This is a genomic window from Bacillus paranthracis, assembly GCF_024296885.1.
GTDB classification, from domain to species: domain Bacteria; phylum Bacillota; class Bacilli; order Bacillales; family Bacillaceae_G; genus Bacillus_A; species Bacillus_A paranthracis.
Window position 1 is genome coordinate 4405834 of the sequence record NZ_CP101135.1, and the last position, 115343, is coordinate 4521176.

The following is a 115343-nucleotide window of genomic DNA, read 5'->3' on the forward strand; positions in this document are numbered from 1 at the left end:
CCGAACTCGGAATTACGACAAATCCTGCTTTAATCGCAGCGATATACGTCATGTATGCTTCAATTAAACGCGGCATCATAATGAGGAGCTTGTCCCCCTTTTGCAGACCACTCTTTATAAAAGCGTTTCCAATTTTATTTGCACCTTTCATTAACTCCGCGTATGTAACTTCTCGGCGATTCCCTTTATCATCTTGCCAAATTAAAGCAAGCTTCTCTTTATCACCTGTATATTTCTCTATTTCAGAAACTAAATTATAAGACGGTGGTGCCAACAATTCCTCTCTCTTCATAAACATCCTCCTTTTTCTTTATGCCTCCCTTATATAATAAAGAATTTTCTGTTAATTTTGAACCCTCATCTTTTGACAAATTTTTTAGTTCTGTCGAATATATCAAACACAACTTAGAATATATTAACAAAAAATTAAATATATCAATTTACCGACAAATGGCGCCACAACATAAAAAAGAAAGAGCGGGAGAACCCGCTCTTTCTAAGCCATCATATGGGATTATTTTTGGTAACCGCCTAATTGTTGCTCAGCTAGTGAAACTAGACGTTTAGTGATTTCACCACCAACAGAACCGTTAGCGCGAGCTGTTGCATCAGCTCCAAGTTGAACACCAAACTCTTGAGCGATTTCGTATTTCATTTGGTCTAATGCTGATTCAGCACCAGGAACCGCTAATTTATTTGTGCTACGTGCCATGTTATATCACCTCCTTGTGAGTATAGAGTGTGATAAATAACATGACTTCATACACGGTTTACATATGGTAATTTATGGTTTTAGAAAAGTTCTTCGAATTTTTCTTCTTCCGCCACTACTTCTACCGTTTGTAATACCATAGTTTCTTTGTTCGCTACAGCTTCATCGATTAATGGTGTGAAATCGTATTTCGCTTCAAAACGATTCGCTTTTTCACGCTTCGGCTTCGTCGCTGGGCTTGCTGGTGTGAATACTGTACAGCAATCTTCGTACGGACGAATTGAAATATCATATGTGCCGATTTCTTCAGCGATTTTAATAATCTCTAATTTATCCATCGTAATAAGCGGACGAATAATTGGATAGTTTGTTACTTCGTTAATCGTATGCATACTATCTAACGTTTGACTTGCTACTTGTCCAAGACTTTCACCAGTCGTGATTGCTAGAGCGTTACGCTCCTCTGCGATACGCTCTGTAATACGCATCATCATACGGCGCATAACTGTCATTGAGTAACTAGATGGGATTTCTTTATTAATCGTTTTTTGCACTTCTGTAAATGGAACAAGGTGAAGTGTTACACGTTTACAGTATTTCGTTAACTCTTGTGCTAAATCGATTACTTTTTGTTTTGCGCGCTCACTTGTGAAAGGTGGGCTATGGAAGTGAACTGCTTCCACAGATACGCCGCGTTTCATCGTTAAGTACGCTGCTACTGGGCTATCAATACCGCCAGAAAGAAGTACCATTACTTTTCCGCCAACGCCAACTGGTAAACCGCCAGCTCCCATACGCTCATCGCACATAATGTAGCTATAGCCACTGCGAATTTCTACACGTACATTTACATCTGGATTATGAACATCTACAGTAATATCTTCTGTATTTTCTAGAATGTGTCCACCAATCTCAGGTAATAATTCCATCGTTCTCATTGGGAAATGCTTATAAGAACGGTGTACAGTAATTTTAAATGTTTTCACATCGCCTTTTACTTGTAAGAAAGCTGCTAATGCACCTTTTTTAATGTCTTCTAATTCTGATGGTACTTTCATCGCTAAGTTAAACTTATGAATACCAAACACATCTTTTAATCTTTCAGATACCGCTTCATGATCTTCGCCATTTAATTGGATATACATACGATCATGTGTTGCATCGATTTTAATATTTGGGAATTTTTTCAGTTTGAACTTTACGTTATCTTTTAATGTGCTTACAAATTTAGAACGGTTCTTACCTTTAGTCGTCATCTCTCCATAACGAACTAAAATATATTCATATGTCATCATATTCCTTTACCTCATCACTTCATATAATTTTGGCATCGTCTCTTTCACAATACCTTCAAATTGCTTTACTTCTTCCATCGTGTTTTCTGGTGCTAAACTAATGCGAATAGCACTTGCAGCAGCGGCATGTGGTACTCCCATTGACACTAACACTCTGCTCACTTCATTTGCTTTTGAAGAACAAGCAGATTTCGTTGATACATATACACCGTGCTCTTCTAAAGCATGAACGACCACTTCTGGTTTTAAACCTACAAATGATACATTTAAAATGTGCGGTGCTGCATATGCAAGCGACGTATTAATCGTTACATCTTCCATCTCTTTAAAGAAACGAACAAGCTCTGCTTGTAAACTTTGCAAATGAGCTACCTTTTCTTTCACTTGCTCCATTGTCATGCGAAGTGCTTTCACCATCGCTACAATGCCAGGTAAGTTCTCTGTACCAGAGCGATACTTCAGCTCTTGTTGACCACCTGATAAAATTGGATCTAACCTTACGCCATCACGTACATAAAGAAGACCCGTTCCTTTTACACTGTGGAATTTATGTCCAGATATTGAGCAAAGATCAATATGAGAAGCGTATAAATTAAGCGGTACTTTTCCTATCCCTTGTACATGGTCCACATGGAATCTTATTTTCGGATAATTCGATAATAACGTTCCAATTTCAGCAACAGGCTGAATTGCTCCAGTCTCGTTGTTCACGTGAATAATTGACACAAGAATCGTATCTTCACGAAGCGCTCGTTTTACATCCTCTACCGATACAACACCATGCTCATTAACCGGTAAATATGTTACATCAAAACCGAGATCTTCTAATTGTTTATATGCTTCAAACACAGACGCGTGTTCAATATTTGTTGTAATGATATGTTTACCGCGCGAACGATTCCTCATCGCTATTCCTTTAATCGCAAGGTTATTCCCTTCCGTTCCACCTGATGTGAAAATAATTTCAGAAGGCTTAACGTGAAGAAGCTGCGCTGCAATTGTTCTTGATTGTGTTAATAGACGCTCTGCCTCTCCTCCAAGCGAATGAATAGAAGAAGGATTCCCAAAATATTTCCCCGCAACCGTTACGTACGATTGAAGAGCTTCTGGATATGGCTTTGTCGTCGCACTATTATCAAAATAGATCATCGTTCTTCCCCTTTCAGCGCTGTCACATCATATAATCATATCACAAATACGTGTCATTACGCTAAGACTACTCAAAGGTTCCGTTATATTTTAAAACGAATAACCTTACTGTATTCCGCTATTCATTATAGCAACATCGCCTGCAAAATTACACAAAAAAACAAACCCTTATGAAAGGGTTTGTTCATTGTCTACATATTCAGCTATTTTTTGAACAACGCCAGGCTCAAGTTGCTCTAGTACAGAAGCCGCTTGTTCTAAAGCCGCATCGTATTGATATTCACGGAATAATTTCTCCGCATAATTTAAGCTATCTGCAAGGTTCTCATCATGACTGCGGTAACGATTACCGTATTGAATTAATTTTTCAACTAAATATGCCTGTCCAATTAACTCTTCTGTCATTTCAGCAACACCATTAACAGTTGTGTAAGCTTCTTCTAAACTACTATTTACAGCATTCATATTTAACGGCTTCACTTCTAATTGTTCATATACAGCTTGCATTGCCATTTGTCCTCTTTTTAAATCTTCCATAATACTCTCTGGAAGACCTGGCAAATTCGACTTTTGCATAAAGCGTTTCGTTTCGAAAATAGTATTTCGCATTTCTTGTAACTTCTCACGCGCTTCAAATTCTTCTTTACGCATCGTTTGCAGCATTTCTTTATATTCTGCATGAAGTACTTTTAATGTTTCACATTGCTCATAAATCTCTTCTAGTTCCTCACGAATAATAGAGAAGGCAATATCTTGTTCCGCAACCCGTAATTGCAACATTTCAAAACGTTTCATTAAAATGTGCATTTGCTTTTCAATTACTTTTTGAGACTCAATGTCCTTATCTTGTAACTGATAGCTTTGTTTCACGAGCTGTGTTTCTGCTTTTGTTTCAATCGTTTCAATGCGAATTTCTTCTAAGTCTTCATAAACAGAAAGTGTTTTTTGCTCCACATAATGTCTCGCATGTACTTCTTGTTCTAGTTGATCATAGAAGCTATCTAAACTTGTTTTTAAGTTTTCTACTTTTTCAGCCGCTTCTGTTATGTGAAGCTCCTGTATATCCATTAAACATATTTGTAGTTGTTTCTTCATATCGCGAACTTCTTTAGGAATTTCCAAATACTCTAATACATAACCTTGTCTTACCATATCATTATGTCCGTGTAATAAATCTTCCAACTGAACCGGTAACGTCGCTTGACACTCTACCAATAAATCTGGAATTTGGTGAATAATGATTTCTAAATCTGCTAAACCTTCTTCCAAACTAATAACAATTTCTCTCGCTTTTAAATAGTCGCCATTGTTTGTTGCTTCTTCAAAGGTTTTAAATTTCTCAGATTCAGCGTCTAGCATCTCTTCGATTTTCTGCTCTGCTGCTCCATACATATGTCTATGAGCAAGAACACTCTTCTTCATACTACGATATGTATCACGTAACCCTTCGATTTCCGAGCTATTTTTTTCATGGCTTTCTAACAATTGCTGTAATTCATTTAAAATGTCTGTAATACGATTATCAGCGTCATCTAAACCACTTATGGATTCATTCATCGCATGCTTTGCTTTTCGGAAGGAGAATTGCGAGGCGAATTTTCGCGCTTGCGCTAAATCTTTTTCAGCTTTCGGAATGGTTGTTGATACAATTTCATCCCATTCTTCACGCCATTTACCAAACAGTTCTTCTGTTTGACCCGTCATATTTAAATCTTTCACCCGTTTTAGCTCATCTGCCACAGGTTTATCTTTTATCTCTTGTTTCCACTGCTCAAGTGCTTCAATATCTTTATATGAACGATTTCTTATCACAAGCTCTATCATGAGCAGCACTAGAATAGAGCTTACTACAATGATAACGATCGTCAGGATAGAATCCATGCAAAAAAGCCTCCTAGTTATATCTCTTTTTTTGTCCGTTCCGTTTATGAAATGGAAGGCATTATGTATAAAAAGGGAATTCCCCTATATTTAACAACTAACAATGTACTAATCATACCATGTAATCGTTTGTTTTTGACCTAGTTTTTTTTAAAATTTCATGTTTCTTTCAATGCAATTGTAATCTTTCTCAATATTCCGTTTGGATTACCTCTCATCAGCAAATGAATGCAATACAAGGCCTTCTTCCATATGAGATGCGAAATAAATTTTGCGCAAAAGTGGCGGTTCAATAGAAATCGCATGCACATTTCCTTGCCTTACCGCTTGATCTACTGCTATTTCTGGAAGTAACGTAATGCCAAGTCCAGCACTGACCATCGCAAGCATCGGTTCTGCATAAGAAGTTTCAAATGCAATAATCGGTTTCGCACCTATCCCTTGAAACAGATTCGTAATCATTTTTCTTACATCGCAGATTTCTGGGTATACGATTAACTTTTCATTTTGCAAATCTTCCATTCGGATTACTGTTTTCTCTTTATAAAGATGATCATTTGAAACGACACACACAATTTTTTCTTCTCGTATTTCTTTTATACACGTAGCACCTTCTACTACTGAATCGATGAACATCGCTTCAATCTTCCGTTCTTTAAAAAGTCCTATCAGTACTTTCGTATGCTCAATTTTCCATTCTACTTCGAACCCGTCACCTAATACATCTTTACATTTTGATATATAATGTGCTGCTAAACTTGGCAATATGCCTATAGAAATGTTTCGCTTCTCTTGAAATTTCTTCATCTCGGCTTTCACTTCATGTATGTGTTCCAAAATCGGTAACATTCTTGTTATAAATAGCTCTCCAGCACTTGTTAATTCCACTCCTTGCGCGGAACGCTTCAGTAAAGTAACTTCTAAATCGGCCTCTAACCTTTGAATTTGTTTACTAAGCGCTGGCTGCGAAATATGTAAAATCTTACTCGCCTTTGATAAACTTCGCGTATTCTTCACTTCAATAAACGATCGTACTGCCTCCAAATCCATCGTACACACCTCTAACAAAAAGTTATAACTGTCATAAAAAATCGATATTTCCTTCTATAAACAATTACTCTTTATACTTATTTCATCAACTTACTATAACGAAATGTAAAGGGGAAAGATACTCTTGAACAAAAAACAAATGCTACTCGGATCCCTCCTATGCTTACTTGCCGTAACGGCTTGGGGATTTATGTTTCCTGTCATGGCAAACGCCTTACAGTTTATCGATCCATTCTTCTTCACAACGATTCGCTATGGATCAGCAGCTATTATTTTTCTTATTCTGTTATTAATGACCGAAGGGACAAAGTCACTCCGCTTAGAAAAGAAAACACTTTCGTTACTCTTTTACGGAACAGTCGGTTTCGCAGGATATGGTTTTCTCGTTTTCTACGGACAGCAACTTGCCGGACCGTCTGGAGCCATCCATGCCGCGATGATTCAGTCTCTTATGCCACTCATCGCTTTATTATTGCAGTGGATAACAAAAAACAAACGTCCACAAAACTACACTTTCCTTTGTATGTTCGTTGCACTTATCGGTGTTATGCTTGTCATTTCAAAAGGAAATATTCACTTATTATTTGGAGCTGCCAGTCACCTTTCAACAAATATACTTATGTTATGCGGCGTTACTTGCTGGGTCATTTATACAAACGGTGGTGCTAGTTTTCAATCTTGGTCACCACTTAGGTATACGACGTTAACTTGTTTATTTGGCTCAATTTCACTCATCACTATCGTCACTTTTTTAACTTATACAAACGTCGTTACTGTACCTTCACTATCGACAATTATGAACGTTCGTTTTGAACTCTTATATATGTCTATTATTGCAGGCGTTATCGCAGTATTTTGCTGGAACGCAGGAAATCGCTATATTTCATCCATTAATGGCATATTATTTATGAATTTAGTTCCTGTACTTGCACTTATCGGTTCCATCTTTCGAGGTTATACAGTCGACAAAATTGAAGTTGCTGGAGCCTCATTAACAATTATCGCGCTATTATGCAACAATTTATGGCAAAGAAAAGAAAGCACAAAAATCCCCACCTCAGTTCGTTAGGTGGGGATTTTTCACATATGAACAGCTCTTGGCCATTCATAATACATATTCGTTATACATAATGTTTGTTCTATCCATTGTTCAATTTCTTTCGTGTACATTTCTAAGAAAAAGGTCTCAGATGGAAAAGAATGTAGCACTTCTGATATATATTGCGGATATAAAAACGGCATATTCATCATGCCTTTTAATTGCGTCATAAACATTGTAAAAGATACCTTCTTAAACTCTTGTTTCATTTGTCCCTGTCTAATCATTTGCTCTATATAATATCTTTCTTTAGAAAAATAAACGGTCATCACTTCGCGAATTAATGTCGTATCAAGCGACAGCTCTCGGTAAAAGAAACGTGTCAGCTCCCTATTATCAAATTGATATCGTAAAATCCCGCGCACCATTTGCACCATCACATCTTTAGCCGACAAATATTCTCTCTGTTCAAAGGACGTTTCAATCACATGAATATACCCTTCTAAAAAATTAGTAATAAGCTGCTCTAATAGGCCTTGCTTTCCAGCAAAATAATATGAAATATTCGCTACATTCACATCCGCTCGCTTTGCAATGTCTCGCACCGACGTTCCATCATAACCTTTCGTGTTAAACAACGATATTGCCGCATCAATTACTTTTTGTTTCGTCTGTTTCATGCGCTCACTTCCTCTCACTGAACAGCTATAGTGTAAATTTCTTGACTTTTAAGACAAATTCCTTTAATTTTCTATCGACAAAGTCATGTGAAATACATCGTATTTTGCTAATATTTTACACATCTCGATAAAAAAGGAGCTGTTTCCATGTTTACTAAAGAAAGTTATACAGGATCTCGCGTGCAGCAATATGAGACAGTAATAAAACAACTGGATGCATTATTAACTGGCGAATCAAACGTAGTCGCAAACTTATCAAATGCGTCCGCATTATTAAACCAATTTTTGGATCGTGTTAATTGGGTTGGCTTTTACGTAACAGAAGGAAATCAGCTTGTTCTTGGACCATTCCAAGGAATGCCTGCTTGCGTACGCATTCCATTTGGACGAGGCGTTTGCGGCGTTGCAGCTGAAACGAAAACAACGCAGCTTGTAGCAGACGTTCATCAATTCCCAGGACACATCGCTTGCGACAGTGCTTCAAATTCAGAAATCGTCGTACCGATTATTAAGGATGGGAATGTCATTGGTGTACTTGATATTGATAGCCCTGAAAAAAACCGTTTCGACGAAGTAGATCAGCGCTATTTAGAAAAGTTTGTGGAAACACTCCTAAAACATATGTAACAAAAAAGAGCTAGTTATCGATTAAGTACATGACGTACAAAACCGATAGCTAGCTCTTTTTTTATTGATTACTAACAGTAGATATTTTCTTTAACGCTTGCTCTAAATCAGAAACAATATCCTCCCACGATTCTAAACCGACAGATAAACGTATTAAATTATCATAAATGCCCATTTCTTGTCTTAACGCAGCTGGAATCGCGGCGTGCGTCATCGTTGCTGGGTGCTGAATTAACGTTTCTGTATCTCCTAAACTTACCGCAATTGTAATAAAGTGAAGGTCATTAATAAACGCCTGCGTCTCTTCTTTCCCGCCTTTAATTGAAAAAGATATAACACCGCCCCCACGTTTCATTTGGCGAGATGCTAACTCTCCTTCTGGATACCAAACACCTTCTACCGCATCATGATTTTTTAGGAACGATACAATTTTTTCTGCATTATCACAATGACGATCCATTCTTACTGCTAGTGTCTTTAATCCGCGTAACAATAACCATGCGTCAAACGGTGCCATAATACCGCCGATATCTTTTCGCATCGGGCGGATTTTTTCAGCTAACGCTTTCGTTTTACAAATTGTTACACCCGCCACAACATCACCGTGACCACCAATATATTTTGTCGCACTATGAACAACCGCGTCACAGCCAAGTTCAAGCGGTCTTTGTAAATAAGGTGAACAAAACGTATTATCAACAATAACAAGTAACCCATTTCGCTTCGCAACCCGAATCACTTGTTTTAAATCAATTAATTTCATTGTCGGATTAATCGGTGTTTCAACGAAAATAAGCTTTGTATTCGGGCGAATTTTATTTTCCATATCAGCCTCTGTCTCCATATCACAAAACGAATGCGTAATCATAAATTTTTCTTCTAACACTTCTAAAAAACCGTATGTGCAGCCGTATAATCCATTTGAACAAATAATATGATCTCCAGCTTTTAGAAAACCAATTAACGTTGCGGAAATAGCTGCCATACCGGATCCGAAAGCAAGCGCTTCTTCTCCTCCTTCTAACACCGCCATACGTTCTTCGAATAATTTCACAGTCGGATTTCCAAGTCTTGAGTAAATATAAGATGGATCCACTCCCGCAAAACTCGCCTCTCCTTGCTGCGCAGTCTCAAATGTAAATGTAGACGTTTGAAATAAAGGCGGTGTTAAACTTCCTTTATGTTCCTCTGATGTATAACCGTGATGAATTAACGCTGTCTCCATATGCTTCTTTTTCATAAAAACATCCCCTTTTATGTTTTTATTGCCGCATATTCATCATTAAAACTTTGATGAACGTTTTACTTTATTTTATGTAAGCGTTTTATTTGTGTTTCTATCTCTTCTTTTATATCGTTTTAAATTCCTTCTTGTTCATTTCCAAAATTTATATGCATAAAACAAAAACGTACTCGCTTGACGAAACTCTGGGTAAAAGATATAATAGCGTTTGTGTAAAATAAAAAGGCAGCCTTGTAATGTGAGTTTATCGTTTGTATTTTGTTCCTCTACGGAGGTGTATCTCGTAACTCCCTGCTGCTGGAGCGAAGGTACATGAAAACAAAATGCCCGTAAATATCGATTACGTCTGTTTTTATTTTACGTAAATAAAAACATTTTAAAGGAGGAGTCAACTATGGCTCGTTATACAGGTCCAGCTTGGAAACTGTCTCGTCGTCTTGGAATCTCTCTAAGCGGCACAGGAAAAGAATTAGAAAAACGCCCTTACGCACCAGGTCCTCACGGTCCTAACCAACGTAAGAAACTTTCAGAATACGGTTTACAATTACAAGAGAAACAAAAACTTCGTCACATGTACGGCATGACTGAGCGTCAATTCCGTCGCACATTTGACCAAGCAGGTAAAATGCCTGGTAAGCACGGCGAAAACTTCATGATCCTTCTTGAAGCTCGTCTTGACAACTTAGTTTACCGTATGGGCTTAGCTCGCACTCGTCGTGCAGCTCGCCAATTAGTAAACCACGGTCACATCACAGTTGATGGATCTCGCGTAGATATCCCATCTTACCGTGTAAAACCTGGTCAAACTATCAGCGTTCGCGAAAAATCTAACAACCTTGTTGTTGTTAAAGAAGCGATCGAAGTTAACAACTTCGTACCAGAATACTTAACTTTCGATGCTGACAAATTAGAAGCTACTTACACTCGTCACGCTGAGCGTGCTGAGTTACCAGCTGAAATCAACGAAGCATTAATCGTAGAGTTCTACTCTCGTTAATGACAAAAAGCCAATCCTGTGGATTGGCTTTTTTCGTTTATATATAAAATTAAATTATTTATTTTCCTCTTTCTGAACATATACATAAGCATCTTTCTGCTCTTTATGTACATCCACCTTCGAATTCTCTGCAAGCTGACCCGCATTTAGCAAAGAAAAAATAATGAGCGCTTCTAGTGACATTTTGCTTTACCACTCCTTTCTAGTTGTTATACATTTATCATACCGCTTACATGTGATTTCCGTATGAACTCGAAAAGGAGATTACAACAAAATGGTTACAAGTATATGAATGCACGCTATAATAACCATAAAATAGGAGGTTGATTCATTTTGTCAATAAACCAAATGGTTCAGTTAGGCAGTGCATGTATGTTGTTTATTACTTCCGCGCTTATTAATTGGTATCAGGGAAGTAATTTAATAGATAATCCTGATGAATGGAAATATAGCGCTAAATTTACGAATTACTTTAAAGGTACCGTTTCAAATTACGAAGATATTTATCAAATTGATTTCTTTATATATGCAGCAAAATTTTATCCAACAGCATTTATCGTTATGCTAGTGAGTTTACTTTATATGCTCATATTAATTCTTTATATTCTATTCAAAAGAAAAGATGCGGCGTTTTAAATCCATACATAAAAACCCCGAATCATAGACTTTTCAACCTACAATTCGGGGTACTATTTGTTTATATTCGTTTCGGATTAGTAACGAATTAAGAAATATTTCTTTTTACCGCGGCGAATAATTGTGAATTTACCTTCGATGCGGTCTTTTTCTGTTACAACGTAGTCTAATGCTTGTGTACGCTCACCGTTTACGTAGATTGCGCCGTTTGTTACATCTTCACGTGCTTGACGTTTTGATGGAGAGATTTTGCTTTCTACAAGTAAGTCGATTAATACTGTATCTTCTGCAGTACGTTCTACAGATGGTACGTCTTTGAATCCTTGCTCGATTTCGCTTGCAGTCAATTCTGCTACAGAACCGCTGAATAATGCAGCTGAAATTTTAATCGCTTGTTCTAATGCTTCTTCGCCGTGAACAAGTTTTGTCATTTCTGCACCTAATGCTTTTTGTGCTGCACGTTTTTCTGGTGCTTCAGCTACTTGCTTTTCAAGCTCAAGAATTTCTTCATGAGATAAGAATGTAAAGTATTTTAAGTATTTAACAACATCACGGTCATCTGTGTTAATCCAGAATTGGTAGAACTCGTAAGGAGTTGTTTTCTCTGGGTCTAACCAAATTGCGCCGCCTTCTGTTTTACCAAACTTCGTACCGTCAGATTTTGTAACAAGTGGAATTGTTAAACCGAATGCTTTCGCATCTTCTTCTGATTTACGGATTAATTCAAGACCAGCTGTAATGTTACCCCATTGGTCACTACCACCGATTTGTAGGCGGCAATTATGGTGTTGGTATAAGTTTAAGAAGTCGTATGATTGTAAAATCATGTAACTAAACTCAGTAAATGAAATACCAGTCTCTAAACGAGATGCTACTGTATCTTTTGCTAGCATATAGTTTAAACCGAAGTTTTTACCGATATCGCGTAAGAATGAAATGACATCTAAGTTACCAAGCCAATCATAGTTGTTAGCCATTGTTGCTGGGTTTTCCACGTTTTCGAACTCTAAGAAGTTTGAAAGTTGGTTTTTAATGCTTTCTGTGTAGTAAGCAACTGTATCTTTCGTATTTAATGTACGCTCTGCTTTTTTACCACTTGGGTCACCGATCATACCAGTACCACCGCCAACAAGTGCGATTGGTTGGTGACCAGCTAATTGGAAACGACGTAACATTAATACTGGTAACATATGACCGATGTGTAAGCTATCCGCTGTCGGGTCGAAACCACAGTATAATTTAACGCTTTCTTTTTCTAATAATTGCTCAAGGCCCTCAGCGTCTGTTTGCTGATTAATTAGACCGCGAAATTCAAGATCTTGTAAAATACCCATATCCTACATACTCTCCTTTAAGTTCATTACTGGCGTGAAGGTTAAAAACATAAAAAAATCGCCCCTTCAAATAAGGGACGATTTTGATTATCGCGTTACCACCCTAGTTGCAGACCAAAAAAAGCCTACCACCTTATTTACATAACGGCTTAGCACCGTCTCTTCCCTTTTGAATACAATTCAATCGAAAAAAGATGCTCTAGGGGCGTAATTCGCGATCATCTATGTGCTGATTTTCACCGACCATCAGCTCTCTAAAACAGGGAAATGATCACTACTTCTCCCTTTCCACGCTCAATTATTCATATACTTTTCTTTATACCATCATTTATATAGGCGTGTCAAATAAGGTCGGGTTTCTCTTCTTGCCAATCCTTTACAACGTCATAAAGAGTATCGTAATAAGAGAAAGAATTGGAACCCCAACTAATAACGATACGTGAAACACAACTGATAAATCATTCCCAATCGTAGCCTCCACAGGATCTTTCGCCGGGGAACCAAGAAACCCGATTAATCGATCGAATCGACTTACCGTTTTTGGAAAGTCCGGTACTTCTACATGGTCACTATCTAAATGCTGTTTTAATTTATATTCACTCTTAAAGGGATTTTCGCTCAATTTCGTCCACCTCCAGCAATTGTTTCAATTTCTTTATCCCGTTATGAAGTCTCGACTTCACCGTTCCAACTGGAATATCTAATACCTCTGCAATTTCTTTTTGCTGCATGTCATGATAATAAGAAAGGATTAGGACTGCTCTTTGCTCTTCTGGAACTTTCAAAATTGCTTCTCTTACTGTAAGCCGATCTTCGCGAGAAAATTCTTTTTCCGGAATCGGCACTAAAAATGGCAAAAGCGTACGCCACTTTTTTCTCCTATTTAATTTATTAATCATCAGACGATAACCAATTTGAAATAAATACGTTTTTATTTTTCCCTTTTCAGGTTCATACATATGTTTCTTACGCTCTAGCGTCAAAAACGTATCTTGGACAAGGTCGATACTCAATTGTTCATCTCGGTTAAATCGATATAAAAATGTGTATAGCGCTGGTTTGATTAAAACGTATAGTTTTTCCCCAGCCTGCTTATCTCCACTTTGATATGCAAGCATAAGTTCCTCCTCAATCCCAATCTGCGCCATGATTTTTGATCTCCTTTATTCCTTTTAACGTTAATGAAATACGGGAAATTAAATATGCAATTGCAATAAAAATCCACAACTGCGATTGATTTGTAAAAAATTGAACATATGGATTTTGAATTGTAAATCCCATTGGAACTAAAAAAATTAAAACCTGCACACATATGCATGCATACAATGCAAGACAAACAGAAATCGTATCAAATACATTCCAGCGAAAATACACTTTTGTTTTTGTAAAATCGATTTTATTCCCTTTTTTTCGTACTATATGTTTTCTATCAAACGGAATAATGATTGAAAACACAACACTCATTATAACTCCAGCTGTAAGCATTGATACTCTATATCCAATTGGTATTGGTAAAAACAGTCCACAGGAAAACACAACTATAGTTCCAATTAAAGCAAAAGTAAGAAGTAATTTATTAGACATAAAAAAGCCTCCCTCATCTATTCTTTCATAAATGTATACAGACGAGGAAGGCACTTCGTTCAAATATTATTTTATTTTTTTATAATCTTTGCAGGATTTCCGCCAACTACTACATGATCTGACACATCTTTTCATACAACTGGATCAGTCGGTATATATATTTCTCCTAGTATCATTTTTTCTTTTTCTGTTTTCATTTTCTTCCCTCTTTATATGTAGGTTAAAGAGGGAAGAAAAAAGAAAGGTCTGAACGCTATTTCGTTCAGACCTTTCTCTCTTAATCTTCCATCGTTGATAAGTCACCTGTTGGTAAGTTTAACTCCCACGCTTTTAATACGCGGCGCATAATTTTACCACTTCTCGTTTTCGGTAATTTATCTCTAAATTCAATTTGTCTTGGCGCTGCATGAGCTGCTAGGCCTTTCTTTACAAATTGACGGATTTCTTCTTTTAATTCATCAGATGGTTCGTATCCTGCACGAAGCGCGATAAATGCTTTAATGATTTCGCCGCGCACCGGATCAGGAATACCAATTACACCAGCTTCTGCAACAGCAGCATGCTCGATTAATTTGCTTTCTACTTCAAATGGTCCAACGCGCTCACCTGACGTCATAATTACATCGTCAATACGTCCTTGGAACCAGAAGTATCCATCCTCGTCCATATAGGCAGAATCACCTGATACGTACCAATCGCCCGGCATAAAGTAAGATTCATACTTTTGCTTGTTATTCCAAATTCCACGCATCATAGCTGGCCAACCTTTGCCAATTGCTAAGTTACCCATTGTGTATGGAGGCACTTCATTTCCTTCATTATCAACAATCGCTGCTTTCACACCTGGAATTGGTTTCCCCATTGAACCTGGACGTATTTCCATACAAGGGTAGTTACAAATAACTTGTCCACCTGTTTCTGTCATCCACCACGTATCATGAATACGAAGTCCAAATGCGTTCATACCCCAGCGAATTACTTCTGGATTTAACGGTTCACCAACGCTTAATACGTGGCGCACTTGTGATAAATCGTATTTTTTAATTGCATCTTGTCCAGCGCCCATTAACATGCGAAATGCTGTTGGTGCACTATACCAAACTGTTACACCGTAATCTTGCAGTGCTTCATACCACGCTTCTGGACTAAAGCGTCCGCCTAAAATAACATTTGATGCTCCGACTAACCACGGTGCAAAAATACCGTAAGCAGTTCCCGTTACCCAGCCTGGGTCAGCTGTGCACCAATATACATCGTCTTCTTTTAAATCTAATACCCACTTCGCCGTTTGATAGTGCTGAACCATTGCGTTTTGTGCATGAAGCACACCTTTTGGCTTACCAGTAGAACCAGACGTGTAATGTAGAATCAAACCGTCTTCACGGCCTAACCATTCAATATGTAATTCTTTTGAAGCTTGTTCGAATAAAGGATTGAACGCTACCGTTTTACCGCCTTCTTCTACATTATCTCCAACAAGAAAGACTGTTTTTAAAGCTGGTAAATCATTTAATGGTACACGCTCTAACAATTCAGGTGTTGTAATTAACACTTTTGCTTCGCTATCTTCTAAACGATCGCGAACTGCGCCTTCCATAAATGCTTCAAATAGCGGACCAACAATTGCTCCCAACTTCACTGCACCAAGAAGTGCGAAATATAACTCTGGGGAACGCGGCATAAAAATAAAAACGCGATCGCCTTTTTCTACATCGCCATAATTTTTTAGGACATTTCCTGCTTTATTAGAAAAATCCTTCATTTCCTTAAATGTATACTTCTCTTTTCGAGATCCATCTTGATAATAAAGGGCTACTTTATTCTTCCGATCGGATTTCGCATGCTTATCAATTGCCTCATACGCCATATTCACTCGGCCTGTTTCATTCCAAGTAAAGTTTTTATTAACCTCTTCCCAGTTAAAATTCGCGTATGCCTCATCATAATTCGGCAAATTATTTTCTCCTTTAATGACAGGAAGCGTTTCTACTTTCATACTTTACATCCCCCTCCTATGTATTCTATTATCTATTATAATAACATTATTTAAAATTTTCAGTATATTTGTTGATTTTTAGACAAATTTTTAATGACAAATTTCGATTCACATCGCATATATTATAAAGTACGATATGAATAGATTCACAAACCCTCAAGGTGGTGAGCAATACATTGATCCATAAAAAAATATATAATGCTAGAAACTTAAAAACAGCGAAAGGCACTTTAATTATTGAAGGGCCTGTCTCTACACATAACTTAGAAATGTATGAATTTCATCCAGATTTAGTTGCGTTTCGTCCTGCCGAGCATCAATATAAAGCAATTGTCGAAATTTCTAAATTGCCAGAAGCTCGTCTCATTATTGCTAGACATGACCAAACGATTGTTGGATATGTTACATACTTGTATCCTGATCCACTTGAACGATGGTCAGAAGGAAAAATGGAAAACTTAATTGAGCTTGGGGCAATTGAAGTGGTCCCAGCCTTCCGCGGGAGTTCTGTCGGAAAGAATTTACTAGAGGTTTCTATGATGGACGATTATATGGAAGATTACATTATATTGACGACTGAATATTATTGGCACTGGGATTTGAAACAAACAGGCTTAAATGTTTGGGAGTACCGAAAAGTAATGGAAAAGATGATGAATGCTGGCGGGTTACAATGGATGGCTACAGATGATCCTGAAATTTGCTCGCATCCCGCTAACTGTTTAATGGTCCGCATCGGCAAACGCGTTGATACGGATTCTATTCAAGCATTTGATCGTCTACGTTTTCACAATCGTTTTATGTATTAATAAAGGGGGCAACTGGAATGATTGTAGAAGAAATTATGAATCAAGATGTGGTGACACTACATCCAAACGATACAATCGAAACAGCAATCCGAACGATACGCACGAAAGGCATTCGGCACATTCCAATTGTCGATCAAAACAATCATGTCGTAGGCATTATTTCTGATCGGGATGTAAGAGATGCAAGTCCATCTATTCTAGATGAACAAGTTTCACTCGATATGCTGAAGCAACCGCTCGAACTGATTATGAAACATCCTGTTATGACTTGCCATCCTCTCGACTTTGTTGAGGAAATTGCTACTTTATTTTTTGAAAATAAAATTGGCTGTCTTCCTGTTACAAAGGCAGGAAAGTTAGTTGGAATTATTTCTGAATCTACTGTACTGCACACGTTAGTGAAATTAACAGGAGCACATCAACCGAGTTCACAAATTGAAATTCAAGTAAAAAATGAACCTGGCATTCTCGGAAAAGTCGTTGCTATTTTTAGTGAGTTACAAATAAATATCGTGAGCGTTCTCGTCTACCCAGCAAAAGATGAGAATGATAAAGTACTCGTTTTCCGCATTCAAACGATGAATCCGCTAAAAGTGATTGATGCACTTGAAACAGAAGGCTACCGCGTATTATGGCCAAACATCATGGGGATGCAAGCATGAGTAGCGCGTTTATTTATTCGGATGACTTTCGGGGCTATTCATTTAGCCCTGATCATCCTTTTAACCAACTGCGCGTCACACTTACGTACGATTTATTACAAAAGGGCGGTTTCATCTCTCCTTCTCAAATCATCTCACCACGGATGGCTACAGATGAAGAGATTGCCTACATTCATACAGAGGAGTACATAAATGCGGTAAAACGTGCTGGAGAAGGAAAGTTAGAAAAATCAATTGCGATGACATATGGACTCGGAACAGAAGATACACCGATGTTTCCAAATATGCACGAAGCAAGCGCATTACTCGTTGGTGGTACGTTAACAGCTGTCGATGCTGTTCTTTCCGGAAAAGTAAAACACGCACTTAATTTGGGCGGCGGCTTACATCACGGCTTTCGCGGCAAAGCATCTGGCTTTTGTATTTATAACGACAGTTCCATCGCAATGAAATATATTCAGAAGAAATACGGTTTACGCGTTTTATATATTGATACAGATGCTCATCACGGTGATGGTGTACAGTGGTCCTTTTATGACGATCCTAACGTATGCACCATTTCACTACATGAAACTGGTCGATATTTATTCCCTGGAACTGGCGCTGTAAACGAACGCGGACAAGGTAATGGCTATAGTTATTCTTTTAACGTTCCACTCGATGCTTTTACAGAAGACGAATCGTTTTTAGATTCCTATCGAACTGTCGTAAGAGAAGTGGCCGCATACTTTAAACCGGATATTATTTTAACGCAAAATGGTGCTGACGCGCATTATTACGACCCACTTACACACCTTTGCGCAACGATGAATATTTACCGCGAGATACCGAAGCTCGCTCGCGAAATCGCTAACGAATATTGCGAAGGTCGCTGGATTGCTGTCGGCGGCGGTGGCTATGACCACTGGCGCGTCGTCCCAAGGGCTTGGGCACTCATTTGGCTCGAAATGAACAACATCCAAAACATCTCAGGTTATCTCCCTCCAGAATGGATTGAAGCTTGGAAAGGACAAGCAGAAACAGAACTTCCTCTCACATGGGAAGATCCAGACAACATGTATAAACCTATCCCCCGAAAACCAGAAATTGAAGAAAAGAACGCATTAACTGTAGCGAAATCCCTTGAAATTATTCGGAATAATATGAAAAAATCTTTGTACTAAACGAAAAGGAGGCTCGTTTTTGAATAGCCTCCTTTTATTTATTGTCGATTTCTATCGGTAAGTCGATATATTTTAATAATCGCTGATATATTTCGAGTTGCGCCGATATATTTTGATAATCGCTGATATATTTTTATGTACTAACGGACTTTATGGGAAAAGGTCGTGATATTATGTGGAAACAACAAATGGTCAACACGAAACGCGGCACATTCGAGCTTTTTACTAAAGGCAGTGGCGAACCACTTTGCATTACACATCACTATTCCCAATTTAATGAAACCGGTGATTACTTTGCGGATGTTTTCACTTCTACGCATCGTGTATTGCTCATTAATTTACGAGATGCTGGTAACTCCGCAAAAGCCAATTCAGAAAAAGAATTAAGTATGATTGAAACGATTCACGATTTAGAAGCGATACGAGAAACTTTACAACTTCCAACATGGCATTTCGCTGGCCACTCAACAGGTGGTATGCTTGGACTTCTATATGCGATTACGTATCCAAATTCTTTACAATCATTAGTCCTCGTTGGAGCCGCAGCAAGTAACTATACCGAAACACCATTTTGCATTTATCATCCGGAACATCCTCAGTTTCATTATATGCAACAGCTCATCGAAAATTTAAAAAGCCCTCACCTTACAAATGAGGAACGGAAAGAATTATCTACTGAGAGAACAAAATTATCATTGTATAAACCAGAAAACTATAATTCTTATTTTTGTAAACCAATTGTAAAAACAATGTCTGCTAGCCGGATGAATGCTTTTTCTCACGAATATCCAGCATTTAATTTACGAGAACATTTACCTTCTATGAAAACAAAGACACTTATTATATGCGGAAGACACGATGTGCAATGCCCGATTCAGTATTCTATCGATATGCATGAGGGCATACGTAGTTCTATTTTTGTGATATTTGAAGAGAGTAATCATTATCCTTTTTTAGAAGAAACTACTCTGTTTACTTCTACCACTCAAACATTTTATAATTCATTACGCCAGTACCGTTATTATTAAAAAAGCTCACAGTCTCCATAAGACTATGAGCTTTTTTAAAAGAAATATTTCACACTAAAAGCAGCTAAAAGAACACAAGAAATAACCACTAAACCTACATCAAGTAATACTGACTTTTTATCTCTATCTTTCAAACTTATCTTAGAGCTAGAAATACTTTTAATTACCCAAAAGATTGCAAAAAATAACCAATCAAAATGATCATTCGTATAATCGTCATCATAAAACATTTGTATTGCCCCTATTAGTAATAAAACAAGTATGATATTAGTTCCAATCTTTAAAATCTTGTTTGATTTATTATCTTTTAATATATCCCCCAAAATGTAGCACGCCCTCTCACACTCTCCTATGTTTTATCTCTCTTTATATTTTAACATAAATTACCTATTATTCCCTTTTGATCACATAAAAAAACCTGCCAAAGCTTTGACAGGTTCCCTACACGTTAAAACGATAACCAGCTCCCCATACCGTTTCAATATATTGCGGGTGAGCTGGATCTCTTTCAATTTTTTCACGTAGCTTTCTAATATGAACGACAACAGTTGCTAAGTCACCAGCGGAGTCTAATCCCCAAATACGTTCAAATAGCTGTTCTTTATTTAATACTTGATTTGGGTTTGTGACAAAGAATGTTAATAAATCAAATTCCTTCGTTGTAAACGCAACTTCTTCATTGTTTATAAAAACTTTCCTCGCCCTTTGATCAATAGAGATTCCGTGAATATATAGCGTATCGCGTTGCTTACTTACATTTCCTAATAATCTTTCATAACGAGAAATATGTGCTTTTACCCTTGCGACTAATTCACTCGGGCTAAACGGTTTCGTTATATAATCATCCGCTCCTAAACCGAGCCCGCGAATTTTATCTATATCTTCTTTTTTTGCTGAAACAAGTAAAATCGGAATATCTTTTATAGCTCGAATTTGCTTACAAATTTCAAATCCATTCATTTTCGGAAGCATAATATCTAAAATAATTAAATCGTAGTCTTCTTGCAGGGCCATTTGTAAACCTGTTTCTCCTGAATGTTCGACATCAACTTGAAAATCATTAATTTCTAAATAATCTCGCTGTAATTCTGCAATGCTTACTTCATCTTCTATTAGTAAAATTCTTTTCAATTTACTCACCACATTCCTCTACTTTTTCCAATGAGAAGAAAATGCTTGTGCCTTCCCCAAGCTCGCTTTCCGCCCAAATTTCCCCGCCATGTTCTTCAATAATTTGCTTCGCTATCGCTAAGCCAAGTCCACTTCCACCTGTACTAGAATTTCTCGATTGCTCTGCACGATAGAAACGTTCAAAAATATAAGGAAGTGTATCAGATTCTATACCTGATCCGTTGTCCATTACTTTCACAATCACTTTATTGTTATCACTCGATACTGTTACAGTAATTTTCTTTTCTTCTTTATCCATGTATTTCACACTATTATGAATTAAATTTGATATCACTCTATTTATCTTTTCGCAATCAGCCTTTACATAAAGTGGTGATGCATGTAATTGTAAGTTAACTTCTATACCTTCTTTACTTAAATCCATCTGCATCTCTTCTATTAATTCTTGCATAAACATATTTAATTCAACCGTTTCAAACTGAAAGGGAACTCGATTCAAATCGAGCTTTGAGAATAAAAATAATTCATCAATGAGTGTATCCATATGTCTTGCTTTCGTATGGATAGTTGTCAAATACTTATCCATTTTTTCTGGCGTATTTGCTACTCCGTCTTTTATTCCTTCTACATATCCAATAATAGATGTAATCGGTGTTTTTAAATCGTGAGAGATGTTTGAAATGAGCTCTTTTCGATTTTCTTCATACTGCGTTTGCATCTCTATCGATTCTTTTAATTTCTTCCTCATTTCCTCAAATCCTTGATTCAATTGCCCAATTTCATCGTGCGATGTAACTGGTATTTGAAAATCTAAATTTCCTTCTTTAATTTTTTCAGTCGCATCTTTCAATACAAAGATTGGTTTTATAACACTTCTTGAGACGAGGTAACTTAATAATCCAATAAGTAAAATAGCTAACAGTAAAAGTGATACGAACAAAATCGGAAATAACTTTTGTGTAAGATCTACAAATGAACTTTGCTTCTTTAATACAAATATACTCCCCTCTTCTTCCTGAGGAAAATAAAAATCAAACTTTACATATCGATAAAATGTATCGCCTAATTCCGTTGTACCACGACTATTAATATTTGCTGATTCAAATTTCGGAAGAGCTTCTTTTAAAGATACACTTTCAAATACGTTTGAAGCATACGAAAGTGTTTCTCCTTTTCTTACTACTATTTTCACACCCTCTTTTTCTATCGCTGAGACAAACGACTCATCTAACAATTGAGATTGATGCTGTTTGGCGGCTGACTTCAACTCAAGATAGGCATTCTCTTCTTCTGGTGTAAGCGGCTTTTGAATGTAAGAACTTTTATAGAAATTTTTCACTGCTTCCAAGTCACCTGTTATCGAAAAAACGATTAAAAATCCCGCAACTAATATAAGCGCAATGGAAACAAGAATGACAGCGATATAAGAAAATAAAAACCTTGTTTTAATAGACATATGTTACATCCTCACTTTACCCCGCTATTTGCCGGGCAGTAAGATCCCCACCTCAAAATTCAGAGAAAGCAAAGAAGTTAAGTGGGGGATCAACTGCCCATAAAAGCCCGATTGGTTCAACTAATAATCAGTGGGGGATGAACAAAACCCCCACTGATTAAAGTTTCACTTTATCAAACCTTATTACTCATAAGCATAAAAATATATGTTCAAATACTCAAGCGATTTTATAGTAATTTTAGCGTCAGTTTATAAAAATTTAATGTTCTTCTTTTACAGTTGAAATGAGGAGGTTGAAATTCCATGTTCAAAAAAACAGTAAGCATGATATGTTGCGTAATTTTTTTACAAGGTTGCTCGCAAGAACAAGAAGTTAAAAAGGAGATGATAAACATGGAGACAGCGCTACTAACAGCTACTGAGAAACAAGAAACGAATACTGTTATATCGTTACTCAAAAAAGGGGCTGACATAAATATAACAGACAATAAAGGACGCACCCCTCTTATGATTGCTACATACAAAAATGATGTAAAAACCGCAAAAGCGCTTATCGAAGCTGGTGCTGACGTAAATATCCAAGATGATATGAAAAACAATCCCTTTCTATACGCCGGTGCAGAAGGTTACTTGGATATTTTAAAACTAACGATTGATGCCGGCGCGGATCCAACACTTACGAATCGTTACGGCGGAACAGCCCTTATCCCTGCCTCAGAACATGGTTATATTGATGTTATAAAAGAACTCCTCACGCGAACAAATATCGATGTAAACCATGTCAATAATCTCTGGTGGACAGCTTTAATGGAAGCCATCGTACTAAGCAACGGAGATGAAACACAACAACAAGTTATCCGCCTTCTTATTGAGCACGGTGCAGATGTAAACATTCCAGATAATGATGGTGTTACTCCGCTAGAGCATGCTCGTGCTCATCACTTTAAAGAGATAGAGAAGATTTTGTTAGAAGAACATAAGTAAAACGCTAATTTTTGCTTTCCTTCCCCCCCCTATGCTACATTTAAGCCGTTATATCAATATGAATAGGTGGGAATACACATGAAAAAACCTAAAATTGGGATGATTGGACTTGGAAGTATTGCACAAAAAGCTTATCTTCCAACACTTACAAAAGAAACAGATTGGAATTTTGTAGGGGCGTTTACACCTAACGCAGAGAAAAGGAAACAAATTTGTCAGCAATACCGCATTCAAGAATTCCATTCTATTGAAACGTTAGCTTCAGAATGTGATGCAATCTTCGTTCATAGTTCAACTGCTACTCATTATGAAATCGTTTCTGAACTTCTGAAAAAAGGAATCGATGTTTACGTAGATAAGCCGCTAGCTGCTACAGTGGAACAGGCTGAAAAACTAGTCGAGTTGAGCGAAAAATATAACCGAAAATTAATGGTCGGATTTAATCGCCGCTTCGTTCCTATGTATGTTGCGGCAAAAGAGCAAGCTCATCATATTTCATGGATTCGAATTGAAAAGCATCGTACAAATAAAGTCGGGCCCTATACGTACGACTTTACGATGTTAGATGATTACTTACATATTGTAGATACTGCTCGCTGGTTAGCTAACGATGAGCTTAACGTCGTTCATAATATGATGCAAATCAATGAAAAGAATGAACTTCTTTACGGACATCATACATATACAACGCCAAGTGGACTGTTACTTTCTACCGCAATGCATCGCCATGCCGGTACAAATTTAGAACAAATTGAACTTGTCACAACAGGAAAAATCATTCGCGTAAAAAACATGAACACATTTGAAGTTGAGCAAGAAAATGCAGTTTCTCAAATTGGTTCCCCATCATGGGATACGACGTTAAAACAACGTGGTTTTGAAGATGCTGTTCATCATTTCATTGAATGTGTGCAAGGAGATACAAAGCCTGTTGTAGATGGATTAGAAGGATTAAAAACGCAGCAGCTTTTGCAATCTCTGCTGAATAATGTAAACAAAAATTAAAACGGATACATTTTTCAGAATTTACTTTCATTCCCATTCCCTCTTTATTTCTCTCGAAAATTTCTATAGAATATGTTGATAGGAATTATAAATTTCATAATGAATCGTGGAAAGGATGGGATTAACACATGTGGAACGAGTTTAAGAAATTCGCGTTCAAAGGGAATGTCGTTGATTTAGCTGTCGGGGTTGTAATCGGTGCTGCATTCGGTAAAATCGTTAGTTCTTTAGTAAAAGATGTTATTACACCATTACTTGGTATGGTATTAGGTGGCGTTGACTTTACAGATTTAAAACTTACATTCGGTAAGTCATCTATTATGTACGGTAACTTCATCCAAACAATTTTTGATTTCTTAATTATTGCAGCGGCTATCTTTATGTTCGTTAAAGTGTTCAACAAACTAACATCTAGAAAAGAAGAAGAAGAAAAAGAGGAAGAAATTCCAGAACCAACAAAAGAAGAAGTTCTTCTTGGCGAAATTCGCGACTTGCTAAAACAGCAAAACTCTTCTAAAGATAGAGCATAATTGAACGGATAAAAAGGCATGTCCCGAGAGGGACATGCCTTTTCTATATGCTATAACGTTTCCGAATTCATATGAATAAATAAAATAATACCAGCAACCATAAGTACCATAATACTACTTGCAAATAGTGTAATCCCCATAAACATTAAACTTGTGCTCATATCCACCGATACACTTTCAATAAAAATAGAAATTACATACGTGATAAGGGCAATTCCTGCAAGAATACTTCCTGGAACAAATCGCTTTAAACCATTTTGTTTTAACGTCATATATGCAAAAATAGCAGTCATACAAAGCGTAATTATCCAAAGAACGATCATCTCTTCTCCCCCCTCACAAGCCTTTTCTTTCTATTATACATGACATTGCCCTATAATAGTTATTTTTACACTTATGTGACATATAACAAGGAATCATACAATCTATATAGAAGTCTTCCAGATAAGCTATAGTACTTGGGAGGGTTTCAATTGGAAGATGATATTGTAGGATACTTTAAACAAGTAGAGCGATATGATTATATTATAATTGACTTAGACAAAAAGTTTTTTTACATGGAAGTTGTACAACTAAAAACAAATATAACTTCGCTAAAAATATCACTTAACTTAGATAAAGATGAAACTATTATTGCTGGCAATGTGAAACAATATGATCCTTCTAGGTTAGAACAATTCATACAAAGCTTTAAACACACTGCACAAACATGTCTTGCACATAATTTACGAAGTCCTGAAGAACTTTTTGCATTTTGGAAAGGAAATTGACCACTAGAAACAAATGGATATTATTCGTATAATTTGATATAATTACCATATATAAATATTCTTTATAAGGGAGTGTTCATAATGATTTGGATTTCACTAATCGTATTAGCCTATTTCATCATTCTCGTCCCAATACAGTATAACTACATTAAAATACTCAAAGAAAAACAGAAGAAAATGAATATGTCACAAAACGAACTATATGACAACATGTCTTATGAAGAATCCCAAATACATTACCATTACCAAAGTAACGTATTTACAATACCTGCTTCACTTGTCGCAAGTATTATTTATAGAGTGAAACATGCAGCATAATATGTACGCTGTAAAATTATTGTTTGAATCTGTTCATTCTGGTGAGCCTGATCCTACGAAAATGGATGAGCATTATGAAGAAAATCACGATACACTTTTTGAAGAAAGTATTATTCTTGTTAAGGCACACAGTTTTGAAGAGGCCCATGCACTAGGTGAACAAATCGCTATACAGTCTGAGCATACGTACGATAATATGTACGGTGAGCAAGTAACGTGGACGTTTCGAAAACTATTACATGTGTTTGAATTAGACGATACACCATTTGAAACCGGAAAAGAATTATACGCAAGATTTTTACACGTTAAGAAAAATGAAACGGTGGATACTATAGTTCAAACATACTATCCTGAATATAAATAAAAGCTCACAGCAATCGCTGTGAGCTTTTCTATACTTACTTCGTTGAATCTCTAAATTGGATACGGTGAGGTAAGATAACAGTGTGATCTTCCACTTTTTCTTTGTTCATATACTTTGTTAATAGACGCATTGCTACTGCACCGATATCATACATCGGTTGTACAACTGTTGAAAGTTGTGGACGAACCATTAATGCAAGGCGTGTATTATCGAAACCAAGTACTTCTACATCAGTTGGTACATTTAATCCAGTGTCTTGTGCTGCGTGGATTACACCTAGTGCCATTTCGTCAGAAGATACGAAGATCGCTGTTGGCTTTTCATCAAGGCTCCAAAGCTTTTCGAATGCTTCGATACCTGAGTCATATGTGTAATCTCCATCGATTACAAGATTTTCATCATATGAAATACCTGCTTCTTCTAGAGCTTTTTTATAACCTTGTAATTTCTTCGCGCTTCCCGCCTTATCAATGAAAGGACCAGAGACGAAACCGATACGCTTATGTCCTTGTTCAATAAAGTGCTTCATTGCGTCGTAAGCTGCTTGTGTATAATCAATGTTTACTGATGGCGTTTCATTTTGCTCATCAAATGACGCTGCTAATACGATTGGTACTGGAGACTTTTTAAATTCTTCAATGTGAATGTCTGTAATATCTTCACCCATGAAAACAATTCCGTCCACTTGTTTTCCAAGCATCGTATTTAATAAATGGAACTCTTTCTCTTTGTTTTGGTCAGAGTTACTTAAAATGATGTTATATTTGTACATTGTTGCGATATCTTCAATTCCACGAGCAAGTTCTGCATAAAACGTATTTGAGATATCAGGAATAATAACACCTACTGTAGTTGTCTTCTTACTTGCTAATCCACGTGCTACCGCATTTGGGCGGTATCCTAAACGATCAATTGCTTCTAATACTTTCTTTCTTGTTGTAGGCTTTACATTTGGGTTACCGTTCACAACGCGTGACACGGTAGCCATTGAAACGTTCGCTTCGCGCGCTACATCATATATTGTTACGTTCATCTCATCGCACACTCCTTCTATTTTTGCTATCTATTTTTATGTATCGGTTACTTGAATGAAAAAAAGACATCAACTCTATTTGCAGATGCCACCAATCGTCCCGAGTTCTTCCTTTTACTAATGATACGATAAAAACGCAGGGTCATACAATATTTTCCCGCAAAAGTTTCGAAAAAATTCGCTTCTTTTCTCGTATTTTCGTATTTTTCATGAAAAAAAGGGTATTTTTTGTAAAAATATAGATGTTTCATAAGTAGAAATCTTATTTTAAGCAGTACACTAGCTAGTAATTGAAATTTATATCAGCGATTTTTTGAATATATCGACTTACCAACAAAAATCGACAATGATAGGCATTTGATGCGCTGGATCTGGAAGTACTCTACAATTGGCAATAAGAAGATCCCATCCCCCTGTAGAATGCGTTACATCGACAATGCAAGGGGTAAATTGAAATTAGTACAGCGGAAATATGGAGCGTATTACGTGACGCCCTGTCCCATCGTCCCCTTTCATTTACAGTAAAAAAAGACAGTTTAAACACTGTCTTTTTTTATAAGAAGGAAACAAACGGTTTATCGCTGTTTTTCTCTTTTATAACAATTGCCTCAATTTTATTCTCGGACTTTATCTGCAATTGTACTTTTGCATCTTTCGGTAATTGGTCTAACATACTTTGAGCGGCGAGTTGAGTAAGAGCCATTAATTCTGTTTTACCGTTATATTTAATAACAATATCCATATTTAATGTATCCATTTGATTTTTCTTATAAGAAACTTTAGCATTTACTGGGATAAAGTCTCCAGGAGAAAAACCTTTCATTGCCTCAGCAAATTTATTTATTTTTTCATTATCTTCTCCATGTGCTTGTGTAAATTCATCGGAAGGATATGAATACGCTTTTTCTTCAATTGCATTCCAATTTCCAAGGTTCTTATCATTCTTTTGAACGGTAGCACTAGCAATATACGTGCCATTTTTTAAAGAACTTGTACTTTCTTGCTTAAAGATAGCAAACGTAATTGGGGATTTATTATACTTGTCATTTTTATGAATAGCTTCAATAAGTTGCTTAGCAACTTCAGTCCCCTTAGACATTGCCTCTTCATTGGATACACTTGAAGACATAGCTAACCCAATTACAACGCCAGATAAACTTAATTCATTTGAATTCTGTTTCCCGAAATAGTCTTGTTCTATAATATTTGTCAAAACGGGTGCTTCTACTTTTGCGACTAGTTCATCAACTAACTTCTCAGGAATATACTGATTTAATTGAAGCACATGGTTTTCTGTATCAAATTGCTCTTTTGCAATATTCATTAAACCATTTTCATACTCTGCTAAATCTAATTTAGAATTTGTTTTTACATTAGCTGTATTTATAACCTTTTGTTCTTTTAAAGGAATTACAGTTCTATAATAATCTTTAGAAACAGCAGTTCTCGGAATCATGCTTTTTTCTTTCGTATCTTTCTGTATAACTTCATCCTTCTTACTAATCGTATCATTACTACAAGCTCCTAGTAATAAACTTACGACTGCGAAGGATAATGCCATTTTCTTCATTACTTAAAACCTACTTTCAACAATCTAGTTATTTAGTTTGAACTATTAACAGTTTACCATTAAATATATTTCAACAAAAACAAAAAAAAGAAGCAAGCACCTTTTGCTTGCTTCTTTTTACTTAATATTCTCTTCTAAAGCATCTTTTTTAATGTTCCAATGAGACGTATTCCATACTACCATCCCATCTTTTATGTATAACACTTGCGGAGATTCATGTTTAATGCTGTACTGTTCTGCAACACGATTCGAAACATCTCTCGCATCTTGTACGTATAAGTAATACGCTGGTACCGCTCTTTCTTCACTACAATAAGCTTGAAATTCTGTATAGGCACCATGACTAATCGGGCATGTCGTACTATGTTTAAAAAGAACATAAGGCTCGTTTTTTTCTACTAGTACTTCAAGCTCTTCAATTGTTTCAAGTTTTGTCATATTCATTACGATTCACCTCTCATACGAAGTCTAGAGCGCTTTTCTTTCTTTTCAGCTTTTTTCTCGAGTCTTTCTAATTTACGTTCTTCTTTTTCAACCTTTTTCTCTTGTCTTGTCGCACGATAATGATTGTATACTTCAATTGCTGCGCTACTCCACTGTACAACTTGCGCTACTTTATCTGCATTATTTTCAATTTCATCCGTAACAGACTCTGATACATTACGAAGTTTCGTATTTAAAGAATGAATTGTCGTTCCAATTCCATCTACACCCGATACTACTTTATTTAATGATTGTGACTTCTGTTGAATGTCATCAGCTAATGCATTTGTTTTATGTAATAATTGCTCCGTCTCTACGCTAATTCCTTGCATTTGCTTTTCTAAACCTTCTAACGTACTTGCAACGTTTTCTAACGTCTTCTGAACCGATAACAACGTTCTGCATACATACACTACTAATACAGCGAAAGCAACCGCGATAATAGCCGCACTTACATATAAAAGAACTTGCATTTCATCACTTCCTTTATCTTTTTCATACTTTCCCCTATTATACAATCATTTTCCGTTTCGTTCTAATCCCTATCTTTTCATTAGAATTTTCATACTTATTCGTTAACTTTAACATAAATGATTCAACAAATTCCACTAAGTAGGTTACAATAGGAGAGGATACATAATTAGTAGGGAGGCTTTACATATGAAAGATCCACGCATTGAAAAGTTAGCATACAATTTAATTAACTACTCTATTCGCTTACAAAAAGGCGAAAAAGTATTAATTGAAAACTTTGGCTTACAAAAAGAACTTGTAACTGCACTTGTAAAAGAAGCATATGCAGCTGGTGGTTTCCCATTCGTTTCTTTAAAAGATCATCAAGTAGATCGCTCTTTATTAATGGGTGCTACTGAAGAACATTTTGAACAAATCGCTGCATATGAAGCAAGCGTAATGAAAGATATGGACGCTTATATCGGTCTTCGCTCTGGCGATAACATTAACGAACAAGCTGACGTGCCAAGTGAAAGAATGCAAATTCACGGTCAAACAGTTGGTAAAAAAGTTCATAGAGACATCCGCGTTCCGAAAACACGCTGGGTTGTTCTTCGCTACCCAAATGCTTCTATGGCGCAGCTTGCAAAAATGAGCACAGAAGCTTTCGAAGACTTCTACTTCGAAGTTTGTAACTTAGACTACGGTAAAATGGATAAGGCGATGGATAGCCTTGTTACATTAATGAATAAAACAGATAAAGTGCGCCTAACTGGACCTGGAACTGACTTAACATTCTCTATTAAAGACATTCCAGCAATTAAATGCTCAGGTCATTTAAACATTCCAGACGGTGAAGTATACTCTGCACCAGTTCGTGATTCTGTTAACGGTACAGTTTCTTACAACACGCCATCTCCTTACAACGGTTATACATTTGAAAATGTACAACTTAAGTTCGAGAACGGACAAATCGTTGAAGCAACTGCAAACGATACAGAGCGCATTAACAAAATCTTCGATACAGACGAAGGCGCACGCTACGTTGGTGAGTTCGCAATCGGCGTAAACCCATACATCTTACATCCAATGGGAGACATCCTATTCGATGAAAAAATCGATGGCAGCTTCCACTTCACTCCTGGACAAGCTTACGACGATGCATGGAACGGTAACAACTCGAACATTCACTGGGATTTAGTATGCATCCAACGCCCTGAATACGGCGGCGGCGAAATTTACTTCGACGACGTACTAATCCGTAAAGACGGACGCTTCGTTGTACCTGAATTAGAAGCTTTAAATCCAGAGAACTTAAAATAATAATAAAAACGCTCGGGATTTTTCCGAGCGTTTTTTTATCTTCACTCTATATTGAGCTACTTTTCTCACTTTTTGTTTGCTGGAAGTGAAAATAATACAAAAGCGCCACTGCAATAGTACCAATCAATATAGGAACATATAAAGGCAGATCCCATTTCATATATACTCTAGTGCAACCAACAAGTACAAATAATATTTCCAAGCAAAACAAAGGTTTTACATATCTCATTTCTTATCCACCATTTCTATTTTCACATGTGGATTCTCTTTCTCAATAAGTGCCAAAAATTCAGTCATATGTTGCGGCATCGCAACCATATGTACTTTGTATGCATTCGTCGTAATTTCAAGGTAGTTTCCAACTTGACGAACAACTCTTATATCTTTTAATACAACATCATCATTTAAAATACCGTACTTTAATACACCATCTTCTACTTTATGCTTTTTAATAAATACTTCCCAAACGAGTGGTACATTAACAAGGAAGCATAAACTCATCCCAATTAACGCTGTCATCCACTGCTCTTTATTTGCGACAATCATGACGAGTGGATACACAAACATAAAAGCTAACGTGAGACAAACGAAAATGACTACTGACTTACTTCTTTGAATCGGAAAGTTCATACACGCACCCCCTAACCTAAATTATACCACTTTTTCCATTTTAGTTCATAAAAAAAGGCCATTTCTACATGACCTTCTTAAACAATATATCTATAAAATTTCTTATCCACCTGCAACACTGGAAAACTTTTTGGCAACTCATCTATACTCACACTTTCAAAACCATTCTTTTCATAAAAGCGATGCGCCGCTAAAAATTTCACTGTCGTTCCTAAGTAAATATCCTTCAGCTTTTTATTCTCAGCCCACGAAATTGCTGTTTGGAGCAACTTATGTGATGCACCCCACTCTTTTCCCCGAAATTCTTTTTTTACGAACATTTTTCTTAACGCTACTTGATGATTCCCAATATCTAATAAAGCTACTGTTCCAACTACTTTACCATCATAAATTGCTACCCAAAAGTTGCCATGATTCCTTTGATAAAATGTTTCTATTTTAAGCAGGTCCGGCTGCTCTTCTTTCATAATGGGGACATTGTACTCTTTTTGCTGAATATGAACGATAAGGTTTACTACTTCCTCTTGAAATGTACTTTCATACGGAACAATATGAATCTTCTCGTTCATCGAATCTCCTTCCACTCTGAAGCTAATAAACTATATACAGCGATATCGTGGAAGTGATCGTATAGCCATTCTTCATCTCTTAAAATACCATCTAACTTAAATCCTAAACGCTCTGGGATCGCGCGGCTTTTCACATTTTCAACACCGCATCTAATTTCCATTTTATTTAATTTTAAATTCTCAAATGCATAGTGAAGTACAGCCTTCACGCTACGCGTCATAATACCTTTCCCGCCAGCATCTTCTGCAAGATAATATCCAAGACTCGCCGCTTTCTTCCCCCAGCTCACTGGATGAATACCTACCATCCCAACGAGCTTTCCTTTATAACGTATACCACTTTCAAAACCGTCTCCCTCTGCAAACTTCTTTAACCACATCGGACAAATCTCATTATAAGCATCAGCAGATTTCGTCCCATCTACCCAAGGAAGCCATCTTCTTAAATGATTACGGTTTTGATTTATTAATTGATATAGTTCCTCTTTATGATGTTTTTCTAGTAATTGTAGTTCGATTTCGTCATCTACCCGGAGTGTGAACATGTTTTTTAGCTCCCTTTTTTATTTTTCTTATTATTCTAACATTTTCAAATAGAAAATGCCCATCTAATATATCAACGATTTTTAAAATATATCGACGATTCGACAAGGGATATCGACTTATCGACTAAATTCGACAACATTACTACACCCTACAACACAACAAAAAAGACGCACAGCCACCGCTATGCGTCTTTTCTATTACTTCTCTGCAACTTGAACTTCTTTTACGTAAGCTGCTTCGAATTTTTGGATGTCTCCTGCGCCCATGAAAATGAGAACGCCGTTTTTATGTTTCTTTAATACATCCGTTGTTGTATCTGTAATTAATTCTGCACCGTCAATACGCTTTTGCAGATCTTCGATTGTTAATTCACCTTTGTTTTCGCGCGCTGATCCGAAAATATCACATAAGTATACTTGATCAGCTTTGCTTAGGCTTTCCGCGAACTCATCTAAGAACTTTTCTGTACGTGAGAATGTGTGCGGCTGGAATACAACGACAATTTCACGCTCTGGATGTTTTTGACGAGCGGCTTCAATCGTTGCATTAATTTCTGTCGGATGGTGTGCGTAGTCATCAATAATAACTTGCTCTCCCATCGGCTTCTCATTAAAGCGACGTTTTACGCCTTCAAAAGTTGTTAACTGATGCTTAACTGCTTCTACATCAACATTTTCATAATGGCAAAGCGCGATTACTGCTAATGCATTTAATACGCTGTGATTGCCGTATCCTGTAATTTTGAACGTGTCATAGTACGTATTACGAACGAATACATCGAAAATAGTACCATCTGTTCTCTTTTGAATGTTACGTGCTTGGAAATCATTATCTTCTCCAAATCCATAGAAAATAACAGGTACTTTCGCTTGAATTTTTTGAAGTTCTTCATCATCTCCACATGCAATAATGCCTTTTTTTACTTGCAATGCCATCTCTTGGAATGCACTGAATACATCATTGATATCTGTGAAATAATCTGGATGATCAAAATCAATGTTTGTCATAATCGCATAGTCTGGATTGTAAGACAAGAAATGACGACGATACTCACAAGCTTCAAATACAAAATACTTACTATTTTCTACCCCATGCCCTGTTCCATCTCCAATAAGGTAAGATGTAGGGTGTGCACCTTGCATTACATGGGCTAACAAACCAGTTGTTGATGTTTTTCCATGTGCACCAGTTACAGCAACACTTGTGTATTGGTTCATAAGGTCACCTAAGAAGTGATGGTAACGATGTACTGGGATGTTTAATTCTTTTGCTGCTACGATTTCTTCATGCGTATCAGGAAATGCATTTCCTGCAATAATCACTTGTCCTTCTTTTACATTACTTTTATCAAAAGGAAGAATCGAGATACTACGCTTTTCCAACGCTGTTTGTGTAAAGAAACGCTTTTCATAATCAGACCCTTGAACAGTATGCTTCATGTCATGAAGAATTTGCGCTAATGAACTCATTCCTGTTCCTTTAATTCCTACAAAATGGTAAACTGTCATCTTAAAGAACCTCCAACATTTCGAACTAATACAACGGCCTATCTATAAGACAGTATATGAATCTTTTCTTATTTTGGTAATCATCATACATTTTTGATGTAGTGAAGTTATTCTTCCCTTCACTTATCAGGATAAACTCGTACGTACTTCTTTTTTATGTCCATAACAAATCCATTATAGCAAAAAAGAAGCCGCTATACTATGATAACAGAAAAACTGATAGGGTCAATCACCTATCAGTTTTTCTCTCTCTTACATATCTTCTCTTTTTTCTAATTGAACACGTTCTAGACGTGGGTTTGGACGATATTTACGACCAGCTTTCGCCTCTGGTTTTCCATTTAATTCTACGTTATCACCAGTAAAGCCAATATTCATTTTTAATAAGCTACTTCCTACTCCGTATATATCAACAGGTACGTTTTGAGCTTCAAATTCACGAATACGTTTCTCATCAAATCCACCAGTTACAACGATGTCTACATGCTGGAATCCTTCTTCATCAAGTGCTTTACGAAGTGCGAATACAAGCGATGGGTTTACACCACGTGGATCGAATGTTCCAAGTACTTCTGGGTGGCGAATGAAGTATTGATCAATCATCGTGCGAGACGTATCTACACGTACACCTTTTAATGTTGATCCAAATTCACGTGCTACGCGAAGTGCATCTGTAATGACATCATTGTTGTAATCAATTAATACAACTAATTCATCTTCTGGAAATTTTTTATGATATGCTTTTGCCGCTTCCACAACATCACCATTAAACATTTGAATTAATGCGTGAGGCATTGTCCCCATACCACTTTTGCCCCACCATTCATTCATCGCATGCGTCGCTTGTGCGCTCATACCACCGATGTATGCTGCATAACCGTCACCAGCTTGTTGTGTATAATGATCATCACGGTCTCCCATGAAAATAACTGGTTTTTCTTTATCTACGCTACGCGCAGCTTGGACAACGTTATATACGTTTGTTGCAACCGATGTACGACGAGCTAAAATCCCATCAATAACACCTTCTAAAAATCCGAAATTTTCATAAGGACCATGAATTGTTAACACTGTTTCAAATGGACTAATTTTATCGCCATCTTTTAAAGAGTTAATCTCAAGTTCCTCAGGATTTTTAGCGAATGTTTGTAGCAATGCAATAACTTCATCTGTTCCGCAAAGAACTGCATTTTCCTTTTGGAAAAATTGCATCGTTACAACACTTTTCGGGCGAAATTCTTCGATGATTTCTCTAGTCTTTAAAAAGTAAACGGCAGAGAACCAACCTTCTCCAACGCGTTCGTCAAATTTAAATGTTTTATTTGTTAGTCTATTTATTTCACCTTTTAATTTTAATTCAATTTCTTTCATGTCGCTTTACTCCCTACTTTACTATCCAACATTTTCTCTTAGTATACAGCAAAACCGTTTACTATACATTTGTTTCCTGCATAGCGGCAAATTCATCCTCAGAAATAAGGACATCTCTTGGCTTCGTTCCTCTTGCTTCAGAAATAATTCCTTGCGATTCCATCTCTTCAATGAGACGTGCCGCGCGATTATAACCGATGCGGAATTTTCGCTGTACAGAAGATGTGGACGCTCCCCCTTGTTCTACAACAAATTGACATGCATCAAGGAACAATTCGTCTTCCGACTCAGCCTGTTCTGTTTTCGCTAATAAATCCTCTTGCTTAAATAAGTAATTCGGCTTCATTTGCTTTTTCACATGATCAACTGTCTTTTCAATCTCATCATCCGATACATATACACCTTGTACACGAACTGGCTTAGATGTACCGTTCCCTAAGAATAACATATCACCACGGCCAAGTAATTTCTCCGCGCCCCCAATATCAATAATCGTACGCGAATCAACTTGAGATGATACAGTAAACGCAATACGCGTTGGAATGTTCGACTTAATTAAACCTGTAATAACATCTACAGATGGACGCTGCGTCGCTACTAATAAATGAATACCACAAGCACGTGCTTTTTGCGCAATACGACAAATCGCTTCCTCAACATCACCAGGTGCTACCATCATTAAATCGGCTAGCTCGTCAATGACAATAACGATATAAGGTAATGTCTCTCCCGGAATTTCTCGCTCACTTACAATCGTATTGTAACGAGTTAAATCACGAGCTCCTGCGTGCGCAAATAATTCATAACGGCGCTCCATTTCTTCAACTGCCCATTTTAATGCAGCTGTCGCTGCTTTTACATCCGTAATAACAGGTGCTACAAGATGTGGAACAGAATTGTATGGTGCAAGCTCAACCATCTTCGGATCGATTAACATTAACTTCACTTCATGTGGTTTCGCTTTATATAAAATGCTCGTTAAAATGGCGTTAATACACACACTTTTACCTGAACCTGTTGCACCCGCAATAAGTCCGTGTGGCATTTTTCGAATATCCGTTACAATTGGATCACCTGAAATATCAAGTCCAAGCGCAACCGTAAGCGGTGATTCACTCTTTGTAAACACAGGACTTCTTAAAATTTCACGAAGAAAAACTGGCTTACTTTCTTTATTGGGAACTTCGATTCCAATCGCACTCTTCCCTGGAATCGGCGCTTCAATACGAATATCTTTCGCCGCTAAACTTAGCTTAATATCATCACTTAAGTTTGTAATTTTATTTACTTTTACACCTGGATCTGGCTGTACTTCAAAACGAGTTACTGCTGGACCTTGCGATACATTAATAACATGTGCGCCAACGTGGAAATTATTAAACGTTGTATCTAATAATTCTTTCTGTTCTTCCAACCATTCCGTATTATCTAACGCTGCTTGCTGCGGAATCGATAGTAATGTTAATGATGGAATCGTATACGTCGGTGGCGTTTGCAATACATTGCGCACATCATTCTCTCTTTGATTTACAACATATGCTTTCTCTTCTACTTCCGTACTTGAAATTGGCTTTTGTACTTGCTCTGCCACTACTTGTTGTACTGGCTGCACTTGTGGCTCCACTACTTGCTGCATTGGCTTTTCTTCCACTTGTGGTTCCACTACTACTTGTTGCATTGGTCTTTCTTCCACTTGTGGTTCTACCACTACTTGCTGCATTGGCTTTTCTTCCACTTGTGGTTCTACCACTACTTGCTGCATTGGTTTTTCTTCCACTTGTGGTTCTACCACTACTTGTTGCATTGGTTTTTCTTCCACTTGTGGTTCCACTACTACTTGTTGCATTGGTTTTTCTTCCACTTGTGGTTCCACTACTACTTGTTGCATTGGTTTTTCTTCCACTTGTGGTTCTACCACTACTTGCTGCATTGGTTTTTCTTCCACTTGTGGTTCCACTACTACTTGTTGCATTGGTTTTTCTTCCACTTGTGGCTGTTCTTCTACTTGATGTACAGGCTTATTCTCTACTCGTTCACTCATAGAAGGTTGCATTGCATTCGTTCTAGACGCATGTCTTTCCATTAATCGCGCTCTATCTTGTTTCAACATAACAACATTAAATGGTACGTGACGCTTTTTCTCACGTTTTGGTTCTTCTTTTTGTACAACTGGTTGTTCTTCTACAATCGGTGTTTCTTCTGCAGCTGGTTGTTCTTCTACGACCGATGTTTCTTCTGCAACTGGTTGTTTTTCTACGACCGATGTTTCTTCTGCAACTGGTTGTTTTTCTACGACCGGTGCTTCTTCTGCAACTGGTTGTTCTTCTACGACCGGTGCTTCTTCTGCAACTGGTTGTTCTTCTACAATCGGTGCTTCTTCTGCAACTGGTTGTTCTTCTGCAACTGGTTGTTCTTCTACGACCGGTGCTTCTTCTGCAGCTGGTTGTTCTTCTACAATCGGTGTTTCTTCTGCAGCTGGTTGTTCTTCTACGACCGGTGCTTCCTCTACAACTCGTTGTTCTTCTGCAATTAAAATATCCGCAAAGCTTTGAACATCTTTTTTCGTTTGTTCATCAGCCTCAGCAACATGTATGAATTCATTCTTTTGTTCAATTGCTTCATTTAACACCATTTCTTGTTGCATTTCTTCAAGTGCTACAGGTTCTACTTCTTCTGGTGCTTCTGTTTCTGCAATTACTTCTACTTCTTTTCGCTCTTCCGCTTCCGCAATTGCTTCTACTTCTTCTTGCTCTTCTGTTTCCGCAATTACTTCCACTTCTTCTGGTGCTTCTGTTTCCGCAATTACTTCCACTTCTTCTGGTGCTTCCGCTTCCGCAATTACTTCCACTTCTTTTTGCTCTTCTGTTTCTGCAATTACTTCTACTTCTTCTGACTCTTCTGTTTCTGCAATTACTTCCACTTCTTCTGACTCTTCTGTTTCTGCAATTACTTCCACTTCTTCTGACTCTTCTGTTTCCGCAATTACTTCCACTTCTTCTGACTCTTCTGTTTCTGCAATTACTTCTACTTCTTCTAGTATTTCTACAATGATTGTTTCTTCAAGTTTTTCTTCTGCTTTGACAATCACTGATTCTTCTGGTGCTTGTTTTTCTACTTCAATAGTAGGTTGTTCTATTTCTGTACTACGTTTAATTTCTTCTGATAATATTGTATCCTCGTGCTCTACTTTAGAATCTACTAATTCCTCTTGTAGAATGTTTTTGTCCACTACATCACTTTCTTGCTTCGCACCTTCCATGCGCTCAGCAATTGTTTCATGAAGTAATTCAGCCGCTGGAACTTCCTGCGGTGCACTCATTTCTTGAACCACTTCTTTTTCTTCCACTATAGGCTCTTGGCGTTCGATTTCATAACCGTTTTTCTCTAGCCATTGATCAACAACTGACTTTTCTTCCTTTTTACTCTCTTCATATTGTTGCTCTCCTTGCTCGTTAGCAGCTCTATGACTAGAAGAAGTCGGTGCTTGTCCTTCTGAGAAATCAGATAGTGTATATCCTTTTTTCTCTAACCATGCATCAACGACTGATTTGCCCTCTACAGATATTTCAAGGTCTTCTCTTTCCTTTACTTCCTCCTGCTTTTCTTCCTTTTTCTCTACTGAAGGACGGTTATATCCGTAAATTGGCGAAATCATTTCTGTTGGACGAAATGGTCTACGGTTACTTTCTTGCGCTGGTGTAGATGCTTTCTTTACGACAGGCTCTCGCTCCGGTTCATATTGTATTTCCGGCTCTTCATATGTAGAAACTACCTTCTCCACATACTGTCGTCTGCTTCTTTCCACTTTGATTCCTCTTTGAATAGGCTGATTCTCATATGTTACAGCTTGAACAGGTTGTTCTTCAAAACGCCCTGTTTCTATAACATCCTCTTCATCGAACCCATTATCCGGTACTAATGGAAAACGGCATTTACCTGCATTCCTACTTGCCATTTGTGCTTCTCTTGCTTCAGTGTAGTGGTTTACACGAGGAATTTTCGGCTGACTTTCAACTTGCTTTTGTACTTCTTTATTCATCGCTGTTTGTTCTTCCTCTTTGTTAAACAGCTTTTTCATCCAATCTAACATGCTTACCACTCTTTCTACTAAATAGTAACATCCTTTATTGTATCAGCATTCGGCAAAAAGTGCAGGTAAAATTAAGCATGTCATATTTATCCATAATATTCTAATTTACGAGTGTTTTCATATAGAAAAACGCATTCTTACATGTAAGAATGCGTTCAAGCTTTACTCTTCCGATACTCATCTACACTATCCGTTACACTTTGCACCGGTCTCAAAGTTTTTTATAATTGTTTTATAATCTCATCCATATTTCCAATATGAACGGGTTGCCACGCTTCTGTACCACGCTCTGCAGTATAAACGAAATACGCATCATCAGACACATTTACGAAAACTGGGTCCCCCATATCTGTTTCATATCCGATAACAATCCATTCTTCTTTCCATTTTCCGTTTTCTTCACTTATTAATGAATTTTTATGTTTATCATATCGATAGCCGATTTGTCCTTTTTCTAATTCAATTTTACTAAACAAATAGATTTCATAAGAACCTAACTCGATATCTTGCTGTTTTGAAGTTTCAATTCGTTTCAGAAGTTCTGCGATTTTTGGTTGTTGTTTCATACGTCTATCCCCTTCTTTTTCTAAATTTTAACTATTTTGTTTATAAAACACAATATAGATTTTAAGAAAAAAGGTGACATCCTTATGAATATGAATGATTTTCTGAATATATCTATCACAACTCGCAATATATCAACGATTCAACACAGGATATCGATTTACTGACAAAAAAACGAAAAGAGAGGTCATCCAAAAGGACAACCTCTCTTTTCTTATATCAATTAAAATTTAAACTCTTGTCCAACTTCAAAGCTATCTTCTAATACAAGAATACCTTTTTCTTGTGGAGCATCTGGAAGCTCTAATTCACGTGCTGAACAAATCATTCCAGCAGAAGGAACTCCGCGAAGCTCAGCTGGTTTAATTAACATACCGCTTGGCATTACAGCGCCGATTTTTGCAACGACAACTTTTTGTCCTGCATCAACGTTTGGTGCGCCACATACGATTTGTAATGTTTCTGTACCGATTTCTACTTTACAGATGTTTAGCTTATCGGCATTTGGGTGTTTCTCTTTTTCAGCTACATAGCCTACAACAAATTTCGGAGAAAGATCTGCTTCTACTGTTTCTTCAAAGCCGTTCTTCGCTAAAATTTCGTTAATTTTTTCTACAAGTTCTTTCGTTAATGTAAGGTTACCTGTTTCTTTTACTTCTAAGTAAGAAGATGCATTAAAGATGTTGAATCCTGCTGTTTCGTTGCTTTCACGGTCATATACGCGTGCAACATCTCCTTTGCGATCAAAAGTACGGTTCTCTAAAGTAATATCTTGTAAGGCAACAATTAAAGTGTCACCAATTCCTTCAAGGTTGTAAAAAACGTTCACTTCGTTCATCCTTTCTCTTTTCCATCTGTCTTCTTCCGATTCTTCGCTAAAATAAAGATTGGTTCAAAGTCCCCATCTTCATATACGAATGAAAGTGATGTAATCGGAACATGCCCTTCGGCAAAAAATTTCATTGTCATTTGTGCAATAATATCATAACCGATTTCGTTGACGATATCAGCAATAATTAATACATCTTGGTGAGGAACAGCAACAACCATGTCACCAGAAATCTTTTCACGCATCGATTGTAGTAACGATTCGTTTAAAATACGAGTGGCATCATACCCATCATTTGTGTTTAAAAAGTAGAATGTATTACCTGCCACTGTGTCTTGTTTAAATTCATAACCTAATGAGCGAGCGTTGAATAATGCCATTTCACGCACTTGTTGCTCTGTAAGCCCTAATTTTTGTAATAAACGCTCGTCAATGAGACGATATGTTTTATTCGAATCTAGCGCATAGTAAATACGTGTTTCCGCCGTATGATCCGTCATAATAAACGGATTTCCTTCTTCTGCTTGTTTCGGGAAAGAAGTAGAGCGAATAACAGGTAAAATTTTCGCCGCGCTATTTTCTTCCTTATGCATCGCAATTAACGCTTCTTGTACGTAGTAGGCAACCTCTTCAATCGCCTTTTCTTTATTCACTTCCCATTTTGCTACAACTCCTGGAAGCGATACGTTAATACCTTTTTTTGAGTCTTTCTGTTCTATACGTAGAACTTCTTTCTCACTATCATACTGAAAGTCCCATTCCGGGCGAGATAATCTCTTCATTAACTCGTCTTTCATCTTTTTACTTGTCATCTTCATCTCTTTTTCCTCCCTTCCAAAAAAATAACCTCCCCCGCGAAGGTAGAGGTTGTTTTACAATTCAATTGGCAAATTGCCTTATTTTAAACCTTCAATGAACTCTTCGATTTGTTCTTGTGTTTTACGATCTTTGTTTACATAGCGACCTGTTTCTTCACCTTTATTGTACGCTACAAAGCTCGGAATGCCAAATACGTCTAATTTTACGCATAGATCAATAAACTCATCACGATCTACATAGTAAAATGAGAAATCACTATATTTCTCTTCTACTTCTGGCATAAATGGATCTACGAAGCGGCAGTCTGGGCACCATTCTGCTGAGAACATAAAGATTACATTCTCTTCATTTTTTAACTCTTGGAATTGCTCCATGCTTTCTAATGATTTCATCTATATTTCCTCCTCTAACGAGTGCATTTTTTCATGTTATAATCTTTCCTTTATACTACCATACATCGCGCACGGTGCAAGGTTTATGCTTGCTTTTTATCATACTTATATTGCCCAACAAGTAACTTAACAACGTGTACAAATAATTCCGTACGGTCCACATAATCATCCGTAAAAATACCGATAGCACCTTCATGACTACGAATATCTTTTCTCTGTACAAACTCTTCCATCACTTCACTTAACTCCTTGCCCTCTTCAAGAGGTGCTAAAAAATCATCTGGTAACGTAATACGTGCCCCGCCGGCAACGAATGTTTTACCATCACTTGTTGCTAGCGCGCCCCAGTTACACATAAATAAACCGTGCTCTGTTTTCATTACACCGCCTTCTAATCCAATACCAATTTGAGCTTCTCCTTCCTCTAGCGCTCGCTTCGCTCTATTAATCGCTCCTTGCATCGTCTCTTCATCTGAAAACGGTTGTGCTGCTACTCCTGAAGGAACAGAAAGAGATGTAATTGTAGCATCTTTCCAAACCTTCTCCACAGCTCCAACCTTCGTTTTATTCTTAGATCCAACTACTACTTTCATTTCATTCACCTCTATAAAAATTTATCATTTTCCCTTAATCAAATTGTTCTTTATACACGGGAGCACGGCCACCACACATCGCTTGTTTGTCTCTTCATTCTGAAAAAGAAGAGTTTTTCTCACAACATTGCGGACCTCGAACTCAAAAGCAACCTTACTCTCACTTCCTACCCGGGGTTATAATCCCCCATGCGAGAATCAATTAAGCACTGACCGCTCCCACACATGGATGGGTCATCTATTCAATCCAAAAAAAGAAAGGCTCTTCAGCCCTTCTTCTCTACGCGTTATTCTTAATTGTCTCTAACGTCGTTTTATCTGTTGCTCTTACAAGCTTCGTAATTAGTTCTTTCGCTGCTGCATAGTCATCAACATGTAAAATAGAAGCATGTGTATGAATGTAGCGTGCGCAAACACCAATCACTGCTGATGGGATACCTGAGTTACTTGTATGTACACGGCCCGCATCTGTACCACCTTGTGAAATAAAGTATTGGTACGGAATGTTGTGTGTTTCTGCTGTATCTAAAATGAATTCGCGCATTCCTCTATGCGTTACCATCGTACGGTCATAAATACGAAGAAGAGCACCTTTTCCTAATTGACCGAACTGTGTTTTGTCACCAGATGCATCGTTAGCTGGACTTGCATCAAGCGCATAGAAAATATCTGGTTGAATCATATTTGCAGCAGTTTGAGCACCGCGAAGACCAACTTCTTCTTGTACAGTCGCACCAGAGTACAATGTGTTTGGTAATGTTTCGTCTTTTAATTCTTTTAGTAATTCGATTGCAAGGCCACATCCATAACGGTTGTCCCAAGCTTTCGCCATAATTTTCTTTTCGTTTGCCATCGGCGTAAACGGGCAGATTGGCACGATTTGTTGTCCTGGTTTTACACCAATTTCAATCGCATCTTCATAGCTATCTGCGCCTATATCAATTAACATATTTTTTATATCCATCGGTTTTGCACGTTGCGCGTCACTTAATAAATGAGGAGGAATAGAACCAACAACCCCAATAACAGGGCCATTCTTCGTCATAACTTGAACGCGCTGAGCTAATAGTACTTGGCTCCACCAGCCGCCTAAAGGTTGAAAACGAAGCATTCCGTTTTTCGTAATTTGCGTAACCATAAAACCTACTTCATCCATATGACCTGCTACAAGAACACGCGGGCCAGTTTCGTCCCCTTTTTTCAGACCAAATACACTACCTAAACCGTCTTGTACAATTTCATCTGCATATTTGCTTAATTCTTGCTTCATAAAACGGCGTACATCATGTTCGAAACCTGATGCACCTTGTAATTCTGTTAACGTGCGAAATAATTGTAATGTCTCTTTATTCACGAAGTCCCCTTCTTTCAAACCTTAGTAGAATACCTCTTTTATTGTAACGAAATTTTCGAAATGTTTCTAGTTTCTTCTTTTTTAGCTGTATTTGCTTTATAATTATTATCGGTACACTATTTTTATTTTATAGAATTGAGGTGAATATATGAGCTGGAAAGGTTTAGTAGCAGGTCTTGGCGTTGGGTTCGCAGCTGGTTATTTCGTTGCAAACAAAGTACAAGAACAATCCCATATTTCTTCAGAAAAAGCATTGAAAATGGTAAAACAAGCATTAAGTCATAAAGGTGAAATTACTGGCTCTTGGGTACATATGGTTCCAGAGACATTTGAAAAATATGATGTCGCGTATGAAGTGTATCGCGGCGGTCTTACAACGATGTTAAATGATATACAAGAACGATTTGAATTTTTAGTTGATGCTAAAACAGGTACTGTTTTAGAGGTTATAGCAGCATAAAAAGGAGGGTTCCCATTAGGTGAACCTCTTATTTTTTAATTGCAGATAGTGATTGAAATTATATCGGCGTTTTTTCGAATATATCGGCTGCAACTCCAAATATATCAGCGTTTTTTGAAATATATCGACCGTAACTCAAATTATATCGGCGATTTTTGAAATATATCGACTTACCGACAAAAAACGACAACAAAAAGGAGACTGCTCCAACAGACTGCTGGAACACCCTCCCATTTTTATGCTTCTATACCCGTTTTCCGTTCTATTTTTTCTACGATATGACCTTCCTCATTCCACTTTACTGCGCGATAATACGCGTCATGATAAAAAGTGAACCAAGCATCGTTTTCAGCACCATACTTCATCCACTTTTGCTTATTTTCAATCGATGTCATCGGATAATCATCATAAGCCATGACCCATAATACATTTTGATGGGCGTGCGTCGGCAATAGGTCTGCTAAATGCAGCATCGTTTCCCCTTTGCTTTCTAAAGCGATCACTGCGTGTCCGTCACTATGGCCGCCCGTATGCGCCATTTTTATTTCATCCGTAATTTCTATTTCTTGCTGAAACGTAACAACTTGGTCTACAATTGGCTCCCAATTTTCCTTCCAATATGTATTACGGGATCTAATATTTGGATTTCTCATTTCATTCCACTCTGTTTCACTTACGTAAACTTTTGCATTTGGAAAAGTTGGTACAAGTTGATCACCTTCCCATTTCGTTAAACCAGATGCATGATCAAAGTGAAGGTGCGTCATTAAAACGTAATGAATATCTTCAGGCTTTAGTCCCATCTTTTCTAAAGAATTCTCAACTGACGACTCTTCCGTTACACCTTGATTCCGCTTCATCTTTTCATTCAATTTACCATTTCCTATACCAGAATCAATGAGCATGTTGCCATCTTTCGTTTGTAAAAGTAACGGATCTGTTCGTAAATAAATATGATTTGTATCATTATGTTTATATTTACGTGACCAAAGTACTTTCGGCACAACGCCAAACATTGCTCCTCCGTCTAAATGTGTGTTCCCACCTTTTAGCCACGTCACTTTTATATCTCCAACTTGTAACTGTTCCATTTTTCATCCCCCTTTTCTTTTAATACTAACATAAAATTCTGATTATTTTAGACACAAAAAAACCTATGCATTACTGCATAGGCTCTGTACGATATTTTGCTTCTACTCGGTAAATGCGATGACCTTTACTAGAGAATTTCTCTTCGTACTCAGTCATAATGTTACCTTCAAAGTCGCTGTTATGAAGATCTAAGCTTAAGTAAGTTAGTAACATACCATACTCCGCCATACTCATAAGAGAATATTCAAATAAACCTTGGTTATCTGTTTTGAAATGAATTTCTCCGCCTTCTACTAACACTTCTTCATAATTGCGTAAAAACGTTTTGTACGTTAAACGACGCTTCGTATGACGTTTCTTTGGCCATGGATCTGAGAAGTTTAAATACACGCGATCGATCTCACCTTTTGCAAAGAAAACTGTTAAATCTTCAGCATCTTTATTAATTAACTTTAAGTTTGGTAATTCTTCTTCAATTAATTTATCCAGTGCATCTACAACAACACTTGTGAATTTTTCAATTCCAATATAATTAATATGTGGATTGGCTTTTGCCATATCATACATAAAGCGGCCACGACCTGTACCTACTTCGATGTGAATGGGCTGCTCATTTCCAAATACTTCTTTCCAGTTACCAGCGCGCTCCTCTGGGTTTCCGATTACGATATGTGAATACTCATTAATTCGATCCATTGCATATGGTTTATGTCTTAAACGCATAGATGTTTCCCTCTCTTTACATAGCTATTTTAAAGGAATAATTCCTTCTTTCTGTTTTTAATCAATCTACCAAACAAAAAACCAAGTACGTACGAGCACTCGGTCCGTTTCTTTCAAGTATAAGATGTACCATTTTGATAAAAACTACATACAGCATTAAACATTCCATGACGAAACAGCTTTTTCTCTTACTTTTCTAAGAAGAGAAAAACAATCGAAAGGATGATCCGTTCATGCCAATTAATCAACAACATCAATTAGAAGTGCTGAAAGATATTTTAGTCAATCACCAAAGTGATTGTTGCGGGACAGTTTCTGAATGCGAGCAATTAGAGCGTCTCATTCAATCGTTACTCGCAAACGATAATATAAGTAGTGACGCTAAAGCAATGCTAAACGATGTATATTCTTATAGTCAATCGGGTAAATCTTCCTCTAATTTGGACAACCACATTTCCAATAATCAAGAACAACTTACTCAGTGGATTGCTGGAATGGACAATTTTTCTTAAGTATTACTCTGAAGCAAGTAGTTGCTGTAAATATTGATGCCAATATTCAGCTTCTGCTTGCTGTTTTTTTGTTGTATGCCATTGAATAGACAAAATCGTTTGTGCTATCACATACCATCTCATACGTTTAAGCAGCGATTCATCCATTTCAATATCATAGTAACCGAGCCACTCACTCCATTCTTGGCGCGGAATGTACCAATATAATAACATACCGAGGTCTAGAGCTGGGTCAGCAATTACAGCTCCATCCCAATCAATTAAAAACAACTCATCTTCATCCGACAATAGCCAATTGTTATGGTTTACATCACAATGGCATACAACGAATTCATTGTATTCAATATCTTTTAATGAATCCATTAAATATTGAAGACCTTGCTGAATTGTTTCCTCATCCCTTATATCTCCTCTTAAAACAAGTTGCAGTTGTTGTAATAACTCTTGTGCGTGAAGCGGCTGCTTCCCAAGTCTCTGAATCATCTGCACAAGTGCTTTAGAGGAGTGTATTTTCTTCAAAAGTTTCGCAACACGTTCTAGTTTCATATCCTCTGGCTCTAACTTCTGTCCCGGAAGCCATTTTTGAGCAGAAATTACATCACCGTTCGTTACCCTTCTTGTCCAAAGTAATTTTGGAACAATTCCTTCTGCTGACAATACCGCTAAAAAGGGCGATGTATTCCGCTTTAAAAATAACTTCTGTTGTCCGTTTTGCGCAATATATGCATCGCCCGTTACTCCACCAGCCGGTACAAGACTCCACTCTTTTCCTAATAATTGTTCCAACCATTCCATATTCATTACCCGTTAACAAATCCTTATCTTTTATAGTTATGAAAAGAAAAACCGCAACATTTCTACACATGTTGTGGATTCATATATATTTTACTGTAAATGAAAAGAAAACTTGGCATAAGCCAAAAATTCTCTATTTTATTTTACAAAACCAGCCATAGAATGACAACTTATCAAAATCGTCACCTTTGTCAATTCTACATTTATTACATTCTCATCGTCAAGTAGCGATTTGTCACATTATCGTCAATATATACGTGCTAATCGGAGCGAGCCTAAGTTCCTTTCCTCTAAATGAAGAAATTGGCTCTATTTTCGCTTGCTTTTCGTTTACTAACACATGCCACGTTTCTTCTTTCGGCAGTTGCACCGTTTTCGCTTCTAAACTGCTATTAAATAAAACGACAATTTCTTTCCACGGTCCAAACGACTCTACATTTTCTAAATGATATGCAAGTACTTCTGGAGATGTTTGCAAAAAAGTCATATACTTTTTTATTAGGTCTGCATTTTGTAACCGGAATGCTCCGTGCTCTTTACGAATCGCAATTAAACCTTTTATATAGTTAACGGTCTCTATTTCTTTCTCTTTTCGATCCCAATCTAATTGATTAATTTCATCATTTGCATTATAACTATTTTCATTTCCTTGCTTCGTACGATAAAACTCTTGCCCAGCATGTAAGAAAGGGATGCCTTGCGACAGAATCACCATTGCAGTTGCTAGCACGTGACGTTTTTTCAAAATCTCTTCCGACTCTTCATTACTGCGCATTAGTTTATCCCACATCGTCATATTGTCATGACATTCTACATAATTAATGCTTTGCACAGGCTCTAGAAACAAACCTGTTTCTTTCATACTCAAAAGGCTTCCTGATGCAATATACTGCAAATGATTACAGTCTACATACCCACCAAATGCAAAACCACGTTTATTTATATGAAAGGTACTCCCTTTTATCCCATCACGAAATTGATCATTAAATTGCGCAATATGCGGCATTTTCTTTGCGTTATTTAACGTTGCTTTTTCCTCTAGAGGAAGTGGTGTTTGTAAATCCCAGCCTTCTCCTAATAGCAGTGCATCTCGCTTTATGTTTCGCACTTCTTTTTCTATTATATTTATTGTATCAACATCTAAAATTCCCATTAAGTCGAACCGAAATCCATCAACATTGTACTCTGTAAGCCAATATAAAATAGACTCTACAATGAATTTCCTCATCATTTTCCGTTCAGATGCTATATCATTTCCGACTCCCGTCCCATTAGAAGGCATACCATTTTCACCATGACGAAAATAATATCCTGGAACAAGCTTTTCAAATGACGATAGCTCTCTTTCATACACATGATTATATACAACATCTATAATCACCCTAATGCCGTGCTCATGAAATGTTTCAATCAGCTGTTTACACTCTACGATCCTGTTATACGGGTCAGAAGGATTTGTAGCATAAAATCCCGTTGGTGCGTTGTAATATAATGGATTGTAACCCCAATTATACGCAGAGGAAGGGTTTGCCTCATCTACACCACCGAAACAATATAAAGGTAATAGTTCAACATGTGTAACACCTAAATCTTTTATATGAGACAAACCTGTTAACGTCCCATTTTGTCCTGTTGTTCCTTCTTCCATTAGCCCTTTATATGTTCCTTTTTTACTCACTCCACTATTCGGATGAATAGTAGCATCACGAATATGCAGTTCATACAATATGGCATCTGTCATTGCTTGTAAAGGTGGTAATTGCCCTCGCTTTGTTACATTCGTCTTTTCCAAATCAATAACAACGCCGTACTTCCCATTTACAGTCACTGATTTTGCATAAGGATCCACAGCTTCGTTCCATATTAAATTTATACAAACAAGAAATGTATACTTTTCTCCGGCTAAATCGCCTTGTAATGTATGAGCCCATACCCCATTTTCTTCTCTGTGCATTTCGTGATCGGTATATTCTTTATCACTTTTATAAATTCTTACTTTCGCAAGCCTCGCAGTTGGAGCCCATACTTTAAATGTAGTTGCTTCCTTTTGGTGTACTGCCCCTAAATCTGTACCTTCGTAATAATACTTTTCATCGAAAATCGCTGTTCTTATGACAGCACCTATTTGTAAATCTGTTTCTTCATTCCGTTCATCTCGTACTGTATAATACTTCCCCACATCTAGCGGCTCTTCTATAAAGCACTCATACTTCGTTGCATCCGGAAGCGCAATTGTATGAGCAATCGGTAAATCTTTCACGTTACTTCCTTCTTGCAAACGAAATGTCCGACTTGTTCCATACGCATGTGGGAGCAAAATTGTAATTTTATTCATTTCATCTAAATAGGCATCAAATGGACGTTTTACTTTCAACATAAAAAAATCACCATCATTCTTAAAGTTAAAATGAAACGAGCTGCAAATGATAAGGCTTTTCTTATCAGCGAAGCCCTATACAGTAACACATTATTCTTTATAGTATATTCACCTGTATAAAAAACGTTTTCATACATTCTATTTTTGTAATTTTATTTCAGCAATTGCTTTATATTTCGGTGTCTCCTTTACGTGAGATTCGTATAAAGTAATCGTATCCGCTTGAAATGATATTTCAGGCACTTCCTTTATATGTTCTAAATCAAACTTTTCTTCTCCTACCCATTTACGCGCAACAGTAATATGCGGATGATATGGGCGCGTTTCTAAAGAAAATCCATTCTCTTCACACATAACGTGTACTCGCTTTTGCAATTGAAACAAATCTTGATTTTCGCTTACCTTTGCCCAAAAAATACGCGGCCTGTCTTCCATACCAAACGTTGAAAATCCTTGTAATGTGAACGATAGTTCTTTCATTTGTATAAGTGTTTGTAATCCATTCTTTATTCCTTCTAATTGTTCCTCTGTCGCACTACCTAAAAACGAAAGGGTAACATGATAGTCTTCTTTATGTACCCATGAACGAAATGGTAATTCCTCTTGCATTTCCTCTTTATAGTTAGACAGCACTTCTTTTATATGATTTGGTAACGTAATCGCGACAAAATAATGCAGTTCCATGTACATCTTCTCCTTCTTTCTATTGTTGCTTTTCTTTCTTATCTCATTCCATTAAAAAGAATCCAACTTCCCTACAAGTCTAACCAAGTTCAGGTCGCGTTAATAGATGAAATGATATCGACATTTCGACAAGGAACATCTGCTTACCAACAAACGACACGTAATAGAAAACCGTCCCAAAGAATGTATCGGGACGGTCTTTTATTATTTATATATCCATTACTTCGCTAATTCATAAATTGCTTGCGCGTAAATTGCTGTTGCTTTTAATAAGTCTTCAATTTCAATATACTCATCTTTTTGATGCGCAAGTTCTTCTTTTCCAGGGAACAATGGGCCAAATGCAACACCAGCTTTTAACGAACGAGCGTAAGTACCACCGCCAATTGCTAATAGTTCTGCTTTTTCACCTGTTTGTTCTTCATATACGCGCTGCAACGTACGAATTAATACGTGGTCTTTATCAACGTGATGCGGACGAGAGTTTGAATAATCAGCTACTTCAAATCCATGATTACCCACATATTCTTTTAACTTTGCAATCATTTCTTCAAAGTTAGTCGTAACTGGGTAACGTACGTTTAATCCTAAACTGCCACCATTTTCTTTCGTATAAGAAAGACGACCAACATTCACTGTTAATGGACCACTAATATCGTCTTTATAAGAAATACCAGCTTTCTCTCCTAAAGTATCTCCTGTAAATGTTTCTGTTGCAAACGATACAAACGATTCCCCTTTTCCATCAAGAGCAACTTTCGTTAAGAAGTTTGCCAGTAATAAACCTGCATTTTCTCCTTTTTCAGGAGTAGATCCGTGAGCTGAAACCCCTTTAATTTGCAACGTTACTGTATTACCTTCTACAATTGCTTCACCTATTTTTTTAGCAGTTTGTAAATACTCTTCATATGCTACTGTAAGTGCACTTACATCCTCTCCTGTAACAACCGCTTCTGCAAAATCAGGAACCATATTTAAACGGCGACCTGACTCAAATGAAACAAGTTCATATGTACCTTTCTTCTCTTCACTACCATTTTGCACAACTTGTATATCAGAAATTCCTTTTTCTGCATTAATAATTGGAAAGTCCGCGTCTGGCGCAAAACCGATTGTTGGCATTTCTTCATTTTTAAAGTAGTGATCTACACATTTCCAATTGCTTTCCTCATCTGTTCCTAAAATCATACGAACACGTTTTGAAAGAGGTAAACCTAATTCTTTCACAATTTTCATCGCATAGTAAGCTGCCATCGTTGGGCCTTTATCGTCAATTGCACCACGTGCAAAAATCTTCCCATCACGAATATCTGCACTATATGCAGGAGTCGTCCAGCCATCTCCTTCTGGTACAACATCAACGTGACAAAGAATACCTACTAATTCTTCTCCTTGTCCCATTTCAAGATGACCTGCATACCCTTCTAAATTTTTAGAAGTAAAGCCTTCCGTTTCTCCTTTATGTAACATGAAAGATAAAGCTTTTTCTACACCTTCACCGAATGGTGCGCCCTCTTTCGCCGATTCTTCTTCCCATACACTTTTAATTTGTAAAAATTGTTGTGTATCACGAATTAAATTATCTTTTCGTTTTGCAACTTCTTCTGTCCAATTAATTGCTGACATCACGCATCCATCCTTCACTATATTGTTTCTTTCATCATAACAAACCAAAATCTCTTATGCCATACACGAAAACCAAATACCGAACAATTGTAATATTTCAGATATTTCTTATTAGTTTTTCTTTTATTTTTTCAAAAAAATTTGCAGGAATTTGGCGTTTTACGTAGAATTTTATGTGTTAGTTGACTGACCATATATACAATGTCAACTACCAATATTTTTCTATATAAATATTTGTTAAATTTCTGTAAAATTTAAGTAGATTAAAGCATGAATTTTATCATGTAGAGTACAATGGTAGTAACGACCTTCTTTCCTGAATGGGGTCAAAAAAACTAGTAGAGGAGTGGTTTTCTCTTGAAACCTACAACTACTCGTATGCTAACACGCATTAAATCAATTTATATGTACATCAATGAAAACGGAACGGTAACGACGAAAGACCTTGTAGATGAGTTCGGGATCACACCACGAACGATACAACGTGATCTAAATGTGTTGCAGTTTAATGAACTCGTGTATAGCCCTTGCCGCGGTAAGTGGACAACAACAGGAAAGAAAGTGAGAATGACCTCATAACGAAAAATAATTGTATGTAAATAAATACATACCCCTTTCTAACTCATTAGAAAGGGGTCTTTTCTGCGCCTAAAAATAGCACTATTTCTCAGTATCTACTTGATATGTTTTTAACATCTCTACTTCTTCATCTGTTAGCTCTCGGTATTGTCCAAGTTCTAGCTCTTCATCTAACACTAACGGTCCCATCTCTGTTCTCTTTAAGTAGACTACTTTTTTCCCTACCGCTTCAAACATACGCTTCACTTGATGGAACTTTCCTTCTGTAATGACAAGCTCGATTTCAGAAATATCATCGCTTTTTAATATTGTAAGTGCACCTGGCTTTGTTTCATAGCCATCATCTAAAATAACACCTTTAGCAAACTCTTTTACATCCTCTTCCGTTACTACTCCTGCAACGTGTGCATAATATTTTTTCGGCACATGCTTTTTCGGAGATAACAATTGATGTGATAACTTCCCGTCATTTGTTATTAATAAGAAACCTTCTGTATCAATATCAAGTCTTCCCACTGGGAACGGATTAAAAATCGCATCTTCTAACTCTAATAAATCTATTACTGTTTCATGATTATCATCTTCTGTAGCTGAAATAACGCCTTGTGGTTTATGCATCATTAAGTAGACAAACTCTTTATATTCCACGACTTCACCGTGAATCATAACTTCTTGTTCTTCTACATTTACATGAACCTTTGCATCTTTCACCGGTATTCCATCAATTTTCACAACGCCGTCTTTCAATAATTTCTTTACTTCTTTTCTACTTCCATATCCCATATTTGCTAATAATTTATCTAATCTCACGTTTTTCACCTTCTTTATTTATCATAGAAAAGGGGACGTAATTACGCCCCTTTTGATTTCAACTTTATTTTAAATCTATTGCCAAGTTTACGCTGGATTTTCTCTAACGCTTCTCCGCCGAATACTCTTTCAAGTACTCCTGTGCGAATTGCTAACAATCCGTAAACGAGACCGCCAAGACCTGCACAAATCGCAACTGTAATAAGAGCGCCAACTCGGCCATCCGGCGAAATCATGAAGGATAGAATCCATTGTGATAGTTTTACGACCACAACCATTACAAATGTTAATACTGCAATTTGGAACGTTCTCTTATATACAACACCGAATGAATAGTGTGCGTATTTTTTAATTTGTTGATTTGTGTACCAAACAGAAGCTAAGAAACCAACAGCTGTTGCTAGAATCGCCCCTACTGTACCGAAATAACGAATAAAGATTACGTTACATACAAATTTCAAAATAACACCCATTATAAGTGCGATAATCGCATGCTTTTGTTGGTTAATACCTTGCAGAATTGCCGCTGTTACTGTAAATAAAGCAAATAACAACGCAACCGGTGCATACCACATTAATACTTGTCCACCTAATGGATCTGAATCGTAAAATGCAGTATAAATCGGATAGGCAAGTGATGAAATACCGACAACTGCTGGCAATGTTAAGAACATATTTGCCTGGAATGTTTGTGTAATTTGTAACTTTAAATAACGGTATTGCTTTTCAGTAAATGATTTTGTAATCGCTGGTACGAGCGTTAAACTAAACGCTGTCGCAAGTGATACAGGAATCATAATTAATTTATGCGTCCACATTGTGAAAATACCGAGCGCTCGCTCTGCAATATCACCTTGGCCAATCGCTTGCATAATTGAGTTAAATGTCAATGTATCAATTTGTTGATATAAAGGAATTGTTAACCCAATTACAACGTAAGGAATCGCATATGCAAATAATTCTTTAAATAATTGAACAGTACTCACTGTCGATTCTGGTACAGTTTGTTCAATTAAATATTGATCCAAATGTTTTTTACGTTTTAGCCAGTACCAAATGAGTACACCGAGCGCTCCAACTGCTGAAACGAATGCAGCAAATGTCGCTACCCCAACTGCTGTTGCAACTGTACCACCAAGTACTTTAATAACGATAAAACTACCCGCTAATAAAAAGACGATACGAATAATTTGTTCAATAATTTGCGAAACAGTAGTTGGTCCCATCGATTGGTGACCTTGGAAATAACCACGAATTAAACTCGCTGCCGGCACAACAATAAGCGCAAAACTTACAAGACGAATAATCGTCGTAACTTCTCCTATATTACTGTGTACACTTTGTTTACCAAGCATTGCTTCTGCAAACAACGGCGCCGTCATGTACAGTACTAGGAATGAAAGAACTCCTGTTACTATCATCATAACCATTCCCGAGCGGAACATTCTCCGGCTCGTTTTATAATCGCCAAGCGCATTATATTTGGAAACGAATTTTGAAACAGCAAGCGGCACCCCTGCCGTTGCAATACTTAAAAAAATCGTATATGGAATGTATCCATATGTATAGAGCGTTCCGCCTTCTGTCCCTACTAATGCATGAAACGGAAAGACGTAAATCATGCCTAAGAACTTCACTAAAAATGTCCCTAACGTAACGATGAGCGTTCCGCGCAGAAATTTCGAATCGGACATACAAAAATCCTCCTACATCTACATAAAGTGAAACTTTAATCAGTGGGGTGTTCTTCCCCACTGATTATTAGCCCCCACCAACCGGGCATTTAGGGGCAGTTAATCTCCCACCTACTTCTTTGACCTAAGCAAACTTTAAGGTGGGAGTCTTACTGCCCGTTAATGCGGGGTAAAGTGAAACTATAATAAATTGAACTATTCGAGCATTCGAGAACTATTAGACTTCCCCTAACTCATAAGGTTTTAGTCCTATGGCCCACAAATAGCAGGATAGTGCTGAACTCTAACTTTTGTATTGTACCACAATTCTCTCCTTAAGCAGTACTTCACTCTATTTTTCTTTTAAGGGAAAACATGCTATTCTTTTAGGCAGGAAATGTAGAAAATGAGGTCGATATATTATGCATTATGATGTTATTGTCATCGGCGGCGGGCCTTCTGGGCTAATGGCTGCAATCGGTGCTGCAGAAGAAGGCGCAAGCGTCTTACTTCTTGATAAAGGAAATAAACTAGGGCGTAAACTTGCGATTTCTGGTGGCGGCCGCTGTAACGTAACGAACCGTCTACCACTTGATGAGATCGTTAAACATATACCAGGAAATGGCCGCTTCTTATACAGCGCTTTTTCTATTTTTAATAATGAAGATATTATTACATTCTTCGAAAATCTCGGTGTAAAACTGAAAGAAGAGGATCATGGCCGCATGTTCCCTGTTTCAAATAAAGCCCAATCGGTAGTAGACGCACTTTTAACACGATTAAAAGATTTAGGTGTAAAGATCCGCACGAATACACCTGTTGAAACGATTGAATATGAAAATGGTCAAACGAAAGCAGTCGTACTAAAGACTGGCGAAGTGCTAGAAACAAATCACGTCGTTATCGCTGTTGGCGGAAAATCTGTTCCTCAAACTGGTTCTACTGGAGACGGATATGCTTGGGCAGAAAAAGCTGGTCATACAATTACAGAATTATTCCCAACAGAAGTACCAATCCTTTCAAACGAACCATTTATTCGAGACCGTTCACTACAAGGCCTCGCTTTACGAGATGTAAACTTAAGCGTATTAAACCCGAAAGGAAAAGCTATCATTTCTCACAAAATGGACATGCTCTTCACTCATTTCGGCCTATCTGGTCCTGCTGCCCTTCGCTGTAGTCAATTCGTTGTAAAAGCACTGAAAAAGTTCAAAACGAATACAGTGCAAATGAGCATCGATGCATTGCCAGAAGAAAATAGTGAACAACTATTCCAGCGCATGCTGAAACAAATGAAGGAAGATCCGAAAAAAGGAATTAAAAACGTGTTAAAAGGTTATGTTCCTGAACGTTACTTCCTATTCTTATTAGAAAAAAATGAAATTGATGGCAGCGAGCAAGCTGGACAAGTTTCTCACGAGAAGATTCGTGCACTTGTGAAAGACTTTAAAGAATTTACTGTAAATGTAAATGGTACGCAGTCAATTGAAAAAGCATTCGTTACTGGCGGCGGTGTATCCGTTAAAGAAATTAACCCGAAAGAAATGTCTTCTAAATTTACAAATGGCTTATATTTCTGCGGGGAAGTTCTTGATATTCACGGTTACACTGGTGGCTATAACATTACATCTGCTCTCGTTACTGGTAGAATTGCCGGAACGACAGCTGGAGAAAACGCGAAAATGCAATATTAAACTGAGAAACAGGGATTCCTGTTTCTTTTTTTATAGGTACATGAAATTATATCGGCGATTCTGTAAATATATCAGCGATTCTGCTACTTATATCGGCGATTTTCCAAATATATCAGCGATTCTGCTACTTATATCGGCGATTTTTCAAATATATCGACTTACCGACAAAAAACGACAAATATCCCCTCCCCTTAACTTTCCATTGCTTTTTTGTTGCTTTATTTACCTTAGTACCTTTATATTTTATATTGTTGAATATTTGAAAAAGGGTAAGGGGAAAACATATGAGAAAAAAAGTCATGATGTCTTTAATGCTAATGACGTTTCTTTCTGCGGTAGAAGGAACGATTGTTAGTACAGCAATCCCTCGTATAACGAGTGATTTGTCCGGCGTTGAACTTGTTAGCTGGGTATATGCAATTTACATGCTTGCCACAGCGGTTTCAACTCCAATATACGGAAAGCTCGCTGATTTATTCGGCCGTAAAAAAGTTTTACTCATTGGAGCTACAATCTTTTTAGTCGGTTCTGCACTTTGCGGCGTCGTTACATCGATGGAACAATTGATCTTCTTCCGCGCACTTCAAGGTATCGGTGCTGGTGCTGTTATGCCGATCACAATGACGATTATTGGAGACTTATATAGCGAAGCGAAAGACCGCGCGAAAGCACAAGGCTGGATGAGTGCCGTTTGGGGTGTATCCGGTGTTATCGGACCGTTAGTAGGTGGGTTTTTAGTTGATTCTCTTTCTTGGCGTTATATTTTCTTCTTAAACGTTCCATTTGGAATTATCGCTTGCTTAATGATTGCCATTTACTACAAAGAATCTATTAAACCTGCTAAACACCATATCGACTATCTTGGTGCAACAGTCTTCTCATTAAGTACGATTGCTCTACTATACGCGTTATTAACAGGTAGCAGTAAGCAAAACTGGGGAGACATAACAATTATCGGCCTATTAATCTTCGCCGTCGTTTCATTCATTATTTTCTTATTCATCGAGAAAAAATCTCCGGAACCATTAATTCCGCTAACACTTTTCTCTAACCGTACACTATCTACGATAAATATATTAACGCTTATTGCTGGTGCAATGATTATTAGTATTACGATGTATCTTCCAATTTGGAGCCAAGGTGTACTAGGAAAAAATGCGACTGAAGCTGGACTTATTTTAATGCCAATCCCTGTTATGTGGACATTTGGCGCTATTTTCTCTGGTAACTTAGTAGGAAAATTAAAAACGAAACAAATCATTTTACTTGGAGCTAGCATTTTATCAGTGGCTACGTTCTTATTATTTACATTATCAACACATTCACCATCATTCCTTATTTATGTAGCAGTCGGATTATTCGGCTTAGGTATGGGGCTTGTGACACCGATTTACATGGTAACAATTCAAGCAGCCGTACCAGCTCATACACGCGGAACAGCCGTTGGTTTAAACACATTTATTAATACATTTAGTCAAACATTAGGTGCTGCAATATTCGGTACAATTTTCAATACGATGATTCACGCACGTGGTATTAAAAACCTTGATCTTGTATCTGGCGGACATGGAGGTACTACAACAAACGTAGTAACTGAATCGCAATCCGCATTAGCATCAAGTGTACACGTCATTTATATGAGTACTTTTGTATTGGCAGTATGTACATTAATTATCGCTTGGCTTTTATTAAAGCCCGCTACACAAACGAGTGAGCAATAAGAAAGAGGATGACCAAAATGGTCATCCTCTTTTACTCTTCATTCTCCACAATATGTTTCAGCATGGACAATTTATTATCCCAAAAACGTTCATAATACGAGAGCCACTGTTGTAACTCCTCTAATGGTTCTGGATGCAAGCGATATATCTTCTCTCTTCCGCTTTTTCTTCCGCTTACTAAATTTGCTTCTGAAAGAATATGAAGGTGTTTTACAACCGCAGTACGACTCATCGGAAAATGATCCGTTATTTTGGAAATCGGTAACTCTTTATCACTTAATAACCGTATTACTTCTCGGCGGGTTGGGTCAGCAATTGCTTGAAATACATCATATTTCGCTGCCGATGAGGACACTTAGCCTTCGACAACCTTTTTCAGTTTTTCATTTACAATCGCTACCCAGCCTCCGCTCATTCTGTCGCGAATAATAGAACTCTTCGCATTCGCTTTCGGAAGAATTTCATCAGGATGTTTCCAGCCACCGTGAATTAACGTAAATTCTGTTTTATTATCTCCTAGGTCTTTCAGATGAAATGAAACAACCCAGCCATCTGTATCCCATGAGAAAGATAGGTAATTTGGCTCATCGATTTCTAACACTTTACATGGGGATGGTCCAAATGGTGATTGCACATGAAATTCATGTCCTACCTCTAATACGAAATCATTTGGCATAAACCATGAGGCAATCCCTTCTGCAGTTGATACTACATTCCACACCTTTTGAATAGACGCATTAAAAACGATTGTTTGTTTAATATCAGTTAATGTATGTTGTTGTTCCATTTCCATTCTCCTTTATTCGGCAATCAAATATAACACCTTTTGGTTATACGTCGATAATATAACACCTTTTAGTTTCATGTCAACGCTAACTCTTTTTTACTGTTGAGAAATTCTCAACATTTTTTCAACAGGACAAACACCCTCCGAGCATTTCCTCATAATATACTCACAAAGGCAACAAAAAATAAAAACTTCTCTCAACATGAAACTCCATCATTCATCTTGAAAGAAGCGCCTTACGTATATCATGCGTATTTCGTCTCTCCTCCTTCCCTCAGGGACATTACGCGAGATATAAAAAATCAGAAGGAATATGCCCACCATTTGAGTAGGTAGTTATTTCTCTTCTCCTCAACATTTCCTTAGGAGCGAAATGACTACCGACTCACTTTTTTCAAACAAAAATAAAAAGGGGTTGAACGCTATGTTCTATTGCATTAACTGCTCTGATATTCACCATGAAAAACATCCGAATGATAAAGTATTCAAAAACGGTTTTTATATTGATCCATTTTTAGGTGATCGTTATCACCTTGGTATGTGTAAAGATGCCCAAAATCATGAGACAGGGGAGCCTCTTTTAACGACAAAGAAATTAGGCGCAACCCAATCTATTATGAACGTATTACCGACACATGTTGTCCCAACATAAAGCATAAAAAAGAGCTGGCTCATCCAGCTCTTTTTTATGCTTTATAAACGATCATTGCTGAAAAACAATAAATTTGGTTTTCGTCATCGTTAATAGAAACACCGACTTGGTACTTAATGTCTACAAAGTTACTATCATCAATCTTTTTCAAAAAAACATTTACAGCGTCTTCTAAGTCTTTTTCGTGACTTTCATCAAACACTTTTACACGAATCATGTTAACACCATCCTAGATCGCAGCCCTCCGCCGCTTGATTATTGCCACGGTGCGTATCTATGATGCGATAAAACTTTCCGTCTTCATATATATATCCGTCTTCTAACACATATTGTTTACCTTCAGTATAGACATAAAACTTACCTATCATAAATTTACTCGTATACAATTCCAAATAATCTGGTCTAAATTTAGCTACCACTTTATTTGTAATATCAATTTTTATTGTGCGCCCCACCTTCTCTCCCTCCTTTGCAAAGAACGGATTTAGGTATATTGTATTAGCGATTTTACATTTTATGCTTAAAAATAAGTGGATATGCCTCCTTTCTCCACCTGTACTATTTTTCTAAAAAAATCATCCATAAATAAAAGCAAAAAAAATATATATAAAAAGAGCTTTTACTTATTGACTCAAATATAATTATTATGGTATTATATAAAATTTGACATTTACATTCACTTATGCTATCATTAAAGATGGTTACCACATATGGAGGTGGATGATTTGTTTCAAATTGGTGATAAAATCGTTTATCCAATGAACGGCGCAGGAGTCATCGAAGCCATTGAAGAGAAAGAAATATTAGGAACAATACGTCAATATTGTGTAATACGTATCATTAGTAAGGATATGCAAGTAATGCTTCCGATGGATCAATTACAAAAATCAGGTATTCGTTATATCGTAGATAAAGGTACGTTAGATGATATACTTCTTGAATTTCAAAACGGGGAATCAGATACATCACTTTCCTGGAAACAAAGATATACAATGAATATGGAAAAAATGAAAAACGGCAATCTGCAAGATAGTGCAGAAGTTGTTCGGGATTTACTTCGCCGCAATAAAGAGAGAGCTTTAAATGCGAGCGAAAAACAAATGCTAGATAACGCCCGAAAAATGATGATTAGTGAAGTTGCACTCGTGCAAAATGTTTCTGAACATCAAGCAACAGAATATCTTCAAGATACAATTAATCACTAAATTTAAAATAGCTGGCCGCTATTTTTTTTTGTAAAAAAAGGACAAAGAGTTTTATCTCTTCGTCCTTTTCTATTACCCACGCCCAGCTTGAAACGATGGATATAACGTCATTCCACCATCTGCAAATAGCGTAATGCCCGTTACATAACTCGCCTCTGAAGAAGCGAGCCAAGTTGCTACTGCTGCAATTTCTTCTGGTTTTCCGATGTAGCCCATCGGTATCATACTTTCTACGTCAGCACGTTTTTTAGGATCAGCAAACTTCTCTGCATTGATCGGCGTATTAATTGCACCTGGCCCTATATTATTTACTCGAATACCTTTTGGTGCATATTCTAACGCTAACGTTTCTGTCATCAGTTTAATACCACCCTTACTTGCTGCATAGTGCACAAATAAGGGCCACGGAATTTTCTCATGAACACTCGACATATTAATGACAGATCCTTTAATATCATGTTCTACAAAATATTTAATCGCTTCACGGCTTCCTAAAAAAGCACCTGTTAAATTTGTGTTAATTACCCTATTCCAATCTTCAAGCGGCATTTCATGCGATGGTACCGCATTTTCTATCCCTGCATTATTAATCATAACGTCAAGCGTACCAAACTCTTTCACAGCAGATTGAATGAGATTCGCCACATCTGATTCGACCGTCACATCACCTTTTACAGCAATCGCTTCTCCGCCTACCTTTTTAATTTCTTCTAACACATCATTCGCTTCTGATTCTCGTGAGCGATAATTAATCACTACCTTTGCTTTCTCCTCAGCAAACCTTACCCCCATTGCTCTTCCAAGACCACTTGCTGATCCTGTAATAACGACAACCTTTCCTTCTAAATCACTATACATTTCCATACCTCCTTTAACTTTTTGCTATACCTAACATAATTCCGGCTGCAATAATAAAAATGATACCGACAACAATCCCTGTTAATTGGCGTTTCGTTTTTCTTTCACCTAATATAAGAATCCCGCCAAGCGTCGAAATAATAATTCCCATTTGCGATAGCGAGAAACTTGTTGCCACTCCAACACGCGGCTGTGAAATGAATAAAAACATATTTCCAGCTGCCCAAATTAATCCTGGAATAATATTTCGTATTGCATATTTATTAAATGGATGATGTTTAAAAGTAAGCAAAATCCCCCCTAACACCATACCAACTGCTTGTGGCAACAAAGCTGACCAACCATCTACTTTAAATAGTCTAATCACTACTACATAAACTAAATAGCCGACTGTTGAAATCAATAAAATGATAATGCCTTTTTTAAAATTCCCCGCTTGCTCTGCATTCTTTTCTTCTTCACTTTGAAGAGATGTTAAAATAACACCAATAATAATACAAACGAGAGCTAATACACCAAGGACGACTGATATTGTTGTGGACCACTCATGAAATACGATGACTCCAAATAAAGTTGTCGCAACTAATTGAAGTCCTGTTGAAATGGGCATCGTCCTTGAAACGCCCATTAAATCAATACTTTTTAATTGATTCGCCTGACCAAGCGCCCAAAATAAACCTGACACAATACCAACTCCGATAACAGTAGGAGTCAATACTGGTTTCATAAAAATATAAACAACAATCGAGAAAATAAGCGCGCCAAGCGTTGTTCCGAGCGTTTGACTATACGGTCCCCCGCCCAGTTTTACGTTAAATAGCACAATACTTCCCCAAAATATAGCTGGTAAAATCGCTAAAAATATATCCATCGCTCATTACCTTTCTTTACTAAATGTCATAGGTTATCATTCTGAATCAGTAGAGTGAGCTTTTATTTTTTCTTTTTCTCTTTCACAAATCTTTTCTGCAATAGCACCAGAAACATTCTTTTCTCGCTCCACTTTCTTTATCCTTACGTGATCTAAATAATCTTCCAAAGTAAGCGTAACTTTATCATTCGGCGGGTTATGTGCTCCTTGAAATGTAAGAAATTGTAGCGTCACTTCATATCTAGGAACGAACTCACCATTCTTGCCGAGACGCTTTATATTGATAACTGAAGCACATTCATATTGATCTTCTGTCACTTGTCTAATAACTGAATAGTACCTATTCGATAATGCACTCTCTAAAAGCTGTTCTCTTGATTCTTTCGCGAAAGAATCACTTGGAGAAGAGAAAAAGGCCGCACATAGCATTGTCATAACTACACATATTTTTTTCATAATTCCCTCCTTGTTCTATAGATTAGTGTTCTCAAAACTGCCATAAAAAAACGACTTTCCCTATATAGGAAAGTCGTTTTAATGAATCCAATATTAACCACCACTCACTGGTGGGATTAGTGCAACAACATCACCAGATTGAATCGTATCATCTTCATTTGCATATTCTTCATTAATTGCAACCATAATTGGTGCCAATACTGGCACATTATATTCAGTTGCAACAATATCTTTTAACTCTGCAACCGTAATATTTTCTTTCTCTATTTGTAATTCACTTCTTCCTGCTTCTTCTTGCAAGTTCGCAAATAACAATACTCGAATCATACTTATAGCTCCTTCCCAGGCTCTCCCGCCGGATATGGCGTTTTTTCTAATTGATCGCCAATCCAAGAGTCTCCATCTTCCCAAAACTCTTTTTTCCAAATCGGAACAATTTGTTTTATGCGTTCCATAATATATTCATTTGCTTCATAAGCCGCTTTACGATGCGGCGTTGAAACGGCCACAACAACCGCAATATCAGAAATTTGCAGTGTACCGATGCGATGTGTAATCGCAACGTGTGTACCTGGCCATTTCTCTTTCACTTCTGATCCGATTTTCTCTAGCATCTTTTCTGCCATCGTTTTATAAGCGACATATTCTAAGTATAATGTACGACGCCCTTTCGTAAACTCTCTAACCGTTCCAATAAATGTTGTAACAGCACCACATTCGCGGCGAATAACCTTATTCGCTACTTCTTCAATTGAAATTTCTGTATCAATTACTTCATAATACGTATTTGTCATTTCGCACTGCTACTAAAAATATAGACAAATGTATATTCTTAGAGTATTCCTGCTTCTACGTGCCCTGCCTCGCTAATCACTTGCTACTACAGTTTGCTGTGACACTCCACAGGCGTGAATTCCGATGTAGCCCACCGTACATATATACAATCTATTTACGTTAGTATTGTATATTTTTTTGCTTGTAAAAGGTTGACTGACGCATTCAAATCTCTATCCATTACATTTCCACAATCACATGTATATACTCGGTCAGAAAGCTTTAAATCCGACTTTTTTTGACCGCAACATGAACATATTTTAGAAGATGGATAGAATCTGTCCACTTGCCGTAGTTCAATTCCATATTCCCTACATTTCGTTGATAACCATGTTTTAAAAGCATAAAAACATTGTTGCGCTACAGCTTTAGATAGATGTTTGTTCTTCATCATACCTTTCACATTCAAATCTTCTACTGTAATAAACGTTGGCTTGGTTTTCACCACATCATTTACAATAGACTTTACATACGCTAATCGAATATTTGCTAGCCTAGCATGTAGTTTTTGCACCCTAAGAATATTTTTGTTTATATTCGCTCTTTTATTAGTAACAGGTTGTTCACCTCTCTTTCTTATATTTTCAAATTTGCGTGATAAAGAGCGTTGTTCACGTTTTAACCGTTTTTCTATCTTTTTTACTTGTACTGTTTTATTTATATTTTTGTGAGTTTTTCCATCGCTACGTACAGCGAAGTCTTTAATTCCCAAATCAATTCCTATACCTACTGCATTGAGAATTGAATTTGGTTTTACCTCTTTCACTTCACAGAGTATAGAAACATAGTATCTTCCTGCTCTTTGATATACTGTGCCACTTTTTACAGTTGCATTTTTAGGGATATATCCATATTCTTTTAACCTTGTCCAACCAATTGTGGGGATTTTTACTCTATGTCTTTCTACTGTCCAATCTGTTTTATTGTTTTTAGGAAAATAACATTTCACATCTTGCTTCTTCTTTTTCTTATATCGTGGAAATTTGGATAACCCTTTAAAAAATCGCTTAAAAGCTTTATCTCCATTCATAATCGCTTGTTTTACCGCTTTGCTCGACACTTCTTTAATCCACTGGTCACACTCTTTTGTATAAATGTTGTTTAGCCATTTAGAAAAGTCATAGCCACTAAGAAATTTCCCCTCCGACTCATATGCCTCTTTATTTTTAGAGATATACAGGTTATATACATATCGACACACCCCAATAGTTTGACGGATTTTACTAATTTGTTCAGTTGTCGGTTTGATTTCTATTAAATATGCTCTTTTCATAAGTCTTCATCCTCCGACATTTTCTTTTTGTATTTTCTCAACCCATATATTCTACAGCTAAATACATGAATGATAGATATTAAATCCTGAACAAGTTCTTCTTGAATACCCATATATTCCTTATACTGTTCTTCTGTATAGTATCTTCTTCCTTTTGGGTTTCGGTAAGCAGTTAAAGCACCTTGATTGTCCCACCTTCGTAATGTCTTAACAGAAACATTAAGAAGCATTTCTGAAAATTCTTTCGGTTTATATTGTTTCATAAGTACTTTTTATTATATATGCCTACTTTTGTCTATGTTTTTGTTTACTGTTTCTTTCTCCTTACCGTTTGTACAAACCAATCTATATACAATTCTTCTTCTGTTATATGAAATACTGTATATTCTTCTCGTAAGTTTGCGGGAGCATCATACCACGTAATAACTGCTACTATATTTTCTACTTTATGTAAAAGTTCAACGTCTTCCTCAGAACGAAGTAACACCACTTTTGGATAGCTCTCTTTTTTATAGCCCTCAATTAAAATTATATCCACTTCAAAAAACTCGTATAAACGGATAATTTCTTGCAAGGACCATTCTTCTCTTAATGACGACAATGAAAGTAATCCAGCGCCTTCTACACTACTTACGACAGCACCGGCCTTTCGGTGCCTTTCACTATCTTTTTGCGCTACTTCTGGAAACCCTCCATGCCCGTGATGTTTAATCGTAGCAACTTTTATTTTCCGTTCAACTAATGCATGCACAATTTTCTCTACAAGTGTTGTTTTCCCGCTATTTTGATACCCTACTATTTGTAAGAGCGAAGGGGCTTTGCCCATGGCCAATCACATCCCTCAGCGTGCTCTAACAATAATACAGACACTTTCATCCCTGCCTCAAATCCTCTCGTTCCTCCAGGCAACACAATAAAAGCATTCGCATCTGCAAGTGAAGATACCGCACTCGATTTATCTAAACCGACCGGCATCGCTTGTAATGACCCGTCCACGATTGTCACCTTTGCTCTTACAAAACGAGTAAACGGATTCGGCTTTGGAAAATCTTTTTGTAAAATAGCATCTGCTCTATATACGTGAGGTTCTTTCGCATTCAAATATGTTTTTATAACTGGATGCACAAATAGCTCAAATCCTACGTAACAAGCTGACGGATTCCCTGATAAACCGAAAAGTAACTTTCCATCAACTTCAGCTACAGTCGTTACACTTCCTGGTCTCATCGCTATTTTATTGAAGAGTACATGTGCCTGTAATCTTTCATAAATAGCCGGCAAGTAGTCATAATCTCCTACCGACACACCGCCTGTCGTAATTAAAATATCAACTTCATCCATCGCTGATTGAACAGCTTTAAAACATGCATCTAACTCGTCGGCAAGTTGGCCATAATATCGGACTTTACCTCCAGCTTTCATAATTTGAGCAGCAATCATATAAGAGTTACTATTTCTAATTTTCCCCGGCTGTAACGACTCATGTACTTCTAACAATTCACTTCCTGTCGTCACAATACCAACAACAGGCTGTTTTACAACTTTCACAGTACTATATCCAAACGTCGCTAATAAGGCCGCAACACCTGGATTAATTGCAACACCTTTCTGAACGAGAACTTGATTTTGTTTTATATCTTCCCCTTTACATGACACATTGTCGCCACTATGAAAAGGACGCTTTAACTTCATATATGTTTTTCCGTTCTTCTCAAAACCTTCCGTCAGTTCTAGCATGACGACTGCATTACAATCCGCTGGAATAGCTGCTCCTGTCATAATACGAACCGCCTGAAAAGATCCTACTGTATCTAGAAAAACAGACCCCGCTCCGATTTCTCCTATTACTTCAAACTCAATTGCATTCTCTTGATTTGCTTCTTTCGTATCTTCCGCTCGAATTGCGAAACCATCATAAGGAGAACGATCAAAATGAGGAACGTCATGATCAGAGACAACATCCTCCCCAAGAATTCTCCCATAACTTTCCGTAATAGAAACTTCTTCTACTTCACCAAATTTCGCATATTCCATTACTCTCTCTACTGCATCAGCAACTTGAATCGGAATTCGTTTTTCTACCATCGTTTCTCACCCCATATTTGCAATTTTTTTTATCTCGATTAAACTTTATATATTAAATAGAAATTACTTCAAGGAGGAATTCCATGTCTTCATTCACACACTTTAATGACCAAGGACGCGCGAAAATGGTTGATATAAGCGATAAAAAAGCAACCGTTCGAACAGCAATTGCGTGCTCTAGCATTGTCGTTACGAAAGAAATTTACGATAAAATCTCTCATAATGAAATCGGGAAAGGTGACGTATTAGCAGTTGCACAAATCGCTGGTATTATGGCTGCAAAACGCACTTCTGATATTATCCCAATGTGTCATCCTTTATTATTAAAAGGTGTTGACGTTTCTTTCGATTGGAAACAATCCGATGAACAATATCGATTACTGATTGAAGTAAAAGTTAAAACAGAAGGTAGCACCGGTGTTGAGATGGAAGCCTTAACAGCTGCTTCCGCTACCGCTCTTACCGTGTACGATATGTGTAAAGCTGTTGATAAAGGTATGATTATCGGCGAAACGTACTTACTTGAAAAAACAGGTGGAAAAAGTGGAGATTATGCGAGAAAGTCTTAACCTTCTCCTTGTTGAACCTAAAGGACTTCCCTTTAGGTTCAACCTATATATCTTGTATATAAACGTTTTGCTACATTTATATCATTCGTCCCATGAATAAAAGCTCTGCCATCTGTAAATAAAACAAAACGAAATTCCTCTACCAGAAACGATACTAAATACGGAGTAGCCTTTACATCCACACTTCTTTGTAAGCGCTTTTTAATTTCTTCTAAATTAAATTCATTCCGCACACCTGGACGGATTTGTACTGTATTTCGTCCACATAACACTTCTGTTTTCGTTTGTGCTTCAAATGTTAAACTCGGATATGTACGTAATCTTCCGCAAGATAAACACGTTTCTTTTTTCTGTCTATTCACTTTAAATGCCATCTGTTGATTATTCCAAAGATCAAACGATAACATCGTTTCGCGAAGTGCCCCATAGTCTTCTACTAATATTTTCAGCGCTTCCGTTATTTGATGCGCAACTACTAATTGTACTGCCGGCTGTATAATACCAGCCGTATCACATGTTGCTCCGCTTGCTGGATGTTCCATTAAACAGCGGAAACACGGTGTTTTTCCTGGTACAATTGTATACGTTACTCCGTAGCTTCCGACACAACCACCATATATCCATGGAATATTATACTTTTGTGAAATATCATTAATAAGAAGACGCGTTTCAAAATTATCTGTCGCATCTAATATTAAATCTACACCCTTCACTAACTCTTCCATTTCCTGCACTGTTACATCAGTCACAACCGGATTTATTTCCACCTCAGAATTAATCGCTTTTAAATGCTCTGCCGCTGCTACCGCCTTCGGTTTATACTGCTTTGCATCTTCTTCTGTATATAATTGTTGCCTTTGTAAATTACTCCACTCTACATAATCACGATCCGCAATTGTTACTTTTCCAACACCTGCTCTAACAATCGCTTCTGCATTTGCTGCACCAAGTGCTCCAGCACCAATAATAAGCACATGCTTCTCTCTAATTTTTCTCTGTCCTTCTTCTCCAACACCAGAAAATAATATTTGCCTTGAATATCGCTCCTGCATACGATAGCCTCCCTTCTTATCCCCCTATATAAGACATTTCAATTTTCGGACGATTTTTCGCACTTTCTTCTGTCCGTTCATCCGAATACCTATCTTTTCTATTCATCCATACATCTTGTATAACGCTTACTAACTCCTCATCCGAAAGATTTCCTCTAAGAAGTTCCCTTAGGTCGAGTCCCTCTGTCGCAAATAAGCAAGTATAAAACTTTCCATCTGCTGAAATTCTCGCTCTCGTACAAGAGGAACAAAAGGACTCAGAAACAGAAGTAATAAAACCGACTTCAACATTTGTTCCAACGTAACGATATCGCTTCGCAACTTCACCAAAATAATGCGCTTCAGCTGGCTCAAGCGGATACACGCGATGAATCATCTCAATTAACTCTCGCTTCGTAACAACTTGATCAAAATTCCATCCATTTGTACTACCAACATCCATAAACTCAATGAACCTAAGCGGGATTCCTTGCTCTTTAAAATACGCAGCCATCGGAAGTACTTGATGATCATTCATTCCTTTTTTCACAACCATGTTTACCTTTACATCAAGCCCAGCCTCTTTTGCAGCCATAATTCCCTTTATAACAGGTTTCGTATTAATATTTCGGCCATTAATAGCCTTAAATACATCATCATCTATTGCATCCAAACTAACATTTACTCTATGTAATCCAGCTTCTTTTAATACTTTTGCTTGCTTTGTTAAATGAATTGCATTGGTCGTTAACCCTATATCTAATAGCCCGTCAATTTTCACGAGACGTGCAATAAGCTTTGTTAAATCTTTACGAAGTAGTGGCTCGCCACCAGTAAGTCTAATTTTTCGTACACCGATGCTAACAAATAGTTTTGCTAAACGCTCAATTTCATCAAACGTCAGTAAAAACTCATCTTTTAAAAAAGCATAATCTGGCCCAAACACTTCCGCTGGCATACAATATGTACATCTAAAATTGCAACGATCAATGACAGATATGCGCAAATCTTGAAGTGGGCGTCCAAAAAAATCTGTAACCATCTCCTGCATCGCCACCCTCCCTTTCTGCCAAATTTCTCTCTTTTCATTCTATTATAATATATTTTCGAACTGCGATGTTTTTGCTCATGTGAATAAAGTAAAACTTTCCTAATCAATGAAACTACATACAAATAAGGAGATAAAAAACCTTGAAGCATAGAAGCCTCAAGGTTTTCTTCTTATTAACTCAATCTAATAATCGTTAGAGTAGCTCCTGGCGTTGCCGTAGATAATGTAGCCAACGCAACTACTCCAAATAATTGTAAGCTAACAGCAGCTCCAGCAGGCAAGTTAGCAATTATTGTTGCGCTAAAGGAACCAGTAGCCACTGTCGGGGAGTTTATCGTTCCCGCAAGTGGGCTGCTATTTACAGTTATACGGGAACTCACAAGTAAACCTGCTGTTAAATTAATTGTATAGGCTATATAATAATTCCCTGCATTTGCAACTGTAAATACAGTATTCCCACCACTAACAGTTATTCCTGGTCCAATATTTTGATTGTTTGGTAACGGAATATTCGTGCCACCTAACAAAACAGAAATAACACTTCCTGATGTATTATTCGCAAATGCATATGTTGCAGTTGTACTAACTCCAGTCGCCCCGGTCGCTCCAGTGGCTCCAGCTCCGGTTGGACCTGTATCTCCAGTTGGACCTTGTGAACCGGTTGCTCCTGTTGCCCCCGTTGGACCTTGAATCCCTTGCGGGCCTTGAATTCCTTGGGGACCTGTCGCTCCGGTTGCTCCTGTTGCTCCCGTTGGACCTTGAATTCCTTGCGGGCCTTGAATTCCTTGGGGACCTGTCGCTCCGGTTGCTCCTGTTGCTCCCGTTGGACCTTGAATTCCTTGCGGGCCTTGAATTCCTTGGGGACCTTGAATCCCTTGGGAACCTGTCGCTCCGGTTGCTCCTGTTGCTCCCGTTGGACCTTGAATTCCTTGCGGGCCTTGAATTCCTTGTGGGCCTTGAATTCCTTGGGGACCTGTCGCTCCGGTTGCTCCTGTTGCTCCCGTTGGACCTTGAATTCCTTGCGGGCCTTGGATTCCCTGTGGGCCTTGTGGGCCGGTCGGACCTATGTCACCTTGCGGACCTTGGATTCCCTGTGGGCCTTGTGCTCCTGTTGCCCCCGTCGCTCCTTGTATTCCTTGAGGACCTTGTGGACCTTGAATTCCTTGTGGGCCGGTTGGACCTATGTCGCCTTGCGGACCTTGAATTCCTTGGGGACCTTGTGCTCCTGTTGCCCCCGTTACTCCTTGGATTCCTTGCGGACCTTGAATACCCTGTGGACCGGTTGGACCTATCTCTCCTTGAACACCTTGGATTCCTTGCGGCCCCTGTAAACCCGTCACTCCGGTTGCTCCGGTTGCTCCCGTTTCTCCTGTCGCTCCGGTCACTCCAGTTGAGCCTGTCGCCCCGGTATCTCCTGTTACTCCGGTTGCTCCCGTTGCTCCGGTCGGTCCAGGCGGTCCTCCTGAAGGACCTGTTACCCCCGCCGGACCTGATGGACCTGTTGGGCCAGTCGGTCCTGCTGGTCCTCCAGATGGGCCTGTTACCCCTGTTGGACCGGTTACTCCTGTTGGGCCTGTAGTGCCTTCCCCTGTCGCCCCAGTTGCTCCCGTATCTCCTGTTGCTCCCGTCGGACCTTGTATCCCTTGAACCCCTTGTGGTCCTTGCACTCCTTGTGCACCTGTTGCTCCTTGAATCCCTTGTATTCCTTGCACTCCTTGTGCGCCCATCGGACCTGTTGGACCAATCGCCCCTTGTATTCCTTGCACTCCTTGAGGCCCCTCTGGACCCGTTGCTCCTATTTCCCCTTGTATCCCTTGAATTCCAGTTGCTCCTTGTGCTCCAGTTGCTCCCGTTATCCCTTGCACACCTTGTATTCCCTGAATTCCTTGCGGGCCTTGTGGACCTGTTGCTCCTTGCACTCCTTGAATGCCTTGTATCCCCTGAGGCCCCTCTGGACCCGTTGCTCCAACTGGCCCTTGAACACCTTGTATTCCTTGCGGACCCTGAAGTCCCTCTGGTCCTTCTGGACCTGTTGGACCTATCTCTCCTTGTATCCCTTGGATTCCAGTTGGACCTTGTGGCCCAGTCGGACCTATGTCACCTTGTGGACCTTGGATTCCCTGTGGGCCTTGTGCTCCTGTTCCCCCTGTCGCTCCTTGGATTCCTTGAGAACCTTGTGGGCCTTGAATTCCTTGTGGGCCGGTTGGACCTATGTCGCCTTGTGGGCCTTGAATCCCTTGCGGACCTTGATCTCCAGTGGCCCCCGTTACTCCTTGAATTCCTTGGGGACCTTGAACACCTTGGGGACCCGTCGGACCTATCTCTCCCTGCACACCTTGTATTCCTTGCGGACCTTGCAAACCCATCACTCCGGTTGCTCCCGTTTCTCCTGTCGCTCCTGTCACTCCAGTTGAGCCTGTCGCCCCAGTATCTCCTGTTAGTCCTGTCGCTCCAGTTGCTCCTGTCGGGCCAGGTGGTCCACCAGATGGACCAGTTACTCCCGCCGGACCTGATGGCCCCGTTGGGCCGGTCGGTCCTGCTGGTCCTCCAGATGGGCCTGTTACCCCTGTTGGACCAGTTACTCCTGTTGGGCCTGTAGCGCCTTCTCCTGTCGCCCCAGTTGCTCCCATATCTCCTGTTGCCCCCGTCGGACCTTGGATTCCTTGAATTCCTTGTGGACCTTGCACTCCTTGTGCACCCGTCGCTCCTTGAATTCCTTGTACTCCTTGCACTCCTTGTGGCCCCATCGGACCGGTTGGACCAATTGCCCCTTGAGCACCTTGCACTCCTTGGGGCCCCTCTGGACCCGTTGCTCCTATTTCCCCTTGTATCCCTTGAATTCCAGTTGCTCCTTGTATTCCAGTTGCTCCCGTTATCCCTTGCACACCTTGTATTCCCTGAATTCCTTGTGGACCTTGTGGGCCTGTTGCTCCTTGCACTCCTTGAATTCCTTGTATCCCCTGAGGACCCTCTGGACCCGTCGCTCCAACTGGCCCTGGCACACCTTGTATTCCTTGCGGCCCCTGAAGTCCCTCTGGACCTTCTGGACCTGTTGGTCCTATATCACCCATCGGACCTTGTATCCCTTGCACTCCCTGTGGGCCTGTTGCTCCTGATGGCCCTGGTACTCCTTGTATTCCTTGTGGACCCTGATCTCCGGTTGCTCCTGTTACACCTTGAGGCCCTATAACCCCCTGTATACCTTGCGGGCCTTGATCACCAGTTGCCCCCGTGATCCCTTGAATTCCCTGAACTCCTTGAATTCCTTGTTCACCAGTTACGCCCGTCGGACCAGGAATACCTTGAATTCCTTGCGGACCTTCTGGACCCGTTGGCCCAATTGGTCCTTGAATCCCTTGTATTCCTTGCAAGCCCTGTGCTCCTGTGCTTCCAGTCGGACCTGTACTTCCCGTTGCTCCTGTTATCCCTGTATTTCCTGTTGCCCCTGTATTTCCTGTTGCTCCAGTCGCCCCTGTACTTCCACTCGGTCCGCCCCCCGGACCTGTTGCTCCAGTCGGACCGGTTGGACCTGGAGGTCCTCCTGATGGTCCAGTTATCCCTGTTGGGCCTGTTATCCCAGTTGGACCTGTTATCCCCTGACCAGTCGCTCCAGTTGCCCCTGTATTTCCACTCGGTCCTTGTGGACCTTGTATCCCTTGCACTCCTTGTATCCCTTGTGAACCTGTTGCTCCTGGTAATCCTTGGACTCCTTGAATTCCTTGTGGACCCTCAGGTCCCGTCGCTCCAATTGGTCCCTGTAATCCCTGTATCCCTTGTACACCTTGTGCCCCAGTCGCTCCCGTTGGACCAATCGGACCTTGTAACCCTTGCACACCCCCCGGTCCTGTCGCTCCAGTTTCTCCTTGTGGTCCTCTCAACCCTTGTGGCCCCTGCTGTCCTTCTGGTCCCGTTGCGCCTATTGGTCCAACGGGTCCTTGAATTCCCTGCACACCTTGAGGTCCTGTCGGGCCCATCTCCCCCATCGGACCTTGAAACCCTCTCGGTCCTTGTGGGCCAGTCGGGCCTTGTGGACCGGTTGGACCAGTAATCCCAATACCAGTAAATCCCGTTGGAACGGGAGGAAAAGTGGGCCCAATAAGTTCTGGTGAAATTCTAAAATTAGGGTTTAACGAATGTTGTTGCCTTTTATTATCGCGCTCTCTCACACTTTCACCACCTACACACCATCTTTTTTACATTACAAACCTCTTCTTAATATGTATTTACAAAAATAATCTCAAAGACTATTTTTATTTTAAATAATAAAAACTCCCTTAATTCCTTAAGGGAGTCCAGCAACTGAATCCATATTATCTGTATTAGGGACAGCTTGTGCTATACCCGATGCATTTACACTTTGCCCCATATTTGTTCCTGTTACAGTACCAGCAGGAGTACCTCTTGTATATGTTGTCGTCACCGAATCTCCTGGCTGTAAACAAAGCTTTGTCTCCGTCCCTATTACTGTAACAACATCAACCCAAGTACACCCCATCGAACCACTATACGATTTCGAAGCAGTAAATGACGTATCACTCAGATTATCACCAGTAAATATATTCCCAGTGTTATTCACAATAACGAACTCTTTTATATGAGCAGGCATAATTACACTCTACCTTTCTTCTATGAGCCTAATGTACGTGTACTTGTTGCTAATGGCGGAAGAAACACCGATGTTCTAATGACCGCTTCTGGCTGTCTTTTCCCATTTAAAAAAATAGCCGCACTCGATCCTCCAGCACCTGCATATACTTTTGCTACAGCTAAAGGTGAGATATCATAACAATCGCCGACATTAACAGCCCCTGTATTATTTATAATTTTTACTTTCCGCAAGTTAATCCCCATTTACCTATCCCCCTTTTGTACACTGTATGCAAAAGAAAAAAACTTGAAACAGACTCGTTTCAAGTTTTTTAAACTACTTATTTGATTTCGCCTTCATATTGAAGCATACCGCCAACCATGTTCACTGTTTTAAAGCCTTGCTCATTTAAATAATGGCATACATTTTCACTACGCATTCCCGAACGGCAAATAAAGATATATTCATTCTCTTTATCAAAGAAATCTACTTTATTTGGGATATCGCCCATTTTAATATGTACAGCTTCTGGAATTTTCCCTGCCGCTACTTCTTCATCTTCCCTTACGTCTACTAGAAATAATGTTTCTCCATTCTCTAAACGTTCTTGCACTTCTTCTGTAGTAATTGTTTTCACTTCTGTCATATTTCGTTCCTCCTTATATACAATAAAAACCTTTAGTTTCTTCCTTGAATAATCATTCCTCATCAATTTTAGCATGCGAAAGAAAGAACGCAAAGAACGGAGAATTTATTTCTCAATTTTCTCGCAAAACTTATTCTTTACAAACATAACTCGTGCATTGTATCCTCAATATACTTGTTTGATGAAAGGAGCCAATGAAAATGACACTTTTTCTTTTCATTATGGGCATCATTTTCTTACTCGCTGCAATTATTGCACTTAGTATGAAAAATAATAGAAAGATAAAATCACCACAAGAAATGTCATTCTTATTTCTATTACTTAGTATTGCATTCTTCGGTATAGCAATTGCCACATATATTTTCCGCCTACAAATCATGTAAAAAAAGGTGCCTACTACATACATTGCACCTTTTTCACATCATTTATTTTCTACACAAAACTAGACACTTTCCGATTTAAAAATTCATAAACTTTCTTTTCAAATAAATGAATATCAAATGCTCCCGCCATATGCCCATTTATACTTTCGATCTCATATACTTCCGCATACTTCCCTTGTTTTTGCAATAGGTCTACCATTTTATAATTATAACGTGACGGCTGAAGCAAATCTTGTTTACACGGAATCATAAGTACATTTGCTTCTATATTAGACAGCGCCTCTTCTAAAGACGAAAATCCATGCGCAATATCATGTAATAAAACTGCTTTCGCAGTGTACATCCATGAATTTGCATCTACTAAATCTATACTTCTATTTGTCACTTTTTTAATTTCCTTCTCAAATGATGTTAATGTAGAAAATGTTTCATAAGGTGCTTTCTCTATACTATTACGAGGAAATGTCGTTTCATAAAAATGCTCATCAAACGCGTTCATAAACATCATTCTATTTGCTAAATGAAGCCCCTTCATTGGCTGCACTTCTCCATATTTTCCGCCCTTCCAACTTGGATCCAGCCGGATAGCCTCAATTGCATTTTGCGCTACATTTACCGATGTAATAATTGGATTTTGCGGGTTCGTAATCACACCAATCATCCGCTCTACCATATGAGGATAATGAACAGACCATTGCTGCGCAATCATCCCGCCAGCTGACGGTCCCATTACAGCATGTAGCCTTGCGATTCCCATATCTTTTATCAACTCATATTGCATACGAGCTACATCAAGAAATGTAAAAACCGGAAAGTCCATCGCATATTCATCTCCAGTTTCCGGATTAATCGATTTCGGTCCCGTTGTAATTACATAAGGGTTCTTCACCTGCACATTACAAAGATTATCAGTGCATATAACGAAGTATTTATTTGTATCAATTGCTTTTCCCGGTCCAATTAAACCATCCCACCAACCAGACTCCTCATCATGCGCTGTATATTTTCCTGCTGCGTGACTAGTTGCACTAAAATAATGACAAATCAAAATCACATTGGATCTCTCTCTATTTAAAGTACCATACGTCTCATACCCCATTTGAACAGGAATTGTCCTACCATTTTCAAATGTAAACTCCTTTAAAATAAACTTCTCCTTTTTTACAATTTTCACAGACTCGCCCTCTTCTCGTCATAGTATGAACTGCTTACTAAAAGATTTTTTCTATGCAAACCCATCTCCTCCTTCTTTTCATAAATAAATGAATAATATACAAAATTAGCCACAAAATAGCACTATATTACACAATTAAAGAGGGCATACATATGATTTGGAATTGGCTACGTAAGAAAAAAAAATCAAATACAACAGAGAAAAACGAAACAGATAATTCGGAGCAAAAACCTAACAATCAAGAGGACGACAACAAAGAACAGACTAGAAGTACGAAACATAATAAAGGTAACAATAGCGAGCAAAAAAAAGAGGAACACAAGGAATCTTCTCAAGATAATCAGCAAAATCAATCGAATCAAAATCAGCAACAAAGTGCTAAACAAGATGAATCTTCTCAAGGACAACAACAACAACAACAACAACAACACTCTAAACAAGACATATCAGAGCAAAATCAACAGCAACATTCCAAGCAAGACAACTCGGAGCAAGATCAACAACAACACTCTAAACAAAACAACTCAGATCAAGGGCAACAGCAGCATTCTAAGCAAGACATATCAGAGCAAGATCAACAGCAACATTCTAAACAAAACGACTCGGAGCAGGATCAACAACAAAGTGCTAAACAAGACGAATCTTCTCAAGAACAACAGCAACATCCTAAGCGAGACATATCAGAGCAAGATCAACAACAACATTCCAAGCAAGACAACTCGGGGCAAGATCAACAACACTCTAAACAAAACAACTCAGATCAAGGGCAACAACAGCAAAACGCTAAAGGTAATAGTATTTATGATTTTACGAAACCAGAAAAAGATCGTATTCATTCTCTACAAGATTTAATAGAGAAACTCAAAAAGTCTAGTGATTTTGTGAATTATCATACATCTGACGATGAAACGATGCCTTATTGGATTTCTTACTATCGACCTTCACTTGATGGTGAGAAGTTGCAAAAGTATTTAATGCCTACTCTATTAGAACGACCTAACGCTTCATTAGAAGAGCTGAAAGAACATATTCCGATGAGCGGCATTACAATTACGAACGATTTACAAAAAATTGAGGATATGGTTTTAAAGGGGCATGCGATTGTTCAAGTAAATCAACAAGATCAAAAATGTATGCTCGCAAATATTGCAATTGATAATTATCGTGCACCAACTCCTCCTTTAAACGAATCGACTGTTATTGGTCCGCAAGAAGGTTTTGTAGAGGATATTGATACAAACATAAATTTAGTACGAAAACGTCTTCCTGTTTTAGATTTACAAACAAAAGAGATGATTATCGGTGAGTTTTCCAAAACAAAAGTTGTCATGATGTATTTAGACAACCTCGCTGAAAAAGATAATGTTGATTTTCTAGAGGAGTCTTTACGTGCTCTTGAATATGATCAAATTAATGATAGTGCTTATATACAAGAATTGATGGGAGAAAAGTCGATTTTCCCTCTCTATATCAATACAGAACGCACTGATAGAGTTACAAAAGCACTAATCGATGGAAAAATCGCTATTTTTGTGGACGGTTCTCCAAGTGTTTTACTAACACCTGTATCCTATTTCGATTTTTTCATTTCACCAGAAGACTACAACGTCTCTTGGATGTACGCTACATTTTCAAGGATTTTAAGATTAATTGCCGTTCTATTTTCAATTTGTGCTACACCGTTATACGTTGCAGTTTTAAATTATCATTATGAACTCATTCCAAGTGATTTACTTGAAACTTTAATTTTATCAAGAGCACAAGTACCATTCCCACCTTTAATTGAAGCACTCTTTTTAGAACTTGCAATCGACTTACTGAGGGAAGCTGGCGCGAGGTTACCGATGAAAGTTGGTCAAACGCTCGGTATTGTAGGCGGTATCGTAATCGGGCAAGCATCTGTACAAGCTGGTTTAACGAGTAATATTTTATTAATTATCGTTGCCTTATCAGCACTCGCTTCCTTTATTACACCTATTTATAAAATGGGTAATGCGGTTCGATTACTACGCTTCCCATTTCTCATATTTGCAGAAATAGGAGGACTTTTCGGGATTTCACTTGGATTTATCTTCTTATTTACGCATCTATTTAGACTTACTTCTTTACGCAAGCCGTACGCTTTGTTCTACCCAACAAGACAACAATCTGTTAAAGATTCTTGGATCCGTTTCCCTTTAACAATGATTGATACACGGGATGTACAAGCAAGGCCACAACATGTAAAAAAAGCAGCAAAAGGAATTTCAACGAAACATAGATCAGACTTTGATGATTAAGAAATGAGGTGCATTTGATGAGTAAAGTTCAAGAAAAATATCAAATATCTCCTATCTTTGTTTTCTTCTTAATTCACGGTGCACAGTTCGGTGCTGGCGTTCTTGGCTTCGCTAGAATCATTGCAAAGGCCGCTGGATACGACGGCTGGATGGGCGTTGTAATCACAGGGCTCTGTATCCATCTTCTTATATGGATGATGTATTTTTTATTAAAAGAAACAAATGGAAATTTAATTGATTTACAAAGGCAAACGTTTGGAAAGTGGATAGGGAATGTCTTTAATATCATCTTTGCAGCTTATTTTTTAATCGTCAGTATTTCGGTTATTCGAACGTATGTTGAAATTATTCAAGTATGGATGTTTCCTACCGCTTCCACCTTTATGTTAACACTCTTTTTGTGCTTAGTTAGCTATTACATTATCTCTTCTGGATTTCGTGTAATTACCGGTATTTGCGTCATCTCTGTTGGTGGTACAATTGGGTATTTATTTCTGAGCCTATTCGTTTTGAAATACTCGCATTGGGATAATGTACTCCCTATATTCACACATTCTCTTTCAGATATTTTAAAATCCGCTCAAATGTCAATCTACAGTATGACTGGTTTTGAGGTTTATCTCATGGTTTATCCATTTGTAAAAAAGCCTATGCAGTCTCATAAATTTGCTCAATACGGAGCACTATTTTCAAATCTACTATATGTATTTAGCACCCTTTTAGCCTTTGCATTTTTTAGTGAAAAACAATTATTAAAAACGATATGGCCCCAACTTTCTATGACCCAAGTCATTCAATTGCCATTTATAGAAAGACTTGAATATATTGCAATTTCAGGCTATGCACTCGTTATTATTTCAAGTTTTATCCTCCCTTTATGGGCGTCAATGAGAGCAACTCACGAAATATTCCGCGTAAAGCAAAGAGGTGTTTTAATCGCTTTTATCTTTATCACGCTCATTGTTTCGCAACTTTTAACAAACAGACACGATATTAATAACTTTATTAGTAATGCATCGAAGGTTAGTTTTTGGCTCATTTATGTATACATCCCAATTCTATTTATTATTGTGTGGGTGAAAAGAAAATGGAAAAAATCAAAAGCACAAGTAAATTAATACTTATTTCTTGTATAACACTCTTCAGTCTAACTGGGTGTTTACAAAAAAATATTATCGATGATGTACAACTTATTCAAGGAACAGTATTTGATGTTGCAAAAGATAAAAAAGTAAAAGTGACATTCGTTTGTCCCATTCAGAAAAAAGGAAATAAAGTTCAAGTTTTTGAAGGCACCGCAAATGCGGTAAAACAAGTAAAAGCAGACACATCATTAGAGTCTTCTCAACCGTTTGCTAGTGGGCAAATGCGTGTCGCTCTATATACGATAAAACTTGCCAAAACAGGAATGTCTACTTCATTCGATACATTACTTCGAGATGTGAATATAGGGAACGCTTTATATGCTGCTTTATTAGATGGGAATGGTACTGAACTTTTAAAAGGCAAATATTCGACTTCATACAACGTTGCAATTTATATAAAAAAATTGCTAGAACATAATATGGAGACCGGACCTTTACCAGCGGATAATCTACATATAGGAGCATTCCGTTATTATCAAGAAGGGCAAGACTACTATATTCCCATTCTAAAGAAGCATGGTGATAAAATAAAAATTAACGGCATTGGCCTTTTTAAAAAGGATAAATATATCGGTAAAATTGCGGAAAAAGATATGTTCATATTTAAAGGACTATTAGAGAAACATAAATTAGATTCACATGAATTTAAAACAGATTCTGCGTATGTAATGATTAATAATATTCGTTCTGTTCCAACTTACGATATAAAAATTAAAAACGGGAAGCCTTCCTTTTTCATTCACGTTCGTCTTGATGCACGTATTCAAGAACTATCAAAACAAATTAACTTAGAAAATAACAAGAACACAAAAAACATTGAAAAAAATGTCCAAAAACAATTAGATAAACAAGCTGCTAAGTTAATTAAGCAACTAAAATCTTTAGGCGTCGATCCTCTCGGGCTAGGTGCAAAGTATAAGCAACATTATCGCCCATTCAAATTAGAAGAATGGAGACAAATGTATAAAGATGTTCCAGTTCATATAAAATACACCGTAAATATTACAAATTCTGGTGTAATTGAATGAGAAATGATTGAACTCCTCTCTCCAGCATGATACAACGGAAAGAGGAGTTTTTATTTTAGATAGAGAGAGAAGATATTTATGGGGGAGCTTATGTCTAAAAAATTAGTAAAGCCTATTTTAAATGGTATTTTATTTCTCGGCGTCTTTTTATTTGCTCATACATACTTAAAAAATGTTTCCTTCACGCGTTATTTACTTGTCGTTATACCAATGTTGCTCGTTGGTATGTTTGGCATCGACCTTATTTTATCCATTTTAATAAAAGAAGAAAAATAACGAGCAGGGCCGTCCCAAAAATATTCCGGGATGGCTTTCTTTTATTAATGGATTATGTTTTGTCGTTTAGTCGATATAATATTTCCCTATCTTAACTAAAAGATGCAACTTTTAAACAGTCCCTTTTCATTTCATAATCACCCTATGTTACAATGAGATTCGGACAAAGCGAGAAAGGATGAAACAACATGACAAACGAAAAAGGTTTAGATAAAGGGTACGAACTTGTTGCGAAAATGCATGAAGTATTCGGACATCCTGTGACAAATACTCCAACAAAATTAACAGAAGAACGTGCAAAAATCCGTGCGAGTTTTATGCAAGAAGAGCTAGAAGAATTTCTAGAAGCAACGACTGTTGAAGATCAATATGATGCACTGATTGACCTTATTTACTTTGCATTCGGCACGTTTGCCGAAATGGGCGTACGTCCTGATAAAGGATTCGAAATTGTAAATAACGCAAACATGGCAAAACTATTCCCTGACGGGAAACCTCGATTCCGCGAAGGTGACGGTAAAATTCTAAAACCTGAAGGCTGGCAAGCACCAGAACCACAACTTCGTGCTGAAATCGAACGTCAACGCCAAGAAGCTGAAAAAAACTGCTAGGATTTCCTAGCAGTTTTTTATTATGTCTTTTTTTCTGGCAATCATTAATGACCCACGTGTCCCGCATGTCCTGCAGCTCCACTAATGCTAGCCGCTCCTGCTGCTGCCCCTGCTCCTCCTGCCCCAATTCCACCTGTCCAAGGAGAAGATTGTTGTTGTTGATACTGTTGGTATTGTTGGTGTTGTTGGTGTTGTTGGCCTTGGTAACCTTGATGACCATGTTGACCATGTTGACCATGTTGACCTTGGTGGCCGTGGTGGCCTTGATGATGATGCCCATGTTGACCTTGGTGACCATGTTGACCTTGGTGAGTTTGATAAAGAACAGCCTGTGGATGTATATGATGGTGGCCGTGGTGATGTACTTGTTGTTGATGATGTCCATGTTGACCGTGGTGACCTTGGTGGTGATGGTGTCCATGATGGCCATGGTGACCTTGGTGGTGGTGATGTCCATGATGGCCATGGTGACCTTGATGATGGTGTCCATGATGACCGTCGTGGTGGCCATGGTGACCGTAAAAACCTTGTGGATAACCACCTACTCCCGGTACCGGAAATCCTGTTTGTACTCCTCCAACGAAAGATGGGAATGTAGTTGGTACGCCTACTGGTACTCCTCCCGCTGCTCCGCCTACAAATGTTGGGATTCCTGTTTGCACTCCAGCTACTGATGATGGAAATCCTCCTGTTAATGTTGGAATTCCAGTTTGTGCTCCAGCTACTGATGTGGAAAATCCTCCAGGTGTTCCACCCATCCAGCTCGGAATTCCGCCATATCCTTGTTGTCCGCCTCCCATTAACATCATTTGTTCATAACTATCCGATCCACCTCCGAAAAATCCGTGTGGTGCATTATTGTCCATCCCTTTCATTCCTTTCACCTCTTCTACTCAATTTAGCCTACCTTTTTTATCATATTTCCTATAGAAAAATAGGTGTTTGTCTGTATCGGAATTCCGCTCTTTTATTTGTACGTAGTGAAATAATTGAAAGCTTAGACTAAGGTGATCCAGAAATTATTTTCTACACAAAAAAGCTCAGAGCATAAATACTCTGAGCTTTTATTTAGAATACATTAGTTTGCAACAACGTTAACAAGTTTTCCAGGAACTACAATTACTTTACGAACTGTTTTCCCTTCAATTTGGTCCTTAATTGCTTCAAGTGCAAGTTGTTCCATTTCTTCTTTTGATGCGTCTTTACTCATTGTTAGTTTTGCGCGAACTTTACCCATAACTTGAACAACGATTTCAACTTCATCTTCTACAAGTTTAGACTCATCAAATGTTGGCCAGCTTGCATATGTGATTGTTTCATTGTATCCAAGTTTGCTCCATAGCTCTTCCCCGATGTGAGGTGCAACTGGTGCAATCATTTTTACGAAACCTTCTACATATTCTTTCGGAAGTGTTTCAGCTTTGTATGCATCGTTGATGAATACCATCATTTGAGAAATCGCTGTGTTGAAGCGAAGCTCTGCATAGTCTTCTGTTACTTTCTTCACTGTTTGGTGGTAAGCTTTTTCAAGCTCTTTATTTGGTGCGTCAGTAATTTTCTCACTTAATTCACCGTTATCTTGAACGAATAGACGCCATACGCGGTCTAGGAAACGACGAGCTCCGTCAAGGCCATTTTCAGACCAAGCGATTGAAGCATCTAATGGTCCCATGAACATTTCGTATAAACGAAGTGTGTCTGCACCGTGGCTTGCTACGATATCATCAGGGTTTACAACGTTACCTTTTGATTTACTCATTTTCTCGTTGTTTTCACCTAGAATCATACCTTGGTTGAATAATTGTTGGAACGGCTCTTTCGTTGGAACTACACCGATATCGTATAATACTTTATGCCAGAAACGAGCATATAGTAAGTGAAGTACAGCGTGCTCTGCACCACCGATATAAATATCAACTGGAAGCCATTGTTTTACTTTTTCAGGATCTACAAGTGCTTCGCTATTGTTTGGATCGATGTAACGTAAGTAATACCAGCAGCTACCAGCCCATTGTGGCATTGTGTTCGTTTCACGACGACCTTTTTTACCAGTCTCAGGATCAACAACATTTACCCACTCGTCAATGTTAGCAAGTGGTGATTCACCTGTACCTGAAGGACGGATGTTGTCTGTTTTCGGAAGAACTAATGGTAATTCTTCTTCTTTTACAGCTGTCATTGTGCCATCTTCCCAGTGAATAACTGGAATTGGCTCACCCCAGTAACGTTGACGGCTGAATAACCAGTCACGTAGACGGTATGTTACTTTTTGATTTCCTGCGCTCGTTACTTCAAGCCATTCAATCATTTTTGCGATTGCTTCTTCTTTATTTAAACCATCAAGAAATGCTGAGTTTACGTGTTCACCATCACCTGTGTATGCTTCTTTCGTAATGTCTCCGCCTTTTACAACTTCCTTCATTGGAAGATTGAACGTTGATGCAAATTCATAGTCACGCTCATCATGAGCTGGAACTGCCATTACAGCACCTGTTCCGTAAGTTGCAAGAACGTAATCAGCGATCCAGATTGGTAATTTCTCACCATTTACTGGGTTAACTGCGTAAGCACCAGTGAATACACCAGTTTTCTCTTTCGCAAGTTCTGTACGCTCTAAATCACTCTTCATTTTTACAGAATTAATGTAAGCTTCTACAGCTTCTTTTTGTTCAGCAGTTGTAATATCAGCAACAAGTGCATGTTCTGGAGCAAGTACACAGTAGCTTGCACCGAATAATGTATCAGGACGCGTTGTGAAAACTGTGAACTTCTCGTCTGTACCATCGATGTTGAAGTGTACTTCTGCACCTTCAGAACGACCGATCCAGTTACGTTGCATATCTTTTAAGCTTTCTGGCCAATCAAGCTCATCTAGATCTTCTAATAGACGATCTCCGTAAGCTGTAATTTTTAACATCCACTGTCTCATCGGACGACGCTCAACTGGATGTCCACCGCGCTCACTCTTACCGTCAATGATTTCTTCGTTTGCAAGTACTGTACCAAGTGCTGGGCACCAGTTTACAGGTACTTCATCAACGTAAGCTAAGCCTTTTTCAAATAGTTTTAGGAAGATCCATTGTGTCCACTTGTAGTAGTTTGGATCTGTTGTATTTACTTCACGGTCCCAATCGTAAGAGAAACCTAATGATTTAATTTGGTTACGGAATGTATTAATATTATGCTCTGTAAATTCAGCTGGGCTGTTTCCAGTATCAAGTGCATATTGCTCTGCTGGAAGACCGAATGCATCCCATCCCATTGGATGAAGAACGTTATATCCTTGCATACGCTTCATACGAGATAAAATATCTGTTGCTGTATAACCTTCTGGATGTCCTACGTGTAAGCCTGCACCTGATGGATATGGGAACATATCTAGTGCATAAAATTTTGGTTTTTCTGTCTCATCTGGCGTACGGAATGTTTTATTCTCTTCCCAGTACCCTTGCCACTTCTTCTCAATTTCTTGATGATTAAAGCTCATGAGATACCCTCCTTGAAATTCTATTTATTTTCACCGCCCAAAATACAAAAAACCTCTCATCCCTAGAAAGGGACGAGAGGTTATAGATTCCCGCGGTACCACCCTAAATTAATGTACAAATATACATTCGCTTAGATCCGTAACGTGGATTAACGGCAATTGCTACTATTAGTTTCACAACTGCAACTCAAAGGCGAGTTCATAACGAAACGTGGATTGACTTGCACCAACCGTCAACTCTCTAAACCAGCTTCTATTACTACTACTCCTTCTCACTGTTATTACACATATGAGTTAATTTGAACTACCCTCCACTTCGTATCTCTAAAGAGCTTACTTAAAGCGGGGCTTCTCGGTTAATCGTTACTTTTAATAACTAACGAATTCGTCTTAAGACAGCCGAGCTATCTCCCTTGTTCTAAAGGTTGTTTTATTTAAATATATTCTAAAACATGTGAACATGTTCCGTCAAACTAAACTGCAATTTTTTCTTCAACTGTTTCTTCTACTTTTACTCGTTTATCATAAATACTCGTTGCGATAAGCGCTACTACAAGCATTACCATGATTGCTATAAACAATACTTCCATATTGTATAAATCCACAATTGCTCCGCCAACGACCGGCCCGAACATTTTCCCTACAGTCGCCGCACTATTTACAACACCTTGATAAAACCCTAACTTATCTTTTGGCGCAAGTATATTTGCAATCGTTGGAACTGCTGGCCATACGAATAACTCACCAATTGTTAATGTTACCATCGCAACGAGGAACATCGTAAATTGCTGCGCTTGACTTAATACAATGAATGACACTGCAAAAATAAGAATCCCAATCATAATTTGTTGTTTTAACGAACGCTTCATCCAGCGAATTAACATACTAACTAGTGGCTGTGCACAAACGATCATCGCTCCGTTTATCGTCCATAATAAACTATAGTGACGAAGACTAATATTTAACTCTTGCATATGTGTTGCAATTGCTCCTTGCCATTGTACGTATGTAACCCAGCATAAAGCATATGCTACACATACGATAAGAAGTGCTTTGAATCCAGGTGTAAGCGACCAACCTTTTTTCGTTTCGATTTCTTTTTGCACTCCTGGCTCTTTTTTGTCTTCCATACCACGGAATCCAATAAAAGCAATTAAGAAGAATACAAAGTATAAAATAAAGTTTGCTAAGAAAATATAATCAAAACGATACGATGCAACTAATCCACCACACGCTGTTCCAATCGCAATACCAACGTTTTGTCCAACATACATCGCATTAAATGCTCGTCTTCCGCCCTCTGGCCAAACCGTACCAACCATCGCATACATCGATGGGAAGACCATTCCAGAACCAAAGCCGATTAACGCTAGCCACACAACATATAACGGCCAACCGTGGAAGAACACAAGACCTAAAATCGATACGAGTGTAATGACAATCCCTACTAAAGTTGATTTATAACCGCCCCATTTATCAAATAAAACACCACCGAGCAAGTTTCCGATTACACCAGTAAGCGAATTGATCATTAATACCATTCCGGCCACAGATAAAGATTTTCCTAGGTGATCATGCAAATAAATTGTATTAAAAGGCCATAAAAAAGAAGCACCCGTGACATTAATAATCATCCCAGCTACTAATAGCCATACTTTCCTTGGCATAGTCTCCCCTCCTATTCTATTTTTTCGTTCATCTATAACAGTAAAATTGTAGTCGTTTTTAAATAGGAAGGCAACTGATTAATAGTTGATGAAATTCAGATAATGGTTTGTCGGTAAATGAAATTATATTGATTGCTGTTTGAAAATATATCGGCGATTTTGGAAATATATCGACGATTATTAAGATATATCGACGATTCTCGAAATATATCAGCGATTATTAAAATATATCGACTTACCGACAAAAAACGACAACAGCAACACTATATAAAGAGGCTACATGAAGTTCATGCAGCCTCTTTATACTATCCGACTTCCTTTTCTCGCTTTGCACGTTCTTTCGCACTCCATTTAAATACCTTATCTAGTAGAGAGTATATTCTCCCAGACTCTTTCGTTAATAACGGTCCTAACGATGCCAATATTAAAACATATAAAGCAGAGAACGGTTTAATCGCTGACATTAAGCCACCGGCAATGCCGATATTCGCTACAATAATGGAGAACTCTCCACGCGATACAAGTGTTAAACCGATATTCGTAGAAGCCTTATGGGATAACCCGGCTTTACGTCCCGCAATCATTCCAGCAGTAAAATTACCGATTAGAGTAATGAAAACTGCACCTAAGGCCAACCACACTGCTCCTCCAAGTGAAAACGGATCTATGCTTAAACCAAAACCGAAAAAGAATATAGCTCCAAAGAAATCACGGAATGGGACGACGAGCTTCTCAATTCGATCACTATGCTCTGTTTCAGAAAAGACGAGTCCTAACAATAACGCTCCAATTGCCTCAGCGACATGAATCGTTTCAGAAAATCCTGCTACGAAGAATAAAATAGCGAATATTACGATAATAAAAATTTCATTTGAGGAAATATCTAATATTTTATTTAAAAACGGCGTAGCTTTTCTAGCGATTACAAAGAATAGTAGCATATACCCTACTGCGATTAACACCGATGTAAGTGCACCTACAAATGATGTTGCCCCACCGAGCACTAATCCTGAAACGACTGATAAATATACCGCTAAAAAGATATCATCAAACATAATGATTCCTAAAATCAGCTCCGTCTCTTTATTACCAGATCTTCTTAAATCAACAATGACTTTTGCAACAATTGCACTTGATGAAATTGTAATGATTCCAGCAATAATTAACGTCTCTAATAAGGGGAATCCCACCACATATCCATAAAGCAAACCTAATAAGAAATTAAGTGATATGTGAACAGTCCCCCCAAAAGCAATCGACTTTCCTGATTTAATTAATTTTTTTATTGAGAATTCTAAGCCTAAATAGAATAGGAGGAATATGACGCCAACACGGCCGAGGAAGGAAATAACTTCTCCGCTTTCAATAAACCTTAAATCGATAAGTCCTAGATCTGGGGCATGAGGCCCCACTAACATACCGAGTATAATGAGAAACGGAATAATCGAAAACTTTAACTTTGCAGCGAGGATAGCTGCAAAAGCTACTAATACTAACGCAGTTCCAACTTCAAAGATTAAAGTATCCATCGATTATGAATCACCTCCTGCTGAAAGCAATTCATTAATAATTCTTTTCACTTCATGTCTCGCGCCCGATAACACAAGCATATCGCCAGCTTCAATAATAGAGTCTGGACCTGGATTAAAGAATTTCTTCATATTCTTTTTCAAAATAGCAATAATCGTTACGTTATATGTTTTTCTGACATGTAAGCTACCAATTGTTTTTTGTACGACTGGTGCGTTATTTTCCACCTTAAACCATTCAATTGATAGTCCTTCAAAAGCCATCTCAATTGTGTCTAAAGCTTGCGGTCTATATACCATTCCGCCTAATATAGCCGCAATTTGTCTCGCTTCAGAATCACGAAGAGAAATACTTGAAATACTTTCATCATGATCTGCATCAAAATGATACATTTCTCTTCGGCCATCATCGTGAATAACAATAACCAGCTTTTCATTACCTTTTGTAATTACTTCAAACTTACATCCAATGCCCGGTAATTCACTCTCTCGAATATTCATATTCCCGCCTCCTAAAGTTTTTAGTTACGGCTTTTACAAATCAACATCAATCTCGGTTTTAAATTCTTCATCTTTTGAGATTCCTAAATACTTGAGCGTCTCTGATGGCGTTGCGTGATGAAAATGCTTTTGCAATAGCGCAATTGCTATTCCCCTTTTATACGCGTGAAATCCAAATGTTTTTCTCATTGAGTTCGTTCCAATCTTTCCAACAATCCCAACCGCTTCAGCAGCATTATGAATTACACGATACGCTTGTTGACGCGTAATTGAATTTTTCGTTTTATTCGATTGAAATACGTAGTTTTCTCTTTTCACATCAATAGATTGTACATACTCTAAAAGTGCTTCTTTTACTTTTGTATTTAAATAAATATCTTGTTTAAACTTTTCATCTTTCACAGGAAGAGAATAAAACTCTTTAACAGTTCCATCTTCATGTAATACCTCTTCAAATTTCATACTAAGTAGCTCAGTAATCTTTAATCCTGTGTTAATTCCAATAACAAATAAAAGATAATCTCGCTGTGAGTGCTCTTTTAAATACTTTTTCATAGCCTCAATTTGGCTTATATCTTTTAATGCCTCTACAACTTCCATACATGTATTCTCCTCATCTTATGAACGGTAATTTTCTCATCATGTTGTCCATTTTACCTTATCACGCTATGAGATTTCCATGTATTATCCATTATTTTTACAATATACTTTCAGGTTTGGAAATTTATAATTGTGCAAATACAGTAGGGGTAGGAATAATAGGGGATACAAGTTCAGCCTCTTTCTACAGATCGGATTCCTCCTTTCATTTTACAGCTGCTTCTACTTTTATATTATGTTACTTATTTACATTATATTATATATTTAAGTAACATTGAAGTGTTTTTTCTGAAAATAATAAAAACCGAGCGTTTTTGCTCGGTTTTTATTATTAATCTTCTTTCGGAAGAACAATTCCTTTATACAATTGAACTGTAATGAAGTAATAAATCGCATAAATAACTACGAAAATTACGATTGGTACCCAAATACGGAAGTACGGATCAAGTAAAATAAATCCGAAAATATTCATACCAACTAATACGTGAGCAATACCTACAATTGCTGGGAATAGGAAGACTAAGAATAACTCTTTATAAATTGATTTTGTTAATAATTCACGGCGCACACCGATTTTACGAAGCATTTGATAACGCGTAATATCTTTTGATGCACCAGAAAGAATTTTGAACATTAAACAACTTGCCATCATTGCTAAGAACGCAATTCCAAGGAAGAATCCCATAAATACTGTTCCACTCGCAAGACCGTAGAACATGTCATATATTTGATATTTACTACTCATTTGTTCAGCTTTTACATTTTTATATTTAACTAGCTGCAACTCGTCAAGTTTTTTCCATTCTTTTGTGTATGCTACAAAATCATCTGTTTTTCCAATAAATACGATTCCTTCTTTACCGTTTACAGTATCGTACATTTTTTGATCTACAATTTTAACGGCATGATCTTTGTATATATAGTATGGTTGAATTGTTCTAAATGCCTCTTCCCATTCTTCAGGCATTGCTTTTTCATTTTGCTCTTGCACTGCTCCTGCTACTGTACCTACTGGAGCTTCTCCTGAAACTTCTTTATATTTACCGAAACTTTCCTTCCCTACACCATCTCGAATGAATGGTTTATGTTTCTCTAAATCTTCTTTTACATAATAAATATATTTGTCGTCTACTTTATAACGATACTCAGTTTTATTTTTAAATGATATACCATCTAAAATTTTCTTCTCTTCAGCTGTAGGATTATGAATAATCGAATCATAAATTTCAAATCCATCAACCGTTTTTATAACGTTATTTTTAAATGCCATACCACCTGAAATTGCACCGGCTCCAAGAGCAACTAACATTGCTACTGTTGCAAGTACCTTTGTTAAACTGTTAATACGGAAGTTTAATTGCGCAAATGTAAAAGCGTTAAGTCCTTTTTCACTACGCTTTTTATTGCTTTTTAACTTTTTAATAATAACCGGAAGAAGTGATCCAAATAGCATGTAAGTACCAGCTGTTGTTGTAATTAATGCAATAAGGATTCCCATTTCTCTTAGTTTTTCCATGTAAATCATCGATGCATAGCCAATGCCTAATAAAATAACCGCTAGGAATGCAACTACACCTGTCATTTTTCCTTTTACCGCAACACGTTCTGTTTGTGCATCTGCATGTACAAGTTGCAGTACAGAAATACGTGATAACTTAATACTATTCATAATTGCTGATAATACAAATAGTGCAAAGAAGAAAATACAAGTAACAGTCATAGATGGTAGGTAAAATGCTTTATACCCTTCACCTGCAAATTCTAATTGTTTCATTAATAACTGTCCGATACCTTCTGCAAGTCCTACACCAACTGTAATACCGATCGCAAGAGACGCAGCGCCTAATACGATTGTTTCGATAAACATAAGTAATGTAACTTTATGCTTTTTTGCCCCTAACATCATATACATACCAAACTCTTTTTGACGAAGAGATAATAAGAAAGAGTTCGCATATAAAATATAGAAGAACGTTATTATTGCTAATAAAAATGAACCTGCTTGGAATACGAATCCGATAGACCTAATTATTGAATTAGATTCAAGAAATGTTTTATTCAGCGCTAACGTTTGAAACATATAAAAAATCGAGATAGACATAACAAGACCAACAAGTAAGACGATGTAATCTTTCAGCTTACTTTTCAATCCTGACATGGAAAGTTTAAATAACATACTGGAACCTCCTTTCTTACGCTTTTTGTGTGCCTAAGTCTGCTAGCACATCTAAAATCTCTTTATAAAACTCTTCACGTGTACCGCCTCGGTGAATTTCTTTATATAGCTCACCATCTTGAATGAATAAAATACGCTGACAGTAACTTGCACTGTAAGGATCATGTGTAACCATCATAATAGATACGCCTTGATCTTTATTTAAGTTTGTCATCGCATCAAGTAAACTCGTTGCATTTTTAGAATCAAGCGCTCCTGTTGGCTCGTCCCCTAAAATAATTGCAGGTTCATGCACTAATGCACGCGCCGCTGCTGAACGTTGCTTTTGTCCACCAGATACTTCAGATGGATACTTTTGAAGAATTGCTGAAATGCCTAACATATCTGCTACTTTTTCTACTTTTGGCCCAATATTTCGCGACGAGACACCTTGAAGAGAAAGTGGAAGTGCAATGTTTTCGTAAATAGATAAATTCTCTAATAAGTTAAAGTCTTGGAAGATGAATCCTAACTTTTGTGAACGGAAATCTGAAAGCTCACCTTGCTTCATTTTTGTAATATCCGTTCCCGCAATTTCAACAACACCGCCCGTTGCTTTATCTAGCGTTGAAATTACATTTAATAATGTCGTTTTACCAGAACCAGATGGTCCCATAATGCCAACAAACTCACCCTCTTGAATTGAGAATGATACACCTTTTAATGCATGTGATTGGTTCTCACCTTTTTTACCGTACACTTTTTGAACGTTTTTCACGTCTACAACTGGTTTCGTCATATATATCCTCCTACGCTTGTTTTTCCATTACCTATTTTGCGCCTTTTGGAGATGAACTGCTATTTGTTAACATTACAATTACCTTACACTTTTGTAATATAACAAAGGTGTACTTGTAAGCTTCGCTATTAATACTAGTGACATAGTGAATCGGTAACTGAAATTATATCGGCGATTTTTCAAATATATCGACGATTCTCCTACTTTTATCAGCGATTTTCAAAATATATCGACTTATCGACAAAAGCCGACAATATAAATAGGCTGTTCCACAAAAGGAACAGCCCACTTCTCTCTTTATTTCTTTAAAGGCGTTACCGTCCAATACGTAATAACACGCCAAATCCATTCTAATGGACCCATTTTAAAGATTTTCATCCAAATCACACTAAACACAATTTGAATTGCATAAATTGCAATACACACATATAACGTCTGCACGTACGTTAAGTTACCTGCAAAGTTACATACACTTCCTGCAATTAAAATCATTGCAGTTTGACCGATATAATTCGTTAAAGCCATACGACCATAATATTTCAGTGGCGCTAACAATGTTTGAACTGGTTTTAATTGAAGTAGTAAAATTAATGCTCCAACATAGAAAGCTGAAATAATTGGTCCCACTGTAACACCAATTTTTAAAAATTGGCTTGTAGCATCCATTGTTCCGTCCTCATTCATAAGTATCATATTTACAAATGGATCTGCAGGCACATGCCCATATTGATACCACACAGCTATGACACTTAAAGCAAACATAATACCTGTAAAAATAGCGACTTTCTTTATATTTTGTGTAAGATTTTCAAATACACGATATTGTCCTGCAGCAAGCCCTAATAAAATTAAGCCAAGTGGTAATAGTTCTTTCGCTCCCATTACACTGAAGGTAATTGTTAAAATAAGCCCTAGTACTAGGTTCACTTCTTTTTTCGCCTTATAAAACGGTAAAACAATTAACCCGCAAATTGCGTATAACGCTAGTGCTTCTCCAGGCTGAAACATTTGATGAATCAAACCGAAAATGAATAGTGCAACTAAGCGGCGGAAAAATAAAACATATCCATTTTTGCCCTTTGCAATTGCTCTAGAGATAAAGATATAGAATCCCACTCCAAATAAAAATGAGAAGATTGAGAAGAAACGACCTTCTACAAATAAGTATAAAAACCTTTGATAACTAGCATCCACTGTATTAGGATCTGGAATTTTAATGTTAAGTAGTGCAAGAATATTTACTAAAATAATCCCCAGTAATGCGAAGCCACGAATGTAATCTAACTCATCAATTCGTTTGTTTGTCATATTGTTCCCCATAAAGCAACTCCTTGTCCAAAATTTAATCCTCCCCTACTCTACTGGAAATGTAGTCTTACAACTATCGACAAACCTTACAGAAATCTTACATTATTGTCATATAGCAAAACAAAACCAGGTCATATTGCGACCTGGTTTACTCTGATTGTTTCGATTTTTGAGGTTGTCCTTTTTTACTATTACGCTGCTTCACTTGCACAATCGGATCAAGTTCATTTGAAAACTCAGCGTTATGTCCATTTTGCGTTTTTTGTTCTGGATTATTTTGATCTGAACGTTTCGCCATTACATTCACTCCTTATTAGTGCGGTGTAATAATCATTTGATGTTGCAATTGGCGAATTGCCATACGTGCTCTATTTAATTGCTCACGTTGCTCATCATTCGCATGTTGTTGCATCGTTTGTAAATCGTTATATGCTTGTTCTAATTGTAACTGCGCATCCGAATACTCCATCGTATTATAATGCTCTTGTCTCATACCAAGATTTAGTTGTTCTTTCGCATATTCCACCGCTTGTTCCGCTTGTGTAATATACGATTCAAGTGATTGACGCTCTGCCATAATTGTCCCTCCTTGCTTCAATTCCCCTTTAGTGTGTCCCTTCCATATGAACCTTATGAGTATGTTATAATGGATTTTGTTTCATTTTGACTCGGCTTAGGAGGGAAAGTAATGAAGGTTCAAAACCCTTTTCCATATACAAACGACAATAAACGTTATCATACGTGGAATTACCATTTACGAAATGAATTTGGTGAAAAAATCTTTAAAGTTTCATTAGATGCGGGCTTTGATTGTCCGAACCGTGACGGTACAGTTGCTTATGGAGGTTGTACATTTTGCAGTGCTGCTGGATCTGGTGACTTCGCTGGCGATCGCCGCGATGATGTTATAACGCAATATCATGAAATGAAAGAAAAAATGCACTCAAAGTGGAAAGATGGAAAATGTATCGCTTATTTTCAGGCTTACACAAATACACATGCACCACTTGAAGTATTAAAAGAAAAATTCGAACCGCTTCTAGCTGAAAAAGACGTTGTCGGTCTTTCTATCGCAACTCGTCCAGATTGTTTACCAGACGATGTCGTTGCATATTTAGCGGACTTAAATAAACGCACATACCTTTGTGTTGAACTCGGATTACAAACTGTTCATGAACGAACTGCAAACCTTATTAACCGCGCTCACGATTATCCTTCTTACGTTGAAGGCGTAAATAAATTACGTAAGCATGGTATTCGAGTTTGCTCTCATATTATTAACGGCCTTCCACTTGAAGATTACGATATGATGATGGAGACAGCTCGTGAAGTAGCGAAGCTTGATGTACAAGGAATTAAAATCCACTTACTTCACTTATTAAAAGGAACGCCAATGGTAAAACAATATGAAAAAGGACAACTCGAGTTCCTTTCTCTTGAGGATTACGTAAGTCTCGTTGTTGATCAACTTGAAATCATTCCAGAGGACGTAATTGTGCACCGCATCACAGGTGACGGTCCACCTGATTTAATGATTGGTCCAATGTGGAGCTTAAATAAATGGGAAGTATTAAATTCCATCGATGCAGAATTTGTACGCCGCGAAAGCTGGCAAGGAAAATATGCAAATGAGGAGAAACAAAAATGAAATTAGAACGTGTATTACCGTTTGCTCGCACTCTCTTGCAAACGGCAGTAAAAGAAGGCGATTACGCTGTAGATGCAACTTTAGGAAACGGACATGACACTTGCTTCCTAGCTGAAATCGTTGGCGATAACGGAAAAGTATTTGGATTTGATATTCAAAAAGAGGCAATTGAAAGCTCAACAACTCGTCTAAAAGAAAAAGAACTTTTCGAACGTACTGTTTTAGTTCACGATAGTCACGATACACTGCTATCCGTATTACCAGAAGATGCAAAAGGAAAAGTAACAGGCGCAATTTTCAACTTAGGTTATCTTCCAGGCGGAGACAAGCATATCGTTACAAAACCGAACTCAACAATTTCGGCAATTGAACAATTACTAGAAGTAATGGCACCTGAAGGAATCATCGTCCTTGTTATTTACCACGGACATCCAGAAGGACAAGTAGAACGGGACGCTGTTCTCAAATTTGCCGAAGAATTAGACCAAAAACAAGCACACGTACTGCGCTACGGCTTCATTAACCAACAAAATAACCCGCCATTTATTGTGGCGATTGAGAAGCGATAAATATATCGACGATTTTTCAATTATATCTATCGTAACTTAAAATATATCAACGATTTTTTCGATATATCGACGATTCGACACACTATATCGACTTATCGACAAAACATAACAAAAAAAGACGTGCACTTACTGCACGTCTTTTTGTTATTCTCCTATATAATGGATATATACACTGTATAGGAGGATAGAACTTTGCTAGTAGAACTAAAGGGAATTCAAAAGAAGTATGGCAAATCACTTATACTAGACAACATTGATTTATCCATTCCAGAAGGAGAAGCACTCGCCATTGTTGGCGGGAACGGGACTGGAAAAAGTACTCTACTCAAAATAATTGCAGGCTTTATTTCACATACGGCAGGGACAATTCAGAGGAAAGAACATATACAAATCGGTTATGTACCTGAACATTTTCCTGAAGGGATTCGTTTTACATTAGAAGATTATCTATATCATCTCGGTCGCATTCACGGTTTATCAACAAAATATGTAAAAGATAAAATTCCGCTGCTTCTTGAAAGGTTTCATTTACTTCATGCAAGGCATTCCGTTGTACGAAACTTTTCAAAAGGTATGAAACAAAAAACAGGCATTATGCAAGCATTACTTACGGACGTACATTTATTAATTTTAGACGAACCGCTTTCTGGGCTCGATCCGAACTCTCAGCAAGAATTAGAACATATTTTACTCTCATTAAAACACCAAGGCATATCTATACTCTTCACATGTCACGAAAAACAACTATTAGAAAACTTCGCCGATAGAATTGTGACGTTAACAAATCATACAATCACAGTAGATACTTTTGTACAAAAAGGGGCAGAACAAGTCTATATTGAAGCAATCGTTCACGACACATTTTCAGCGATAGAACTACAAAAACAATCCGGTTTTATACACGTTGCACACAATTCAAATCAAAACCTTATTCAATTACAAATTGAAAAAGAATATACAAACGAAATGCTTCAGTTTTTATTGCATAAAAAAGCATCTATCACACTGCTACAACCTAACTTTTAAATCGAAAGAAGGTTTATTATGTTTGCTCTTATTCGTTATCACTTTCTCGACTATACAAAATCGTATAAGTACGTCCCTTCTATTGCGATGTACTTCATGAGCTTACTTTTTGTATATGCATATAAACCGACTCCTATTGTACCGACATATTTAGAAACAGCTCTCGCGCTTTATTTATTATCTGCTTGGATTACGGTCACAATTTTTCATACGGAAGATCCTGTACAAGAACAAATTACGATTTCTCACACAAATAATATTTCCGCACTATATGTAGGGAAATATATTACAGCTCTTCTCATTTGTACTGTTTTATCTTTTATATCCGTAATCTACCCAATTATTTTGCAAATGTTTAATGAAAAAATGACAGTTTCTTTATTTTTAGTCGGATTTCTCGCTCATATGTCTTTCTCTATACTTGGAATTTCAATCGCATCTTTATTTACTAGAAATATGATTCCAAAAGCAAGCACCGCTTGGCTTAGTCTTACATTTATATTGCTTATAACGATTGCATCTATCCGGTTTAAAAAAGAGTTACTATGGTTTTTACCACCTGTCGAAAGCTTTCTCATGCTTGGACAATACAAATATAATATACTGACTCACACGCTATGGCTCACCGCTTGGGCTATCATATATTCATTTTTATTATTTACCTTATTTCTTTTTATCGTTCGCAAAAAACGTTTTTAATTACATATTGAAGGAGACGAAATAATGATCGGAATACTAGCAGGAATGGGGCCAAAATCAACTGGACCATTCGTCGATACAGTTGTAGCAGAATGCCAAACAATATACGGAGCAAAACATGATATAGACTTTCCTCATATGATGATTTATTCGTGCCCAACCCCGTTTTACATGGATCGCCCTATTGATCACGAAGCGATGAAAAAAGCGATTATTAAAGGCACACAAAAACTTGAAAGTACTGGCGTAGACTTTATCGCTATGCCGTGCAATACAGCGCATCTTTATTTTGAAGAATTACAGCAATCTCTTTCTATCCCGATTTTAAATATAGTCGATGAAACGTTACAAACAATTCCTAAAAACGTAAAAAGAGTCGCTCTTCTTGCAACAGAAGCAACTGTTCAAGCTGGGATTTACCAAGATGGGATTACAAAACGTGATATACAGTACATTCATCATGAAAAATGGCAGGAAATGATTAATCAAATCATTACTTGGATTAAATCTGGAGAGCTTGAAGAAGCTCACGAATTGTGGAATGCGCTCGTTTTACAATTGAGAGATGAAGTCGATACCGCCATTATCGCATGTACCGATTTGAATGTGGTGGCGAGTGAGGATTTTGTTGATTCCTCTCAATGTCTTGCGAAAGCGGTTGTTAGGATGTATGTAGGAAATATAAGGAGGCCCCAGTGAATATACCTTTTGAAATGGGATACACATTTGACGAAAACCTTAGAGAAAAACCTTTATCCCTTGCTGAAATGAAGCAAGGGATTGTATTTTTGAAAGAACATTTACATAAAGAATCGTTATACGGAAAAAACTGCGGATTAATCGGTGTTTATGAACGAATCGTTGGCAACCTTTCTGACAGTAAGTATTACTTACTGGAGGCCATTGAATATTACACACAAACAGACAACATCCAAGGGCTCTTTATTAACAAACTTCGCCTCGCACATACATATCATTGGGAAAGAAATTTTTCTGCTGCAAATACAATCTTTGCCGAACTTCTACAAACACTGCCAGACTTACCCGCTTATGAAGATTTTTTCTACCAACATTACGGAAAAAGTAAATTAGATGAAGGTGACTTCCACACCGCTCTTACTTGTTTTCAAAAAGCGCTTCAAATCAGGCTACAAAAAGGAAATGAAGAGCTGATTCATTCAACTAAGCTTTGCATTGCGTATTGTATGTCTCACCCATAAAAATCCTTAAAAACTTTTAACTTTCTTCACAATTCTTTCAAAGTAATCACACTTAATCTCGCTATATTAAATAAGTAGTTATTCATATAGGGAAGGTTAGGGGAACTAAGAGCATGAAAGTAAATCGTTCGCTTCATTACATTTTTTGGCGTTGGCATTTTTATGCTGGGCTTTTTATTACGCCGCTTCTTATTACGTTGTCACTGAGCGGAATTGGGTATTTATTTAGGGAAGAGGTTGAGGATTTCATCTATAAAGATTTATATTTTGGGAAGAGTGCTCAAACAGAATCTATTTCGATGGCTGATTCTATTTCCTTAACAGAGAAAAAATATCCACATTATAGTGTGGCGAAAATTAGTGAGTTTGATGGGGATTACAATACGAGACTTACGATTGCAAATGAGTATACTGGACAACAAAAGTATGTGTATTTAGATAGCAATAATCAAATTGTTGGGGATCAAAATGCAAATGAAACGTTTGCGAATATAATGCGTGAATTACATAGTTCTCTTTTAGTTGGTGGCACTGTCGTCAACTATACTGTAGAACTTGCGGCATGTTGGACAATCTTTTTAATTGTAACTGGTTTGTATATGAGTATACGCCAATTCAAAAACACACCGGCATCCAATAAGCGAGAAAAAGCAAAACGACGTCATTCTATTATCGGTATTATATTTACAATTCCTCTCGTTTTGTTAGTTGCATCTGGGTTGCCATGGTCAGGATTTATGGGTAACCAAATTTATAAAATTGCATCGTCAAATGAATCACTCGGATATCCGAAATTGTATATGGCACCGCCTGAATCAAAGGTAAAAGAATTGCCGTGGGCAACTAGAAAAGAAGCACCTCCTGAATCGAATTCGAATGAGCCAAAAGCAATTTCTGTCGATGAATTGCGAAACGGAATTAAAATAAAGAAACCATATGTTATTTCACTACCAGCTGATCCAAAAGGTGTGTTCACTGTTTCGAAATCGAGCGGTTCTGGTATTACAGGTATGCACGTCGCACCAAATGAAGAAATAACAGCTTACTTTGATCAATATAGCGGAGAACTTATTTCCAAAACGGACTATCGTGATTATGGATTACTTGCACAATGGTTCACTTACGGTATCCCGCTTCATGAAGGTCATTTATTCGGATGGCCCAATAAAATATTATGCTTACTAACGACATTATCTTTATTACTTCTCATTTATTACGGAATAAAAATGTGGTTAGCAAGAAAGCCGAAAGGGAAATTAGCAGCACCGCCAAAGCAAAGAGATAAGAAAAGCATAATCGTTTTCTTTATCATGATGGTTATACTAGGCGCTGTCATGCCTTTATTCGGACTATCTGTTTTAGCTATTTTTGTGATTGAACTTCTTATATATGTATTTTCAAAAATACGATCATAATAAAAAGCATTTGTACTACCGTGTACAAATGCTTTTTATTTACTATTTTCTTTTTTTCTACCACTTATTAAAAAGACAATATCTACTATAATAATCAATACAATAATAACTTGAGCTACATAATCCATCGTTGTAGGACCACCGGCTTTATTCATCATTATATACATTCCAGTTACAAATGAAATGGAAAGTAGCACGAGTAATGTAACCTCAATATGGTCATATAGCTTTTGAAACAATCTCTTCATTTCTGCCACCACCTTTACCATATTATAACAAAAAACCACTCTACATGAGTGGTTTTCTTCATCACTGCGCCGTTTTCTTTCGGTACATCTTCCCGTTCCAATAGAAGAATCGTGAAGTGAGACCACCGTATTTTACAATGCGCCGTGCCATTTTGTGCATATTCTTTTGTGCTGATACTTTTTGGTCTGATAAATAAATACCAAGTAATCCTCGGCTTATGAGACGATGAAACTTCGCATGAGGCAAATCACCAATGCTCTTCTCTGCTTCTTCTACAAAATGTTTCATACGATCTAATATCACTTGCTCGTTTTCATAATAACTACAGAAATTCAAATCCCCGCCGATGCGGTCTTCTTCTTGATCAATAAAATAATCAAGTAAGATATGAAGTCCTTGTACGTAAGGAAAATATCCTTGTCTAATTTTCGCAATATCTTCATCATGTAATTCATCATGAAAGGCATATGCGACAAGACAGAAGATTCCAAGTGTAGAACCGGCACATGCTGAAAATTCAAACCAACTCATCTCCGGTAAGTTTTCTTTATGCGCTTCAAACCATGTTTGTAATCGTGGTTCTCTTTCTTCTAATTTCACATGTTTATGAATTTGCAAATCACAATAATAACAAGCAAGTTCATGAAGAATAGGAGCAATTTTGTCATAGTGCTTCGTTTTCTTTAAAACATCTTGGCATGTTTCAACAAGTTCGTCTAAATAACCACCATCATCTTGATCATCACGATAGCGATAATAATTACCGCCACCTTCTACTTCAGGTGATAATGCCATTAACATGGACTCATGCAGTGCGGCAAAATCATTCGGATCAAGTGATGTACTGCGATCACATAAATTATCTAAATAGTCGCTAATAGTTTGATACGCTACGATAAAACGAATACATTCCTCACGGTGTTCATTTGCTAATAATGCTAAAATGCCACCGCCTTCGCAATGAAACGTTTTATGCTCAATACTTGCGATTGCCTGACTATGAAGCTCATCATTCGGAATATGGTAGGCACGCTCTTTCCACATCGCTAGCTCATGGTGTACAACCGGAAACACATCACGGTATACTTTCGCCATGAGCGTTATGGGATTACTCGGTACGTTCACTTCTTCCTTCATCTCCTCTATTCAATGTACAAATAATTTACTTATTTGTTTCTATTATGTTATTGATGCGTATTTCAGTAAATGACTGAATATAATTCAAAATTTCGTCGCGCTCATACTCATTTAATAACTCATGATAACAATTCGGCCATTCTTTAAAAGCCTTATCACTTATTTTAACATTATCAAACCAAGTGCGGACACGTGTTTTATCTACAAGTTTATCCTCACATGCTTGCATTAGCAAGAGCGGAACATCTGGAAAATCGTTTATTTTCTTATGAGCCATTTCGATAGACTTAATCAATTCACTATACCAACGTACTGATACTTTGCGCAAGAACAATGAATCATTCTCCATCGCATCTCTCACTTCATGATTACGAGTTGACATTTCCACTGTAAGATTCGTTGCAAATTGCAATTTTGGAGCAATAATATTTAATATTTTTGAGGCAGCTTGCAGCGGTGCAGAAGGTCCAGCTAATACGCCTAAACATGGCGAACTTAAAATAATGCCATCTACATCTTCTCTTTTCGTTTCTTGCATCATACGAATGACGATAAGACCACCCATACTATGACCAAATAAAAAGATAGGCAACCTATACTTTCTTGCCTCTTTCACCCATAATTTAACTTCCTCTATGTATTCATCAAATGAATCAATATGTCCTCTATTTCTTGAAGTCGTTCCATGTGACGGAAGGTCCCCCATCACAACGTGGTAGCCGATATGATTCCACATTTCCGCAACGGCTTCATAACGCCCGTGATATTCCATTGCGCCGTGTACAATAACGATTACAGCCTTTGCTTCCTCCGCTTCATAATTCCACATACGGACCTCCTCCATTTCACTCTTTCTCATAATTTGATACACTGAAACTAGTCTCTAGGAAAGGAAGGCTTTACATGATATATCCTTACAAAGAAAAAAATCCGAAAATTGCGAGTAGTGCTTTTATCGCTGACTACGTAACCATTACTGGTGATGTGACAGTTGGCGAGGAATCAAGTATTTGGTTTAATACAGTCATCCGAGGCGACGTATCACCAACAATCATTGGTAACCGGGTAAATGTACAAGATCAATGTACACTTCATCAAAGCCCGCAATATCCTCTTATTTTAGAAGACGATGTTACAGTTGGGCATCAAGTGATTTTACATAGCTGTCATATAAAAAAAGACGCTTTAATTGGAATGGGATCTATTATATTAGATGGTGCTGAAATTGGCGAAGGAGCCTTTATCGGTGCTGGAAGCCTCGTTTCACAAGGAAAGAAAATCCCGCCGAATACATTAGCTTTCGGTCGTCCAGCGAAAGTCGTTCGTGAGTTAACAGAAGAAGACCGTAAAGACATGGAGCGAATTCGCACGCAATACGTTGAAAAAGGCCAATATTATAAATCACTACAAAAATGATTTTACAGCTGCCATAATACTGGCAGCTTTTTTATATAAAATCTAACTTTTTCTTTACAAAACATTATTACTCGCTCAACAAAATCTTATTAAAATAAAAGCTAATATCTCCATATATATGTAAACGAGGGAGGAGAATTTTCATGAAGGTCAGTGGACTGTATAAAATAGAATGTTACATTTTCAAAGGAATTAACCGCTACTTTGATCAAAAAACGTTAAATATCTTTTTCAGCAATATTACTCATATCGGTGGCGCGACTTTCTCTATCGCACTCACACTGTTCTTTTTAATTTTCGCAGATGGAACTTTGCATCAAGCTGCAATTGCAACTGCTATTTCGTTAGCAATTAGCCATGTCCCTGTGCAAATATTAAAAAGATGGTATCCACGAAAACGTCCTTATTTAACAATTCAGGATGCAAAATATCCAGTCCATCCATTACAAGACCACTCTTTCCCGTCTGGTCATACAACAGCCGTTTTCTCTGTCTTTATTCCATTTATTTGCTATAATCCAAGCTTACTTATTTTCCTATTACCGTTAGCATTATGCGTCGGTATTTCTCGCATTTATTTAGGGCTTCACTATCCATCTGATGTATTCGTCGGTATGTGCCTCGGCACTTGCTCTGGCATCATCTCTTTTTATCAATTCATCCCACTTTTCACATAAAGGAGTGATATGATGAGAGTCGCCATTTTTACCGATACTTTTACGCCACAAGTGAACGGGGTTGCGAAAACGTTAGAGCGGTTAACACGATATTTTCAGAAAGAAAATATCGCCTATTCTGTTTTCGCACCTCAGCATACAGCTGAAGATAATTTCGTAGCGAATGTGAACAAGATGAGAAGTATCCCGTTAACAATATTATATCCAGAATGTCGCTTTTCTTTTCCTACTCCGCGCATTAAACGAGAACTTCTTTCCTTTAAACCTGACATAATTCACATTGCTACACCTTTCAACATGGGACTTTGTGGATTGTATTATGCGAAAAAGTTAAACATACCAGTTGTCGGTTCTTATCATACTGATTTCGATGCTTATTTACGCTATTACAAAATCGAATTTCTCTCCAATATGCTTTGGAACTATTTAAAATGGTTTCATAGTCATATGCAAAAAAATTTCGTTCCATCCCCTGAAACATTACATCAATTAAAACATAAAGGTTTTCAAGCCCTCTCCATATGGGGACGTGGTGTAGATTGTAATCTCTTTCATCCAGCTTACAATACAGACCTATTCCGAAAAAAATATAATATTACAGCAAAGTACGTCCTTTCCTATATTGGACGGATTGCTCCTGAGAAAGATATTGATACGTTGCAAAATCTTATCGTTAAATCAACGCATACTCGAAACGATATTCATTGGCTTATAGCAGGAGACGGTCCTCTAGCAACAAATTTGCGTGAAACTGTTCCGCAAACAAATGTCACGTTTACTGGCTATTTACAAGGCGGGGATTTAGCTGAAGCATACGCTTGTTCTAACTTGATGGTATTTCCATCAGCCACTGAAACATTCGGAAATGTTGTACTTGAATCGCTTGCATGCGGCACACCTGTCATCGGTGCAAATAGTGGCGGGGTTAAAAATATTATTACAGATGGAAAAACGGGAGTTCTTTGTCCCCCAAAAAATGAGGACGCATTTCTATCATCCATTTATTTTTTATTGCAAAATGAAGAAAAACTTAAGCAGATGGGAATAGCAGCTTTATCTTATGCGAAATCAAAAAGCTGGGATGAGATCTTTCGTGGCTTGCTTAACGAATATGAAGAAGTCCTTCAGCATAACGCATCAGAGTTACTTGCTTAAATAGAAAAACTCCCTTCAAAAAACGAAGGGAGTTTATTATACAATTGTAAAATTTACTTAAATAAATGATACACAAGGTGAAATATTATATTATTTCTATATTCATTATAACAAAAACAAACATAAACAAATAGACTTGTAATAAAAACCCATAAAAATTAATATATGGTTATACAGTATTTTAACTGTATAGTGATTTTAAGAATTCCCCTTAAAATCAACTTACTCACATACCTTTATACAGTAATTGTTCCCCAATTTCTGTATACAAAAAAACCTTTCATTCATTTGAAAGGTCTTTTTGAGCCTGCACATATTCTTCTTTCGTATTCACATTTATAAACCAATCCGCATTTGCTTGTATATCTTCACCAGCAATATATTTCACATTACATTGTGATAAAAGCTGACCCATACTTCTTTTTTCTTCTTGGAGCAAAGCATAAATCTTTTCTTTCACGCGGTTATGGTACGCTGCAAGTAACGGTTGTTTTCTTCCATTAATAATAGGTACAACCGCATCATAATTATTACTTGTTTGCTCCAGTAAAATGGTAAACCATTCATGCGAAACATTTGGCGCATCGCAAGGCATAATAGCGTACCAATCTGCTTCTATGTATTCCATTCCTGATACAATGCCTGCAAGTGGTCCATTCCCTTTATAATGCGGAATATCTTCTATAACAGGAACTTGTACGAGTTGCTCTACTCGCTCTTTTATATGAGAATGACTAATGACTACAACTTCTTGGAGCGCACTTGTCATCAATTTCAAAATATGCTCAATAAACGTACTACCTTGCCAGCTCGCTAACGCTTTCGGCTCACCGAATCTACTCGACATACCGCCTGCTAACACAATTCCAGCCCATTTACTCATTGGCGATGCAGCTCAAATGTAATATGACCTAGTTCTGGTAAAATTAATTTATTCATCGCAAGGCGAACCGCTCCGCTCGATCCTGGCATCGAGAAGACTACTTTGCGCCCAATTGTACCACCAATTGCTCTACTTAACATTGCGCTGCTTCCGATATCTTCTAAATAACTAATCATGCGGAACAACTCACCAAATCCGACAATTTCTTTATGTAATAACGCTGATACTGCTTCAATCGTCACATCGCGTTTCGTAATACCAGTTCCGCCATTTGTTAATACAACATCTACGTCTTCCCTATGATAACCAGCTAACACAGCTTGCTGAATACTTTCTTTATCATCTTTCACAATTTCATAAGAAGTCACTGTATGGCCTGCTTCTTTTAATAGTTCATGTAATAGTTGTCCGCTCTTATCTGTCTCTTCTGTACGTGTATCGGAAATTGTTACAATCTTGCAGCGCACTTCTTTGGGCGCTTGTTTTTTATGTTCGGTTACGCTCATTTTTTCATCTTTCCTTTCTTAAAGACTTTTCTTCATTTTATCATACATATCTTTACACAATTATGTATGAAGCCAACAATGCGCCATGATACAATATAAGTATAATAACCCACAAAAAGGAAAGTGTACTTTCTTATACTCCTTAGACTACACACCTTTAGCTACTCTTTATATTTTCTACATACATAGAATTCAATTTTAAAACTTGTACTAAAAAATAAATTGGAGGTCTACCTATTATGGAACTATACAAAAAATTAACAACAACATTCATCCTCTTATTTATCGCTTCCATCACTGTCGGCTTTTCTCTAAAAGGCGCAATTCCATACGCTACATTAGTAAGTATTATATGCGCCACGCTATTTTTACTAAGCAGTGCATTTTGTGCGGGCAAAGCACGTCAAATGAAAAGTTAATTTCACATGTTTCAAAAAAAGCCAACTGTTTGTAAATCATGCCAAAAAGAAATACAAACATATGAAAAAGCATGGATTCATATGCCGCTTCCGGCAAATGGCATGACGAATATGAAAAAGTATATTGAGCTAGAAGGAGAGATTTATTGTAGCTCTTGTGTTGAAATAATGAACAAAAAATAGTAAATACAAAAGGGGGACTTACATTGTTTGAATCAAACCGTATCCAGTTACGAAAGTTTTCCGAAGATGATATTCTAACATATTATAAATGGCATAATGATATGGACGTTATGAGTTCAACTACTCTCACTCTTGATAAATATTCCCTTCAAGACACAGAAAAACTTTGCCAGCAATTTATTCATTCTCCGAACTCTAAGAGCTATATCATTGAAGAAAAAGCTACGCATCTTTCAATTGGTATTACTTCTTTAATTCATATTGATTCGTATAATCGAAACGCTGAATGTATTATTGATATTGGTAACAAGAGTTACTGGGGGCAAGGTTATGGGAAGGAAGCTTTCATCTTATTATTGGATTATGCATTTTTAGAATTAAATTTACATCGCCTTTCTTTACGAGTATTTTCTTTTAACGATAGAGCAATTAAATTATATAAATCGCTCGGTTTTCAACATGAAGGAACTTGTAAAGAAGCTATATTCCGCAATGGCACTTGGCATGATATTGAATTCTTCGCTTTATTCCAACGTAATTATATATAAAAAAAGCTTTGCGCTCACTGCGCAAAGCTTTTTTTCATATATTATAGACCAGCTTGCTCTTTTAAAGCTGCAGCTTTGTCTGTACGTTCCCATGATAGATCTACATCAGTACGTCCGAAGTGGCCGTAAGCTGCAGTTTGTTTGTAAATTGGGCGACGTAAGTCTAGCATTTTAATAATACCAGCTGGGCGAAGATCGAAGTTGTTACGAACTAGTTCTACTAATACGTCTTCAGATACTTTACCAGTGCCGAATGTATCAACTGAAATTGATACTGGTTGTGCTACACCGATTGCGTATGCAAGTTGTACTTCTGCTTTTTCAGCAAGACCAGCTGCTACGATGTTTTTCGCAACATAACGAGCTGCATATGCTGCAGAACGGTCAACTTTCGTTGCATCTTTACCAGAGAATGCACCGCCACCATGGCGAGCGTATCCACCGTAAGTATCAACGATGATTTTACGTCCTGTTAAACCAGCATCACCTTGTGGTCCACCAATTACGAAGCGGCCAGTTGGGTTAATGAAGAATTTCGTTTCTCCATCGATTAATTCTGCTGGTACTACAGCTTTAATTACGTGCTCTTTTAAGTCGCGATCGATTTCTTCCCATGTAACATCTGGGTGATGTTGTGTAGAAATTACGATAGTATCAACACGTACTGGTTTACCATTTTCATCATACTCAACTGTAACTTGCGTTTTTCCATCCGGACGTAGGTATGATAATGTATCATTTTTACGTACTTCAGTTAAACGGCGAGCTAATTTGTGAGCAAGCGAGATTGGAAGTGGCATTAACTCTTGTGTTTCATTACATGCGAAACCAAACATTAAACCTTGGTCTCCTGCACCAATTGCCTCAATCTCAGCGTCAGTCATTTGACCTTCGCGTGCTTCTAGCGCTTGGTCAACACCCATAGCGATGTCAGCAGATTGCTCATCGATAGATGTTAAAACTGCACAAGTTTCTGCATCGAATCCGTATTTTGCGCGTGTGTAACCAATGCCTTGAATTGTTTCACGAACGATTTTTGGAATATCTACGTAAGTAGAAGTCGTAATTTCCCCCGCTACCAATACTAAACCAGTTGTTACAGTTGTTTCACAAGCTACACGTGCATTTGCGTCTTTTGATAAGATCGCATCTAAAATTGAATCAGAAATTTGGTCACAAATTTTATCTGGATGTCCTTCAGTTACAGACTCAGATGTGAACAGATGACGTTTTTTTGTCATGTGGTAAACCTCCCTACAGTAATTGTATATATTGTACGGAACTCATCCTTAATTTGCCACAGATTGCGACATACATTTATTCTCCCACACAAGCATACAGAAAAACCTTTCCTACATAATAGAGAGGAAAGGTTTAATTTGCTACTTGCATACTGCTTTTTGCCCTTCGCTCTTATCGTTCGAGACCTGTAGCCTCGCACAGGTTTTAGCACCTATTCACTTGTGTTTACCAATACAAGTGAGGTTGCTGGGCTTCATCGGGCCTGTCCCTCCGCCAGCTCGGGATAAGAGAGTATCCGTCCCAACCTATACTAAAGAAATGATATTCATTTGTCAATTAATATTCACATTTTCGTGAAAGTTTTTCTCAATGCGCCTAAAATGAAATATTAATAAGGAAATAATGTATTCACACAAACAAAAAGAAATAAATAGTATACATTATTTATATAATTGTGTTATACTCTTATTGGGGATTACGAGAAATATTTCATTAAATGAAAAGGATGGTATATAAATATGAGTACTGTGAATGTCCAAATTGGTTTACACGAATTATTGAACGGAAGCAATGCACAGATTCAACTAAGTGTTCCGCAATTAGTGGAAAAAGTATTAATGCGAAATGAAGGGAAATTAACTTCGACTGGTGCCGTTTCTGCTTCAACTGGAAAATATACAGGACGTTCTCCTAAAGATAAATTTATTGTGAAAGAAGCATCGGTTGCTGACAAAATTGCTTGGGGAGCAGTGAACCAACCGATTTCTGAAGAACATTTTAATAAATTATATACGAAAGTTTTAGAATACTTAAAAGAGAAAGAAGAGTTATTCGTCTTCAAAGGATTTGCAGGCGCTGACCGCAATTACCGCCTACCAATTCAAGTTATTAATGAATATGCATGGCACAATTTATTTGTACATCAACTATTCATTCGTCCAACTGAAGAAGAATTAACAACTCATGAATCAGAGTTCACAATTGTTTCTGCACCGAATTTCAAAGCTGATCCAGCTGTTGACGGTACAAACTCTGAAGCATTCATTATGGTTTCATTCGAAAAACGTATCGTACTAATTGGTGGTACAGAATACGCTGGAGAAATGAAAAAATCAATCTTCTCTATTATGAACTTCTTATTACCTGAACAAGATATCCTTTCTATGCATTGCTCTGCAAACGTAGGTGAAGAAGGCGATGTAGCATTATTCTTCGGTTTATCTGGAACAGGTAAAACAACATTATCTGCTGATCCAAACCGTAAATTAATCGGTGATGATGAGCACGGTTGGTCTGATAACGGTGTATTCAATATTGAAGGCGGTTGCTACGCGAAATGTGTAAACCTTTCTCACGAGAAAGAACCACAAATTTTCGATGCAATCACATTTGGATCTGTTTTAGAAAACGTTATCATTAATGACCAAACGCGTATCGCAGACTATAACGATACTACTTTAACAGAAAATACTCGTGCTGCATACCCTATGCATGCGATTGACAATATCGTACTGCCAAGTGTTGCAGGACACCCAAATACAATTATCTTCTTAACTGCTGATGCATCTGGCGTATTGCCTCCAATCAGTAAGTTATCAAAAGAACAAGCTATGTATCACTTCTTAAGTGGTTACACTAGTAAACTAGCAGGAACAGAGCGCGGTGTTACATCTCCGCAAGCAACATTCTCAACTTGCTTCGGTTCACCATTCTTACCACTTGATGCATCTCGCTATGCTGAAATGCTTGGTGAAAAAATTGAGAAACACGATGCGAAAGTATTCTTAGTAAACACTGGCTGGACTGGTGGCGAATACGGCGTTGGTAAACGTATGAACTTAGGTTACACTCGTGCAATGATTCAAGCAGCATTAAGCGGTGAACTTGCGAAAACTGAAACAGCTAAACATGACATCTTCGGTCTTGAAGTTCCACTTCACGTACCAGGTGTACCTGACGAAGTGTTAATGCCTGAACAAACTTGGGCTGATAAAGCTGCTTATAAAGCAAAAGCAATCGAACTTGCAAATGAATTCAAAGCTAACTTCAAAAAGTTCGACAGCGTATCTGAAGACATTATTAACTTAGGCGGCCCAATCGCTTAAGCGCAAACTTTCTGTTGGAATAACCCTTTACTCATATGAATAAGTGTCGTGTAACCGTAAAGTTTCGCGTACTCACCGACAAAACCCAATGCGGCTTAACGGTTACACACACTTACATAAAAAAGAAGCTTACGTTTTTTACGTAAGCTTCTTTCTATATCTTATATAAAGTGAAACGTTACTCTCTTCATCTGTGACTTCGTTTGTTAATTTACATAATTTTCACTTTATAGTTATTTGTTTTTAGTTTTTCATGATATAATTTACATATATAGGAAGGGATGAAACCTATGGAAAAATTTTCTCGTACAGGAAAAAATTTATTCAGTTATGGAGCGATTCAAATGTTTTGGGGACTTGTAATGCTTAACGTTCATTTATTTGAGCATACAAGTGAAACGATAAAATATATTATTCTAATTACCGGAATAGTTTTTTGTATTATATCCAACTTTTTTAAAGAACATAAAAGTCATACTAATACGTAATTTCATGTTAACTTATCGGAAGCAAAAACCTATATTTTATGCAACGTTTCGCTTCCTGTTGTACTATTCATCGCTGGATCCCTTATTCTAGGGTAAATTCATTTTTACACATACAACTTACGGATTCGAACATATAAATTACATCCCTCTAGTTTCACAACGTATGGAGCTAAAAAAGGATTTAAACGCTTCTATCCCTCGCTAGATCCTCTATTCCATCTAAAAAGAGGCTTTTTATCTTTTTGTTAGTTCCTTTTCATCTTTCATACTATAATAACCTAAGTTCACAACAATTAAGAAATAACCGCCCATAATCCCTACTGCAAATGCCCACATTACCATATGGTGCTCAATTTCGTACATAATAATAGCGCCTAAAATAGCAGCGGCAAAACGATTAAACATACCGAGCGTCGGCGCTTTCGTTTTCTTTACGATACTATCTCCAAGCTTCTCAATTCGTCTCCCTAAAAGCCAAACGCAATACATACTTACGATAAGTCCAATTCCTGCACCTAAAAAATGTGCTGAAAACGGCGTTACCATCCAGCCTAGTAAAAGAATACCTAGTATATAATACGATTGAATTTTAAACGACCTTAATGACATACTAATCATGATGTTCTCCTCTTCCGTAATTTTTATCTATCCAACAATAAATTTTTTCAAGTCTATACTACTTACATTCATTTCACTCAAATTAAAAACAACATAAACGGTATGTTTATGTTGTTTAAATATTTTTAGAAAATAATATTATACAAGATTTCAAAGATCATCCCCCCATAATTTGTGACGTTTTTTCAAACATTTTTCGTCCATTTATGAAAAAATTGATATCAATCTATGAACATACGGATATGATGTAATAAGTACACAAATAAAGGGGGCGTCTAATGATTTATTTTTTAATGGCTCTCATTCACCTTATTATCCCTGCACTTATTGGACTTTCATTATATTGGTACACGAAAAACCATAGTATTTTCTACGCTGTCCTCGGTGTCCTTCTTCCGGGTATTATTCTTATTACACTCTTCCGTATTCCATTTTTAAACTTAATTCCACTTATTACTGCGATCTTATTTCTCATCTTCTTACCAAAAATAAAAAAATAGGAAAGCAGATCATAGGTGATCTGTTTTCCTATTTTGATATAGGTTCCCCCACAGTAGAATGCACTTTTACTTTCTCCGATTTCACAAACCATAAACCGAAGAAAATAATAATTCCACCGATTATTTGTTGAAACGATACGTATTCATTTGCCCATACAGCTGCAAATAAAACAGCTACAAGTGGCGTTATATACATATATACCATCGTATGTGATGCTCCAATTTTTTGAACACCAACATACCACATTACTAAACCAAATACTGTTACAAAGAAAATAGAATATAGTAAAGCGAATAGTGTTATTCCATGTGTAATATGAAATGGCATTATAAATACGTATGGTCCACTTAAAAGCAAGAGTGGAATCGCGCCAACTAGTGCTGACCATGCGGTAACACGTAGCGCTGAATATTTTTTAATTAATGGACCAGCTAAAACAGGATAAAGCCCCCAACATATTGATGTAATGAGTCCAATCCCATTCCCGTAAAAAGAACTAGCCAGTGAATGCCCTGCTACTAAAACTAAGGCTGCACCACAAAAGGCAATAATCGAACCGATAAGCTTTCGAGAAGAAAACTTTTCTTGTTTTAAGATAATCGCAAATACAGTTGTAAAAATAGGTGAAATAGAAATGAGTAAAGAGGCATTTGTAGCGGATGTATATTTAACAGTTTCCATAAATAACGTTTGATACAGTACAATACCTACAACGCTAACGATGATTAATCTAGGTATATCTTTTCTCTCCATATAAACCGACTTTTCAATAAAAAATGTAAGGAGTAACATAAGCGGTGCCGCCGATATCATCCGAAGTGCAGTAAACTCAATTGCTGTAAATTCTAAAAGTCCATATTTCGCAATCGTAAAATTAATCCCCCAAATAATAACGACTGCTAAAATTAATAACTCAATTCCCCATCTTCTCATGCGTATCCCCTCCGCAAATAAGATTATACAGAAAATTCAATCATATGTACATTTCATTATGTGAAAAAATCTTTTTATTGTATGAAACGTTTTGGGGCATGAAATTATATCAGCGATTTTCTGAATATATCAGCGCAACTCTGATTATATCGGCGATTTTCAAAATATATCGGCGCAACTCGAATTATATCAGCGATTTTTTAAATATAGCGACTTATACACTAAAAAAGGTGGTTCCAAAATACGTTTTGGAACCACCTTTTCTTTACTACACTCGAACGTGTAACTTCATATTTGGATTATAAAATTGGCTCGGGCTCTTCAGCTGAAACGTCCCTCCACCTTCATGCCAATCAACTGTTAATTTATCATCCATAAATACAAGCTTTGTGCGATCTGCGATAAAATTCATTGTGCTAGATTCGATATCCACATCGCGCTCATCTTTTTCTGCTACAGCTACTAAATCGATAATTCCGCTCATTACACAACCGCAACCTTCATTATCGTAAAATAACTTTATATATTTCGCTTCATTTGGA

At 37.6% G+C, this 115343-nt stretch carries 128 protein-coding genes, 1 riboswitch and 2 other annotated features (2 of these 131 only partly in view); of the genes, 45 read left to right on the top strand and 83 right to left on the bottom strand.

The annotated features are described in order from the left end of the window. The 6 genes from mbcS to NLJ82_RS22800 form a co-directional block, all read right to left on the bottom strand. Positions 1 to 292, bottom strand: the beginning of a protein-coding gene (gene mbcS, locus NLJ82_RS22775) for an acyl-CoA synthetase MbcS (protein ID WP_000817739.1). Its footprint begins 1295 nt before the window's first position; 292 of the gene's 1587 nt are visible here — the first part of the coding sequence; the start codon lies at positions 290 to 292; its stop codon lies beyond the left edge, outside the window. Positions 293 to 514: 222 nt separating this feature from the next. Further along, positions 515 to 712 (bottom strand): alpha/beta-type small acid-soluble spore protein, encoded by a 198-nt coding sequence (locus NLJ82_RS22780; protein ID WP_000124489.1) that lies wholly within the window; start codon positions 710 to 712, stop codon positions 515 to 517. A gap of 80 nt (positions 713 to 792) precedes the next feature. Then, positions 793 to 2007, bottom strand: a complete 1215-nt coding sequence (thiI, locus tag NLJ82_RS22785; RefSeq protein ID WP_000989282.1) for a tRNA uracil 4-sulfurtransferase ThiI — start codon at positions 2005 to 2007, stop codon at positions 793 to 795. A 6-nt stretch (positions 2008 to 2013) separates the two neighbouring features. Beyond that, positions 2014 to 3156 (bottom strand): cysteine desulfurase family protein, encoded by a 1143-nt coding sequence (locus NLJ82_RS22790; protein WP_000638965.1) that lies wholly within the window; start codon positions 3154 to 3156, stop codon positions 2014 to 2016. 168 nt (positions 3157 to 3324) lie between these two features. After that, on the bottom strand, positions 3325 to 5037 hold the full coding sequence (gene ezrA / locus NLJ82_RS22795) for a septation ring formation regulator EzrA (RefSeq protein ID WP_000377296.1): 1713 nt from the start codon (positions 5035 to 5037) through the stop codon (positions 3325 to 3327). A gap of 207 nt (positions 5038 to 5244) precedes the next feature. Further along, a complete protein-coding gene (locus NLJ82_RS22800; protein WP_000362559.1) occupies positions 5245 to 6087 on the bottom strand; it encodes a LysR family transcriptional regulator in 843 nt (280 codons plus the stop codon). 124 nt (positions 6088 to 6211) lie between these two features. On the opposite strand from NLJ82_RS22800, the gene NLJ82_RS22805 reads away from it, so the two are divergent. Next, on the top strand, positions 6212 to 7156 hold the full coding sequence (locus NLJ82_RS22805) for a DMT family transporter (protein ID WP_001036068.1): 945 nt from the start codon (positions 6212 to 6214) through the stop codon (positions 7154 to 7156). Positions 7157 to 7167: 11 nt separating this feature from the next. On the opposite strand, the gene refZ is transcribed toward NLJ82_RS22805, so the two are convergent. Beyond that, entirely contained in the window at positions 7168 to 7806 is a 639-nt protein-coding gene (refZ, locus tag NLJ82_RS22810; protein WP_000814932.1) for a forespore capture DNA-binding protein RefZ, read from the bottom strand. A gap of 147 nt (positions 7807 to 7953) precedes the next feature. On the opposite strand from refZ, the gene NLJ82_RS22815 reads away from it, so the two are divergent. After that, entirely contained in the window at positions 7954 to 8433 is a 480-nt protein-coding gene (locus NLJ82_RS22815; protein WP_000494346.1) for a GAF domain-containing protein, read from the top strand. Between the two features lie 61 nt (positions 8434 to 8494). Here NLJ82_RS22815 and megL read toward each other — a convergent pair whose 3' ends face one another. Continuing rightward, positions 8495 to 9673, bottom strand: a complete 1179-nt coding sequence (gene megL, locus NLJ82_RS22820) for a methionine gamma-lyase (protein WP_000726590.1) — start codon at positions 9671 to 9673, stop codon at positions 8495 to 8497. A 397-nt stretch (positions 9674 to 10070) separates the two neighbouring features. Between megL and rpsD the strand changes: the two genes are divergently transcribed. Continuing rightward, positions 10071 to 10673 carry a 30S ribosomal protein S4 gene (rpsD, locus tag NLJ82_RS22825; RefSeq protein ID WP_000135321.1) on the top strand — a complete coding sequence of 201 codons (603 nt, stop codon included), beginning with the start codon at positions 10071 to 10073 and terminating at the stop codon, positions 10671 to 10673. Positions 10674 to 10727: 54 nt separating this feature from the next. Here the strand turns inward: rpsD and NLJ82_RS22830 are convergent, their stop codons facing one another. Continuing rightward, entirely contained in the window at positions 10728 to 10856 is a 129-nt protein-coding gene (locus NLJ82_RS22830) for a hypothetical protein (RefSeq protein WP_000050944.1), read from the bottom strand. A 150-nt stretch (positions 10857 to 11006) separates the two neighbouring features. Here NLJ82_RS22830 and NLJ82_RS22835 point away from each other — a divergent pair, with 150 nt between their 5' ends. Further along, positions 11007 to 11309: a YjdJ family protein gene (locus NLJ82_RS22835; RefSeq protein WP_000026503.1), complete on the top strand. Its 303-nt coding sequence runs from the start codon at positions 11007 to 11009 to the stop codon at positions 11307 to 11309. A 77-nt stretch (positions 11310 to 11386) separates the two neighbouring features. On the opposite strand, the gene tyrS is transcribed toward NLJ82_RS22835, so the two are convergent. The 5 genes from tyrS to acsA form a co-directional block, all read right to left on the bottom strand. Beyond that, entirely contained in the window at positions 11387 to 12643 is a 1257-nt protein-coding gene (gene tyrS, locus NLJ82_RS22840) for a tyrosine--tRNA ligase (RefSeq protein WP_000512096.1), read from the bottom strand. A gap of 70 nt (positions 12644 to 12713) precedes the next feature. After that, positions 12714 to 12943: a binding site (T-box leader), on the bottom strand. A 76-nt stretch (positions 12944 to 13019) separates the two neighbouring features. Continuing rightward, complete coding sequence (locus NLJ82_RS22845) at positions 13020 to 13265, bottom strand: hypothetical protein (RefSeq protein WP_001293796.1); 246 nt, start codon at positions 13263 to 13265, stop codon at positions 13020 to 13022. Continuing rightward, positions 13246 to 13791, bottom strand: a complete 546-nt coding sequence (locus tag NLJ82_RS22850) for an RNA polymerase sigma factor (protein WP_000057189.1) — start codon at positions 13789 to 13791, stop codon at positions 13246 to 13248. Before NLJ82_RS22850 ends, NLJ82_RS22845 begins: the two co-directional genes overlap by 20 nt. Then, positions 13772 to 14227, bottom strand: a complete 456-nt coding sequence (locus tag NLJ82_RS22855) for a hypothetical protein (RefSeq protein ID WP_000066450.1) — start codon at positions 14225 to 14227, stop codon at positions 13772 to 13774. The genes NLJ82_RS22850 and NLJ82_RS22855 overlap by 20 nt, the downstream gene beginning before the upstream one ends. 277 nt (positions 14228 to 14504) lie before the next feature. Next, on the bottom strand, positions 14505 to 16223 hold the full coding sequence (gene acsA, locus NLJ82_RS22860) for an acetate--CoA ligase (RefSeq protein WP_000862051.1): 1719 nt from the start codon (positions 16221 to 16223) through the stop codon (positions 14505 to 14507). 176 nt (positions 16224 to 16399) lie between these two features. On the opposite strand from acsA, the gene acuA reads away from it, so the two are divergent. The 4 genes from acuA (at position 16400) to NLJ82_RS22880 (ending at position 19885) form a co-directional block, all read left to right on the top strand. Next, positions 16400 to 17032, top strand: a complete 633-nt coding sequence (acuA, locus tag NLJ82_RS22865) for an acetoin utilization protein acetyltransferase AcuA (protein ID WP_000581391.1) — start codon at positions 16400 to 16402, stop codon at positions 17030 to 17032. A gap of 17 nt (positions 17033 to 17049) precedes the next feature. Next, positions 17050 to 17694, top strand: coding sequence for an acetoin utilization AcuB family protein (locus NLJ82_RS22870; protein ID WP_000634569.1), 645 nt, complete (start codon positions 17050 to 17052; stop codon positions 17692 to 17694). Then, entirely contained in the window at positions 17691 to 18857 is a 1167-nt protein-coding gene (gene acuC / locus NLJ82_RS22875) for an acetoin utilization protein AcuC (RefSeq protein ID WP_000092805.1), read from the top strand. Before NLJ82_RS22870 ends, acuC begins: the two co-directional genes overlap by 4 nt. Positions 18858 to 19009: 152 nt before the next feature. Then, the gene (locus tag NLJ82_RS22880) at positions 19010 to 19885 is read left to right on the top strand and encodes an alpha/beta fold hydrolase (RefSeq protein WP_000515267.1); all 876 of its coding nucleotides are present in this window, start codon (positions 19010 to 19012) and stop codon (positions 19883 to 19885) included. A gap of 35 nt (positions 19886 to 19920) precedes the next feature. On the opposite strand, the gene NLJ82_RS22885 is transcribed toward NLJ82_RS22880, so the two are convergent. From NLJ82_RS22885 to NLJ82_RS22895, 3 genes are all read right to left on the bottom strand, one after another. Next, complete coding sequence (locus tag NLJ82_RS22885) at positions 19921 to 20211, bottom strand: hypothetical protein (RefSeq protein ID WP_050266810.1); 291 nt, start codon at positions 20209 to 20211, stop codon at positions 19921 to 19923. Positions 20212 to 20326: 115 nt separating this feature from the next. Continuing rightward, positions 20327 to 21016, bottom strand: a complete 690-nt coding sequence (locus NLJ82_RS22890; RefSeq protein ID WP_001993852.1) for a response regulator transcription factor — start codon at positions 21014 to 21016, stop codon at positions 20327 to 20329. Between the two features lies 1 nt (position 21017). Further along, the gene (locus NLJ82_RS22895) at positions 21018 to 22472 is read right to left on the bottom strand and encodes a sensor histidine kinase (protein WP_000023832.1); all 1455 of its coding nucleotides are present in this window, start codon (positions 22470 to 22472) and stop codon (positions 21018 to 21020) included. A 303-nt stretch (positions 22473 to 22775) separates the two neighbouring features. On the opposite strand from NLJ82_RS22895, the gene NLJ82_RS22900 reads away from it, so the two are divergent. The 3 genes from NLJ82_RS22900 (at position 22776) to mscL (ending at position 24991) form a co-directional block, all read left to right on the top strand. Further along, complete coding sequence (locus NLJ82_RS22900; protein ID WP_000475162.1) at positions 22776 to 23456, top strand: ankyrin repeat domain-containing protein; 681 nt, start codon at positions 22776 to 22778, stop codon at positions 23454 to 23456. 78 nt (positions 23457 to 23534) lie between these two features. After that, positions 23535 to 24461: a Gfo/Idh/MocA family protein gene (locus NLJ82_RS22905; RefSeq protein ID WP_000743066.1), complete on the top strand. Its 927-nt coding sequence runs from the start codon at positions 23535 to 23537 to the stop codon at positions 24459 to 24461. Between the two features lie 128 nt (positions 24462 to 24589). Then, the gene (gene mscL / locus NLJ82_RS22910; RefSeq protein ID WP_000267020.1) at positions 24590 to 24991 is read left to right on the top strand and encodes a large-conductance mechanosensitive channel protein MscL; all 402 of its coding nucleotides are present in this window, start codon (positions 24590 to 24592) and stop codon (positions 24989 to 24991) included. A gap of 50 nt (positions 24992 to 25041) precedes the next feature. On the opposite strand, the gene NLJ82_RS22915 is transcribed toward mscL, so the two are convergent. After that, a complete protein-coding gene (locus tag NLJ82_RS22915; protein WP_000636593.1) occupies positions 25042 to 25314 on the bottom strand; it encodes a DUF3917 domain-containing protein in 273 nt (90 codons plus the stop codon). A 150-nt stretch (positions 25315 to 25464) separates the two neighbouring features. Here NLJ82_RS22915 and dhp61 point away from each other — a divergent pair, with 150 nt between their 5' ends. The 3 genes from dhp61 to NLJ82_RS22930 all read left to right on the top strand — a co-directional run bounded on the left by dhp61 (position 25465) and on the right by NLJ82_RS22930 (position 26443). Continuing rightward, positions 25465 to 25761 carry a protein Dhp61 gene (dhp61, locus tag NLJ82_RS22920; RefSeq protein ID WP_000389135.1) on the top strand — a complete coding sequence of 99 codons (297 nt, stop codon included), beginning with the start codon at positions 25465 to 25467 and terminating at the stop codon, positions 25759 to 25761. 81 nt (positions 25762 to 25842) lie between these two features. Next, complete coding sequence (locus NLJ82_RS22925) at positions 25843 to 26079, top strand: DUF3949 domain-containing protein (protein ID WP_000637881.1); 237 nt, start codon at positions 25843 to 25845, stop codon at positions 26077 to 26079. A gap of 1 nt (position 26080) precedes the next feature. Continuing rightward, the gene (locus NLJ82_RS22930) at positions 26081 to 26443 is read left to right on the top strand and encodes a DUF4288 domain-containing protein (protein ID WP_025991609.1); all 363 of its coding nucleotides are present in this window, start codon (positions 26081 to 26083) and stop codon (positions 26441 to 26443) included. Positions 26444 to 26477: 34 nt separating this feature from the next. Here the strand turns inward: NLJ82_RS22930 and ccpA are convergent, their stop codons facing one another. The 4 genes from ccpA to NLJ82_RS22950 form a co-directional block, all read right to left on the bottom strand. After that, positions 26478 to 27476, bottom strand: coding sequence for a catabolite control protein A (ccpA, locus tag NLJ82_RS22935; protein ID WP_001103296.1), 999 nt, complete (start codon positions 27474 to 27476; stop codon positions 26478 to 26480). A gap of 553 nt (positions 27477 to 28029) precedes the next feature. Continuing rightward, the gene (locus NLJ82_RS22940) at positions 28030 to 29046 is read right to left on the bottom strand and encodes a CamS family sex pheromone protein (protein WP_000738018.1); all 1017 of its coding nucleotides are present in this window, start codon (positions 29044 to 29046) and stop codon (positions 28030 to 28032) included. A gap of 117 nt (positions 29047 to 29163) precedes the next feature. Beyond that, positions 29164 to 29490: a bacillithiol system redox-active protein YtxJ gene (ytxJ, locus tag NLJ82_RS22945; RefSeq protein ID WP_001057466.1), complete on the bottom strand. Its 327-nt coding sequence runs from the start codon at positions 29488 to 29490 to the stop codon at positions 29164 to 29166. Continuing rightward, positions 29490 to 30002: a DUF948 domain-containing protein gene (locus tag NLJ82_RS22950; protein ID WP_001197726.1), complete on the bottom strand. Its 513-nt coding sequence runs from the start codon at positions 30000 to 30002 to the stop codon at positions 29490 to 29492. The genes ytxJ and NLJ82_RS22950 overlap by 1 nt, the downstream gene beginning before the upstream one ends. 187 nt (positions 30003 to 30189) lie before the next feature. Between NLJ82_RS22950 and NLJ82_RS22955 the strand changes: the two genes are divergently transcribed. Next, a complete protein-coding gene (locus NLJ82_RS22955; RefSeq protein WP_000654739.1) occupies positions 30190 to 31305 on the top strand; it encodes an aminopeptidase in 1116 nt (371 codons plus the stop codon). A gap of 46 nt (positions 31306 to 31351) precedes the next feature. Here the strand turns inward: NLJ82_RS22955 and NLJ82_RS22960 are convergent, their stop codons facing one another. The 13 genes from NLJ82_RS22960 to NLJ82_RS23020 form a co-directional block, all read right to left on the bottom strand. Next, positions 31352 to 31534, bottom strand: coding sequence for a hypothetical protein (locus NLJ82_RS22960; protein WP_001271091.1), 183 nt, complete (start codon positions 31532 to 31534; stop codon positions 31352 to 31354). Continuing rightward, a complete protein-coding gene (locus tag NLJ82_RS22965) occupies positions 31531 to 31935 on the bottom strand; it encodes a PH domain-containing protein (protein ID WP_001010633.1) in 405 nt (134 codons plus the stop codon). The genes NLJ82_RS22960 and NLJ82_RS22965 overlap by 4 nt, the downstream gene beginning before the upstream one ends. 77 nt (positions 31936 to 32012) lie before the next feature. Continuing rightward, a complete protein-coding gene (locus NLJ82_RS22970; RefSeq protein ID WP_001003094.1) occupies positions 32013 to 32504 on the bottom strand; it encodes a GNAT family N-acetyltransferase in 492 nt (163 codons plus the stop codon). Continuing rightward, positions 32501 to 33049, bottom strand: a complete 549-nt coding sequence (locus tag NLJ82_RS22975; RefSeq protein WP_000494672.1) for a GNAT family N-acetyltransferase — start codon at positions 33047 to 33049, stop codon at positions 32501 to 32503. The genes NLJ82_RS22970 and NLJ82_RS22975 overlap by 4 nt, the downstream gene beginning before the upstream one ends. Positions 33050 to 33247: 198 nt before the next feature. Next, complete coding sequence (gene murC / locus NLJ82_RS22980) at positions 33248 to 34558, bottom strand: UDP-N-acetylmuramate--L-alanine ligase (protein WP_000219471.1); 1311 nt, start codon at positions 34556 to 34558, stop codon at positions 33248 to 33250. Positions 34559 to 34810: 252 nt separating this feature from the next. Beyond that, positions 34811 to 35929 (bottom strand): nicotinate phosphoribosyltransferase, encoded by a 1119-nt coding sequence (locus NLJ82_RS22985; RefSeq protein ID WP_000658369.1) that lies wholly within the window; start codon positions 35927 to 35929, stop codon positions 34811 to 34813. 61 nt (positions 35930 to 35990) lie between these two features. Continuing rightward, positions 35991 to 40019, bottom strand: a complete 4029-nt coding sequence (locus NLJ82_RS22990) for a DNA translocase FtsK (RefSeq protein WP_000888071.1) — start codon at positions 40017 to 40019, stop codon at positions 35991 to 35993. Positions 40020 to 40240: 221 nt separating this feature from the next. Further along, complete coding sequence (locus NLJ82_RS22995; RefSeq protein ID WP_000813332.1) at positions 40241 to 40585, bottom strand: hypothetical protein; 345 nt, start codon at positions 40583 to 40585, stop codon at positions 40241 to 40243. A 221-nt stretch (positions 40586 to 40806) separates the two neighbouring features. Beyond that, the gene (gene ytpR, locus NLJ82_RS23000) at positions 40807 to 41421 is read right to left on the bottom strand and encodes a YtpR family tRNA-binding protein (RefSeq protein WP_001006759.1); all 615 of its coding nucleotides are present in this window, start codon (positions 41419 to 41421) and stop codon (positions 40807 to 40809) included. Further along, the gene (locus tag NLJ82_RS23005) at positions 41418 to 42230 is read right to left on the bottom strand and encodes a DUF1444 domain-containing protein (protein ID WP_000784613.1); all 813 of its coding nucleotides are present in this window, start codon (positions 42228 to 42230) and stop codon (positions 41418 to 41420) included. Before NLJ82_RS23005 ends, ytpR begins: the two co-directional genes overlap by 4 nt. A 78-nt stretch (positions 42231 to 42308) precedes the next feature. Beyond that, positions 42309 to 42623 carry a thioredoxin family protein gene (locus NLJ82_RS23010; protein WP_000838188.1) on the bottom strand — a complete coding sequence of 105 codons (315 nt, stop codon included), beginning with the start codon at positions 42621 to 42623 and terminating at the stop codon, positions 42309 to 42311. Between the two features lie 83 nt (positions 42624 to 42706). Next, entirely contained in the window at positions 42707 to 43216 is a 510-nt protein-coding gene (locus tag NLJ82_RS23015; protein ID WP_000869951.1) for a DUF84 family protein, read from the bottom strand. Positions 43217 to 43496: 280 nt separating this feature from the next. Then, positions 43497 to 44570 carry a M42 family metallopeptidase gene (locus NLJ82_RS23020; protein ID WP_001031510.1) on the bottom strand — a complete coding sequence of 358 codons (1074 nt, stop codon included), beginning with the start codon at positions 44568 to 44570 and terminating at the stop codon, positions 43497 to 43499. 148 nt (positions 44571 to 44718) lie between these two features. On the opposite strand from NLJ82_RS23020, the gene NLJ82_RS23025 reads away from it, so the two are divergent. Next, positions 44719 to 45030, top strand: coding sequence for a PepSY domain-containing protein (locus NLJ82_RS23025; RefSeq protein WP_000118540.1), 312 nt, complete (start codon positions 44719 to 44721; stop codon positions 45028 to 45030). Between the two features lie 236 nt (positions 45031 to 45266). Here the strand turns inward: NLJ82_RS23025 and NLJ82_RS23030 are convergent, their stop codons facing one another. Together NLJ82_RS23030 and trmB are read right to left on the bottom strand one after the other, a co-directional pair. Continuing rightward, positions 45267 to 46121, bottom strand: coding sequence for a YtnP family quorum-quenching lactonase (locus NLJ82_RS23030; RefSeq protein WP_000436882.1), 855 nt, complete (start codon positions 46119 to 46121; stop codon positions 45267 to 45269). A gap of 70 nt (positions 46122 to 46191) precedes the next feature. Next, positions 46192 to 46845 (bottom strand): tRNA (guanosine(46)-N7)-methyltransferase TrmB, encoded by a 654-nt coding sequence (trmB, locus tag NLJ82_RS23035; RefSeq protein ID WP_001239380.1) that lies wholly within the window; start codon positions 46843 to 46845, stop codon positions 46192 to 46194. 233 nt (positions 46846 to 47078) lie between these two features. On the opposite strand from trmB, the gene NLJ82_RS23040 reads away from it, so the two are divergent. Beyond that, the gene (locus NLJ82_RS23040; protein ID WP_001122234.1) at positions 47079 to 47357 is read left to right on the top strand and encodes a YtzH-like family protein; all 279 of its coding nucleotides are present in this window, start codon (positions 47079 to 47081) and stop codon (positions 47355 to 47357) included. 3 nt (positions 47358 to 47360) lie between these two features. On the opposite strand, the gene NLJ82_RS23045 is transcribed toward NLJ82_RS23040, so the two are convergent. From NLJ82_RS23045 to pepV, 4 genes are all read right to left on the bottom strand, one after another. Further along, complete coding sequence (locus NLJ82_RS23045; protein WP_001055736.1) at positions 47361 to 48158, bottom strand: phosphotransferase family protein; 798 nt, start codon at positions 48156 to 48158, stop codon at positions 47361 to 47363. 229 nt (positions 48159 to 48387) lie between these two features. Then, entirely contained in the window at positions 48388 to 50529 is a 2142-nt protein-coding gene (pulA, locus tag NLJ82_RS23050) for a type I pullulanase (protein WP_000921716.1), read from the bottom strand. A gap of 138 nt (positions 50530 to 50667) precedes the next feature. Continuing rightward, the gene (gene thpR / locus NLJ82_RS23055; protein ID WP_000419004.1) at positions 50668 to 51213 is read right to left on the bottom strand and encodes an RNA 2',3'-cyclic phosphodiesterase; all 546 of its coding nucleotides are present in this window, start codon (positions 51211 to 51213) and stop codon (positions 50668 to 50670) included. 219 nt (positions 51214 to 51432) lie between these two features. Continuing rightward, a complete protein-coding gene (pepV, locus tag NLJ82_RS23060) occupies positions 51433 to 52839 on the bottom strand; it encodes a dipeptidase PepV (RefSeq protein ID WP_001274282.1) in 1407 nt (468 codons plus the stop codon). Between the two features lie 357 nt (positions 52840 to 53196). On the opposite strand from pepV, the gene NLJ82_RS23065 reads away from it, so the two are divergent. Next, positions 53197 to 53418, top strand: coding sequence for a DeoR family transcriptional regulator (locus tag NLJ82_RS23065; RefSeq protein ID WP_000805512.1), 222 nt, complete (start codon positions 53197 to 53199; stop codon positions 53416 to 53418). Between the two features lie 81 nt (positions 53419 to 53499). Here NLJ82_RS23065 and NLJ82_RS23070 read toward each other — a convergent pair whose 3' ends face one another. Together NLJ82_RS23070 and NLJ82_RS23075 are read right to left on the bottom strand one after the other, a co-directional pair. Continuing rightward, a complete protein-coding gene (locus NLJ82_RS23070; RefSeq protein ID WP_001234931.1) occupies positions 53500 to 54228 on the bottom strand; it encodes a pseudouridine synthase in 729 nt (242 codons plus the stop codon). Positions 54229 to 54269: 41 nt separating this feature from the next. After that, the gene (locus NLJ82_RS23075) at positions 54270 to 55922 is read right to left on the bottom strand and encodes a putative polysaccharide biosynthesis protein (RefSeq protein WP_001284047.1); all 1653 of its coding nucleotides are present in this window, start codon (positions 55920 to 55922) and stop codon (positions 54270 to 54272) included. 401 nt (positions 55923 to 56323) lie between these two features. Here NLJ82_RS23075 and NLJ82_RS23080 point away from each other — a divergent pair, with 401 nt between their 5' ends. Both NLJ82_RS23080 and NLJ82_RS23085 read left to right on the top strand, forming a co-directional pair. Next, positions 56324 to 57595 (top strand): BaiN/RdsA family NAD(P)/FAD-dependent oxidoreductase, encoded by a 1272-nt coding sequence (locus NLJ82_RS23080; protein WP_000558878.1) that lies wholly within the window; start codon positions 56324 to 56326, stop codon positions 57593 to 57595. A gap of 284 nt (positions 57596 to 57879) precedes the next feature. Continuing rightward, positions 57880 to 59316, top strand: a complete 1437-nt coding sequence (locus NLJ82_RS23085; RefSeq protein WP_001228016.1) for an MDR family MFS transporter — start codon at positions 57880 to 57882, stop codon at positions 59314 to 59316. A gap of 31 nt (positions 59317 to 59347) precedes the next feature. Here NLJ82_RS23085 and NLJ82_RS23090 read toward each other — a convergent pair whose 3' ends face one another. After that, the gene (locus tag NLJ82_RS23090) at positions 59348 to 59671 is read right to left on the bottom strand and encodes an ArsR/SmtB family transcription factor (protein ID WP_000098837.1); all 324 of its coding nucleotides are present in this window, start codon (positions 59669 to 59671) and stop codon (positions 59348 to 59350) included. After that, positions 59672 to 60103: an SRPBCC family protein gene (locus NLJ82_RS23095; RefSeq protein WP_000437670.1), complete on the bottom strand. Its 432-nt coding sequence runs from the start codon at positions 60101 to 60103 to the stop codon at positions 59672 to 59674. Between the two features lie 424 nt (positions 60104 to 60527). Here NLJ82_RS23095 and NLJ82_RS23100 point away from each other — a divergent pair, with 424 nt between their 5' ends. Beyond that, positions 60528 to 60755, top strand: a complete 228-nt coding sequence (locus NLJ82_RS23100) for a DUF3973 domain-containing protein (protein ID WP_000498984.1) — start codon at positions 60528 to 60530, stop codon at positions 60753 to 60755. A 34-nt stretch (positions 60756 to 60789) separates the two neighbouring features. Here the strand turns inward: NLJ82_RS23100 and NLJ82_RS23105 are convergent, their stop codons facing one another. Beyond that, a complete protein-coding gene (locus NLJ82_RS23105) occupies positions 60790 to 60972 on the bottom strand; it encodes a sporulation protein Cse60 (protein WP_000621751.1) in 183 nt (60 codons plus the stop codon). Position 60973: 1 nt separating this feature from the next. Beyond that, positions 60974 to 61210, bottom strand: a complete 237-nt coding sequence (locus tag NLJ82_RS23110; RefSeq protein WP_000533800.1) for a DUF2553 family protein — start codon at positions 61208 to 61210, stop codon at positions 60974 to 60976. A 255-nt stretch (positions 61211 to 61465) separates the two neighbouring features. On the opposite strand from NLJ82_RS23110, the gene NLJ82_RS23115 reads away from it, so the two are divergent. Further along, a complete protein-coding gene (locus NLJ82_RS23115; protein ID WP_001998466.1) occupies positions 61466 to 61960 on the top strand; it encodes a CarD family transcriptional regulator in 495 nt (164 codons plus the stop codon). Positions 61961 to 62032: 72 nt separating this feature from the next. Here the strand turns inward: NLJ82_RS23115 and NLJ82_RS23120 are convergent, their stop codons facing one another. From NLJ82_RS23120 to moeA, 9 genes are all read right to left on the bottom strand, one after another. Then, positions 62033 to 62818 carry a glucose 1-dehydrogenase gene (locus NLJ82_RS23120; RefSeq protein ID WP_000286688.1) on the bottom strand — a complete coding sequence of 262 codons (786 nt, stop codon included), beginning with the start codon at positions 62816 to 62818 and terminating at the stop codon, positions 62033 to 62035. A gap of 13 nt (positions 62819 to 62831) precedes the next feature. Then, a complete protein-coding gene (gene glcU / locus NLJ82_RS23125; protein WP_000350868.1) occupies positions 62832 to 63689 on the bottom strand; it encodes a glucose uptake protein GlcU in 858 nt (285 codons plus the stop codon). Between the two features lie 36 nt (positions 63690 to 63725). Further along, on the bottom strand, positions 63726 to 64145 hold the full coding sequence (locus NLJ82_RS23130) for a DUF3888 domain-containing protein (RefSeq protein WP_000717682.1): 420 nt from the start codon (positions 64143 to 64145) through the stop codon (positions 63726 to 63728). Between the two features lie 93 nt (positions 64146 to 64238). Further along, positions 64239 to 64472, bottom strand: coding sequence for a molybdopterin converting factor subunit 1 (moaD, locus tag NLJ82_RS23135; RefSeq protein WP_000621786.1), 234 nt, complete (start codon positions 64470 to 64472; stop codon positions 64239 to 64241). Positions 64473 to 64474: 2 nt separating this feature from the next. Continuing rightward, on the bottom strand, positions 64475 to 64939 hold the full coding sequence (moaE, locus tag NLJ82_RS23140) for a molybdopterin synthase catalytic subunit MoaE (protein ID WP_000185941.1): 465 nt from the start codon (positions 64937 to 64939) through the stop codon (positions 64475 to 64477). A gap of 155 nt (positions 64940 to 65094) precedes the next feature. Next, a complete protein-coding gene (locus NLJ82_RS23145) occupies positions 65095 to 66252 on the bottom strand; it encodes an RNA-guided endonuclease InsQ/TnpB family protein (RefSeq protein WP_000817276.1) in 1158 nt (385 codons plus the stop codon). Further along, the gene (locus NLJ82_RS23150; protein WP_000816197.1) at positions 66249 to 66515 is read right to left on the bottom strand and encodes a MerR family transcriptional regulator; all 267 of its coding nucleotides are present in this window, start codon (positions 66513 to 66515) and stop codon (positions 66249 to 66251) included. The genes NLJ82_RS23145 and NLJ82_RS23150 overlap by 4 nt, the downstream gene beginning before the upstream one ends. A gap of 44 nt (positions 66516 to 66559) precedes the next feature. Further along, positions 66560 to 67078 carry a molybdopterin-guanine dinucleotide biosynthesis protein B gene (gene mobB, locus NLJ82_RS23155; protein ID WP_000513650.1) on the bottom strand — a complete coding sequence of 173 codons (519 nt, stop codon included), beginning with the start codon at positions 67076 to 67078 and terminating at the stop codon, positions 66560 to 66562. Further along, positions 67048 to 68337: a molybdopterin molybdotransferase MoeA gene (moeA, locus tag NLJ82_RS23160; RefSeq protein ID WP_000229665.1), complete on the bottom strand. Its 1290-nt coding sequence runs from the start codon at positions 68335 to 68337 to the stop codon at positions 67048 to 67050. The genes mobB and moeA overlap by 31 nt, the downstream gene beginning before the upstream one ends. Positions 68338 to 68420: 83 nt before the next feature. Between moeA and moaC the strand changes: the two genes are divergently transcribed. Beyond that, positions 68421 to 68906, top strand: coding sequence for a cyclic pyranopterin monophosphate synthase MoaC (gene moaC / locus NLJ82_RS23165; RefSeq protein WP_000094140.1), 486 nt, complete (start codon positions 68421 to 68423; stop codon positions 68904 to 68906). 38 nt (positions 68907 to 68944) lie between these two features. Here moaC and NLJ82_RS23170 read toward each other — a convergent pair whose 3' ends face one another. From NLJ82_RS23170 to NLJ82_RS23195, 6 genes are all read right to left on the bottom strand, one after another. After that, positions 68945 to 69958 carry a molybdopterin-synthase adenylyltransferase MoeB gene (locus NLJ82_RS23170; protein WP_001158102.1) on the bottom strand — a complete coding sequence of 338 codons (1014 nt, stop codon included), beginning with the start codon at positions 69956 to 69958 and terminating at the stop codon, positions 68945 to 68947. Between the two features lie 16 nt (positions 69959 to 69974). Continuing rightward, on the bottom strand, positions 69975 to 70988 hold the full coding sequence (gene moaA, locus NLJ82_RS23175) for a GTP 3',8-cyclase MoaA (protein ID WP_001157137.1): 1014 nt from the start codon (positions 70986 to 70988) through the stop codon (positions 69975 to 69977). A gap of 173 nt (positions 70989 to 71161) precedes the next feature. Next, a complete protein-coding gene (locus tag NLJ82_RS23180) occupies positions 71162 to 75154 on the bottom strand; it encodes a BclA-related collagen-like exosporium protein (protein ID WP_001209157.1) in 3993 nt (1330 codons plus the stop codon). A gap of 116 nt (positions 75155 to 75270) precedes the next feature. Further along, positions 75271 to 75594, bottom strand: coding sequence for a hypothetical protein (locus NLJ82_RS23185; protein ID WP_001110857.1), 324 nt, complete (start codon positions 75592 to 75594; stop codon positions 75271 to 75273). Positions 75595 to 75614: 20 nt separating this feature from the next. After that, complete coding sequence (locus tag NLJ82_RS23190) at positions 75615 to 75839, bottom strand: spore germination protein (RefSeq protein WP_000512463.1); 225 nt, start codon at positions 75837 to 75839, stop codon at positions 75615 to 75617. Positions 75840 to 75916: 77 nt separating this feature from the next. Beyond that, positions 75917 to 76222 carry a rhodanese-like domain-containing protein gene (locus tag NLJ82_RS23195; RefSeq protein ID WP_000141211.1) on the bottom strand — a complete coding sequence of 102 codons (306 nt, stop codon included), beginning with the start codon at positions 76220 to 76222 and terminating at the stop codon, positions 75917 to 75919. A 200-nt stretch (positions 76223 to 76422) separates the two neighbouring features. On the opposite strand from NLJ82_RS23195, the gene NLJ82_RS23200 reads away from it, so the two are divergent. Next, complete coding sequence (locus NLJ82_RS23200; RefSeq protein WP_000171887.1) at positions 76423 to 76605, top strand: hypothetical protein; 183 nt, start codon at positions 76423 to 76425, stop codon at positions 76603 to 76605. 49 nt (positions 76606 to 76654) lie between these two features. Here the strand turns inward: NLJ82_RS23200 and NLJ82_RS23205 are convergent, their stop codons facing one another. After that, the gene (locus NLJ82_RS23205) at positions 76655 to 77779 is read right to left on the bottom strand and encodes a homoserine O-acetyltransferase family protein (RefSeq protein WP_000706678.1); all 1125 of its coding nucleotides are present in this window, start codon (positions 77777 to 77779) and stop codon (positions 76655 to 76657) included. Between the two features lie 152 nt (positions 77780 to 77931). Here NLJ82_RS23205 and NLJ82_RS23210 point away from each other — a divergent pair, with 152 nt between their 5' ends. The 5 genes from NLJ82_RS23210 (at position 77932) to NLJ82_RS23230 (ending at position 83118) form a co-directional block, all read left to right on the top strand. Further along, a complete protein-coding gene (locus NLJ82_RS23210; protein ID WP_000638104.1) occupies positions 77932 to 80058 on the top strand; it encodes a spore germination protein in 2127 nt (708 codons plus the stop codon). Between the two features lie 17 nt (positions 80059 to 80075). Then, a complete protein-coding gene (locus NLJ82_RS23215) occupies positions 80076 to 81176 on the top strand; it encodes a spore germination protein (protein WP_000049064.1) in 1101 nt (366 codons plus the stop codon). After that, positions 81146 to 82231, top strand: coding sequence for a spore germination protein GerHC (gene gerHC / locus NLJ82_RS23220; RefSeq protein ID WP_000411411.1), 1086 nt, complete (start codon positions 81146 to 81148; stop codon positions 82229 to 82231). The genes NLJ82_RS23215 and gerHC overlap by 31 nt, the downstream gene beginning before the upstream one ends. Positions 82232 to 82321: 90 nt before the next feature. Further along, complete coding sequence (locus NLJ82_RS23225; RefSeq protein ID WP_000038782.1) at positions 82322 to 82507, top strand: hypothetical protein; 186 nt, start codon at positions 82322 to 82324, stop codon at positions 82505 to 82507. A 188-nt stretch (positions 82508 to 82695) separates the two neighbouring features. Beyond that, positions 82696 to 83118: a pyrophosphohydrolase domain-containing protein gene (locus NLJ82_RS23230; protein ID WP_000180554.1), complete on the top strand. Its 423-nt coding sequence runs from the start codon at positions 82696 to 82698 to the stop codon at positions 83116 to 83118. 44 nt (positions 83119 to 83162) lie between these two features. Here the strand turns inward: NLJ82_RS23230 and NLJ82_RS23235 are convergent, their stop codons facing one another. The 11 genes from NLJ82_RS23235 to NLJ82_RS23285 form a co-directional block, all read right to left on the bottom strand. Beyond that, complete coding sequence (locus NLJ82_RS23235) at positions 83163 to 83993, bottom strand: hypothetical protein (RefSeq protein WP_000677607.1); 831 nt, start codon at positions 83991 to 83993, stop codon at positions 83163 to 83165. Between the two features lie 203 nt (positions 83994 to 84196). Next, a complete protein-coding gene (gene leuS, locus NLJ82_RS23240; protein ID WP_000009457.1) occupies positions 84197 to 86605 on the bottom strand; it encodes a leucine--tRNA ligase in 2409 nt (802 codons plus the stop codon). A gap of 65 nt (positions 86606 to 86670) precedes the next feature. Further along, positions 86671 to 86890: a binding site (T-box leader), on the bottom strand. Positions 86891 to 87078: 188 nt separating this feature from the next. Beyond that, positions 87079 to 88272, bottom strand: a complete 1194-nt coding sequence (locus tag NLJ82_RS23245) for an MDR family MFS transporter (RefSeq protein ID WP_001137551.1) — start codon at positions 88270 to 88272, stop codon at positions 87079 to 87081. A 305-nt stretch (positions 88273 to 88577) separates the two neighbouring features. Next, positions 88578 to 89801 (bottom strand): cation:proton antiporter, encoded by a 1224-nt coding sequence (locus tag NLJ82_RS23250; RefSeq protein ID WP_000380201.1) that lies wholly within the window; start codon positions 89799 to 89801, stop codon positions 88578 to 88580. A 3-nt stretch (positions 89802 to 89804) separates the two neighbouring features. Then, positions 89805 to 90302: a cation:proton antiporter regulatory subunit gene (locus NLJ82_RS23255; protein ID WP_001026041.1), complete on the bottom strand. Its 498-nt coding sequence runs from the start codon at positions 90300 to 90302 to the stop codon at positions 89805 to 89807. Between the two features lie 33 nt (positions 90303 to 90335). Further along, on the bottom strand, positions 90336 to 90902 hold the full coding sequence (locus NLJ82_RS23260) for a tyrosine-type recombinase/integrase (protein ID WP_000454216.1): 567 nt from the start codon (positions 90900 to 90902) through the stop codon (positions 90336 to 90338). Positions 90903 to 91233: 331 nt separating this feature from the next. After that, a complete protein-coding gene (locus NLJ82_RS23265) occupies positions 91234 to 93078 on the bottom strand; it encodes an FtsX-like permease family protein (RefSeq protein ID WP_000897809.1) in 1845 nt (614 codons plus the stop codon). 16 nt (positions 93079 to 93094) lie between these two features. Beyond that, on the bottom strand, positions 93095 to 93856 hold the full coding sequence (locus NLJ82_RS23270; RefSeq protein WP_000165846.1) for an ABC transporter ATP-binding protein: 762 nt from the start codon (positions 93854 to 93856) through the stop codon (positions 93095 to 93097). 297 nt (positions 93857 to 94153) lie between these two features. Beyond that, positions 94154 to 95176 (bottom strand): DUF418 domain-containing protein, encoded by a 1023-nt coding sequence (locus NLJ82_RS23275; RefSeq protein WP_000527872.1) that lies wholly within the window; start codon positions 95174 to 95176, stop codon positions 94154 to 94156. A gap of 136 nt (positions 95177 to 95312) precedes the next feature. After that, positions 95313 to 95462 (bottom strand): hypothetical protein, encoded by a 150-nt coding sequence (locus NLJ82_RS23280; RefSeq protein WP_001129340.1) that lies wholly within the window; start codon positions 95460 to 95462, stop codon positions 95313 to 95315. 15 nt (positions 95463 to 95477) lie between these two features. Further along, the gene (locus NLJ82_RS23285) at positions 95478 to 95741 is read right to left on the bottom strand and encodes a YtzC family protein (RefSeq protein ID WP_000840873.1); all 264 of its coding nucleotides are present in this window, start codon (positions 95739 to 95741) and stop codon (positions 95478 to 95480) included. A gap of 111 nt (positions 95742 to 95852) precedes the next feature. On the opposite strand from NLJ82_RS23285, the gene mnmL reads away from it, so the two are divergent. From mnmL to NLJ82_RS23320, 7 genes are all read left to right on the top strand, one after another. Then, positions 95853 to 96812 (top strand): tRNA modification radical SAM protein MnmL/YtqA, encoded by a 960-nt coding sequence (gene mnmL, locus NLJ82_RS23290; RefSeq protein ID WP_000868013.1) that lies wholly within the window; start codon positions 95853 to 95855, stop codon positions 96810 to 96812. Continuing rightward, positions 96809 to 97381, top strand: a complete 573-nt coding sequence (gene mnmM, locus NLJ82_RS23295) for a tRNA 5-(aminomethyl)-2-thiouridylate-methyltransferase MnmM (protein WP_000764489.1) — start codon at positions 96809 to 96811, stop codon at positions 97379 to 97381. The genes mnmL and mnmM overlap by 4 nt, the downstream gene beginning before the upstream one ends. A 192-nt stretch (positions 97382 to 97573) precedes the next feature. Next, entirely contained in the window at positions 97574 to 98407 is an 834-nt protein-coding gene (locus tag NLJ82_RS23300) for an ABC transporter ATP-binding protein (RefSeq protein WP_000959710.1), read from the top strand. Between the two features lie 18 nt (positions 98408 to 98425). Next, complete coding sequence (locus tag NLJ82_RS23305) at positions 98426 to 99106, top strand: hypothetical protein (RefSeq protein WP_000457778.1); 681 nt, start codon at positions 98426 to 98428, stop codon at positions 99104 to 99106. Between the two features lie 24 nt (positions 99107 to 99130). After that, a complete protein-coding gene (locus NLJ82_RS23310; RefSeq protein ID WP_000579300.1) occupies positions 99131 to 99805 on the top strand; it encodes an aspartate/glutamate racemase family protein in 675 nt (224 codons plus the stop codon). A gap of 14 nt (positions 99806 to 99819) precedes the next feature. Beyond that, complete coding sequence (locus NLJ82_RS23315) at positions 99820 to 100326, top strand: hypothetical protein (protein ID WP_012644663.1); 507 nt, start codon at positions 99820 to 99822, stop codon at positions 100324 to 100326. Positions 100327 to 100439: 113 nt separating this feature from the next. Then, entirely contained in the window at positions 100440 to 101741 is a 1302-nt protein-coding gene (locus NLJ82_RS23320) for a PepSY-associated TM helix domain-containing protein (RefSeq protein WP_000867799.1), read from the top strand. 35 nt (positions 101742 to 101776) lie between these two features. On the opposite strand, the gene NLJ82_RS23325 is transcribed toward NLJ82_RS23320, so the two are convergent. From NLJ82_RS23325 to NLJ82_RS23335, 3 genes are read right to left on the bottom strand one after another with little or no spacing between them, the layout of a single operon-like run. Next, positions 101777 to 102010 carry a hypothetical protein gene (locus NLJ82_RS23325; protein ID WP_140418901.1) on the bottom strand — a complete coding sequence of 78 codons (234 nt, stop codon included), beginning with the start codon at positions 102008 to 102010 and terminating at the stop codon, positions 101777 to 101779. 40 nt (positions 102011 to 102050) lie between these two features. Then, on the bottom strand, positions 102051 to 103115 hold the full coding sequence (gene tbcS, locus NLJ82_RS23330; protein ID WP_001102457.1) for a tetraprenyl-beta-curcumene synthase: 1065 nt from the start codon (positions 103113 to 103115) through the stop codon (positions 102051 to 102053). A 37-nt stretch (positions 103116 to 103152) separates the two neighbouring features. After that, on the bottom strand, positions 103153 to 103956 hold the full coding sequence (locus NLJ82_RS23335; RefSeq protein ID WP_000267415.1) for an alpha/beta hydrolase: 804 nt from the start codon (positions 103954 to 103956) through the stop codon (positions 103153 to 103155). A 74-nt stretch (positions 103957 to 104030) separates the two neighbouring features. Here NLJ82_RS23335 and NLJ82_RS23340 point away from each other — a divergent pair, with 74 nt between their 5' ends. The 3 genes from NLJ82_RS23340 (at position 104031) to NLJ82_RS23350 (ending at position 106375) form a co-directional block, all read left to right on the top strand. Then, positions 104031 to 104543, top strand: a complete 513-nt coding sequence (locus NLJ82_RS23340; protein WP_000640212.1) for a gamma carbonic anhydrase — start codon at positions 104031 to 104033, stop codon at positions 104541 to 104543. A gap of 143 nt (positions 104544 to 104686) precedes the next feature. Next, complete coding sequence (locus NLJ82_RS23345; RefSeq protein ID WP_000868576.1) at positions 104687 to 105220, top strand: phosphatase PAP2 family protein; 534 nt, start codon at positions 104687 to 104689, stop codon at positions 105218 to 105220. 12 nt (positions 105221 to 105232) lie between these two features. Beyond that, on the top strand, positions 105233 to 106375 hold the full coding sequence (locus NLJ82_RS23350) for a glycosyltransferase family 4 protein (RefSeq protein WP_001261636.1): 1143 nt from the start codon (positions 105233 to 105235) through the stop codon (positions 106373 to 106375). Positions 106376 to 106655: 280 nt separating this feature from the next. Here NLJ82_RS23350 and NLJ82_RS23355 read toward each other — a convergent pair whose 3' ends face one another. Continuing rightward, a complete protein-coding gene (locus NLJ82_RS23355; protein ID WP_000049464.1) occupies positions 106656 to 107258 on the bottom strand; it encodes a molybdenum cofactor guanylyltransferase in 603 nt (200 codons plus the stop codon). Next, positions 107255 to 107764: a MogA/MoaB family molybdenum cofactor biosynthesis protein gene (locus NLJ82_RS23360; protein ID WP_000117134.1), complete on the bottom strand. Its 510-nt coding sequence runs from the start codon at positions 107762 to 107764 to the stop codon at positions 107255 to 107257. The genes NLJ82_RS23355 and NLJ82_RS23360 overlap by 4 nt, the downstream gene beginning before the upstream one ends. Before the next feature lie 239 nt (positions 107765 to 108003). On the opposite strand from NLJ82_RS23360, the gene NLJ82_RS23365 reads away from it, so the two are divergent. The 3 genes from NLJ82_RS23365 to NLJ82_RS23375 are packed head-to-tail and all read left to right on the top strand — an operon-like array spanning position 108004 to position 108914. Continuing rightward, positions 108004 to 108183, top strand: a complete 180-nt coding sequence (locus NLJ82_RS23365; RefSeq protein WP_000424796.1) for a hypothetical protein — start codon at positions 108004 to 108006, stop codon at positions 108181 to 108183. Between the two features lie 6 nt (positions 108184 to 108189). Beyond that, complete coding sequence (locus tag NLJ82_RS23370) at positions 108190 to 108366, top strand: hypothetical protein (RefSeq protein WP_000486791.1); 177 nt, start codon at positions 108190 to 108192, stop codon at positions 108364 to 108366. 23 nt (positions 108367 to 108389) lie between these two features. Next, entirely contained in the window at positions 108390 to 108914 is a 525-nt protein-coding gene (locus NLJ82_RS23375) for a GNAT family N-acetyltransferase (protein WP_000464129.1), read from the top strand. A 41-nt stretch (positions 108915 to 108955) separates the two neighbouring features. Here NLJ82_RS23375 and metK read toward each other — a convergent pair whose 3' ends face one another. Continuing rightward, on the bottom strand, positions 108956 to 110155 hold the full coding sequence (gene metK, locus NLJ82_RS23380) for a methionine adenosyltransferase (protein ID WP_000163125.1): 1200 nt from the start codon (positions 110153 to 110155) through the stop codon (positions 108956 to 108958). Positions 110156 to 110324: 169 nt separating this feature from the next. Next, positions 110325 to 110446, bottom strand: a riboswitch (SAM riboswitch). Between the two features lie 228 nt (positions 110447 to 110674). Here metK and pckA point away from each other — a divergent pair. After that, positions 110675 to 112261: a phosphoenolpyruvate carboxykinase (ATP) gene (gene pckA, locus NLJ82_RS23385; protein ID WP_000108804.1), complete on the top strand. Its 1587-nt coding sequence runs from the start codon at positions 110675 to 110677 to the stop codon at positions 112259 to 112261. Positions 112262 to 112551: 290 nt separating this feature from the next. Continuing rightward, entirely contained in the window at positions 112552 to 112749 is a 198-nt protein-coding gene (locus NLJ82_RS23390) for a hypothetical protein (RefSeq protein WP_000410605.1), read from the top strand. Between the two features lie 234 nt (positions 112750 to 112983). Here NLJ82_RS23390 and NLJ82_RS23395 read toward each other — a convergent pair whose 3' ends face one another. Continuing rightward, the gene (locus tag NLJ82_RS23395; protein WP_000624930.1) at positions 112984 to 113367 is read right to left on the bottom strand and encodes an ATP synthase subunit I; all 384 of its coding nucleotides are present in this window, start codon (positions 113365 to 113367) and stop codon (positions 112984 to 112986) included. A gap of 278 nt (positions 113368 to 113645) precedes the next feature. On the opposite strand from NLJ82_RS23395, the gene NLJ82_RS23400 reads away from it, so the two are divergent. Next, a complete protein-coding gene (locus NLJ82_RS23400) occupies positions 113646 to 113867 on the top strand; it encodes a hypothetical protein (protein WP_000639042.1) in 222 nt (73 codons plus the stop codon). A gap of 28 nt (positions 113868 to 113895) precedes the next feature. Here the strand turns inward: NLJ82_RS23400 and NLJ82_RS23405 are convergent, their stop codons facing one another. Together NLJ82_RS23405 and NLJ82_RS23410 are read right to left on the bottom strand one after the other, a co-directional pair. Continuing rightward, positions 113896 to 114801, bottom strand: a complete 906-nt coding sequence (locus NLJ82_RS23405) for a DMT family transporter (protein WP_001255399.1) — start codon at positions 114799 to 114801, stop codon at positions 113896 to 113898. 268 nt (positions 114802 to 115069) lie between these two features. Beyond that, on the bottom strand, positions 115070 to 115343 hold the 3' portion of the coding sequence (locus NLJ82_RS23410; protein WP_000289578.1) for an iron-sulfur cluster biosynthesis family protein. The gene runs 50 nt beyond the window's last position; only the last 274 of its 324 coding nucleotides appear in the window; its start codon lies off the right edge, out of view — the gene reads right to left on this strand; its stop codon occupies positions 115070 to 115072.

Excerpts from the sequence above, each read along its gene's own strand:
- NLJ82_RS22780 (WP_000124489.1), bottom strand. The coding sequence starts at position 712 with ATGGCACGTAGCACAAATAAATTAGCGGTTCCTGGTGCTGAATCAGCA.
- thiI (WP_000989282.1), bottom strand. The coding sequence starts at position 2,007 with ATGATGACATATGAATATATTTTAGTTCGTTATGGAGAGATGACGACT.
- NLJ82_RS22790 (WP_000638965.1), bottom strand. The coding sequence starts at position 3,156 with ATGATCTATTTTGATAATAGTGCGACGACAAAGCCATATCCAGAAGCT.
- ezrA (WP_000377296.1), bottom strand. The coding sequence starts at position 5,037 with ATGGATTCTATCCTGACGATCGTTATCATTGTAGTAAGCTCTATTCTA.
- NLJ82_RS22800 (WP_000362559.1), bottom strand. The coding sequence starts at position 6,087 with ATGGATTTGGAGGCAGTACGATCGTTTATTGAAGTGAAGAATACGCGA.
- refZ (WP_000814932.1), bottom strand. The coding sequence starts at position 7,806 with ATGAAACAGACGAAACAAAAAGTAATTGATGCGGCAATATCGTTGTTT.
- NLJ82_RS22815 (WP_000494346.1), top strand. The coding sequence starts at position 7,954 with ATGTTTACTAAAGAAAGTTATACAGGATCTCGCGTGCAGCAATATGAG.
- megL (WP_000726590.1), bottom strand. The coding sequence starts at position 9,673 with ATGAAAAAGAAGCATATGGAGACAGCGTTAATTCATCACGGTTATACA.
- rpsD (WP_000135321.1), top strand. The coding sequence starts at position 10,071 with ATGGCTCGTTATACAGGTCCAGCTTGGAAACTGTCTCGTCGTCTTGGA.
- NLJ82_RS22830 (WP_000050944.1), bottom strand. The coding sequence starts at position 10,856 with ATGTCACTAGAAGCGCTCATTATTTTTTCTTTGCTAAATGCGGGTCAG.
- tyrS (WP_000512096.1), bottom strand. The coding sequence starts at position 12,643 with ATGGGTATTTTACAAGATCTTGAATTTCGCGGTCTAATTAATCAGCAA.
- NLJ82_RS22850 (WP_000057189.1), bottom strand. The coding sequence starts at position 13,791 with ATGGCGCAGATTGGGATTGAGGAGGAACTTATGCTTGCATATCAAAGT.
- NLJ82_RS22855 (WP_000066450.1), bottom strand. The coding sequence starts at position 14,227 with ATGTCTAATAAATTACTTCTTACTTTTGCTTTAATTGGAACTATAGTT.
- acsA (WP_000862051.1), bottom strand. The coding sequence starts at position 16,223 with ATGAAAGTAGAAACGCTTCCTGTCATTAAAGGAGAAAATAATTTGCCG.
- NLJ82_RS22870 (WP_000634569.1), top strand. The coding sequence starts at position 17,050 with ATGATTGTAGAAGAAATTATGAATCAAGATGTGGTGACACTACATCCA.
- acuC (WP_000092805.1), top strand. The coding sequence starts at position 17,691 with ATGAGTAGCGCGTTTATTTATTCGGATGACTTTCGGGGCTATTCATTT.
- NLJ82_RS22880 (WP_000515267.1), top strand. The coding sequence starts at position 19,010 with ATGGGAAAAGGTCGTGATATTATGTGGAAACAACAAATGGTCAACACG.
- NLJ82_RS22895 (WP_000023832.1), bottom strand. The coding sequence starts at position 22,472 with ATGTCTATTAAAACAAGGTTTTTATTTTCTTATATCGCTGTCATTCTT.
- NLJ82_RS22900 (WP_000475162.1), top strand. The coding sequence starts at position 22,776 with ATGTTCAAAAAAACAGTAAGCATGATATGTTGCGTAATTTTTTTACAA.
- NLJ82_RS22905 (WP_000743066.1), top strand. The coding sequence starts at position 23,535 with ATGAAAAAACCTAAAATTGGGATGATTGGACTTGGAAGTATTGCACAA.
- mscL (WP_000267020.1), top strand. The coding sequence starts at position 24,590 with ATGTGGAACGAGTTTAAGAAATTCGCGTTCAAAGGGAATGTCGTTGAT.
- NLJ82_RS22915 (WP_000636593.1), bottom strand. The coding sequence starts at position 25,314 with ATGATCGTTCTTTGGATAATTACGCTTTGTATGACTGCTATTTTTGCA.
- NLJ82_RS22925 (WP_000637881.1), top strand. The coding sequence starts at position 25,843 with ATGATTTGGATTTCACTAATCGTATTAGCCTATTTCATCATTCTCGTC.
- NLJ82_RS22930 (WP_025991609.1), top strand. The coding sequence starts at position 26,081 with ATGTACGCTGTAAAATTATTGTTTGAATCTGTTCATTCTGGTGAGCCT.
- ccpA (WP_001103296.1), bottom strand. The coding sequence starts at position 27,476 with ATGAACGTAACAATATATGATGTAGCGCGCGAAGCGAACGTTTCAATG.
- NLJ82_RS22940 (WP_000738018.1), bottom strand. The coding sequence starts at position 29,046 with ATGAAGAAAATGGCATTATCCTTCGCAGTCGTAAGTTTATTACTAGGA.
- ytxJ (WP_001057466.1), bottom strand. The coding sequence starts at position 29,490 with ATGAATATGACAAAACTTGAAACAATTGAAGAGCTTGAAGTACTAGTA.
- NLJ82_RS22950 (WP_001197726.1), bottom strand. The coding sequence starts at position 30,002 with ATGCAAGTTCTTTTATATGTAAGTGCGGCTATTATCGCGGTTGCTTTC.
- NLJ82_RS22955 (WP_000654739.1), top strand. The coding sequence starts at position 30,190 with ATGAAAGATCCACGCATTGAAAAGTTAGCATACAATTTAATTAACTAC.
- NLJ82_RS22960 (WP_001271091.1), bottom strand. The coding sequence starts at position 31,534 with ATGAGATATGTAAAACCTTTGTTTTGCTTGGAAATATTATTTGTACTT.
- NLJ82_RS22965 (WP_001010633.1), bottom strand. The coding sequence starts at position 31,935 with ATGAACTTTCCGATTCAAAGAAGTAAGTCAGTAGTCATTTTCGTTTGT.
- NLJ82_RS22970 (WP_001003094.1), bottom strand. The coding sequence starts at position 32,504 with ATGAACGAGAAGATTCATATTGTTCCGTATGAAAGTACATTTCAAGAG.
- NLJ82_RS22975 (WP_000494672.1), bottom strand. The coding sequence starts at position 33,049 with ATGTTCACACTCCGGGTAGATGACGAAATCGAACTACAATTACTAGAA.
- murC (WP_000219471.1), bottom strand. The coding sequence starts at position 34,558 with ATGACAGTTTACCATTTTGTAGGAATTAAAGGAACAGGAATGAGTTCA.
- NLJ82_RS22985 (WP_000658369.1), bottom strand. The coding sequence starts at position 35,929 with ATGAAAGAAATTGAATTAAAATTAAAAGGTGAAATAAATAGACTAACA.
- NLJ82_RS22990 (WP_000888071.1), bottom strand. The coding sequence starts at position 40,019 with ATGTTAGATTGGATGAAAAAGCTGTTTAACAAAGAGGAAGAACAAACA.
- NLJ82_RS22995 (WP_000813332.1), bottom strand. The coding sequence starts at position 40,585 with ATGAAACAACAACCAAAAATCGCAGAACTTCTGAAACGAATTGAAACT.
- ytpR (WP_001006759.1), bottom strand. The coding sequence starts at position 41,421 with ATGAACGAAGTGAACGTTTTTTACAACCTTGAAGGAATTGGTGACACT.
- NLJ82_RS23005 (WP_000784613.1), bottom strand. The coding sequence starts at position 42,230 with ATGAAGATGACAAGTAAAAAGATGAAAGACGAGTTAATGAAGAGATTA.
- NLJ82_RS23010 (WP_000838188.1), bottom strand. The coding sequence starts at position 42,623 with ATGAAATCATTAGAAAGCATGGAGCAATTCCAAGAGTTAAAAAATGAA.
- NLJ82_RS23015 (WP_000869951.1), bottom strand. The coding sequence starts at position 43,216 with ATGAAAGTAGTAGTTGGATCTAAGAATAAAACGAAGGTTGGAGCTGTG.
- NLJ82_RS23025 (WP_000118540.1), top strand. The coding sequence starts at position 44,719 with ATGAGCTGGAAAGGTTTAGTAGCAGGTCTTGGCGTTGGGTTCGCAGCT.
- NLJ82_RS23030 (WP_000436882.1), bottom strand. The coding sequence starts at position 46,121 with ATGGAACAGTTACAAGTTGGAGATATAAAAGTGACGTGGCTAAAAGGT.
- trmB (WP_001239380.1), bottom strand. The coding sequence starts at position 46,845 with ATGCGTTTAAGACATAAACCATATGCAATGGATCGAATTAATGAGTAT.
- NLJ82_RS23040 (WP_001122234.1), top strand. The coding sequence starts at position 47,079 with ATGCCAATTAATCAACAACATCAATTAGAAGTGCTGAAAGATATTTTA.
- NLJ82_RS23045 (WP_001055736.1), bottom strand. The coding sequence starts at position 48,158 with ATGAATATGGAATGGTTGGAACAATTATTAGGAAAAGAGTGGAGTCTT.
- pulA (WP_000921716.1), bottom strand. The coding sequence starts at position 50,529 with ATGTTGAAAGTAAAACGTCCATTTGATGCCTATTTAGATGAAATGAAT.
- thpR (WP_000419004.1), bottom strand. The coding sequence starts at position 51,213 with ATGGAACTGCATTATTTTGTCGCGATTACGTTACCAAATCATATAAAA.
- pepV (WP_001274282.1), bottom strand. The coding sequence starts at position 52,839 with ATGTCAGCAATTAATTGGACAGAAGAAGTTGCAAAACGAAAAGATAAT.
- NLJ82_RS23075 (WP_001284047.1), bottom strand. The coding sequence starts at position 55,922 with ATGTCCGATTCGAAATTTCTGCGCGGAACGCTCATCGTTACGTTAGGG.
- NLJ82_RS23080 (WP_000558878.1), top strand. The coding sequence starts at position 56,324 with ATGCATTATGATGTTATTGTCATCGGCGGCGGGCCTTCTGGGCTAATG.
- NLJ82_RS23085 (WP_001228016.1), top strand. The coding sequence starts at position 57,880 with ATGAGAAAAAAAGTCATGATGTCTTTAATGCTAATGACGTTTCTTTCT.
- NLJ82_RS23095 (WP_000437670.1), bottom strand. The coding sequence starts at position 60,103 with ATGGAACAACAACATACATTAACTGATATTAAACAAACAATCGTTTTT.
- NLJ82_RS23100 (WP_000498984.1), top strand. The coding sequence starts at position 60,528 with ATGTTCTATTGCATTAACTGCTCTGATATTCACCATGAAAAACATCCG.
- NLJ82_RS23105 (WP_000621751.1), bottom strand. The coding sequence starts at position 60,972 with ATGATTCGTGTAAAAGTGTTTGATGAAAGTCACGAAAAAGACTTAGAA.
- NLJ82_RS23115 (WP_001998466.1), top strand. The coding sequence starts at position 61,466 with ATGGAGGTGGATGATTTGTTTCAAATTGGTGATAAAATCGTTTATCCA.
- NLJ82_RS23120 (WP_000286688.1), bottom strand. The coding sequence starts at position 62,818 with ATGTATAGTGATTTAGAAGGAAAGGTTGTCGTTATTACAGGATCAGCA.
- glcU (WP_000350868.1), bottom strand. The coding sequence starts at position 63,689 with ATGGATATATTTTTAGCGATTTTACCAGCTATATTTTGGGGAAGTATT.
- NLJ82_RS23130 (WP_000717682.1), bottom strand. The coding sequence starts at position 64,145 with ATGAAAAAAATATGTGTAGTTATGACAATGCTATGTGCGGCCTTTTTC.
- moaD (WP_000621786.1), bottom strand. The coding sequence starts at position 64,472 with ATGATTCGAGTATTGTTATTTGCGAACTTGCAAGAAGAAGCAGGAAGA.
- moaE (WP_000185941.1), bottom strand. The coding sequence starts at position 64,939 with ATGACAAATACGTATTATGAAGTAATTGATACAGAAATTTCAATTGAA.
- NLJ82_RS23145 (WP_000817276.1), bottom strand. The coding sequence starts at position 66,252 with ATGAAAAGAGCATATTTAATAGAAATCAAACCGACAACTGAACAAATT.
- NLJ82_RS23150 (WP_000816197.1), bottom strand. The coding sequence starts at position 66,515 with ATGAAACAATATAAACCGAAAGAATTTTCAGAAATGCTTCTTAATGTT.
- mobB (WP_000513650.1), bottom strand. The coding sequence starts at position 67,078 with ATGGGCAAAGCCCCTTCGCTCTTACAAATAGTAGGGTATCAAAATAGC.
- moeA (WP_000229665.1), bottom strand. The coding sequence starts at position 68,337 with ATGGTAGAAAAACGAATTCCGATTCAAGTTGCTGATGCAGTAGAGAGA.
- moaC (WP_000094140.1), top strand. The coding sequence starts at position 68,421 with ATGTCTTCATTCACACACTTTAATGACCAAGGACGCGCGAAAATGGTT.
- NLJ82_RS23170 (WP_001158102.1), bottom strand. The coding sequence starts at position 69,958 with ATGCAGGAGCGATATTCAAGGCAAATATTATTTTCTGGTGTTGGAGAA.
- moaA (WP_001157137.1), bottom strand. The coding sequence starts at position 70,988 with ATGCAGGAGATGGTTACAGATTTTTTTGGACGCCCACTTCAAGATTTG.
- NLJ82_RS23185 (WP_001110857.1), bottom strand. The coding sequence starts at position 75,594 with ATGCCTGCTCATATAAAAGAGTTCGTTATTGTGAATAACACTGGGAAT.
- NLJ82_RS23190 (WP_000512463.1), bottom strand. The coding sequence starts at position 75,839 with ATGGGGATTAACTTGCGGAAAGTAAAAATTATAAATAATACAGGGGCT.
- NLJ82_RS23195 (WP_000141211.1), bottom strand. The coding sequence starts at position 76,222 with ATGACAGAAGTGAAAACAATTACTACAGAAGAAGTGCAAGAACGTTTA.
- NLJ82_RS23200 (WP_000171887.1), top strand. The coding sequence starts at position 76,423 with ATGACACTTTTTCTTTTCATTATGGGCATCATTTTCTTACTCGCTGCA.
- NLJ82_RS23210 (WP_000638104.1), top strand. The coding sequence starts at position 77,932 with ATGATTTGGAATTGGCTACGTAAGAAAAAAAAATCAAATACAACAGAG.
- NLJ82_RS23215 (WP_000049064.1), top strand. The coding sequence starts at position 80,076 with ATGAGTAAAGTTCAAGAAAAATATCAAATATCTCCTATCTTTGTTTTC.
- gerHC (WP_000411411.1), top strand. The coding sequence starts at position 81,146 with ATGGAAAAAATCAAAAGCACAAGTAAATTAATACTTATTTCTTGTATA.
- NLJ82_RS23225 (WP_000038782.1), top strand. The coding sequence starts at position 82,322 with ATGTCTAAAAAATTAGTAAAGCCTATTTTAAATGGTATTTTATTTCTC.
- NLJ82_RS23230 (WP_000180554.1), top strand. The coding sequence starts at position 82,696 with ATGACAAACGAAAAAGGTTTAGATAAAGGGTACGAACTTGTTGCGAAA.
- NLJ82_RS23235 (WP_000677607.1), bottom strand. The coding sequence starts at position 83,993 with ATGAAAGGGATGGACAATAATGCACCACACGGATTTTTCGGAGGTGGA.
- leuS (WP_000009457.1), bottom strand. The coding sequence starts at position 86,605 with ATGAGCTTTAATCATCAAGAAATTGAGAAGAAGTGGCAAGGGTACTGG.
- NLJ82_RS23245 (WP_001137551.1), bottom strand. The coding sequence starts at position 88,272 with ATGCCAAGGAAAGTATGGCTATTAGTAGCTGGGATGATTATTAATGTC.
- NLJ82_RS23250 (WP_000380201.1), bottom strand. The coding sequence starts at position 89,801 with ATGGATACTTTAATCTTTGAAGTTGGAACTGCGTTAGTATTAGTAGCT.
- NLJ82_RS23255 (WP_001026041.1), bottom strand. The coding sequence starts at position 90,302 with ATGAATATTCGAGAGAGTGAATTACCGGGCATTGGATGTAAGTTTGAA.
- NLJ82_RS23260 (WP_000454216.1), bottom strand. The coding sequence starts at position 90,902 with ATGGAAGTTGTAGAGGCATTAAAAGATATAAGCCAAATTGAGGCTATG.
- NLJ82_RS23265 (WP_000897809.1), bottom strand. The coding sequence starts at position 93,078 with ATGTTATTTAAACTTTCCATGTCAGGATTGAAAAGTAAGCTGAAAGAT.
- NLJ82_RS23270 (WP_000165846.1), bottom strand. The coding sequence starts at position 93,856 with ATGACGAAACCAGTTGTAGACGTGAAAAACGTTCAAAAAGTGTACGGT.
- NLJ82_RS23275 (WP_000527872.1), bottom strand. The coding sequence starts at position 95,176 with ATGGGGAACAATATGACAAACAAACGAATTGATGAGTTAGATTACATT.
- NLJ82_RS23280 (WP_001129340.1), bottom strand. The coding sequence starts at position 95,462 with ATGGCGAAACGTTCAGATCAAAATAATCCAGAACAAAAAACGCAAAAT.
- NLJ82_RS23285 (WP_000840873.1), bottom strand. The coding sequence starts at position 95,741 with ATGGCAGAGCGTCAATCACTTGAATCGTATATTACACAAGCGGAACAA.
- mnmL (WP_000868013.1), top strand. The coding sequence starts at position 95,853 with ATGAAGGTTCAAAACCCTTTTCCATATACAAACGACAATAAACGTTAT.
- mnmM (WP_000764489.1), top strand. The coding sequence starts at position 96,809 with ATGAAATTAGAACGTGTATTACCGTTTGCTCGCACTCTCTTGCAAACG.
- NLJ82_RS23305 (WP_000457778.1), top strand. The coding sequence starts at position 98,426 with ATGTTTGCTCTTATTCGTTATCACTTTCTCGACTATACAAAATCGTAT.
- NLJ82_RS23310 (WP_000579300.1), top strand. The coding sequence starts at position 99,131 with ATGATCGGAATACTAGCAGGAATGGGGCCAAAATCAACTGGACCATTC.
- NLJ82_RS23315 (WP_012644663.1), top strand. The coding sequence starts at position 99,820 with ATGGGATACACATTTGACGAAAACCTTAGAGAAAAACCTTTATCCCTT.
- NLJ82_RS23320 (WP_000867799.1), top strand. The coding sequence starts at position 100,440 with ATGAAAGTAAATCGTTCGCTTCATTACATTTTTTGGCGTTGGCATTTT.
- NLJ82_RS23325 (WP_140418901.1), bottom strand. The coding sequence starts at position 102,010 with ATGGTAAAGGTGGTGGCAGAAATGAAGAGATTGTTTCAAAAGCTATAT.
- NLJ82_RS23335 (WP_000267415.1), bottom strand. The coding sequence starts at position 103,956 with ATGTGGAATTATGAAGCGGAGGAAGCAAAGGCTGTAATCGTTATTGTA.
- NLJ82_RS23340 (WP_000640212.1), top strand. The coding sequence starts at position 104,031 with ATGATATATCCTTACAAAGAAAAAAATCCGAAAATTGCGAGTAGTGCT.
- NLJ82_RS23345 (WP_000868576.1), top strand. The coding sequence starts at position 104,687 with ATGAAGGTCAGTGGACTGTATAAAATAGAATGTTACATTTTCAAAGGA.
- NLJ82_RS23350 (WP_001261636.1), top strand. The coding sequence starts at position 105,233 with ATGAGAGTCGCCATTTTTACCGATACTTTTACGCCACAAGTGAACGGG.
- NLJ82_RS23355 (WP_000049464.1), bottom strand. The coding sequence starts at position 107,258 with ATGAGTAAATGGGCTGGAATTGTGTTAGCAGGCGGTATGTCGAGTAGA.
- NLJ82_RS23360 (WP_000117134.1), bottom strand. The coding sequence starts at position 107,764 with ATGAGCGTAACCGAACATAAAAAACAAGCGCCCAAAGAAGTGCGCTGC.
- NLJ82_RS23365 (WP_000424796.1), top strand. The coding sequence starts at position 108,004 with ATGGAACTATACAAAAAATTAACAACAACATTCATCCTCTTATTTATC.
- NLJ82_RS23370 (WP_000486791.1), top strand. The coding sequence starts at position 108,190 with ATGTTTCAAAAAAAGCCAACTGTTTGTAAATCATGCCAAAAAGAAATA.
- metK (WP_000163125.1), bottom strand. The coding sequence starts at position 110,155 with ATGACAAAAAAACGTCATCTGTTCACATCTGAGTCTGTAACTGAAGGA.
- pckA (WP_000108804.1), top strand. The coding sequence starts at position 110,675 with ATGAGTACTGTGAATGTCCAAATTGGTTTACACGAATTATTGAACGGA.
- NLJ82_RS23390 (WP_000410605.1), top strand. The coding sequence starts at position 112,552 with ATGGAAAAATTTTCTCGTACAGGAAAAAATTTATTCAGTTATGGAGCG.
- NLJ82_RS23395 (WP_000624930.1), bottom strand. The coding sequence starts at position 113,367 with ATGATTAGTATGTCATTAAGGTCGTTTAAAATTCAATCGTATTATATA.
- NLJ82_RS23400 (WP_000639042.1), top strand. The coding sequence starts at position 113,646 with ATGATTTATTTTTTAATGGCTCTCATTCACCTTATTATCCCTGCACTT.
- NLJ82_RS23405 (WP_001255399.1), bottom strand. The coding sequence starts at position 114,801 with ATGAGAAGATGGGGAATTGAGTTATTAATTTTAGCAGTCGTTATTATT.